The sequence below is a fragment of the Chryseobacterium sp. ERMR1:04 genome, from assembly GCF_001297705.1.
GTDB lineage: Bacteria > Bacteroidota > Bacteroidia > Flavobacteriales > Weeksellaceae > Chryseobacterium.
On record NZ_LIRF01000008.1, the window covers coordinates 115,343 to 230,685 of the forward strand.

Annotated in this window: 115 protein-coding genes, 2 pseudogenes and 1 riboswitch (2 of these 118 running past the window's edge); of the genes and pseudogenes, 29 read left to right on the forward strand and 88 right to left on the reverse strand. The window is 33.9% G+C overall.

Annotation, left to right across the window (positions count from 1 at the left end; genetic code table 11):
• The 6 genes in view from AMQ68_RS17775 to AMQ68_RS17795 are tightly spaced (at most 27 nt apart) and all read left to right on the forward strand, a layout consistent with a single transcriptional unit that may run on beyond the window.
• Positions 1–235, forward strand: the 3' end of a protein-coding gene (locus tag AMQ68_RS17775; protein ID WP_054511957.1) for a glycoside hydrolase family 3 protein. 1,505 nt of this gene lie to the left of the window's left edge; the window shows 235 of its 1,740 coding nt (coding positions 1,506–1,740); the start codon falls outside the window, past its left edge; the stop codon is at positions 233–235.
• Positions 236–239: 4 nt separating this feature from the next.
• Positions 240–1,388 (forward strand): N-acetyl-alpha-D-glucosaminyl L-malate synthase BshA, encoded by a 1,149-nt coding sequence (bshA, locus tag AMQ68_RS17780; RefSeq protein ID WP_054511958.1) that lies wholly within the window; start codon positions 240–242, stop codon positions 1,386–1,388.
• Between the two features lie 27 nt (positions 1,389–1,415).
• Positions 1,416–2,306, forward strand: a complete 891-nt coding sequence (locus tag AMQ68_RS17785) for a DUF2851 family protein (protein WP_369678655.1) — start codon at positions 1,416–1,418, stop codon at positions 2,304–2,306.
• A complete protein-coding gene (locus AMQ68_RS25960) occupies positions 2,284–2,691 on the forward strand; it encodes a DUF2851 family protein (RefSeq protein ID WP_369678656.1) in 408 nt (135 codons plus the stop codon). Before AMQ68_RS17785 ends, AMQ68_RS25960 begins: the two co-directional genes overlap by 23 nt.
• Positions 2,684–2,905: a PspC family transcriptional regulator gene (locus AMQ68_RS17790; RefSeq protein WP_054511959.1), complete on the forward strand. Its 222-nt coding sequence runs from the start codon at positions 2,684–2,686 to the stop codon at positions 2,903–2,905. Before AMQ68_RS25960 ends, AMQ68_RS17790 begins: the two co-directional genes overlap by 8 nt.
• A gap of 3 nt (positions 2,906–2,908) precedes the next feature.
• The gene (locus AMQ68_RS17795; RefSeq protein ID WP_054511960.1) at positions 2,909–3,421 is read left to right on the forward strand and encodes a GNAT family N-acetyltransferase; all 513 of its coding nucleotides are present in this window, start codon (positions 2,909–2,911) and stop codon (positions 3,419–3,421) included.
• 92 nt (positions 3,422–3,513) lie between these two features.
• On the opposite strand, the gene AMQ68_RS17800 is transcribed toward AMQ68_RS17795, so the two are convergent.
• The 5 genes from AMQ68_RS17800 to AMQ68_RS17820 all read right to left on the reverse strand — a co-directional run bounded on the left by AMQ68_RS17800 (position 3,514) and on the right by AMQ68_RS17820 (position 7,568).
• Entirely contained in the window at positions 3,514–4,248 is a 735-nt protein-coding gene (locus AMQ68_RS17800) for an SIMPL domain-containing protein (RefSeq protein WP_054511961.1), read from the reverse strand.
• A gap of 84 nt (positions 4,249–4,332) precedes the next feature.
• Positions 4,333–5,109: a hypothetical protein gene (locus AMQ68_RS17805; protein ID WP_054511962.1), complete on the reverse strand. Its 777-nt coding sequence runs from the start codon at positions 5,107–5,109 to the stop codon at positions 4,333–4,335.
• Positions 5,110–5,152: 43 nt separating this feature from the next.
• Positions 5,153–5,986, reverse strand: coding sequence for a hypothetical protein (locus tag AMQ68_RS17810; RefSeq protein ID WP_054511963.1), 834 nt, complete (start codon positions 5,984–5,986; stop codon positions 5,153–5,155).
• Positions 5,987–6,005: 19 nt separating this feature from the next.
• Positions 6,006–6,815, reverse strand: coding sequence for a hypothetical protein (locus AMQ68_RS17815; RefSeq protein ID WP_054511964.1), 810 nt, complete (start codon positions 6,813–6,815; stop codon positions 6,006–6,008).
• Positions 6,816–6,821: 6 nt separating this feature from the next.
• Positions 6,822–7,568 carry a hypothetical protein gene (locus AMQ68_RS17820; RefSeq protein WP_054511965.1) on the reverse strand — a complete coding sequence of 249 codons (747 nt, stop codon included), beginning with the start codon at positions 7,566–7,568 and terminating at the stop codon, positions 6,822–6,824.
• A 183-nt stretch (positions 7,569–7,751) separates the two neighbouring features.
• Between AMQ68_RS17820 and AMQ68_RS17825 the strand changes: the two genes are divergently transcribed.
• Positions 7,752–10,892: an exodeoxyribonuclease V subunit beta gene (locus AMQ68_RS17825; protein ID WP_054511966.1), complete on the forward strand. Its 3,141-nt coding sequence runs from the start codon at positions 7,752–7,754 to the stop codon at positions 10,890–10,892.
• A gap of 68 nt (positions 10,893–10,960) precedes the next feature.
• Here AMQ68_RS17825 and AMQ68_RS17830 read toward each other — a convergent pair whose 3' ends face one another.
• The 9 genes from AMQ68_RS17830 to folE form a co-directional block, all read right to left on the reverse strand.
• A complete protein-coding gene (locus AMQ68_RS17830) occupies positions 10,961–11,470 on the reverse strand; it encodes a ferritin (protein WP_054511967.1) in 510 nt (169 codons plus the stop codon).
• Between the two features lie 127 nt (positions 11,471–11,597).
• Entirely contained in the window at positions 11,598–12,044 is a 447-nt protein-coding gene (locus AMQ68_RS17835) for a hypothetical protein (RefSeq protein WP_054511968.1), read from the reverse strand.
• 187 nt (positions 12,045–12,231) lie between these two features.
• The gene (locus AMQ68_RS17840) at positions 12,232–13,062 is read right to left on the reverse strand and encodes a hypothetical protein (protein WP_241775171.1); all 831 of its coding nucleotides are present in this window, start codon (positions 13,060–13,062) and stop codon (positions 12,232–12,234) included.
• Positions 13,059–13,319, reverse strand: coding sequence for a hypothetical protein (locus AMQ68_RS25700; RefSeq protein ID WP_241775172.1), 261 nt, complete (start codon positions 13,317–13,319; stop codon positions 13,059–13,061). Before AMQ68_RS25700 ends, AMQ68_RS17840 begins: the two co-directional genes overlap by 4 nt.
• A 139-nt stretch (positions 13,320–13,458) precedes the next feature.
• Entirely contained in the window at positions 13,459–16,110 is a 2,652-nt protein-coding gene (locus tag AMQ68_RS17845) for a 4-alpha-glucanotransferase (RefSeq protein WP_054512854.1), read from the reverse strand.
• Between the two features lie 152 nt (positions 16,111–16,262).
• On the reverse strand, positions 16,263–17,429 hold the full coding sequence (locus tag AMQ68_RS17850) for a T9SS type A sorting domain-containing protein (RefSeq protein WP_054511969.1): 1,167 nt from the start codon (positions 17,427–17,429) through the stop codon (positions 16,263–16,265).
• Positions 17,430–18,148: 719 nt separating this feature from the next.
• On the reverse strand, positions 18,149–19,615 hold the full coding sequence (gene cysS / locus AMQ68_RS17855) for a cysteine--tRNA ligase (protein ID WP_054511970.1): 1,467 nt from the start codon (positions 19,613–19,615) through the stop codon (positions 18,149–18,151).
• A 147-nt stretch (positions 19,616–19,762) separates the two neighbouring features.
• Entirely contained in the window at positions 19,763–20,227 is a 465-nt protein-coding gene (locus AMQ68_RS17860; RefSeq protein ID WP_054511971.1) for a hypothetical protein, read from the reverse strand.
• A gap of 2 nt (positions 20,228–20,229) precedes the next feature.
• The gene (gene folE / locus AMQ68_RS17865; RefSeq protein WP_054511972.1) at positions 20,230–20,895 is read right to left on the reverse strand and encodes a GTP cyclohydrolase I FolE; all 666 of its coding nucleotides are present in this window, start codon (positions 20,893–20,895) and stop codon (positions 20,230–20,232) included.
• Between the two features lie 98 nt (positions 20,896–20,993).
• Here folE and AMQ68_RS17870 point away from each other — a divergent pair, with 98 nt between their 5' ends.
• A complete protein-coding gene (locus AMQ68_RS17870) occupies positions 20,994–22,148 on the forward strand; it encodes a hypothetical protein (RefSeq protein WP_054511973.1) in 1,155 nt (384 codons plus the stop codon).
• Between the two features lie 51 nt (positions 22,149–22,199).
• Here AMQ68_RS17870 and metF read toward each other — a convergent pair whose 3' ends face one another.
• The 6 genes and pseudogenes from metF to AMQ68_RS25710 all read right to left on the reverse strand — a co-directional run bounded on the left by metF (position 22,200) and on the right by AMQ68_RS25710 (position 30,808).
• Entirely contained in the window at positions 22,200–23,156 is a 957-nt protein-coding gene (metF, locus tag AMQ68_RS17875) for a methylenetetrahydrofolate reductase [NAD(P)H] (RefSeq protein ID WP_054511974.1), read from the reverse strand.
• A 9-nt stretch (positions 23,157–23,165) separates the two neighbouring features.
• The gene (gene metH, locus AMQ68_RS17880) at positions 23,166–25,826 is read right to left on the reverse strand and encodes a methionine synthase (RefSeq protein WP_054511975.1); all 2,661 of its coding nucleotides are present in this window, start codon (positions 25,824–25,826) and stop codon (positions 23,166–23,168) included.
• 63 nt (positions 25,827–25,889) lie between these two features.
• Positions 25,890–26,971 (reverse strand): annotated as a pseudogene (locus AMQ68_RS17885) (homocysteine S-methyltransferase family protein).
• A 64-nt stretch (positions 26,972–27,035) separates the two neighbouring features.
• Positions 27,036–28,202 (reverse strand): O-succinylhomoserine sulfhydrylase, encoded by a 1,167-nt coding sequence (locus tag AMQ68_RS17890; RefSeq protein WP_054511976.1) that lies wholly within the window; start codon positions 28,200–28,202, stop codon positions 27,036–27,038.
• A gap of 125 nt (positions 28,203–28,327) precedes the next feature.
• Positions 28,328–29,866 (reverse strand): homoserine dehydrogenase, encoded by a 1,539-nt coding sequence (locus AMQ68_RS25705; RefSeq protein WP_054511977.1) that lies wholly within the window; start codon positions 29,864–29,866, stop codon positions 28,328–28,330.
• Between the two features lie 3 nt (positions 29,867–29,869).
• Entirely contained in the window at positions 29,870–30,808 is a 939-nt protein-coding gene (locus tag AMQ68_RS25710) for an alpha/beta fold hydrolase (RefSeq protein WP_054511978.1), read from the reverse strand.
• A 65-nt stretch (positions 30,809–30,873) separates the two neighbouring features.
• Positions 30,874–30,982: riboswitch (SAM riboswitch) on the reverse strand.
• Between the two features lie 187 nt (positions 30,983–31,169).
• Between AMQ68_RS25710 and AMQ68_RS17905 the strand changes: the two genes are divergently transcribed.
• The 4 genes from AMQ68_RS17905 to AMQ68_RS17920 all read left to right on the forward strand — a co-directional run bounded on the left by AMQ68_RS17905 (position 31,170) and on the right by AMQ68_RS17920 (position 42,094).
• Positions 31,170–33,779 (forward strand): glucosidase, encoded by a 2,610-nt coding sequence (locus AMQ68_RS17905; protein WP_054511979.1) that lies wholly within the window; start codon positions 31,170–31,172, stop codon positions 33,777–33,779.
• 374 nt (positions 33,780–34,153) lie between these two features.
• Entirely contained in the window at positions 34,154–36,430 is a 2,277-nt protein-coding gene (locus tag AMQ68_RS17910) for a T9SS type A sorting domain-containing protein (protein ID WP_082384154.1), read from the forward strand.
• Positions 36,431–36,515: 85 nt separating this feature from the next.
• Positions 36,516–40,232 carry a T9SS type A sorting domain-containing protein gene (locus tag AMQ68_RS17915; RefSeq protein WP_082384161.1) on the forward strand — a complete coding sequence of 1,239 codons (3,717 nt, stop codon included), beginning with the start codon at positions 36,516–36,518 and terminating at the stop codon, positions 40,230–40,232.
• 191 nt (positions 40,233–40,423) lie between these two features.
• Positions 40,424–42,094 (forward strand): T9SS type A sorting domain-containing protein, encoded by a 1,671-nt coding sequence (locus AMQ68_RS17920; protein ID WP_054511982.1) that lies wholly within the window; start codon positions 40,424–40,426, stop codon positions 42,092–42,094.
• Positions 42,095–42,169: 75 nt separating this feature from the next.
• Here AMQ68_RS17920 and AMQ68_RS17925 read toward each other — a convergent pair whose 3' ends face one another.
• From AMQ68_RS17925 to AMQ68_RS17955, 7 genes are all read right to left on the reverse strand, one after another.
• The gene (locus AMQ68_RS17925) at positions 42,170–42,589 is read right to left on the reverse strand and encodes an OsmC family protein (RefSeq protein WP_054511983.1); all 420 of its coding nucleotides are present in this window, start codon (positions 42,587–42,589) and stop codon (positions 42,170–42,172) included.
• Positions 42,590–42,724: 135 nt separating this feature from the next.
• Entirely contained in the window at positions 42,725–44,047 is a 1,323-nt protein-coding gene (locus tag AMQ68_RS17930) for a DUF58 domain-containing protein (protein WP_054511984.1), read from the reverse strand.
• A 79-nt stretch (positions 44,048–44,126) separates the two neighbouring features.
• Positions 44,127–45,158 carry a MoxR family ATPase gene (locus AMQ68_RS17935; protein WP_054511985.1) on the reverse strand — a complete coding sequence of 344 codons (1,032 nt, stop codon included), beginning with the start codon at positions 45,156–45,158 and terminating at the stop codon, positions 44,127–44,129.
• Positions 45,159–45,228: 70 nt separating this feature from the next.
• A complete protein-coding gene (locus AMQ68_RS17940; RefSeq protein ID WP_054511986.1) occupies positions 45,229–46,383 on the reverse strand; it encodes a DUF4350 domain-containing protein in 1,155 nt (384 codons plus the stop codon).
• Between the two features lie 16 nt (positions 46,384–46,399).
• Positions 46,400–47,197, reverse strand: coding sequence for a DUF4129 domain-containing protein (locus tag AMQ68_RS17945; protein ID WP_054511987.1), 798 nt, complete (start codon positions 47,195–47,197; stop codon positions 46,400–46,402).
• The gene (locus AMQ68_RS17950; RefSeq protein WP_054511988.1) at positions 47,190–48,152 is read right to left on the reverse strand and encodes a DUF4013 domain-containing protein; all 963 of its coding nucleotides are present in this window, start codon (positions 48,150–48,152) and stop codon (positions 47,190–47,192) included. Before AMQ68_RS17950 ends, AMQ68_RS17945 begins: the two co-directional genes overlap by 8 nt.
• A complete protein-coding gene (locus tag AMQ68_RS17955) occupies positions 48,136–49,119 on the reverse strand; it encodes a stage II sporulation protein M (RefSeq protein ID WP_054511989.1) in 984 nt (327 codons plus the stop codon). The genes AMQ68_RS17950 and AMQ68_RS17955 overlap by 17 nt, the downstream gene beginning before the upstream one ends.
• Before the next feature lie 27 nt (positions 49,120–49,146).
• Here AMQ68_RS17955 and AMQ68_RS17960 point away from each other — a divergent pair, with 27 nt between their 5' ends.
• Positions 49,147–49,896, forward strand: coding sequence for an RDD family protein (locus tag AMQ68_RS17960; RefSeq protein WP_054511990.1), 750 nt, complete (start codon positions 49,147–49,149; stop codon positions 49,894–49,896).
• Positions 49,897–50,041: 145 nt separating this feature from the next.
• Entirely contained in the window at positions 50,042–50,332 is a 291-nt protein-coding gene (locus AMQ68_RS17965) for a GNAT family N-acetyltransferase (RefSeq protein ID WP_054511991.1), read from the forward strand.
• Here AMQ68_RS17965 and AMQ68_RS17970 read toward each other — a convergent pair.
• The 5 genes from AMQ68_RS17970 to smpB form a co-directional block, all read right to left on the reverse strand.
• Entirely contained in the window at positions 50,321–51,292 is a 972-nt protein-coding gene (locus AMQ68_RS17970; protein WP_054511992.1) for a glycosyltransferase family protein, read from the reverse strand. The genes AMQ68_RS17965 and AMQ68_RS17970 overlap by 12 nt on opposite strands.
• Positions 51,293–52,117, reverse strand: coding sequence for a UDP-2,3-diacylglucosamine diphosphatase (locus tag AMQ68_RS17975; RefSeq protein ID WP_054511993.1), 825 nt, complete (start codon positions 52,115–52,117; stop codon positions 51,293–51,295).
• Positions 52,118–52,173: 56 nt separating this feature from the next.
• Complete coding sequence (locus AMQ68_RS17980) at positions 52,174–52,914, reverse strand: YebC/PmpR family DNA-binding transcriptional regulator (RefSeq protein ID WP_054511994.1); 741 nt, start codon at positions 52,912–52,914, stop codon at positions 52,174–52,176.
• A gap of 93 nt (positions 52,915–53,007) precedes the next feature.
• A complete protein-coding gene (locus AMQ68_RS17985) occupies positions 53,008–54,522 on the reverse strand; it encodes an OmpA family protein (protein WP_054511995.1) in 1,515 nt (504 codons plus the stop codon).
• A gap of 77 nt (positions 54,523–54,599) precedes the next feature.
• Positions 54,600–55,058 (reverse strand): SsrA-binding protein SmpB, encoded by a 459-nt coding sequence (gene smpB, locus AMQ68_RS17990; RefSeq protein ID WP_054511996.1) that lies wholly within the window; start codon positions 55,056–55,058, stop codon positions 54,600–54,602.
• Between the two features lie 192 nt (positions 55,059–55,250).
• Here smpB and AMQ68_RS17995 point away from each other — a divergent pair, with 192 nt between their 5' ends.
• Entirely contained in the window at positions 55,251–56,873 is a 1,623-nt protein-coding gene (locus AMQ68_RS17995; protein WP_054511997.1) for an ABC-F family ATP-binding cassette domain-containing protein, read from the forward strand.
• Positions 56,874–56,954: 81 nt separating this feature from the next.
• Here AMQ68_RS17995 and AMQ68_RS18000 read toward each other — a convergent pair whose 3' ends face one another.
• The 3 genes from AMQ68_RS18000 to AMQ68_RS18010 all read right to left on the reverse strand — a co-directional run bounded on the left by AMQ68_RS18000 (position 56,955) and on the right by AMQ68_RS18010 (position 59,423).
• Positions 56,955–57,767: a M48 family metallopeptidase gene (locus AMQ68_RS18000; RefSeq protein WP_054511998.1), complete on the reverse strand. Its 813-nt coding sequence runs from the start codon at positions 57,765–57,767 to the stop codon at positions 56,955–56,957.
• A 106-nt stretch (positions 57,768–57,873) separates the two neighbouring features.
• Positions 57,874–58,683, reverse strand: coding sequence for a ferritin-like domain-containing protein (locus AMQ68_RS18005; protein ID WP_054511999.1), 810 nt, complete (start codon positions 58,681–58,683; stop codon positions 57,874–57,876).
• 26 nt (positions 58,684–58,709) lie between these two features.
• Positions 58,710–59,423 carry a ferritin-like domain-containing protein gene (locus AMQ68_RS18010; protein WP_054512000.1) on the reverse strand — a complete coding sequence of 238 codons (714 nt, stop codon included), beginning with the start codon at positions 59,421–59,423 and terminating at the stop codon, positions 58,710–58,712.
• A gap of 207 nt (positions 59,424–59,630) precedes the next feature.
• Here AMQ68_RS18010 and recJ point away from each other — a divergent pair, with 207 nt between their 5' ends.
• The 5 genes from recJ (at position 59,631) to AMQ68_RS18035 (ending at position 65,793) form a co-directional block, all read left to right on the forward strand.
• Positions 59,631–61,343, forward strand: a complete 1,713-nt coding sequence (gene recJ / locus AMQ68_RS18015) for a single-stranded-DNA-specific exonuclease RecJ (RefSeq protein ID WP_054512001.1) — start codon at positions 59,631–59,633, stop codon at positions 61,341–61,343.
• Between the two features lie 35 nt (positions 61,344–61,378).
• Entirely contained in the window at positions 61,379–61,963 is a 585-nt protein-coding gene (gene nadD, locus AMQ68_RS18020; protein ID WP_054512002.1) for a nicotinate (nicotinamide) nucleotide adenylyltransferase, read from the forward strand.
• A gap of 84 nt (positions 61,964–62,047) precedes the next feature.
• A complete protein-coding gene (locus AMQ68_RS18025) occupies positions 62,048–62,386 on the forward strand; it encodes a DUF3817 domain-containing protein (RefSeq protein WP_054512003.1) in 339 nt (112 codons plus the stop codon).
• Between the two features lie 242 nt (positions 62,387–62,628).
• Positions 62,629–64,941, forward strand: a complete 2,313-nt coding sequence (locus tag AMQ68_RS18030) for a TonB-dependent receptor (protein WP_054512004.1) — start codon at positions 62,629–62,631, stop codon at positions 64,939–64,941.
• Positions 64,942–65,019: 78 nt separating this feature from the next.
• The gene (locus AMQ68_RS18035) at positions 65,020–65,793 is read left to right on the forward strand and encodes an alpha/beta hydrolase (RefSeq protein WP_241775173.1); all 774 of its coding nucleotides are present in this window, start codon (positions 65,020–65,022) and stop codon (positions 65,791–65,793) included.
• A gap of 197 nt (positions 65,794–65,990) precedes the next feature.
• Here AMQ68_RS18035 and AMQ68_RS18040 read toward each other — a convergent pair whose 3' ends face one another.
• The 15 genes from AMQ68_RS18040 to AMQ68_RS18110 form a co-directional block, all read right to left on the reverse strand.
• Positions 65,991–67,205, reverse strand: a complete 1,215-nt coding sequence (locus tag AMQ68_RS18040) for a serine hydrolase (protein WP_054512005.1) — start codon at positions 67,203–67,205, stop codon at positions 65,991–65,993.
• A 175-nt stretch (positions 67,206–67,380) separates the two neighbouring features.
• Entirely contained in the window at positions 67,381–69,138 is a 1,758-nt protein-coding gene (locus AMQ68_RS18045; protein ID WP_054512006.1) for a discoidin domain-containing protein, read from the reverse strand.
• A 58-nt stretch (positions 69,139–69,196) separates the two neighbouring features.
• Positions 69,197–70,225 carry a hypothetical protein gene (locus AMQ68_RS18050; RefSeq protein WP_054512007.1) on the reverse strand — a complete coding sequence of 343 codons (1,029 nt, stop codon included), beginning with the start codon at positions 70,223–70,225 and terminating at the stop codon, positions 69,197–69,199.
• Entirely contained in the window at positions 70,222–71,814 is a 1,593-nt protein-coding gene (locus AMQ68_RS18055; protein WP_185113407.1) for an NAD(P)-binding protein, read from the reverse strand. Before AMQ68_RS18055 ends, AMQ68_RS18050 begins: the two co-directional genes overlap by 4 nt.
• A complete protein-coding gene (locus AMQ68_RS18060) occupies positions 71,789–73,303 on the reverse strand; it encodes a polyamine aminopropyltransferase (protein WP_054512008.1) in 1,515 nt (504 codons plus the stop codon). Before AMQ68_RS18060 ends, AMQ68_RS18055 begins: the two co-directional genes overlap by 26 nt.
• Complete coding sequence (locus AMQ68_RS18065) at positions 73,296–73,511, reverse strand: DUF350 domain-containing protein (protein WP_054512009.1); 216 nt, start codon at positions 73,509–73,511, stop codon at positions 73,296–73,298. Before AMQ68_RS18065 ends, AMQ68_RS18060 begins: the two co-directional genes overlap by 8 nt.
• Positions 73,512–73,523: 12 nt before the next feature.
• A complete protein-coding gene (locus tag AMQ68_RS18070) occupies positions 73,524–73,718 on the reverse strand; it encodes a hypothetical protein (protein ID WP_241775174.1) in 195 nt (64 codons plus the stop codon).
• A gap of 3 nt (positions 73,719–73,721) precedes the next feature.
• Entirely contained in the window at positions 73,722–75,143 is a 1,422-nt protein-coding gene (locus AMQ68_RS18075; protein WP_241775175.1) for a DUF4178 domain-containing protein, read from the reverse strand.
• A gap of 50 nt (positions 75,144–75,193) precedes the next feature.
• Entirely contained in the window at positions 75,194–75,553 is a 360-nt protein-coding gene (locus AMQ68_RS18080) for an S-adenosylmethionine decarboxylase family protein (RefSeq protein WP_054512012.1), read from the reverse strand.
• 22 nt (positions 75,554–75,575) lie between these two features.
• On the reverse strand, positions 75,576–76,499 hold the full coding sequence (gene ctlX, locus AMQ68_RS18085; RefSeq protein WP_054512013.1) for a citrulline utilization hydrolase CtlX: 924 nt from the start codon (positions 76,497–76,499) through the stop codon (positions 75,576–75,578).
• Between the two features lie 119 nt (positions 76,500–76,618).
• Positions 76,619–77,020 (reverse strand): four helix bundle protein, encoded by a 402-nt coding sequence (locus AMQ68_RS18090; RefSeq protein WP_054512014.1) that lies wholly within the window; start codon positions 77,018–77,020, stop codon positions 76,619–76,621.
• Between the two features lie 96 nt (positions 77,021–77,116).
• Positions 77,117–78,031 (reverse strand): dimethylarginine dimethylaminohydrolase family protein, encoded by a 915-nt coding sequence (locus AMQ68_RS18095; RefSeq protein ID WP_054512015.1) that lies wholly within the window; start codon positions 78,029–78,031, stop codon positions 77,117–77,119.
• 516 nt (positions 78,032–78,547) lie between these two features.
• The gene (locus AMQ68_RS18100; protein ID WP_054512016.1) at positions 78,548–80,719 is read right to left on the reverse strand and encodes a TonB-dependent receptor; all 2,172 of its coding nucleotides are present in this window, start codon (positions 80,717–80,719) and stop codon (positions 78,548–78,550) included.
• Between the two features lie 80 nt (positions 80,720–80,799).
• Positions 80,800–81,861: an AraC family transcriptional regulator gene (locus tag AMQ68_RS18105; RefSeq protein ID WP_054512017.1), complete on the reverse strand. Its 1,062-nt coding sequence runs from the start codon at positions 81,859–81,861 to the stop codon at positions 80,800–80,802.
• Positions 81,862–81,933: 72 nt separating this feature from the next.
• Positions 81,934–82,305, reverse strand: a complete 372-nt coding sequence (locus tag AMQ68_RS18110) for a helix-turn-helix domain-containing protein (RefSeq protein ID WP_054512018.1) — start codon at positions 82,303–82,305, stop codon at positions 81,934–81,936.
• Positions 82,306–82,426: 121 nt separating this feature from the next.
• Here AMQ68_RS18110 and AMQ68_RS18115 point away from each other — a divergent pair, with 121 nt between their 5' ends.
• Both AMQ68_RS18115 and AMQ68_RS18120 read left to right on the forward strand, forming a co-directional pair.
• Positions 82,427–83,221 (forward strand): SDR family oxidoreductase, encoded by a 795-nt coding sequence (locus AMQ68_RS18115; RefSeq protein WP_054512019.1) that lies wholly within the window; start codon positions 82,427–82,429, stop codon positions 83,219–83,221.
• A 45-nt stretch (positions 83,222–83,266) separates the two neighbouring features.
• Entirely contained in the window at positions 83,267–83,704 is a 438-nt protein-coding gene (locus AMQ68_RS18120; RefSeq protein ID WP_054512020.1) for a hypothetical protein, read from the forward strand.
• Between the two features lie 210 nt (positions 83,705–83,914).
• Here the strand turns inward: AMQ68_RS18120 and AMQ68_RS18125 are convergent.
• The 9 genes and pseudogenes from AMQ68_RS18125 to AMQ68_RS18165 all read right to left on the reverse strand — a co-directional run bounded on the left by AMQ68_RS18125 (position 83,915) and on the right by AMQ68_RS18165 (position 93,517).
• Positions 83,915–85,170, reverse strand: a pseudogene (locus tag AMQ68_RS18125) (citrate synthase).
• An 81-nt stretch (positions 85,171–85,251) separates the two neighbouring features.
• Positions 85,252–86,544: a phosphopyruvate hydratase gene (gene eno, locus AMQ68_RS18130; RefSeq protein ID WP_054512021.1), complete on the reverse strand. Its 1,293-nt coding sequence runs from the start codon at positions 86,542–86,544 to the stop codon at positions 85,252–85,254.
• A gap of 219 nt (positions 86,545–86,763) precedes the next feature.
• On the reverse strand, positions 86,764–88,059 hold the full coding sequence (locus tag AMQ68_RS18135) for a hypothetical protein (RefSeq protein WP_054512022.1): 1,296 nt from the start codon (positions 88,057–88,059) through the stop codon (positions 86,764–86,766).
• A gap of 1 nt (position 88,060) precedes the next feature.
• Positions 88,061–88,486: a hypothetical protein gene (locus AMQ68_RS18140; protein ID WP_054512023.1), complete on the reverse strand. Its 426-nt coding sequence runs from the start codon at positions 88,484–88,486 to the stop codon at positions 88,061–88,063.
• A 136-nt stretch (positions 88,487–88,622) separates the two neighbouring features.
• Positions 88,623–89,408 (reverse strand): sensor histidine kinase, encoded by a 786-nt coding sequence (locus AMQ68_RS18145; RefSeq protein WP_054512024.1) that lies wholly within the window; start codon positions 89,406–89,408, stop codon positions 88,623–88,625.
• Complete coding sequence (locus AMQ68_RS25185) at positions 89,405–89,788, reverse strand: hypothetical protein (RefSeq protein ID WP_144423943.1); 384 nt, start codon at positions 89,786–89,788, stop codon at positions 89,405–89,407. The genes AMQ68_RS18145 and AMQ68_RS25185 overlap by 4 nt, the downstream gene beginning before the upstream one ends.
• Before the next feature lie 258 nt (positions 89,789–90,046).
• A complete protein-coding gene (locus tag AMQ68_RS18155) occupies positions 90,047–90,778 on the reverse strand; it encodes a hypothetical protein (protein ID WP_054512026.1) in 732 nt (243 codons plus the stop codon).
• A gap of 5 nt (positions 90,779–90,783) precedes the next feature.
• On the reverse strand, positions 90,784–91,416 hold the full coding sequence (locus tag AMQ68_RS18160) for a response regulator transcription factor (RefSeq protein WP_054512027.1): 633 nt from the start codon (positions 91,414–91,416) through the stop codon (positions 90,784–90,786).
• Positions 91,417–91,633: 217 nt separating this feature from the next.
• Entirely contained in the window at positions 91,634–93,517 is a 1,884-nt protein-coding gene (locus AMQ68_RS18165) for a beta-galactosidase family protein (RefSeq protein ID WP_054512028.1), read from the reverse strand.
• Positions 93,518–93,727: 210 nt separating this feature from the next.
• Between AMQ68_RS18165 and AMQ68_RS18170 the strand changes: the two genes are divergently transcribed.
• A complete protein-coding gene (locus AMQ68_RS18170; RefSeq protein ID WP_054512029.1) occupies positions 93,728–94,162 on the forward strand; it encodes a hypothetical protein in 435 nt (144 codons plus the stop codon).
• A gap of 55 nt (positions 94,163–94,217) precedes the next feature.
• Here AMQ68_RS18170 and rplQ read toward each other — a convergent pair whose 3' ends face one another.
• The 29 genes from rplQ to AMQ68_RS18310 all read right to left on the reverse strand — a co-directional run bounded on the left by rplQ (position 94,218) and on the right by AMQ68_RS18310 (position 108,999).
• The gene (rplQ, locus tag AMQ68_RS18175) at positions 94,218–94,745 is read right to left on the reverse strand and encodes a 50S ribosomal protein L17 (protein WP_054512030.1); all 528 of its coding nucleotides are present in this window, start codon (positions 94,743–94,745) and stop codon (positions 94,218–94,220) included.
• Between the two features lie 6 nt (positions 94,746–94,751).
• Entirely contained in the window at positions 94,752–95,747 is a 996-nt protein-coding gene (locus AMQ68_RS18180) for a DNA-directed RNA polymerase subunit alpha (protein WP_054512031.1), read from the reverse strand.
• Between the two features lie 33 nt (positions 95,748–95,780).
• Positions 95,781–96,389, reverse strand: a complete 609-nt coding sequence (gene rpsD, locus AMQ68_RS18185) for a 30S ribosomal protein S4 (RefSeq protein WP_054512032.1) — start codon at positions 96,387–96,389, stop codon at positions 95,781–95,783.
• A 19-nt stretch (positions 96,390–96,408) separates the two neighbouring features.
• A complete protein-coding gene (rpsK, locus tag AMQ68_RS18190; RefSeq protein WP_034702879.1) occupies positions 96,409–96,798 on the reverse strand; it encodes a 30S ribosomal protein S11 in 390 nt (129 codons plus the stop codon).
• A 12-nt stretch (positions 96,799–96,810) separates the two neighbouring features.
• Positions 96,811–97,188: a 30S ribosomal protein S13 gene (gene rpsM / locus AMQ68_RS18195; RefSeq protein ID WP_054512033.1), complete on the reverse strand. Its 378-nt coding sequence runs from the start codon at positions 97,186–97,188 to the stop codon at positions 96,811–96,813.
• Positions 97,189–97,197: 9 nt separating this feature from the next.
• Complete coding sequence (gene rpmJ, locus AMQ68_RS24985; protein ID WP_007839480.1) at positions 97,198–97,314, reverse strand: 50S ribosomal protein L36; 117 nt, start codon at positions 97,312–97,314, stop codon at positions 97,198–97,200.
• 63 nt (positions 97,315–97,377) lie between these two features.
• Positions 97,378–97,593, reverse strand: a complete 216-nt coding sequence (gene infA, locus AMQ68_RS18200; RefSeq protein ID WP_047401287.1) for a translation initiation factor IF-1 — start codon at positions 97,591–97,593, stop codon at positions 97,378–97,380.
• A gap of 3 nt (positions 97,594–97,596) precedes the next feature.
• Entirely contained in the window at positions 97,597–98,976 is a 1,380-nt protein-coding gene (gene secY, locus AMQ68_RS18205; RefSeq protein ID WP_034702876.1) for a preprotein translocase subunit SecY, read from the reverse strand.
• A gap of 9 nt (positions 98,977–98,985) precedes the next feature.
• Complete coding sequence (gene rplO / locus AMQ68_RS18210; RefSeq protein ID WP_054512856.1) at positions 98,986–99,435, reverse strand: 50S ribosomal protein L15; 450 nt, start codon at positions 99,433–99,435, stop codon at positions 98,986–98,988.
• A gap of 19 nt (positions 99,436–99,454) precedes the next feature.
• Positions 99,455–99,631 (reverse strand): 50S ribosomal protein L30, encoded by a 177-nt coding sequence (rpmD, locus tag AMQ68_RS18215; protein ID WP_007839493.1) that lies wholly within the window; start codon positions 99,629–99,631, stop codon positions 99,455–99,457.
• A gap of 10 nt (positions 99,632–99,641) precedes the next feature.
• Complete coding sequence (gene rpsE, locus AMQ68_RS18220) at positions 99,642–100,163, reverse strand: 30S ribosomal protein S5 (protein WP_054512034.1); 522 nt, start codon at positions 100,161–100,163, stop codon at positions 99,642–99,644.
• 19 nt (positions 100,164–100,182) lie between these two features.
• Positions 100,183–100,536 (reverse strand): 50S ribosomal protein L18, encoded by a 354-nt coding sequence (rplR, locus tag AMQ68_RS18225; protein WP_054512035.1) that lies wholly within the window; start codon positions 100,534–100,536, stop codon positions 100,183–100,185.
• A 15-nt stretch (positions 100,537–100,551) separates the two neighbouring features.
• The gene (gene rplF / locus AMQ68_RS18230) at positions 100,552–101,097 is read right to left on the reverse strand and encodes a 50S ribosomal protein L6 (protein ID WP_054512036.1); all 546 of its coding nucleotides are present in this window, start codon (positions 101,095–101,097) and stop codon (positions 100,552–100,554) included.
• A 17-nt stretch (positions 101,098–101,114) separates the two neighbouring features.
• Positions 101,115–101,513, reverse strand: coding sequence for a 30S ribosomal protein S8 (gene rpsH / locus AMQ68_RS18235; RefSeq protein WP_054512037.1), 399 nt, complete (start codon positions 101,511–101,513; stop codon positions 101,115–101,117).
• 147 nt (positions 101,514–101,660) lie between these two features.
• A complete protein-coding gene (rpsN, locus tag AMQ68_RS18240) occupies positions 101,661–101,930 on the reverse strand; it encodes a 30S ribosomal protein S14 (protein ID WP_054512038.1) in 270 nt (89 codons plus the stop codon).
• 3 nt (positions 101,931–101,933) lie between these two features.
• Complete coding sequence (gene rplE, locus AMQ68_RS18245; protein WP_054512039.1) at positions 101,934–102,485, reverse strand: 50S ribosomal protein L5; 552 nt, start codon at positions 102,483–102,485, stop codon at positions 101,934–101,936.
• Between the two features lie 13 nt (positions 102,486–102,498).
• A complete protein-coding gene (gene rplX / locus AMQ68_RS18250) occupies positions 102,499–102,825 on the reverse strand; it encodes a 50S ribosomal protein L24 (protein ID WP_054512040.1) in 327 nt (108 codons plus the stop codon).
• A gap of 22 nt (positions 102,826–102,847) precedes the next feature.
• On the reverse strand, positions 102,848–103,216 hold the full coding sequence (gene rplN / locus AMQ68_RS18255) for a 50S ribosomal protein L14 (RefSeq protein WP_054512041.1): 369 nt from the start codon (positions 103,214–103,216) through the stop codon (positions 102,848–102,850).
• On the reverse strand, positions 103,216–103,473 hold the full coding sequence (gene rpsQ, locus AMQ68_RS18260) for a 30S ribosomal protein S17 (RefSeq protein ID WP_123905735.1): 258 nt from the start codon (positions 103,471–103,473) through the stop codon (positions 103,216–103,218). The genes rplN and rpsQ overlap by 1 nt, the downstream gene beginning before the upstream one ends.
• 11 nt (positions 103,474–103,484) lie before the next feature.
• Complete coding sequence (gene rpmC / locus AMQ68_RS18265) at positions 103,485–103,673, reverse strand: 50S ribosomal protein L29 (RefSeq protein WP_054512043.1); 189 nt, start codon at positions 103,671–103,673, stop codon at positions 103,485–103,487.
• 12 nt (positions 103,674–103,685) lie between these two features.
• Positions 103,686–104,111, reverse strand: a complete 426-nt coding sequence (gene rplP / locus AMQ68_RS18270; RefSeq protein WP_054512044.1) for a 50S ribosomal protein L16 — start codon at positions 104,109–104,111, stop codon at positions 103,686–103,688.
• Positions 104,112–104,189: 78 nt separating this feature from the next.
• Positions 104,190–104,927: a 30S ribosomal protein S3 gene (gene rpsC / locus AMQ68_RS18275; protein WP_054512045.1), complete on the reverse strand. Its 738-nt coding sequence runs from the start codon at positions 104,925–104,927 to the stop codon at positions 104,190–104,192.
• Between the two features lie 7 nt (positions 104,928–104,934).
• Complete coding sequence (rplV, locus tag AMQ68_RS18280) at positions 104,935–105,333, reverse strand: 50S ribosomal protein L22 (protein WP_054512046.1); 399 nt, start codon at positions 105,331–105,333, stop codon at positions 104,935–104,937.
• Positions 105,334–105,335: 2 nt separating this feature from the next.
• Positions 105,336–105,614, reverse strand: coding sequence for a 30S ribosomal protein S19 (rpsS, locus tag AMQ68_RS18285; protein WP_050378485.1), 279 nt, complete (start codon positions 105,612–105,614; stop codon positions 105,336–105,338).
• A gap of 2 nt (positions 105,615–105,616) precedes the next feature.
• Positions 105,617–106,438, reverse strand: coding sequence for a 50S ribosomal protein L2 (gene rplB / locus AMQ68_RS18290; RefSeq protein ID WP_054512047.1), 822 nt, complete (start codon positions 106,436–106,438; stop codon positions 105,617–105,619).
• 22 nt (positions 106,439–106,460) lie between these two features.
• A complete protein-coding gene (rplW, locus tag AMQ68_RS18295; RefSeq protein ID WP_054512048.1) occupies positions 106,461–106,751 on the reverse strand; it encodes a 50S ribosomal protein L23 in 291 nt (96 codons plus the stop codon).
• Positions 106,752–106,754: 3 nt separating this feature from the next.
• The gene (gene rplD / locus AMQ68_RS18300) at positions 106,755–107,384 is read right to left on the reverse strand and encodes a 50S ribosomal protein L4 (protein ID WP_054512049.1); all 630 of its coding nucleotides are present in this window, start codon (positions 107,382–107,384) and stop codon (positions 106,755–106,757) included.
• The gene (rplC, locus tag AMQ68_RS18305; protein WP_054512050.1) at positions 107,375–108,001 is read right to left on the reverse strand and encodes a 50S ribosomal protein L3; all 627 of its coding nucleotides are present in this window, start codon (positions 107,999–108,001) and stop codon (positions 107,375–107,377) included. Before rplC ends, rplD begins: the two co-directional genes overlap by 10 nt.
• Positions 108,002–108,234: 233 nt before the next feature.
• Complete coding sequence (locus AMQ68_RS18310; protein WP_054512051.1) at positions 108,235–108,999, reverse strand: DeoR/GlpR family DNA-binding transcription regulator; 765 nt, start codon at positions 108,997–108,999, stop codon at positions 108,235–108,237.
• A gap of 117 nt (positions 109,000–109,116) precedes the next feature.
• Between AMQ68_RS18310 and AMQ68_RS18315 the strand changes: the two genes are divergently transcribed.
• From AMQ68_RS18315 to AMQ68_RS18340, 6 genes are all read left to right on the forward strand, one after another.
• Entirely contained in the window at positions 109,117–110,715 is a 1,599-nt protein-coding gene (locus tag AMQ68_RS18315) for a glycerol-3-phosphate dehydrogenase/oxidase (RefSeq protein WP_054512052.1), read from the forward strand.
• Positions 110,716–110,724: 9 nt separating this feature from the next.
• Positions 110,725–112,221, forward strand: a complete 1,497-nt coding sequence (gene glpK, locus AMQ68_RS18320) for a glycerol kinase GlpK (protein ID WP_054512053.1) — start codon at positions 110,725–110,727, stop codon at positions 112,219–112,221.
• 23 nt (positions 112,222–112,244) lie between these two features.
• Positions 112,245–112,976 carry an MIP/aquaporin family protein gene (locus AMQ68_RS18325; RefSeq protein ID WP_054512054.1) on the forward strand — a complete coding sequence of 244 codons (732 nt, stop codon included), beginning with the start codon at positions 112,245–112,247 and terminating at the stop codon, positions 112,974–112,976.
• 7 nt (positions 112,977–112,983) lie between these two features.
• Positions 112,984–113,787: a hypothetical protein gene (locus tag AMQ68_RS18330; RefSeq protein WP_054512055.1), complete on the forward strand. Its 804-nt coding sequence runs from the start codon at positions 112,984–112,986 to the stop codon at positions 113,785–113,787.
• A gap of 361 nt (positions 113,788–114,148) precedes the next feature.
• Positions 114,149–114,562, forward strand: a complete 414-nt coding sequence (locus tag AMQ68_RS18335) for a hypothetical protein (protein WP_054512056.1) — start codon at positions 114,149–114,151, stop codon at positions 114,560–114,562.
• Positions 114,562–115,343, forward strand: the 5' portion of a protein-coding gene (locus tag AMQ68_RS18340; protein ID WP_054512057.1) for a hypothetical protein. It continues 196 nt past the right edge of the window; 782 of the gene's 978 nt are visible here — the first part of the coding sequence; the start codon lies at positions 114,562–114,564; its stop codon lies beyond the right edge, outside the window. The genes AMQ68_RS18335 and AMQ68_RS18340 overlap by 1 nt, the downstream gene beginning before the upstream one ends.

A 115,343-nucleotide genomic window follows, 5' to 3' on the forward strand; every position in this document is an offset into this window, starting at 1 on the left:
TTTGAAAGACATTGATATTTCAAAAGTTTCTACTGTACTTGTATCTTACGAAAACAATGATGATTCAATGACAGCAACAGCTAATGCATTTAACGGAAAAACAAAAATCTGGGGCAGACTTCCTGTTTCAGTTAATGATAATTTGAAAGCAGGAATGGGAATCGATTTGAACCCAAGTTCTGCTTCAAACACAAAAGTGAGTTCAACAGTTTTTACAACATCAAAACAACAATAAACTAATGAAAATAGGCATACTTTGCTATCCAACATACGGAGGAAGTGGAATCGTAGCTACAGAACTGGGAATGTCCCTGGCCAATAAAGGCTATGAAGTTCACTTCATAAGTTCTGCGCTTCCTGCAAGACTAGATATTACCAATCCGAATATTTTCTTTCACAGAGTAAATGTTCAGACCTACCCTCTTTTTCAATATCAACCTTATGATATTGCCTTAAGCTCAATGATTTATCGTGTCGTAAACCTTTACAAACTAGATTTACTTCACGCTCATTATGCAATTCCTTATGCTTATGCGGCGTTTACGGCTAAGCAAATGTTGCAAGAGGACAATAATGACGTTCCATTGGTAACAACACTTCACGGAACGGATATTACGCTTGTTGGCCAACATCCAAGTTACAAACATGCAGTAGAATTTTCTATTAATCAATCAGACGCAATCACTTCTGTTTCTGAAAGTTTAAAAAGAGATACGCTGCAGTTTTTCAAGATCAAAAAAGAAATTCAGGTAATTACCAATTTTATTGATAATTCTGAATTTGATGAACCTAGTGATTGTCAGAGAACACAATTTGCAAATCCTGACGAAAAAATACTCATTCACGTTTCTAACTTACGTCCTGTAAAACGTGTTGACGAAGTTCTTCAAATTTTCAAAAATGTTCAGAAAAAAGTAAAATCTAAACTGATTATTATTGGAGAAGGACCCGATATGGAAAAGGTCAATCAATTTTTAGAAGAAAATCCTGATCTGATTTCAAAGATCCGTATTCTTGGAAAAGTGAATGATTTATATAGAATTCTTCAGCTTTCAGACGTGTTTTTACTGCCTTCTGAGCAGGAAAGTTTCGGTTTGGCGGCATTGGAAGCAATGGCGGCAAACACTCCCGTTATCAGTTCAAATGCAGGTGGAATTCCCGAAGTTAATATTCAGGGAGAAACTGGTTTCTTAGCAGAAATTGGAAATGTAGAAGCCATGAGTAACTACACCATCAAATTGTTGAGCAACGAAGAACTTTTAACCCAAATGAAGATAAACGCGAAAGAACAGGCGATAAAATTCGATTTGAAAAACATTCTTCCTATATATGAGGAAATGTATAGAACAACGATAGAAAATTTTAAAAAGGAGTTGTCTAAAGTATAGCATTTCGGCTATATTTGTAAGACACTCATGACGGAAAAACTACTTCAATATCTTTGGAACTTTAAGATCTTCCAAAATTTTGACTTCAAGGATATTGAAGGAAATTCCGTTGAAATAATAGATTTCGGAAAATGGAATACCGATTCCGGACCCGATTTTCAGATGGCAAAAATTAAAACCAATAATTTAATTCTTGCAGGAAACATCGAATTACACGTAAAGTCATCCGACTGGATCTTTCACAATCATTCTAAAGATCCCAATTATCAAAATATAATCCTTCACGTTGTTTTCCAAAACGATATTGAGATTGATGAACTTCAAAACAAGAATATTCCCACACTCGAATTAAAAAGTTTCATTGATGAAAACATCCTTTGGAAGTATGAAAAATTGATAAGTGAAAATCAATTTATTCCTTGTGAAAATATTTTTGATCCACATAAAATTCCCATCCATTTTCATGAAGAGAATATTCTTAAAAAGCTGCAAGAAAAATCAGTAGAAATAGAAAACAGCTTAGCATTGTATAAAAATAATTTTGAGGCCGTTCTTTTTCATCATCTCGCCTACTCTTTTGGTTTAAAAGTAAATGCCTTTATTTTTAAGCAAATTGCAGAAAGCATCAACTTCACGGTCATCAATAAGATCAAACAAAACGAAGCTCAGCTTGAAGCTTTATTCTTTGGAGTTTCCGGATGGTTAGAAAATCCCAAAGATGAATCCATGCAAATCTGGAAACGAGAGTTTGATTTTATTAAAGCTAAATTCAATATTTCGGACTTACAATTTCGTCCTAAATTTTTAAGACTGAGACCTCCGAATTTTCCCACCATCCGTTTATCACAATTAGCGAACCTTTACCACCAGCACCACAGCTTATTTTTCAAAAATAATTTTCGCAAAAAATGCTGCTGAATTATTTAAAATCTTCAAAGAGGTAAAAGCTTCGGAATATTGGGATAATCATTTTAATTTTGGGAAAATCTCAACAGTAGACCAACCTAAAGTTTTGACTAAAGATTTCATTGAATTAATTATTTTAAATACCATTCTTCCCTTAAAATACACCTATCATAAATATCAAAATGAAGAAATTACCGATGAGATCTTAGCATTTTATACAAGCATTTCATCAGAGAAAAATACAATTATCGGTCAATGGAAAAATCTTGGTTTACCCATTAAAAGTGCTTTAGAAAGTCAGAGCTTGATTTATCACTATAAAAATTCCTGTGAAGAAAAAAATTGCTTAAATTGCAGTATTGGATTTAAACTTTTAAAAGAAACTTCAAATGTTTGATAATATCCGCCATAAAATGGAAAGAGAATGGTTTGGCGTTCTTACAAGAATGGGTGCTAAATTGGGAATTCCCGTGTCTAAGCTAAGAGTTTTCTTTATCTACTCTACTTTTGCTACGGCAGGTTTTTTCTTTCTTATCTATTTAGGATTGGCATTTATACTTTGGATCAAAGATATTTTTATCACAAGAAGACCTAGCGTTTTCGATTTATAAACTATGGAATTTTTACCGATTACATCACCAGACGATTATAGAGTTCAAGAAATCTATAATTCTTATTCCAGTACTTTTCCTGAAGATGAGAGAAGAGATTGGGATAAATTTTCGAGCCTTTTCTCTAACCCGAATGTGAAAATAATTTCTGTTTTACACGACTCAAAAACGGTGGGTTACCTCATCCTTTGGGAGCTGAGCCATTATGTTTTTGTAGAGCATTTTGAGGTGTTTGAAGAATTTAGAAGTCAGAAATTCGGGTCACATATTACCGGATATTTATTTGACAATTACCCAAGAATTATTTTAGAGATCGAACCTGAACATTTAGGTGAAGACGCCAAAAGACGCTATTCTTTTTATCAGAGAAATGGCTTTAAACTTCTTGATGAAATGTATGTACAACCAAGTTACGGTGAAGGTAAGAAACCACTAGACCTTTGGTTATTATCGAATTATACTCCTGAAAATCTGAAGGAAGTTAAAGATGAAATTTATGATATTGTTTATCATTAAAAATATAAATCCGAAGCATAGAACTTCGGATTTTTTGTTTTTTCAATTTATCCTTGTCAAGGATAATAAGTCTTATTTCTATCTGTGAAAGTTTAGTTCACTTCATATTCCAACTTTATCGTAATGCTTGCTTCTTTTTCTTTAGAAGATGTATTGAAAGTTCCTCCATACGAATAATCTTCATTAGAATTAGGCGCTGTAATTTGAATCACGCCCATTGATGCTTTTTTAAGATTCCCTAATTTACTTCCCGAATTTTCAGCAATCTTTTCGGCTCTTTCTTTGGCATCTTTGGTTGCAGAAGCAATCATTTCCTGCTTTACAGTCGCTAATTTGGTGTAAAAATAAGAGGGTGAAGAAGACGTAAATTCTATTCCACGATTGATAATTTCTGTAATATTTCTGGAAAGGTTTTCGATTTTTGCAACCTCTTTACTTTCAATAGAAACTTTTTGTGTTAGGCTATAGCCCGAAAATTCTCCCTGAACACTGTTTCCATTGGAGTCTGTATAATTTCTAAACTGCTTCTGAATATCTACCGAAGAAAAAACAATTTCACTTTGCTTGATCCCTTTTGAAATAAGATAATCGTTGATCACTTTTCTGTCCATCGCCAATTCATCATAAGCAGATTTCAAATCGGCATTATTTTTAGAGAAACTTCCAGACCAAGTAATTAAGTCCGAAGTAAATTGTTTCGTTCCCAAACCGGTAATAGAAATGGTATTTTCAGATTTATTTCTGTTTTTAATGGCACTTCCTAAAAGGCCAAGACCAATGATGAAGCCTAGAGATGCAACTGCAATGGCAATAATATTTTTATTCATAAAAATTCGTGAATTTGATTGATTTTAATCTTAATGATATATCAATTTCTATTCCGAAATTTTAAGATTTCATTAACAGTTGTATTATTGTTTAAGTTGCTTTAATCTTTCGGTATAAAGAGGAATAACTTCTTCTAATCTTAACAGCACACCAGACAGATTTTTCGCTTTCACATAGGTGCGAGTCTGCGGTTTTGTGACAAAAGCAAACTCAATAAATTCTGAAATTCTTTCCGCAGAAATTCCTGCTTTTATAAAATAGTCATCATCTACTCTTTTACGAATCCATACAATATGCTCTTGCAAATCATCATATCGGTACTGTCGTTTTTGTCTTCTTGCTTTACCGCTTATCAAATCATAAGTTCCCTGAACATCCAGCGAACCCAAAAGTATAGGAAGTAAAACTCTTTTCACATCTGCAGGAGTCTCCCTCATCTTACCGATAGGCTGTGGAAGCCCAACTGCCTGTTGAACAATCTCTCCTTTATCCACTTTCACAACCAATCTGGAATCATCACCCAAATCGCCCGTTAATTTTTTCGCAACTTTAACTTCTTCTATATCTTCCGGGATTTTAATAAGGGTGATTGTTAATTGGGAGTTTATTCCGTTTATCAATACTCTTTTGGAAATTCTTTCATAGCCAGTTCTTACAAATCTCAATTCATCGTTACTAAAAGCTTCAATAGAAAATTCACCCAAAGAGTTGGTATATACTTTTTGATCTGTTGACATATTAACTACCGTCACAGCCCCAAGGTTAATATCATTATCATCCGTGATTTTACCTGTTACTATTTCTTGAGAAAAGATAATCCCAAACCAAAATAGAAATACAAAAAACAATTTCTCTTTCATTTAATCTTCTGTTTTTTTTACCTTGTAAAGATATTAATGATACTTAATCTAAAATTTTATTTGTTTTAATATATTCTTTGAATATTCTTTTTAATTCAGACTCAATTAATTCTTCATCAAAGTCTTTTCTATATTTTTTCGCCAACTGTAGTTTATCATTTGCATATACCAAAAATCTATCTACATTCTCAATATTCATTCCATACTTCGCTAAAAAGTTTAAATTAACCTCTAATTTAATCCTATTTATAAAATTTTGATTTTCAATATAGTTAGGTGTCGTAGCTTTAGAACCTGTAGCTTTCCCTACCAAGTCAGCAACTCCCTCAAGCAATTTCACAGCATCAATTTGTCCAGCATTAAAATCATGCCCCCTGAAACTACTTGGAATTACACTACTAGATAATGGAAGAGGTCTATTTAATGAAGATTTCATATACTTATTCATATCAGACTGTAAAGCAACTTTTTTTTTAGGCCTATCAAAAAGCTTACTATCATTGGCTAAATTCCCTGTAAGCTTATGAGGAATCTTCACCTCAGGAATTAAAGTTTCAATCCTTAATAAAGATATATTCACAAGTGTCTTTATATTATCCTTGGTAATTTTTGTATCAGAGCGATAATATCCTTTTTTCACAAAACGGACTTCATCATTTTCTTGCGCATCTATCACAAATTGTCCAGAAATATCACTATAGCTACTCTTATTAGTTGAAATATTAACAACCAAAACCGAACTTAGCATAATATTATTTTCGTCTGTGATTTTTCCGGTTACTATTTCTTGAGAAAAGACGCAATTACACAAAAAAATTAGGAACAAAAAAACTTTTTTCCAGCCTAATAAAAATGAGTATTGATCTTTTAATTTCAATTCAGATAATACTATTATTTTATTCTCCTATTTTTTTAGTTTTCCTGTATTCCGCAAAAGCGACTCTCAATTCATTTTCAACAGTAACAATATCAAAATTTTTACGGTAGTTTTTCGCTAATTTTCTCGTGTCATTAGCATATACCAAAAATTTATCAATCTGCTCTTCAGTCATTCCGTATTTTGTAAGAAAGCCAACATTGACTTCTCTTTTAAGTCTATTCATAAAATTCTGATTTTCAAAATAATCAGGCTTTGTAATTTTAGGCTGTCCAGCTTTCTTCACTAAACCAACAGCAGCGCCAATCAACTTAACCATATCAACCTGTCCTGCACTAAAATCATGTCCTGTAAAAGTTTTTGAAATAGAGTTATTCGGTAAAGGTTCACTTAATGGACTTTTCATATATTCATCCATTGATGATTTCAAAGCAGCTATTTTTCTTGATCCATCAAGATATTTACTATCTTTTTCAAGATTGCCAGTAGGTTTATAGGTAATTTTAACTTCCTGAATTAAGGTCTCAGCCCTCAAAAGCTTTATATTAAAAGGAATATTTATATTCTCATTTGTGATCTTTTTATCTGAACGATAATATCCATCTTTCACAAAACGAACTTCATCATTTTGCTGAGCTTCTATCACAAACTGTCCGGAAGAATCACTCTGAGCACTTTTATTATTGGAAATATTTACCACCAAAACAGAATTCAGACTATGGTTATCTTCATCAACTATTTTACCCGTAATTTTCTGCTGAGAAAATAAATCTACAAAAGCAAAACACGGAATAATGTAAAGACTTTTTCTAATAATAAAGGTATTCATCTGTGACTATTTTTTAGTTTGAGGAGCGCGATAAGACGAGATCCTTGTAAGGACAAATCTTTGGAATCTATACAAATCTGCCTCACTACAATATCCATACTTTAAAATATTTTGCCTTTCGAAACCTCCTGCAAAAACATAATAAATGAAATTCTGAATCAATGCTTTATCTATCTTAAGATCCACAAAATACTGCTCTCCCAAAGCCTTTGTAAGATAATCCATAAAATCGATATCATCCCATTTATTTTTAATCTTTCCAATACTAAACCCTTGTCCTTTTGGCTGAACAAACTCTCCCGCTCTTGGAGCAAGAAGCCTGGGATCCGATTTTTGAGACATATAAACTGCCAGATCACTTTTTAGTTTCTCAACTTTTTTTGGAGGATTAAGGTTTTTAGAATCAATTTTTATATCTCCGGTGAGTCCTTTTTTAATTTCAACCTCCGCAATTAATGCAGCCGTCCTTACCAAAGTAATATTCATTGGAGAACTGATATTTTCTGCAGCTACTTTTTTATTGAATCTTTCATAACCCGATTTCACGAAACGAAGTTCATCGCCTTGTCTTCCGAAGATCATAAAATGTCCGTCTCTGTTTGTGGATACCCTTTCATCCGTTCGAATATTGATTACCGTAACATCAGGCATCTCTATATTTTCTTCAGTAGTAATCTTCCCAAAAATATAATCTTGAGCATTGATATGGATGAAAAATATAGTAAATAAGAAAAAAAGTAGTTTAAATTTCACGGATAATTATTTATAACGCAAAACTAAAGCTATTTTTAAATTAAAATACAAGTTTAACCACAGTTAACGCGTTTTAGGATTTTTTTGTGAATTTCTATTTCTAAAATTGTTAAATAGCGAATTCAAATTGTTAAAATTTCACTTAAAAATTAGCTAACTTGCACTCTCAATTCGTTCAAAAAAATGCAAAATTCTTATACAGTTATCAATGCTTCTGCGGGCTCAGGGAAAACTTATGCCTTGGTTCAAAGACTTTTGATGATCTGTCTTCGCTATCCTAATCAGCAACATGCCATCAGAAATATATTGGCTTTAACCTTCACCAATAAGGCAGCCAATGAAATGAAAGAAAGGATTCTATCTTGGCTGAATAATTTTGCCGCGGATACTTTTGCTGAAAATGCAGATTTGAAAAATATCCAAAAAGCATTTGAACAAGATGGTCTAAGAATAACGATTGATGAATTGCATGTTCGTTCTAAAAAATTGTTAGATTATGTTCTCCACAATTATTCTACATTAAATATTGGAACGATTGACCGTTTCAATGCGCGATTGGTAAGAAGTTTTTCTTATGAATTAGGCTTGGCTAAAAATTTCAATCTTGAAATTGATGCAGAACCTTTTTTGATTGAAGCTGTAGATAAAATGCTTGATCAGATTGGTGAAAATGAATCCATCTCTAATTCTTTCATGGATTATGTAGATTACAGCCTTGAAAACAACGAAAGAATCAACCTTAATAAAAACCTTTACGATTCTGCAAAAGAGTTTGTAAAAGACATTCATTACGAGCAACTGAAAAACAATAAGAGTTTTGATGATACGAATTATGAAAGTATAAAAAACACGATCCGAAAAGAGATTACGTTTAATAAAAAGCATTCTTTAGAGCTCGCTACCCAATCTATTGAATTATTTAAATCAAGAAATATTGAAATCGAAGATTTTGCTCAGGGAAAAAATGGAATTGGAGGATTTTTTACTAAGGTTTTAGATTTTTACCATCAAAAAAGACCTGGATTTCCTTTTCCGACCACTCAGGAAGAATCTGTTCTCAACAATTATAGAAAAGGGGCTTCTGCAAAATCTAAAAGTAAAGAATCTGAAATTTTTGAAATCTTAGAGCAATTGTTGGAAAACAGAATGCAGTTGATTCTTTTATTCATTGAGACTCAGAAAAAGGAGAAAATTTTATCGGCTCTCCTTCCGTTGAAGGTTAATAAAGACATTCAGGATGAATTGAAAAAAATTGAGGATGAAAATGATCTTGTCCTACTTTCAAAATTTAATATTTTAATTAACGAAAATCTTAAAAACGAGCCTTCTGCTTTTATTTATGAAAAAGTAGGCTCACAGTTTCAACATTATTTCTTTGATGAATTTCAGGACACTTCTGAGCTTCAGTGGCAGAACTTTGTTCCGTTAAGAGATCACAGTGTTTCGACAGATAATACTTCATTCACTTTGGTTGGAGATCCTAAACAAAGTATTTACCGATTTCGTGGGGGAGAAAGTAAATTAATGCTGGACATTATCAATAAAAAAGAATTCTCACCTAAGCAAGCTCAATTACTTGTTCTAAAAGATAACTGGCGAAGTGCAAAAAATATTGTTCATTTTAATAATGAATTGTACGAATATCATTCTCGAAATCTTCAAGAAGAACATAAAAACATATTTGGTGCGGATGCGGAACAAAATGCAAAATCAGAGCATGAAGGTCGCGTAAAAGTGAATCTTATTGACAATCTTACCAATGAAGACTTTTACACCGATACTTCCGAAAGGATGAAAACAAATATTCAGGAATGTCTGAATAATGGTTTCAAGTTTTCTGACATTACAATTCTTTGTCGAGGAAATTTCGACATTTTTAGTTATTCTCAAAAATTGGGGAATCTAAAAGTGACTTATCGTGGTGAAGAAACGAATATCAAGACGATTTCTGATAAAGGATTAACTCTGGAACTTTCTAATACTTTACAAGCGGTTATTGAGTTCCTAAAGTGGGAAACCAATCCTAAAAACAAACCTAATCTCATCATGATGATGTATCATTTAGATAAATTAGGAAGGGTAAACATGCAGGATTTCACCTTGGAAATGAAAGAAATCCTGGACATTGAAACCCATGAAGAGATTTTGCAATTCCTTCACTTAAAATATGCTTTACGACTAAAACAAGAGAATTTCCCGAGGTTTAATTTATACAACTTTGTAGAATATTACGTTAACGAATTTTCCATTGAAAATAAAGAAACCGATTTTCTTTTGAACTTTTTGGAAATGCTCTTTAATTTTACCCAAAATGCAGGCGCAAGCACCAAAGAGTTTTTAAAATATTGGGATGAAGAAGCTTCTACCTACACGATTCAGGCTTCAGAAAACATTGACGCCATTCAGATCATGACGATTCACAAATCTAAAGGACTGGAATTTCCTATTGTTTTTATTCCGATGATGAATAAGAATCGTGACAGTGAATTTACCAATTGGTTTGAAACAAGCAGCGATGAAGCATTGAAATCTGTCAACATCAATCAGTTCAGTAAAAACCTTGAAGTGTATGATCAGGAAATTGAGAAATTCAACACACAAAATTCTTACAAAAACCTTGTCGACAGGCTTTGTCTACAATATGTGGCAACTACCCGACCTGTTGAACAATTATTTTTCTATCTACAAAAAGCAAACAAAACCTCAAACAACCTTGAGCTTCTGGAATTTCTACAAACTAAAAACGTCAATGAAAGTGATGAGTTTGATTTGTATGAAGTGAATCCAGAAATGCTGAAAAAGTATTCGAAAGATAAAACATCTTCTTTTAAAACAAAAAACATTGAAAATCTCAAAAATGTCAATGAAAAAAGTACTTCTATAAAAATTGCTACTCCATCGAAAAATTATCAGGTTCGAAATGAGAAAGTAAGAATTGGGCTTTTCGTCCATGAATTATTATCAAAGATCAATACCGAAAAAGATATCGCTAAAGTTCTTGAAAGTTATCTTTTGGAAGGACAGATTACGTTGGAAGAAAAAAATGACATTCAGGAAACATTACAAGAGATTGTTCATACGTATTCAGAGTTCTTTGATGAAAAATGGAAAGTAATCAATGAACAAGACATCATGATCTCCGAAAGAGGCCAAAGCCGAATTTACAGACCAGACCGAATTTTAAAAAGCGATGAAGGCTATATTATTGTGGATTTCAAAACGGGAGAGGAAACGGTAAAGAATGACAGACAAATAGAACGGTATAAGAATGTTTTGGAGCATCTAGGAAAAAAGGTGTTGAGAACACAGCTTATTTACTTATAAAAAAGTTTCGGCGGCACCAAGGGTGCCGCCGAAACTTTTTATCTTGAACTTTAAATTAAAGCTAAATCTTAAGCCGTTGGATCTGCAACAAAAACTCTCTGTGACAATTCCTGATCAAAAAGATACAATGCTGATGGATTATCAGAAACCATTTTAATCTTCGTTACATATTGAGAAGCACTTGCTTCTTCTTCTACTTGCTCATTGATGAACCACTGTAAGAAAGAAGTCGTTGCAAAATCTCCTTCGTCATTCGCATTTTTTACGATGTTGAAGATACTTTTTGTTACTTTTTTCTCGTGCTCTAATGCTTTTTCAAAAATGTCGATTGCATTAGAAAATTCGTGTGGTGGTTTTGCAATTTCTCCAATGATGATCTGCCCTCCAACATCGTTTAAATAATCAAACATTTTATCAGCATGCATCAATTCTTCTTTGCTTTGTACTCTGAAATAATTGGCAATTCCATCAAGGTCTATTGCTGAAAACCAAGCAGACATTGAAAGATAATATTGTGATGCGTATTGTTCGTGGGCTATTTGTTCGTTAATTAATTGTGCAATTTTATCGCTTACCATAATAATAAATTTTACAGTCAAAATTATGGAATAAAACCCCGAAATCAAAAGATTTAATGAAATTTAATACAAAAAGAACGGAATCACTTCCGTCCTTAACACATTAAAAAATCAAAATTGAAAACTCTTAATTCACAGCTGGGGTAGCAGTCTCCATTGGTTTCATCATCATTTTTCCGCCCTTCATACCTGCTTTTCTTTCTGCCATTTTAGCTTTTCTATCTGCCTGCCATTTATCATACTGCTGAGGAGTTAAGATTTTTTTCATATCTGCATCCATTTGCTCTCTTTTCCCTTTCATCTGCTCCATTTTAGCCTGTCTTTCTCCTTTGTTCTTATCAAACTCAGCTTTCATTTCAGCTTTTCGTTTTTCATGAAGATCTTTTATTTGAGCTACCTGTGTTTGATTTAGGTTTAAATCTTTTTGCATTTTCTCTATATGCTCCTGGTCTCTTTGTTGCATTTTCTGTTGCATTTCTGCTCTCTTCGCTTGCTTGTCTTGAGGAGTTGTTTGTTGTGCCATTGCAAAACTTCCCATTCCGATAAATGCTATTGCTAATACTAATTTTTTCATCTTTTAAAATATTTAATTATTAATTAATTGTTATATACCTTTTTGATAACTAATTAAAACATAAGTTAAACGGTAGTATTCATAAAAAATGTTAAATTTAAATGTAAAAATAACAAATTAACAAAATAAAAGGACAGATTATAAAAACCTGCCCTTCACACCACTTAAATATAATATATGAAAATTATTAATTGCTTGTGAGTCTGAAACCTCCGGAAGCACTTCTGTTTCCACCTCCGCTATTTTCCTGTCTTGGAGAAGGACTTTCAGATCTCTGTTGTCTAAAACCACCATTGTTTTCTCTTGGGGCAGGACTTTCTCTTCTTACTTCACTATTTCCTCTAAATCCGCCACTGCTTCTGGTTCCACCATTATTTTCAGCGTTCCCTCTAAAGCCTCCGTTATTGTCTCTAGGTGTTGGACTTACTGGTCTTACGTCGTTATTTCCTCTGAAACCACCCGTATTTCTGATTCCTCCATTATTATTATCAGTACTTGTTCTAAAACCTCCATTAGCCCTTGTTCCATTATTTTCAGCACCACGGAAACCTCCTGAATTATTATTAGACTGATTACGGAATCCTGAGTTATTATTATCTCTTCCAGATCCTCCTCTAAACCCATTATTTTCTCTCTGGCTCGTTCTTACAATATTCAATGAAGGATTATTATTCCCTCTGAATTTTGCTCTGTCTACTCTGTAAATATTAATATTCACACTTCTGTAGCGAGGCATTGGTCTGTATCTCGGTGTGTAATACGTTCTTCTGTAATTTTGGAAATAAATGATAGGGCTCGCACCGTGATAATAATCATTTTGGAATGTTACAAACACTCTAGGTCCTAAAATTCGTTCCATTGCATAATATCTGTCGTAATACCATCTGTCCGGGTTATATCTGTAGAAATTATTCCAAGTTGCAAAACTTCCGTATAAACTGTTCAAACGTAATACCTGATCTATTTGCCAACGGTTTAATCTATTTTGGGTAAAGAATACATTCCAGTTTACATTCACAATACTATTTCTGTAGTCGTTATAATAGCTTTGGTAATAATCTGTAGGATAATAATCCTGAGGATAGTTATATAATAATAATCATCCGGGAAATAATTTTGATCGTCCTGATTAGAATAATTTCCGCCATTGCTTCCATAATTGTTATTTTCATAGCCATTATTTCCGTAACCGTTATTATATCCATCATTCGGATATTGCTGAGCGAACGACAAAGTCGCCAAACTCAAAGCAAATCCTATCAATATTTTTTTCATTCTTTTTATTGTTAATTGGTTAATATATAGTAGACTATCTCTAATCTATCTTTTGGATACAAATAAAAAAAAGAAGTTAAATCTTTTGACGTAACTTCTTTTAAAATATCATTAATTAATTGATAATCAATTGTTAAATTTACAACCTACCGCTACTTTTCACCCAATTTGCAATTTTATCATTAAAATCTGTTTTTTCTTTTAAATCTTCTAATTTTAAATGCATTCTGTATCGCCAATAATGCGGGAATACCGCAGGGTTATTGATTCTTTCGTTATCTATTTTCGGGTTTGTAAGCTCTTCATCTGTAGCAAAAAACTCCTGAATTGGGAAAATAGCCAACATCGCATCCGTATAGAGATGCTGTTTCATAATGATTTCTGCCAAATGAGCCTCCAATTCTTCAGGTGCTTTGCCGTACTGCATCAATTGTTGGTTAAAATATTTCTGTGTTAAAGCAGGATCTTCTTTCCACCATTGTCTTAATGTAGAGCTATCATGCGAAGAAGCCGTAATTACGTTCATATAGCCTGCATTTTTAGGATTAAAGAAAGGAATGTTATCTGAAGGCATACGCTGAACTTTTAAGGCTATAATCGCCAATTCATCCATCACTGCAGGAACACAATCTGGTACCATTCCCAAATCTTCTCCACAAATCAACATTTTGGTGGTGTTGAGGATCATCGGAAGCTTTTCCATTGCTTTTTCTTTCCACAAGTAATCTTGTCTTTTGAAGAAATAATCGTTGTACAGATCGTAAATAGATTTCTTTTCCCAGTCTGACAAATAACTGTAAGAATCTGTATTGTATACATTGAATCTTGGATGGTAAACAGTTTCACCATTTCTTTCTTCAGTTAAAAACAACACATTCGCACAAAGCGAAATCAACTGCTCTTCAAAAGGTCCTCTCGGATTTTTCTTAAAAAAGTCTGATAATTTTCTCTGCGTATCAAATTCATCTTTAAAAGCATAAGTCCCATTAAGATTATCATTGATGAACTCAAGGGCCTTATCGATATTTTCTCCAATATATTTCCAAAGAATCAAATCATTAATAAACGGCTTGCAATATCTATCGAAATCAAAAGGAATATGCCACGCTTTAAATTCATCTGTCGTAATAGGAACTGCAGGATAAAAGTAGCCTAAAATTCCTTGTGTTGCAGAAATCGGCATTCTCCAGATTCTGAAAAACCCTAAAATATGATCTATTCTCATCGCATCAAAATACTGCTCCAATGCTTTGAATCTATTTTTCCACCATTGATAATTATCCGCTTTCATCGCTTCCCAATTATATGTTGGAAATTCCCAATTCTGACCCAATTCTGTAAATTGATCCGGCGGTGCGCCTGCCTGGAAATCCATCCCGAATAATTCGGGCTCTGTCCAGGCTTCAACAGAATATCTGTAAATTCCAATCGGAAGATCTCCTTTTAAAGAAATCCCTAAACTATGGATATACTCTACCGCCTCTTTCAATTGCTTATGAAGCTGATATTGCACCCATGCATGAAGCATAGACGCATCATAGTCTTTATTTTTTGCTGAAAAGAATGATGAAATTTTCCCTGCGATATATTTCTTATGCGTCTTCCAATCATTAAAATTCGGAGTTTTATACTTATCTCTTAGTACACAAAATGCAGCATATGGAATCAGCCAACTTTCATTATCTTTTATAAATTTCTTAAAGTTTCTATCTTTATAGATTTTCTCTTTTTCTGTATTGAAAACTGCTTTTATATACTTCCACTTTCCGGAAATCATTTTTTCGTAATCAACTAGCTCTAAATTATTTAATTCTAGTTTATCAGCTTCATATTCTTCAACTATATCTTTCGGTAATTTAAAATCAAGATTTTCTAGAGAAATATACTGTGGGTGCAATGCATATACTGAAACGGCAGCATAAGGATAGGAATCTGTCCATGTATAATTCGCGGTCGTATCATTAATAGGTAATATCTGAATAATGCCAAGACCTGTTTCTTTATTCCAGTCTGCGAGCTGTTTCATATCAGAAAACTCACCCACCCCAAAACCATTTTCACTTCTTAAAGAGAATACAGGAACAGCCACGCCTGCATCATGATACATTTGGGATAACTTAAATCTAAAATAATGATTGGAAACAATCTGTAAAACATCTTTTTGCTGATTGGCAATGGTGAATCTATTTTCTCCGGCTTCTACATCAATTACTTTACCTTCATTTTTATCATACAGACAATATTTAAATTGAATAAATTCATTCTCGGGAATCTCAATAGAAGTTTCCCAAACTCCAAAGTCAGTCTGGGCTAAATGAATTGCTTTTTCATGGTCCCAACTCCCCAAAGAAGCAGTACTTCCAAACAACACAATCGTCCAATCCGGATTGTAAACAGGCGCTTCTAATCTGAATAAATGAGTATGTTTTTTCAGCACAGAAATTTTCTCAGGAACAAACTGATTCAGTTTATTGTAAAGGATTTTATTGTTCAGATAGTTTTCAGGAAAATTTTTATTATTCCATTCATCAAAAATTAAAAATTCCTTGTAATTATGGGGGAAACTAAGATGATGCAATACAAATTCTTCTCTTAGAACCTTTCCATTTTCATCTGTTAATTGATATTGATAAGAGAGGGATTTCGAAAAATAATCTACTTCACATTTCCACAAACCGTTCTCAGTACAAAACATTTTATGAGTTTTAGGCACAGCTCCTTCTTCATTGATGACCAACTGCAAATATTCTCCAATTTTTGCCCTGTAGCCTATATTAAAGTATAATTTCATCTTGATTTTTTTATAAAAATACTGTTTAATCTCCAAAAACCGCCCATATTGAACATCAAATATTCATTAAAAAACCTTCTCAAATATTTGAGAAGGTTTTGATTTTCAACAATGTTAAAAGAAATATTTTCTAATTTCAATTGTTAGTCCTCTTATTTTGTTACCAGAATTTTCTTACTTAATAATACTTTACCAGACTCGTTCGCAATACTCACCACATACGCTCCATTGATAAGATTTTTCAAATAAATCTGCTGGTTTAGCGACCCTTCTTTTACGGATATATTTTCCTGCATTACATTTTTACCTGAAATATCAAAAACCGTCAGTTTAAGATTTCCTTTAACCGATTTATCATTAACGCTAACGTTGATCAACTGCTCGTCAACTCTCGTCGGATAAATATCTAAATTCGCAAGAACCGTTTTTGAAATGGCCTTATCGTTTGCAAAATACTTACTCGCCAAGTCATAAATATGTAAATTCAAATTTCCCAGAAGTTGCTTTGCCTGTAAATTATCCAAACTCAGTTCATATAAAGGTGCCCCTTTTGCACTTGCAATGACAACATTTCCTTTTGCATTAACAGCCGCCCCGTTCACAGAATATCCTTCCGGAACTCCTGTGATCTTTCCTACAAATTTTGCTTTTAATTCTTTCGTAGACACTTTGAAAACATTTCCTGATGTTGCAAAAACATAGAAATTATTATCTGCATCTGCAATCATATCACCGCCAAAACCTGTCTCAATTGTTGTAAACGAATTTTTCCCGTTCGAAGGATCGTCTTTTACAATTCCAAGATCATTAACAACATATTGATTGTTCTTTTTACTGATCTGTAAAAACTGTGTTCCGGAATTATTCATCGCGTAAATATTTCCATCATAACCATTGGACATTCTCGTTATATGAGAATTAATATCACAAGAAGTTACTCTTGCTACGTTATTTTCAATTAAAGTCGTTTCTTTTGTTTTAGGATTTAAAACATACACATTGGATGAAAACATGGGCATGTACACCAAATTATTATTGGAAGAATCATACGCCAATGCTGCCATTGTAACCGCCTGAGAATTATTGTACGTATTTTTATCCTCTGTTACAGAACCGTTTCTTGCCTGTGAAAATACTTTTGCCGAAGAATCAGCAGAGAAAATGCTTTCTCCCGACGTTCCGTTCACTGCATCTATCGCTCTGAAATCATTAAAAATAATACTTGGAGTATCTTTTCCTGTAATGGCAAAAAAATCTTGCTGTGCATAAGCACTTGTGCCCATTAACACCAAAAATAAAGGGAATAAATGTTTTTTCATAATAAGTTGAATTTAGATTCGTAATCATTTTAGTATGACTAAGTTACATAATTTTAAAATTAAATAACAAAAAATCTCTACTATTTGAATAATATTTACAATAATTTAATTTCAATATTGTGATTATGATAATTTGGAGAATATTTTAAGCTTGATCCCTTTTTATACTTAAATTTTAACCATTAAGATTTTAGTTAAGCTATTAAGAAGATTTCTCCTTCGTCGAAATGACAGGAAAGGGCATAAAAAACTCTCGCAGATTTAGTGGATTAAGCAGATGATTGTGGATAAAAATATGTAGGAGATATTAAGTTCTTTATTTTAATTCAAACCGTATGTTTTATGAATCAATTTGTTTTCTTAATTCGATATGGCTAGAGATTTTTCCTTCGTCAGAATGACAAATTCCGTACAAAATAGTAACAAAAAACTCTCGCAGATTTTACGGATTAAGCAGATGATTGTGGATAAAATATGCAGGAGATATTAAGTTCTTTATTTTAATTCAAACCGTATGTTTTATGAATCACTTTATTTTTTTTAGTTCGATATTTCTAGAGATTATTCCTTCGTCAGAATGACAAATTCCGTACAAAATAGTAACAAAAAACTCTCGCAGATTTTGCAGATTGAGCGGATGATTGTAAATAAAAACCTGCGTAATCTGTAAAATCTGCGAGAGATAATATTAAATTTAAAACTTAGCTTCTTTTTTCTGTTTAATTTAAAACATAAGATGTTCCGTCTCTTCCGTCTTTTAATTCGATTCCTTCAGCAAGAAGTTTATCTCTGATTTGGTCCGAAAGGTCAAAGTTCTTCGATTTTCTTGCCTGATTTCTCAGTTCAATTAAAACCTGCAGCGTCTGATCTAGTTTTTCATTGTTATTTTCTTCAACAGCCTGAAGTCCTAAAACATCAAATATAAATGCATTTAATGTAGATTTTAAATCTTCTAAATCATTTGTTGAGATCGTTTCTTTAGCATCATTCAACGCAAAAATAAATTTTACTGCTTCAAATAAATGAGCAATCAGAACCGGAGAATTGAAATCATCATTTAAAGCATCGTAAGCTTTCTTCTTCCATTCTTCCAAGTTAAAACCTGATTGTTTTTCATCATTCGGAGCAATTGAATTCAATACTTTTACCGCTTCCATCAATCTGATGAAACCTTTTTCACTTGCGATCATAGCATCATTAGAAATATCCAAAACACTTCTGTAATGAGCCTGTAAGAAACAAAAACGTACAATTGACGGATGGAAAGGCTTCTCGAAGAAATCATTATCTCCTGTAACCAACTGCATCGGTAAAATGTAATTCCCTGTAGACTTACTCATACGCTGCGTATTCATTGTCAACATATTAGCATGCATCCAATAATTTACCGGAGCGGTATCATTGCAAGCTTTTCCTTGAGCGATCTCACATTCGTGGTGTGGAAATTTCAAATCCATTCCACCTCCGTGGATATCAAACTTTTCACCTAAATATTTCGTACTCATTGCAGTACACTCAAGATGCCATCCCGGGAAACCTTCTCCCCAAGGCGAATTCCATCTCATGATGTGTGCAGGCGAGGCTTTTTTCCAAAGGGCAAAATCCTGTGGATTTTTCTTTTCTCCCTGTCCGTCTAAATCTCTAGTGTTAGCAAAAAGTTCTTCAATATTACGTTTTGAAAGTTCACCATAATTCAGACCTCTTTGGTTGTATTCCAGCACGTCAAAATATACAGATCCGTTGCTTTCGTAAGCAAAACCTTTTTCAATTAATTTTTGAGTTAACTCAATTTGTTCTACAATATGGCCTGTTGCCGTAGGTTCGATGTTGGGAGGCAATAGATTAAACATATCCAATACTTTATGGAAATCCACCGTATATTTCTGTACGATCTCCATAGGCTCCAGCTTTTCAAGGCGAGTCTGCTTTACAAATCTGTCATTGTTTACATCTCCATCGTCTGTAAGGTGACCTGCATCCGTAATATTTCTTACGTATCTTACCTTATATCCTAAATGTGTTAAGCTTCTGTAAATAAAGTCGAAAGAAAGGAAAGTTCTCACATTTCCCAAATGCACATTGCTGTAAACGGTAGGTCCACAAACGTACATTCCAACATTTCCTTCTAAAATGGGGTTAAATATCTCTTTTTCCGCTGTAAGCGAGTTGTATATTTTTAATTGCATTGTGTTGTTTTTGATTTAATGATTTTAAGTTTAGTATAAAGTTTCTTCATCGTTAAAAGACTGAGATCTTTTAACAGCAGCATGTACAGCAACAACAAATAATGGTTGCTATAAAAATCTGATCTGAAACTTTTTTAAATTTTATCATTACTTAATATTTAATACATTAGATTTCGCAGTCCCAATATCATCTCTTAAAATTAAAATATTTTTGTAAAATTCTGTCAATACTCGATTTCCTCCAATATTGGAATAATCAATTTTTGACTTTATCAGAGACTTTAATTTTTCTTCAAATCTACCTAAATCCCCGAATTCTTCTTCAAGATCATCTAAATCTAAAGGATAACTTGGGCTCAAATTTACTTTTTCTAATTTTGTTCTTCGAAAAATCTTAATTAATAGATCATAAATTTCACGCTCAAGTATCTCTTTCTCATCTATTCCTTCTTCAACATTATACTTTACGGAAATATCATTATTTACAATAGAATTTATTTCAATAATATTTTTGCTGTTTTTTAGCAATATCACATTTTCACAATAAGAAACTTCATGATCATATCTTTCGGATAATAATCTAATGTTTTTCTTTATGATATGATTAATCATTATTAATCCAATTTAGCATGGCTTCCTACATAATGTAAGAACTCCTGTCTTGTAATAGGATTTGTTTTGAAAATCCCACTTAGCTCCGCTGTAATTGTTGAACTTGCCGTGTCTTTAATTCCTCTACAATTTACACAAAGATGTTTCGCATCAATGATACAAGCTACATTTTTTGTCCCTAAAGCTTCTTTTAAAGCGTTCACAATCTGCATTGTTAATCTTTCCTGAACCTGCGGTCTTTTTGCGTAATAATCTACAATTCTGTTAATTTTAGAAAGTCCAATTACTTCGCCATTTGAAATATAGGCCACATGCGCTCTCCCAATAATTGGTAAAAAGTGGTGTTCACAAAAAGAATATACGGTGATATCTTTTTCCACCAACATCTGGCTATATTTATATTTATTGGAAAACGTGGAAATTCCCGGTTTATTTTCCGGCAATAGCCCTCCAAAAATTTCATTTACATACATTTTTGCGACACGCGTTGGAGAATCTTTCAAAGAATCATCTGTCATATCCAGTCCCAGCGTTTTCATAATCTCACCGAAAAGCTCAGTGATCTTTTCTATTTTTTCCTGTGGCGATTTATCAAAAGCATCTTCCCGTATAGGCGTATGTTCTTTTCCTGTGAAAATATCATCGTCGTTATCAGTAAAATCAACCATTTTTTATTTAATTTGCAACAAAAATACGGATAATATCTGTTCGTATATTTCAATTTAACTCAAAAATATTACCTCATCTCCTCATTCGTATAAAAGTTATGATTATTGCTGAAGAAGTACACCATGAAAATCAGAAAAAGGAATTTCTAGAATTCCCTGTCAGACTTTATCAACATGACAAAAACTACATCAGACCTTTAGATAAAGATATTGAAGCTACGTTTGATCCTCAAAAAAATAAATTCTTCAAGAACGGAGAATGCAAAAGGTTCTTATTTAGAAATAAAAATAATGAAACGGTTGGAAAAATAGCGGTTTTTGTTAATCAACTTTATACGCAAAATCAACCTACCGGAGGAATTGGTTTCTTTGATTGTATTAACGATCAGGAAACGGCTAATTTCATTTTCGATTATTGTGAAAAATGGCTTCAGGAAAGGGGAATAGAAGCAATGGATGGACCCATTAATTTTGGGGAAAGAGATAAATTCTGGGGATTACTTATTGATGGTTTTATAGAACCTTTATATGGAATGAATTATAATTTCCCTTACTACAAAGAGCTTATTGAAAATTATGGTTTCCAAATTTATTTTGAACAGCTTTGTTTTACACGACCTGTATTTGGTGAAGTTTCTAGGGTCTTTACTGTAATGCATAAAAAGCATTCGCTGAATCCAGCTATTTCTGCTATACCTATGAAAAAGAATAATCTGGCCAAATTTGCTAAAGATTTCACTGCAATTTATAATCAGGCTTGGGCTTCCCATGGAGAAGGGAAACAAATTGAAGAAGCTAAGACTTTAAAAATGTTTATGACCATGAAGCCGATCATCAATGAACATATTTCGTGGTTCGTCTATGAAAATGAAAAACCCATTGCCATGTGGATTAATATTCCCGATTTGAATCAATGGTTTAAATACATGAATGGGAAATTCGGTTTTATTGAAAAATTAAAATTTTTGTGGATCAAAAGATTCAAAAAGAATGAAAAAATGGTTGGCCTTGTTTTCGGCGTTGTTCCTGAATGGCAAAAAAAAGGCATCGACGGATATATGATCTGGGAAGGAACACAACACCTCAGAAAGCACACCGATTTTACCATCACAGAACTTCAATGGATTGGTGATTTCAATCCTAAAATGATAAAAATTGCCGAAAATCTGGATACTGAAGTCACAAGAAAATTGGCGACATACCGGTATTTATTTGATCGTAATAAAACTTTTGAAAGACATCCTGCTCTTTAAAATAAAAACCCTGCTGATACATCAGCAGGGCTCCTTTCATTGTACTATTTATTAGAATAGCTCTCCAGCTACTTTTTTAATATTATCACTTTTCCCCATAGAGTAAAAGTGTAAAACAGGCACTCCAAAATCAAGAAGTTCTCTGCATTGATTGATCGCCCATTCGATTCCTATTTGTCTCACCGCTTCATTATTTTTAGCACTTTCCACTTCATTAATTAAATCTTCCGGTAAATCAATTTTAAAAACCTGTGGCAATAATTTTAAATGTCTTTTTGTTGCAATGGGTTTAATTCCAGGAATAATTGGAACTGTAATTCCCATTTCTCTGGCCTTTGTCACAAACTCGATAAATTTTTTATTATCAAAAAACATTTGAGTTACAATATAATCTGCTCCGGCATCTACTTTTTGCTTCAGCCATTTAAGGTCGTAGTTCATGGAAGGTGCTTCCATATGTTTTTCAGGATAACCTGCTACGCCAATGCAGAATTTGTTATTTTCTTCACAAGCCTGCTCATCATGAAGATATTTCCCTCTTCCTAAATCATTAATTTGATGAACCAGATCCATCGCACTTTCATGACCTCCTTTTGTTGCCTCAAAATACTGATGTCCTTTCATAGCATCTCCACGAAGTGCCATCACATTATCAATCCCAAGATACATACAGTCTACCAAAAGGTATTCTGTTTCTTCCTTTGTAAAACCTCCACAAAGCAAGTGTGGAACAGTATCTACATTATATTTATGCTGAATTGCAGAACAAATACCCAACGTTCCGGGACGCATTCTGGTAATTTTACGTTCCATCAAGCCATTTCCTTTGTCGATATAGATATATTCTTCTCTTGAAGTCGTTACATCAATAAAAGGAGGTTTGAACTCCATCAAAGGGTCTATATTTCTATACAAATCTTCAATCCCGATTCCTTTCTGAGGCGGAACAACTTCTAAAGAGAACAAAGTTTTTCCGTTTGCATTTTTTATGTGTTCTGTAATCTTCATGTTTAAATTTTAATCTGCTAAATTAGGTGACAACCATTTCCTCGCTTCCTGTAAAGAAATTCCTTTCCTCTTAGAATAGTCTTTCAACTGATCTTCTGTAATTTTTCCGAGCCCAAAATATTTTGCATGCGGACTTCCGAAATAATATCCAGAAACTGCAGCGGTTGGAAACATTGCTAAACTTTCTGTAAGGTATACTCCGATATTTTCTTCCACTTTTAAAAGATCCCAAATGGCATGTTTTTCCAAATGATCCGGACAAGCCGGATATCCTGGTGCCGGACGAACTCCTTTATATTTTTCTGCAATTAAATCATCATTGCTTAAACTTTCCTGATTGGCATATCCCCAATATTCTGTTCTTACTTTTTTATGTAAAAATTCGGCATAGGCTTCCGCAAAACGGTCTGCCAAAGCTTTTACCATGATTGCATTATAATCGTCATTGGCTTTTTCATATTCATCTGACAACTCATCTGTCCCGAAACCTGTGGTTACACAAAAAGCTCCCACATAATCAGTTTTTCCTGAGTTTTGAGGAGCAATAAAATCGCTTAATGCTAAATACTCTTTGCCTTTAGATTTTTGAAGTTGCTGCCTTAATGTGATGAATTTCGATTGCGGCTGATTATTTTCATCAAAGATTAAAATATCATCATCTTCAGTTGAATTTGCTTTGAATATTCCGAAGATTGCTTTAGCAGTTAAAGATTTCTCATCTAAAATTTTCTTTAAAATAACCTGAGCATCTTTAAATAATTCTTTAGCCTGCTCTCCTACCACCTCATCATCAAAAATATTCGGGTACTTCCCGTGAAGATCCCAGCTTCTGAAAAATGGAGACCAGTCGATAAATGGAACCAATTCATTTAAATCCTGACCTTCAAAAACCTGTATTCCTAAATTATTCGGCGTGAAAATCTCTTCGTTTTCCCAATCAATTTTAAATTTGTCTTTTCTGGCGTCTTCAATAGAAACATATTCTTTATCAATCTGTCTGTTCAGGAATTTTTCACGGAAATCTGAATAGTCACTCTTCAAATCGCTTACATATTCTTTATTTCTATCTCCCAATAAAGAACTCACCACATTTACCGCTCTGGAAGCATCATTTACGTGAACTACCGCATTTTTATATTTTAAATCTATTTTTACCGCAGTATGTGCTTTTGAAGTCGTTGCACCGCCGATTAATAAAGGAAAACTAAGATTTTGACGTTCTAATTCTGATGCGATATACACCATTTCGTCTAAACTTGGCGTGATTAATCCGCTCAAGCCAATAACATCCACCTTATGTTCAATGGCAGCCTGAATAATTTTTTCAGCCGGAACCATTACTCCAAGATCTACGATCTCATAATTGTTACAACCCAACACAACGCTCACAATATTTTTACCAATATCATGAACGTCACCTTTTACCGTTGCCATTAAAATTTTACCGTTGGCAGGTCTTTCACCATCTTTTTCAGCTTCAATAAACGGCTGTAAATAAGCAACCGCCTTTTTCATTACCCTCGCCGATTTTACCACTTGTGGTAAGAACATTTTTCCGCTTCCGAATAAGTCACCGACAACGCCCATTCCTGTCATTAAATTAACTTCAATAACATGTAAAGGTTTTGAGGCTGCCTTTCTTGCTTCTTCTACATCTTCTTCAATAAAACGATCAATTCCTTTTACCAAAGAATGCGTAATTCTGTCCTGTAAAGGTCTGGTACGCCATTCCAGTTCTTCAACGACTTCTTTTTTTACCGATTTATTCTTTTCAGAATAATCTAACAACCTTTCCGTTGCGTCTTCTCTTTTATCGAGGATTACGTCTTCTACAAGACCTAATAATTCTTTATTAATTTCGTCATAAACCTCCAACATCGCAGGATTTACAATCCCTATATTCATTCCCGCCTGAATTGCATGATACAAGAAAACCGAGTGCATTGCTTCTCTCACCGTATCATTTCCACGGAAAGAGAATGAAACATTACTCACTCCCCCACTTACCGACGCATACGGAAGATTTTGTCTTACCCATCTTGTAGCTTCGATAAAATCGATTGCATTTCTTCTATGCTCATCCATCCCCGTTGCAACAGGGAAAATATTTAAATCAAAAATAATATCCTCAGCCGGAAACTTTACTTCATCCACTAAAATATCATACGATCGCTTGGTGATTTCAAGTCTACGATCGTAGGTATCAGCTTGTCCGTCTTCATCAAAAGCCATGACAATCACTGCTGCACCATATCTTTTAATTGCCTTAGCCTGTTTTTTGAATTCTTCTTCCCCTCCTTTTAAACTGATAGAATTGACAACAGATTTTCCTTGAACAACCTGTAATCCAGCTTCTAAGATCTCCCATTTGGAAGAGTCGATCATGATGGGAATTCTGGAAATATCCGGTTCTGAACCTACTAAATTCAGGAATTTTATCATGGAAGCTTTTCCATCAATCAATCCATCATCAAAATTAACGTCAAGGATCTGCGCTCCACCTTCCACTTGATGACGGGCAATATCCAAAGCTTCAGAAAATTTCTCTTCTTTAATTAATCTTAAAAACTTTTTGGAACCGGCAACATTCGTCCTTTCACCAACGTTGATGAAATTACTTTCCGGGGTTATAATCAAAGGCTCAAGGCCCGATAGTCTTAAATATTTCATTAGTTGTGTATTCTTCTAAAATAAATTAGTAGCGTTAATCTTAAGCAATACGTATTGAAAAATTTATACAATTTCTCTCACTTTTCTTGGCTCATATTTATCAACCAAATCTGCAATTGCTTTTATGTGATCCGGTGTTGTTCCGCAGCAACCTCCGATAATATTGATGAGTCCTTTCTCTACGTATTCTCTGATTTGTTCTGCCATAAATTCTGGGGTTTCATCATATTTTCCGAACGCGTTTGGAAGTCCTGCATTAGGATATGCTGAAACATAAAAATCTGTATTATGTGCCAACGTTTCTAAAGGTGTCAACTGATTGGCGCCCAAAGCACAATTGAAACCAACACTTAATAAATTTAAATTATCTAAAGTAAATAAGGTGTCAACTGATTGGCGCCCAAAGCACAATTGAAACCAACACTTAATAAATTTAAATGTGAAACTGAAATCAGGAAAGCTTCTGCGGTTTGTCCGCTCAACGTTCTTCCTGAAGCATCGGTAATTGTTCCTGAAACCATGATTGGAATCTTAATTCCTCTTTCTTCACTAATTTCATCAATAGCGAAAAGAGCAGCCTTTGCATTCAATGTATCGAAAATAGTTTCTACCAATAAAATATCTGAACCTCCATCTAATAAAGCTTCAGACTGTTGTTTGTAAGCAATTCTCAATTCATCAAAAGTAATTGCTCTGTATCCCGGATCGTTTACATCAGGGCTTAAACTCGCCGTTCTGTTGGTTGGCCCGATGGAACCTGCTACAAATCTTGGTTTATCCGGATTTTGAGCAGTAAATTCATCACAAACTTTTCTTGCAATCTTTGCAGATTCATAGTTCAGTTCGTACACCAACTCTTCCATATGATAATCTGCCATCGCAATGGTTGTTCCTGAGAAGGTATTGGTTTCCAAGATATCAGCTCCGGCTTCCAAATACTTTTTATGAACTTCCTCAATTGCTTCCGGTTGCGTTAATGAAAGTAAATCGTTGTTTCCTTTTACTGGATGTTCCCAATCTTTGAAACGCTCGCCACGGTAATCTTCTTCCTCGAATTTATATCGCTGAAGCATTGTTCCCATTGCTCCGTCAAGAATTAAAATCCTTTCTGATAACGCTTTATATAATTGTTCTGAATTTTTCATTTTATATATAATTTACCATAGGTTTCACCTATGGCTATTGTTGTTGAACCCTTCGGGTTCGTTATTAATCCAATGCCTGTTTTAGATCTGCGATAATATCTTCCACATTTTCCAATCCTACTGAACAACGAACTAAACCGGCTGTAATTCCTACTTCATTTCTTTCTTCATCTGACAATTTCGAGTGCGTAGTAGATGCCGGATGCGTCACAATTGTTCTGGTATCACCAAGATTTGCAGAAAGAGAACACATTTTTATTTTATCTAAAAAGTTTCTTCCGCCTTCAATACCACCTTTGATTTCAAAAGCAACGATATTTCCGCCCAACTTCATTTGTTTTTTTGCGACTTCATAACTTGGATGAGAAGGTAAGAATGGATATTTTGCCAACTCTACATTCGGGTGACTTTCTAAAAATTCGGCTACTTTTAAAGCATTTTCGCAGTGTTTTTCTACACGGATTGCCAACGTTTCTAAACTCTTTGACAAAACCCAAGCGTTGAAAGGCGACATTGCAGGTCCGGTATTTCTTGCGAAAAGATAAATCTCACGAATAAGATCTTCTCGACCCACGGCTACTCCACCTAAAACACGACCTTGACCGTCAATCAATTTCGTTGCTGAGTGAACAACAACATCTGCACCATATTTAATCGGTTGCTGAAGATAAGGCGTTGCAAAACAATTGTCTACAATAAAAATAAGATTATGTTTTTTCGCTATTTTTCCAAAAAACTCTAAATCTAATACTTCAATTGCAGGATTTGTAGGGGTTTCCAGATATAAAATCTTGGTATTGGGTTGAATATATTTTTCTACATTTTCGGCATCTCCAGCTTTAAAATAAGTAGTTTCAATATTCCATTTCGGAAAATACTTTGTGAACAACGTGTGCGTAGATCCAAAAACTGACTGACAACTTACAATATGATCTCCAGCATTTAACAATGTTGCAAATGTTGAATAGATAGCCGCCATTCCTGTTGCGAAAGCATATCCTGCTTCTGCACCTTCCATTTTCACAATTTTATCTGTGAATTCCGTTACATTAGGATTTGAAAATCGGCTGTATAAATTCTTTGGTTTTTCTTCTGCAAAACTGGCTCTCATATCTTCTGCATCCTGAAAAATAAAACTGGATGTAAGATATAAAGGCGTAGAATGCTCATCAAACTGGGTTCTTTCAGTTTGAGTTCTTATTGCGGAGGTTTCAAAATTTTCTTTTTCCATTATTCTATTATTTTTCCATAGATTTCACCTACGGCTATTGATATTGAACTCTTCGGGTTCGCTGATTATTTAGTCCCATAGGTTTTACCTACGGCTATTCATGTTGAACCCTTCGGGTTCGCTGATTATTTAGTTTCACTCACTCTTAAAATATCTCCGAAAACGCCTCTTGCAGTAACCTGAGCTCCGGCTCCGGCCCCCATAATGACAATTGGATTCTCCCCATAACTTTCGGTATAGATTTCAAAGATTGAATCTGAACCTTTTAGTTGTCCTAACGCCGAAGTTGCAGGAACAGAAATTAGTTTTACATCCAACTCCCCTTTTTCTTTTTGCAAATCTCCATGCAGATCTCCAACGTATCTCAATACGTGACCAGGCTCTTGGTTTTCTTTGATTTTCTGATATTCATCATTCAACTCTTCCAGTCTTGAAAGAAACTCCGGTTTTGAAACAGAAAGTAAATTTTCCGGAACTAAATTTTGAATATTGATATCATTAAACTCATTGATTAAATCTAATTCTCTCGCCAAAATCAATAATTTTCTTGCCACATCGTTTCCTGACAAATCTTCTCTTGGATCTGGTTCTGTATATCCTTTTTCCAACGCTTCATTGATGATTGTGGAAAATTGATCGTCTCTTAAAGAAAAGTTGTTGAAAACATAACTCAATGTTCCAGAGAATACTCCTTTAATTCTTGTGATATTTTCTCCCGAAAGGTGTAATAATTTTATGGTATCAATAAGCGGCAAACCTGCGCCAACATTGGTTTCGTATAAATAACGTCTGTTATTTTTATTCAACGTATATCTTAGTTTACGATATTCCTCTATCGGAAGGGTGTTGAAAATTTTATTGGAAGAAACCAAGTCGAACCCGTTTTCAGCCAATGCGTGATAGTTATGAACAAAATCTTTACTCGCCGTGTTATCAACAACGATCAGGTTTTCCAATTGATTTTCTTTTGAGAACCTGATTAATTCCTGAACATCTGACGGACTTTCTGCTGTCAATATCTCATCGCTCCAATTGCTCCCAAATCCTTTTTTATTAAAAGCAATTTTTCTTGAATTGGCCACTGCAACCACTTTAAGATCGATCTTTTTACGTCTTCTAATCTCTTCTGAAGACTGTAAAACCTGCTCTATTAAAGTTTTTCCAACATTTCCATGACCAATAATTGCCAAGTGAACTGTTTTTGGCTTTTTAGAGGTTTCAGATTCGATGATATTTTTTGCTTTCTCGTCTTGAGAAGAAGTTACCACAATATTGATACGCTTTTCGCTTCCTACTTGATTTAAAAGCAAAGGAAAAACGTTGTTTCTAGCTAATTCAGCCAACACTTTATTTAAATCTTCTGCAACAAAACCTATTACAGAAACATTATTTATACTGTAAATCTGAGAAACTTTCCCTGATTTTCTTTCTGTTTCAAACTCGTCAATCAGACAATTGACCGCTTTTTCAGAATCAGCTTCCTGGACCAAAATTGATAATCCGTTTTCAATAGCCTGCTGAGAAATTATCCCCACACTGATTCGCGCTAAAGTAAGCGCTTTAAAAATTCTTCCGTCAATCCCGATTTCACCTAAGAAATCTTCCCCTTCAAATTTGATGATTGATCTGTTTTTTAAAAATTTTATTTCGTTAGCATTTTTCATCGTCTATAAAATATTTTTAATGATGTTATTTAATTGTTCGTATTCCATTAAGAAGGCATCGTGCCCCTGAACTGATTTGATCTCGTGATAGAAAACATTTTCCTTTTTTTCTTTTAGCTTTTCAAAGCATGTTCGGATCTCGGAAGCTGGAAAAAATAAATCTGTATCTACCGAGATCATGTGCATTCGTGCCTCGATTTTTTCTAATTTATCTTCTTCTGCATTAATATTCATTAACAAGTGGTTCATTAGTTTATACGCTTTTAAACTAAACCTATCGTTTAATGAATTTCCGTGATAAACAAGCCAATCTTCCGATTCCAGGGTTTGTTTTTCCTTATTGTATCTGTTTTGAAATCTATCGTTTAAAGATTCTGGTGTTCTGTAACACAACATCGCATGAATTCTGGCTTTTTGTAATGGTTTATCATTTCCATTTAACAAAAACTTCTGAACCAGGCATTGTGCATGAAGCCAATCATGAGTTCTGTAATCACAGGCAATGGGAATGAAAATTTCGGCAAGCTGTGGTTGTTGAACCAACATTTCCCAGCCAATTCCTCCTCCCAAAGAACCTCCAATAATGGCATACAAGTTTTTTATATTAAGTGTTTCAAGACCTTTTAAAAAGATATTGGCAATATCTGAAGGCGTGAAATCTTCATATTCATCAATTAAAAAATGATCATAGCCGTTTCCGGGAATATTGAAACAAAGAACTGTATATTGATTCGTATCGATGACCTGATTTTCACCAATTAATTTTTTCCACCATCCTTTTTCTCCGGAAACATCTGAATTTCCAGTTAAGGCATGATTAATTAAAATGATAGGTGCTGTAAACAGGGCCTTCCCGAAAAGCTGGTAGCTCAACGAGATATTATATTCCTTATTGGAATTGGTTTGATACGAAAGATTAATATAGTTTAGTTCTGTTTTCAATTCTATTATACTTTTTGATAATACAATTTGAAAATGCCATAAGGAATGGCTGAAAGAACTTCAGTGAGTTATCTGTCCAAAATAATCTTTGGTAGAACGTAGCACCTTCTTCGCTTGCGCGAAGGGTTGCTAAGGTTTCATAGGGTCTAATCCCTCAACCTTTCTTGATAACATTTTCAATATGTGAATGATCGAATACTGCAAATATAGAACTTTTCTTTTAAATATTTATATAAATTTAATTTAATCTCGGGAAGCCTTTAAACAAAAGAGTTTCAAGGATATGTTACATATTATTCAGATTCAAAATGTTGGAATTATTTTTCAAAAAACCTACCTTCGTAAGGAAAAGTGATGAAATATGAGCGTCGAAAAACAAAGATTACAAGATAACAACTGGAAAACTTGGGGACCATATGTCAGCAACAGACAATGGGGAAACGTACGTGAAGATTATAGTCCGGACGGCAATGCCTGGGGATCTACAAGTCATGATAAAGCTGAAAGCTACGCTTACAGATGGGCAGAAGAAGGAATTGCCGGTATCTCAGATCCAAAGCAACTTTTATGTTTCGCTCTTTCTTTCTGGAATAAAAAAGATAAGATCGTTAAAGAACGATTTTTCGGATTGAGCAACCACCAAGGAAATCACGGAGAAGATATTAAAGAACTTTTTTACTATTTAGACAATACACCTACCCACAGTTACATGAAAATGGTGTACAAATATCCTATCAACGAATTCCCTTACGATATTCTTGTTGCAGAGAACGGAAACCGTAGCAAGAAAGAACCGGAATACGAACTTTTTGATACCGGAATCTTTAACAACAATGAATATTTCGATATTTTTATTGAATACTGTAAAGCAGACCATGAGGATATTCTAGTGAGAGTTACTGTTTGTAACAGAAGCCATCAGGACGCTCCTATTATAGTTGCTCCTACAGCTTGGTTTAGAAACAACTGGAAATGGGGTTACAATACGTATAAAGGACAGTTGAATGCTTCTAATGATGGCTGTATCGACATCCATCATGACAGTATTTCTATAAAAAAATTCTATTCAAGAAACAATAATTCAAAGAGTGTATTTTGTGAGAATGAAACGAATGCACCCAAATTATATGGAGCTCTTTATTCAGGAAACACCTATTATAAAGATGGTATTAATGATCATATCATTTATGGAAGTAATACCGTAAATCCTGAGAAAACAGGGAGTAAAGCTTCTTTTATCATTGATGAAATAATTGAAGCCGGACAATCTAAAACGTTTGATTTCAGATTATCTCCACATGAAACAGATGAACCCTTCCATCAGTTTGATGAAATTTTTAATGCAAGAATTTCCGAAGCTAATGAATATTATGACGAAATTCAACAAGATGTAAGTACCGAAGATGAAAAGAATGTACAGAGACAAGCCTTTGCCGGATTGCTTTGGAACAAACAATTTTATCATTATAACGTCGGAAAATGGCTAAAAGGTGATCCTAATTTTCATGCTCCAAGAGATTTCAACAATTATGTAAGAAATACAGAATGGAATCACATGCACAACAAAGACATTATTTCCATGCCTGATAAATGGGAATACCCTTGGTATGCGACTTGGGATCTTGCTTTTCACTGTGTTCCTTTTGCTATCATCGATGCTGAGTTTGCAAAAAATCAACTTTTATTGTTAACCAAAGAATGGTATATGCATCCGAACGGGCAACTTCCTGCTTATGAATGGAATTTGAGTGATGTAAATCCGCCAGTTCACGCATGGTCTTGTTTCAGGGTTTTTAAAATCGATGAAAAAACAAACGGAAAACCAGATCTTTTATTCCTGGAAAAGGTTTTTCAAAAACTATTGCTCAATTTTACCTGGTGGGTTAACCGAAAAGATAAAAGCGGTAATAATATTTTCGGAGGTGGTTTCTTAGGCCTCGATAACATTGGTGCTTTTGACCGAAATATGGAATTAAAAGACGGTCAACACCTTGAGCAAGCCGATGGAACAAGCTGGATGGCAATGTATGCGCTTAATATGATGAGAATGGCAATGGAGCTGGCTCAATACTATCAAGTGTATGAAGATATGGCCATCAAATTCTTTGAACACTATCTTTATATCGCCGAAGCCATGGAAAACATGGGAGACGGTAAAGAAGGTTTATGGAATGAAGAAGACGGATTTTTCTATGATGTGTTACAGCTAGGAAATGGCGAAAGTGTTTCTTTACGTTTGAGAAGTATTGTGGGTTTAATTCCTTTATTTGCAGTAGAAGTTATTGATCATCACTTATTGGATAAAATGCCCAATTTCACAAAAAGGATGGAATGGATTTTAAAAAACAAACCTGAATTAACAAAGCTTGTTTCTCACTGGGAAGAAGAAGGCCAAGGAAGAAAGCATCTGATGAGTATTCTGCGTAAAAACAGATTGTCTAAAGTACTAACGAGAATGCTTGATGAAAATGAATTTTTAAGTTCTTACGGCATCCGGGCGATGTCTAAAGTATATGAACAAAATCCTTTTGTATTCTCTGTGCATGGCAGAGAAAACTGGGTCTATTATACTCCTGCAGAAAGTGACAGCAGAATGTTTGGAGGAAACAGCAACTGGAGAGGACCAATCTGGTTTCCTATTAATTTTCTCATCGTTGAAAGTTTACAACGTTTTCATTTTTATTATGGAAACAGTTTAAAAGTTGAATTACCAACCGGAAGCGGAGATAAGAGAAACCTTGATGAAGTAGCCCAAAATATCAGCAACAGGCTTTGTTCTATCTTCTTAAAAGACGAAAATGGAGCGCGTGCTTTCAATGGTGGAAATTCTACCTTTAATTATGATGAAAATTTCAAGAACTATATTACTTTCTTTGAATATTTCCACGGAGATAACGGTCGTGGAGTTGGCGCCTCTCACCAAACAGGATGGACTGCCACGGTAGCCAAATTAATGAAATCAAGAATATGATATCATGATAAGCCTCTTTTTTAAGGGGCTTTTTTACTACACTCATTCATCAATAAATCAATAAACTAACATGAAAAATTATATTCCTGTCTGATATTATTAATTTAATTATATTTGTAAACACAAACACACAAGATGAAAATAAAATTACCTTTTACTTTCCTAATTTACTTATTAGGAATTCAGAATAAGAATATCTCCATATTCTTTTCACTTCTTAAAGCTGAGCCTCTTTTCACTTTCAAAAAAGTATATTTAAGGCCCTTAATTATACAATAAATTCTGTATTTATTTTCTTGATATAATTGTATCAAGCTCCTATTACTTTACCTTAAAAGAGTAAAAATTAAAAACACACAATACATTATAATACTATGAAAACAAAATTATTTTATTTGCTTTCTTTCTTAATGATTAGCATGGGAATGAAAGCGCAAAGTTTGGATTTAGAAGGAAATTTCAAAGCAAAACTAGTTGCTTCATCCTCCGGAAATGCCATCGCAAAAGATCTTAACGGAAATTATTTTGCAGTAGATGCAAATGCTGATGGAGATATTAGTAAAGACGAAGCTGAAAAAGTAAGTGAACTAAATTTATCAAATTCTAATATATATCAGCTTGACGGAATATTTCAATTCAGAAATCTTGTAAAACTTGACTGCTCCAATAATACCATTCAAAGATTAGAACTACAGGGCCTTGAAAGTCTACAGACAATTATTGCCAACAATAACAATATCTCTGGTGCTTATTTTCAATATTCTCCAAGTATAAAAAATATTGATTTAGCTAATAACAGCCTTATTTATATTAACGTATCAAATTTACCAAATCTTATTACTCTTAATGTATCCGGAAATCAGCTTTCAGGCTTGTCTTTTGTTGATGCACATTCAAACAATATTCAAACCCTTAATGTTTCGAACAATCCTGCATTAACGGAAGTTTTAAAAGACAGTTCTGATATTTTACCTTCCACAGGAAGTATTTCACAAACCATCAGTACAATACCCTATCTTGATCCGGCTTTTAAAGCAGCATTACTTTATTCATCCTCATCTAATATGGTTGCAAAAAATCTTAGCAATCAATATTTTAAAATTGACGCAAACGGAGATGGTATTTTACAATTGTCTGAGCTTTCTCAAATCAAAGAATTGGATTTGAATGAATCGTATCCTACTACTCCTACATCTTTAAGCTCTATCAATACCTACGGAATGATTAATTTGAAAAAAATCAAATGTGATGGCGGCGGGCTAGAAAATATGGGGCAAACAACATTCTATTATTGGGGTAGTTTATATGATGTAGATTTGAAAGGTTCTCCAAATCTAGAAACTATATCTTTTAATGATAATCCTTTAAGAGGAATTGATATAAGCAATATGGCCAATTTGACTAGCCTAGAAATAAGCATTCAAAACAATTCTTTTACACCGCATAGCTTACCCAAACAAGGAATTAGGTTGAAATACTTAAAAGGGGAAAACTGTACATCTCTTATAAATATTGATTTGAGTTTTCAAAGTGCTTTAGAAACTGTTAATCTAAAAAATTGTATTTCTCTCACTCAATTTAATCATAACCATCAAGATTATTTCGGTCCAAACCACATTTCATCACCAGAAAAACTGGCTTTAAGAGATGTGAATTTAGAAGGTTGCACGAATTTAATTTCCACCAATGTTGCAAGAACAAGTCTTACTAATCTAAATGTGGAAAATTGTCCAAACTTACAAGAAATTATAGCCTATAAAGGTTTACTTACAACCACAGATAATATTTTAATGGATAACAGTCCAAATATCAAAGCATTATCTGTAACGGCCAACAAAATTACAAATGTAGACTTATCTAAAATGCCAAGTGTAGAAATATTAGACTGTAATTCTAACTTGATCACAAGTATTGAAGGGAGTTCAAACAAGTTAAAAAAACTGCATATCTATAATAATAATCTGGCAACACTAAATATTCATAACATTCCAAATGTAGAGCTTATAGCGCTCGGGTATAATAAATTCGTCGATCTGGATTTTAGCGGACATCAAAAATTACAAACTATTCTTGTAAAAGATTATAATTACAATGAGTTTTACGATAGTAATGTAACCGCTATCAACAGTAACGCTTATCTAAAAAGTTTAAATGTGAATAATTGTCCCAATATGCAATCTATTTTAGTATTGTCTTCAGTACTAGAAAGAATGTATATAAAAAACGGAGTTAATGATTTTATTGATTATTTTATTGACTTTGGGGGTTCATCCCCAAGTCAATTTATCTGTTGTGATGCGAGTGAGGCCACAGCTGTGCAGGATCAATTAGATTTGATGGGCAATACTACTTGTGTAGTTTATACAGATTGTAATACAACAGGACCTGTATTATCAAAAATAGATGTTACTAAAGATAGAACCTCAGTAAACGTTTATCCTAATCCTACAAAAGGAGAGATAAACATTACTGCAGATTCTAAAATCAATTCTATTGAAATCTACGATGCTCAGGGAAGAATTGTTCAGAAACAAATAGGTATTAATTCTCAGCATACAAAGCTTTCAATTCACAGTGCAATTTCGGGAACTTATATTTTCAAAATAATTACAGAAAAAGAAACACTTATTAAAAAAATAATTAAAAACTAAGGCTCTAGCTACTTGGAAACTATAAAATCATGTCTGTAATTTCAGGCATGATTAAAATTAAAAACACACAATACATTATAATATTATGAAAACAAAATTATTTTATTTACTTTCTTTCTTAATGATTAGCATGGGAATGAAAGCGCAAAACATCTACATTCCTGATGCTAATTTTAAAGCTAAACTGCTATCTTCATCAGCTAATAACACAGTTGCCAAAGATTTAAATGGAAACTATTTTGCTATTGACGCTAACGGCGATGGGCAAATACAACAGAGTGAGGCAAATCAGGTAAGTGAGTTAAATATACTATTTAATGGAAATGCTGGTATTCCATATACAACTATAACCTCCATACATGGTATTAAAAACTTTACTGCTTTAAAAACATTTAAGTTAGAAACTGGAAATACAAATTACTATACCGGCTCGATTGATTTATCTAATATGACAAATTTAGAAAACATAGACCTATCTATAGATTTTAAAGGTAATCTTAATCATGATATCAATGTCTCTAATTGTACAGCTTTACAAATATTCAAAACAGGTCTTATATCTGCATCCCCTAATTTTACTTTTACTGGATGCACAGGATTAAAGGATGTTAAATTAATTGGATACAATGACGTTTATGGAACTCCTACTGTTAGTATAGGAACCATAAATTTGAATAACTTCATTTCTTTAAAATCTCTTTATATTGAAAATATTAATTTAAATACTTTACTACTTCAAGGATGTAATGCATTAGATAATATAACTCTTAAGGAATATAGCACTAATACAATTAGCAATACTTTAAACGTTTCCAATTTACAGAATTTAAAAACTCTTACCCTTAATAAATATAATGTAAACTTAGATGCACATAACTGCCCAAATCTTATTTCTATTATTGGTGGAAATATTACAGATTTAAATGTACAAGACTGTACGAATTTAATAGACTTAAAAGTAACATCGTTTATTAATACAATCAATGTTATCAATTGTATTAATTTAAAAAACATAAGAGGTATTCCAAAATGTAACAGTATAGATCTAAGTACAAGTAATCTCCAAAACTTAGATTCTGTAGTTTTTTATCATTCTGATTGTTATCAACAAAGTACAATGTTGTCTTCACTTAATGTACAGAACTGTCCTAAATTAAGACAAATAACTACTTATGAATTAAATCTAACCACACTGGATGTGAGCAATTTACCGAAATTAGAGAGTTTACAGATTCTACATTGTTTATACGATTGGCAAGGACAGAATTTAACTCATATAAATGCATCCAACTGCCCATTACTAAATGTTTTTGACATAAAAGGAACTTATCAATTACAGTCAATTAATCTACAAAACAATTCTTCATTATCAAATATTATTTTGCACAATGGAAACTCTTATGAAAATAGATATTCTATAAATAATATTAATTTAACAGGCTGTACTAATTTTACAAATCTCGACATCAGAAAATGTAGCTTCACAGCATTAAGCTTACCAAATTTGCCCAATCTAAAAACAATTAATTGCAGTGATAACTTTCTAACCAATCTAGATTTTTTGAATTTACAAGCTTTAGAAACTATTACATGTGGTAAAAATAATCTCACTACACTTGTAGTTCATGATCTGCCGAATTTAATAAACTTTGACTACAGCGATGGACAATTAGCTTCAGTAGATTTTCAGAATTTACCAAAATTAAAGAATCTTAGTTTTAACAATAATCAGCTAACAAATTTAATACTGGCTAACATACCTTTAATTGAAAAATTAGAATGCAATAATAATCTTTTGATAAATTTAAATCTACAGAATTTACCTTTAAAATATTTGGATTGTAGTAACAATCAAATATCATCATTAGCTGTAAACAATCTCACTTTACTCGAGTTTTTAAACTGCGCCCATAATCAAATATCCAGTCTAAATCTTACAAATAACAATAATCTAGGCTATTTAGATTGTAGTTACAATCAATTGACTTCTCTGGATGCTTCTATGCTAAAAGATATATTAAGCGCCTATCCTGTAGGTCTTATGGATTGTAGCCATAATCAATTACAAACTCTAAACATTGCTGGCGTACATAGTATGAATGAAATTAATTTTTCATATAACAATCTCACCAATATCAACTTAGATAATATATCTGCTCTACTTGGTATTAAAGGATCAAACAACCAATTAACGTCAGTAGACTTAAGTAAGTATTATCATGATGGCTACACCACATATACAGAATTGTTAGACCTTAGTAATAATAATCTTACAACATTAATACTTAAAAATAATATAACAGAGGTCACACCCTATACAGATTTATCTGGTAATCCAAACTTACATTATATCTGCTGTGATGACGTAGAAATAAATGATTTACAAGCGCTTATTAGTCAATATGGATACAATTGTAATATAAACACCTACTGTAATTTCACCCCAGGCGGTAATTACAACACTATTACTGGAACCGTAAAATTTGATGAAACCAACAATGGTTGCGATACTAATGATGAGGCTTTCCAACATCTAAAACTTAAAGTGAATAACGGAACAACAACAGAAGAGACCTTCGTTAAAAATGATGGAAAATATGATTTCTTTACCCAAGCAGGAGATTTTACTGTAACCGCAGAACCAGAAAATCCATCACTTTACACCGTGACACCATCAACTTTCACTACAAACTTCGCAGACAGCAACAACAATATTTCAACACAAAATATTTGCGTAACTAAAAATGGGAATGTAAAAGATCTGGAAGTAGTTTTTGCTCCAGTTACAGATGCAAGACCTGGCTTTGATGCTGTTTATAAAGTGATCTGGAGAAATAAAGGAAATACTACGCTTTCAGGAAGTGTGAGTATTAATTTTAATAATTCTAAAATGAGTTTCCTATCTTCAGTATTGCCTTCTTCGATTTCAGGAAATCAGGTAACATTCAATTTCACCAATTTAAAGCCTTATGCTAATACTGCTTCTGAAATTACATTCAATATAAACCCTCCTACTCACGCAACAAATCCTGTACATATTGGGGACATCCTTAATTTTTCAGCGAACATAACTCCACTATCCGGAGATGCAAATCAAGACGACAATCAATTCACTTATAACCAAACGGTTGTAGGCTCATATGATCCGAATGATATTACTTGCCTTGAAGGAAATACAATTCCATTATCAATGGTAGGAAAATACCTTCATTATATGGTTAATTTTGAAAATACAGGAACAGCCCCAGCGAGTAATATTGTTGTGGAAATGGAAATTAATCCTGATGATTTTGATATTTCTTCATTACAATTGCAAAACACTTCACATCAATCTTACACTAAAATTAATGGCAATAAAGTAGAATTTATGATGAAAGACATTAACCTTGCCGCTGCTGCACATGGAAATATTGCCTTGAAAATTAAATCTAAAAATAATTTGGCTTCGGGTGACAGTGTAAGCAATAAAGCAAATATCTATTTTGATTATAATTTCCCTATAGAAACCAATGATGCGGTTACCAATATAGACGGAGCAACATTATCTTCTAAAGACATCACTAAAGATAAAACCTCAGTAAATATATATCCTAATCCGACAAAAGGAGACGTAAACATTACTGCAGATTCTAAAATCAATTCTATTGAAATCTACGATGCTCAGGGAAGAATTGTTCAGAAGCAAATAGGTATTAATTCTCAACATACAAAGCTTTCAATTCACAGTGCAATTTCGGGAGTATACATTTTTAAAATAATCACCGAAAAAGAGGTACTCATGAAAAAGATTATCAAAAACTAAAAAAAATATTTTAAATACATTCCCCTTTCATTTAGTAAGGGGAATTTTATTTTTCAACCCATTATAAGCATAATGTAATTCAACAATCTAAAAACAACATCCTCATCTAAAATTAACATCAAATATCATTAAATATTGAATTATTTACAACATATTACCTATATTAGCATAACAAAAAGCAACAATCTTTTATGAGAACAAAACTACTACCTATTACTGGCTTGGTACTATCCAGCCTATTTATTAATCAAATTAAAGCTCAAGATTATCAGCCACTCACTATTCAAAGTGGATTCAATGCTGACGTCATTGCCAACGGTGTCGGATCTTCCACTTCATCCACAAACAGTGATGTTGATGGTGTAAATTACGCCTTTATATCCAGAGATTTCCAAGCCACCTCTTCAAGTACTCCACTTACCTATGGACTTCCCATCAACGGAACCATAAATTCTGCGGTAGCATCAACCTCAGGTCTGACTTATCAGATGGCTTCTTACAGCGCAAACAATTCATTAAGACTACAAAATGCAGGAAGCAGCGGAACTCTTGCTTTTTCAACTCCTATTCCGGCAATCAGTTTATATATGCTGATAACTGGAGGAAGTGGATCGTGTATTGTAGATGCTACTGTAAATTTCTCAGACGGTAGTTCACAAGCTTTCGCAGGATTACCTGTTTCGGATTGGTATGGAGGCAGTAATTATGCTATTCAGGGAATTGGAAGAGTTAATCTTAATAATGACGGTTTAGAATCCGGAGGGGGTACTAATCCGAGGATATATCAAGTTCCTCTAGCAATTATCACAGCTAATCAATCAAAAAATATTCAAAGTGTAACGGTAACCAAAGTATCAGGAGGTGTTCCCAATATTTTTGCATTCTCTGCGGATGCTTATAACTCTTGTGGTGCTGCTACCAATATTACTCCAACAACAGGAATGACATCTGCAGTATTAAACTGGACTGCACCTAGCAATCCTCCTGCGGCTGGATATCAATATTATTACACGACATCTACAACCCCACCTACAGCTACAACAACTCCTTCGGGAAGTGTGCCGGCGGGTATTACAACAGTAAATTTATCCAATCTTACATTGGGACAAACCTATTATTTCTGGGTAAGAACAAACTGTGGATCTAGCCAAGGATTCTGGAAAATGAAACAATTTACAACAGGACAAATTCCTACTACATATACAGGTGGAGATATCAATACAATGTATAATAATACAGTTTCTACCACTTCCACTACCAATTGTCCTGCAACTCTTACCGTAAGCGTTCCGGTAGGTTATAAGATAAAATCTACTGATGTTTCTTACACAATGACAACTGCGAGTGATGGGTGGATTGCTGAACAAAAAAGTTTGTTGGTTTGCACAAATAATAATACAACAGAAGCATCTGTTACTTCCGGTGGAGGAAACAATGGAGGAACGTCTTCTTATAATAGAACCGGGCTAACTTTAGCCAATGATCTTACAGGAAATGTGAATTTTGAGCTTAGAGCATGGAGAACTTATGGCGGAGCCGACTGTAATGCAAATTATAATAAAGTAGATAATAATTCATGGACTGTAACGGTAACTTTGGAACCTTTAAACTTAGCGACAAACGAGGTAAAAGCTGAAAAGCAATTAGTCGTTTATCCTAATCCTTTCACTGATGTTTTAAACATTGAAAAATCAGATAATATAAAACGTGCTGTGGTTACTGACCTTTCAGGAATTACGGTAAGAACTTTTGAAAATCCTTCTTTAGGATTACCATTAGAAAGTCTGAAAACAGGAGTTTATATTTTAACATTAACATTGAAAGACGGTACGTTAAAAAGCACAAAAATTATTAAAAAATAATACAACAGCTAATAATTAATCAACAAAAAACCGGACGCTGCGTCCGGTTTTTTTATTAATAAGGTAAAAGGAAAATTAAATTTTCTCTCCGTTTACATAAACTTCATATCCTATTTCTACATTCGGTTCTAAGGTTTTAGAAACTGAACAGTATTTATCGAAAGATAATTCTGCTGCTTTTTGCGCTTTTTTAGGATCAATATTTCCTTCCAGCAAAAACTTCACATTAATGCTTTTGAAAGGTTTCGCATCCTCTATCTGAACCCTTTCTCCTTCTACTTCTGCCTGAAAACCTGTAATTTCCTGTCTTTGTTTTTTCAAAATAGAAACTACATCTATTCCGCTACATCCTGCAACCGCCATCAAAACACTTTCCATAGGAGATACTCCTTTCGCTCCTGGTTGTGTGGTATTATCCAAAAGAATAGAATTCCCTTGAGAATTGGTACATTCAAATAAAAAATCGTCGTTTATTCTGTTAAGTGTAATCTTCATTTGTTGAATTTATTTAAGATACTCCAACTTTCCTCAGCATGACCATTCTAATATGATCTGTTAAAAAGCACAGTGTTAACCAGTGTCATTCTGAGCGGAGTTGAAGCGTTTATTAATTATTTAATCTTTACAAAATTATAAAATTCCTCTCGCTTTTATCTCTAAATATTTATTGATAACATCAATATTTAAATTTTCAGGAAGTGTATATACCGTATAAATGCCATATTTACGAAGTTCCTGGATGATAAGTTTCTTTTCAAACTCAAATTTCTCAGCAATAATTTCATCATAGATCTCTTGCATATTTTCCGGATTTTTATTGATCAACGTGTGAAGTTCTGCATTTTTGAAAAACACCACAACCAATAAATGGTTTTTTGCAATTCCACGGAGATATTTCAATTGGCGGTTGAGTCCGTCCAGGGTTTCAAAATTAGTAAACAATAAAATTAAACTTCTTTGATTGATGGAATATTTTACATCCTGATATAATCTGTTAAAATCACTTTCAAAAAAGTTGGTATTGATATTATAAAGCGCTTCTGATATCTTTTTAAGCTGACCCGATTTATTCTCTGCCGCAATTTTATTTTCGGTTTTCTTTGAGAATGTCATCATTCCCGCACGATCGCCTTTCTTTAAAATAATATGAGACAAAGCCATTGTCGCATTGATTGAATAATCCAAAAGACTTAATCCGTTGAAAGGCATTTTCATGGTTCTTCCCGTATCAATCAACATAAAAATACGTTGGGATTTTTCATCCTGATATTGATTAACCATTAAACGATTTGTTTTAGAGGTCGCTTTCCAATTGATCGTTCTGATATCATCACCGGGAACATATTCTTTGATCTGCTCAAATTCCATGGTATGTCCCAGCTTTCTGATCTTTTTAATTCCGCCCATCAAGAATTCGCTTTGAAGGGCCATTAATTCATACTTTCTAAGATGCACAAATGATGGATATGAAGCTAAATTAGCATCTTTCTGAAACCTAAATCTCTTTGAAATAAACCCTATCGGGGACGAGGCATAAATATTTAAACTCCCAAAATTATATTCACCTCTTTCCTTTGGTTCTAACGTGTATTGAAAATAAGTATTTCTTTCTGACTCTATCTCTTTTCTGATTACAAAATCTCTCTTCTGAAACTGAAACGGTATTTCGTCAATGATTTTAGTAGAGATTTTAAATCCATAATTATTTTTAACATCAATTTTCACGGGATTTTCATCGCCATTGGATAATTTTTCCGGTAAAATTCTTTGTGCCAGCACTCCATCTTTTTGGTTGAAAAGCAATAGAGAATCCACCATTGCTGCAAGAAAACAAATCAATAAAACAGCATGAGCCACCATCATTACAACAGGAAAGAAAAATGCTAAGACATACAAAATCCCCACTCCGATGAGCGCAATGAAAAAGCGAGTGTTTATGTATAAATTTTTCATAGGTGATAAGCTGTAAGCAGTAGGTGATAAGCTTTAAAACTTTGTGGATAACTAAGTCCTAAACCCTAATACCTATAACCTACCTCGGAATCTCTATTCCTTCTAATATTTGTCGGATGATTTCATCAGCGGTTAAGCCTTCCATTTCTCTTTCAGGAGAAACAATTACTCTGTGACGCAAAACTGCATAACTTGCTTCTTTAATGTCTTCCGGTGTTACAAAATCTCGTCCTCTTAACGCTGCAAAAGATTTTGAAGCTGTTAATAAAGCTAAGCTCGCTCTTGGTGAAGCGCCCAAATACAAGAACTGATTTTCTCTTGTATTAATAATAATTTTCGCAATATATTCTATCAAATGAGTCTCAACGATGATCTCTTTAACCAATTGTTGATAACTTTTCAATTGCTGTGCGGTAACCACACGGTTTACCGCTTCTGTTTTATCTTCTCTTTTGCTTTCGTGCTGATTTTTAATGATCGTAATTTCCTGCTCAAGATTAGGATAACCTACATTTATTTTGAATAGAAAACGATCTAACTGCGCTTCCGGAAGCCTATATGTTCCTTCATGCTCAATTGGGTTTTGTGTGGCAACTACCAAAAACGGTTCCTCCATAACATAGCGAATCCCGTCCATCGTAATTTGTCTTTCTTCCATCACTTCAAACATCGCAGCCTGAGTTTTCGCAGGCGATCTGTTGATCTCATCAATCAGAATAAAGTTGGAGAAAATCGGACCTTTTTTAAATTCAAATTCAGAATTTTTGACATTGAAAATGGATGTTCCCAAAATATCAGAAGGCATCAAATCCGGGGTAAACTGAATTCTACTGAAGCCTACATCAATGGTTTTGGCCAATAATTTTGCTGTAATCGTTTTTGCAACTCCGGGAACCCCTTCGATTAGAACGTGGCCGTTGGATAAAAGGGCAGCCAAAAGATGTTCTACCATACTTTCCTGACCTACAATCACTTTTCCAATTTCAGATTTTACTTTATCTAAACTTGTACGAAGTTCAATCATATCAATTCGAGATTGAAAATCGGTTTCTTTTTTCTCGAGATTTATCGAACTCTGATTTTCTATGTTTTCGTTTTCAAGGTTTTCCATATTGTTTTAATTTAACAGTATATCAATTAGCACGAAATTGTTACATTGTTATATTTTTAGATTGTTACATTTAAATTATTTCGTCCAGCAATTTATTCATTCTTGCCAGATCTTCTTTCATCACGCTCGCATAAGGATCTTGCGCTTTTTTGATCAGATTAATGGCTTCATTAATCATCTCAATTGTTTTTCCTGTTTTTAACTGAAGCTTTTTCGCAAATTCTTCATCCAGATTTTGGGTATCAATGAGAAGATCTAATCTTACCTTATTCAGGAAATATTGTGCTTTTTTCGCCATCATATCATGAAAATCGCCTTCCTGAAGATAGAGATTCCCTATGCTTTTTACAAAATCTACCGAAGTATTTTTCAATGGTTCAATCACAGGAACGATACGCTGCTTTCTTTTTGCATTAAAGAAAACAAATAATACCAACCCTCCTAAAAGCACCCACCAAGCATATTTCAAGGCAGGATTAGACAAAATAAATCTCATAAAGAAACGAGATACTTGTGCGTTGCTTTCTACGAACCAAAGTGTTTCTTTGTCATCAAGATACGAAAAAACATCTTGTGTATATTTTATGTTTCCGGATTTCAGCAGGTAATAATTCGTCAGGAAAAGGGGCTCACAATGAACATAAATATTTCCTTTCCCAAATTTAACTTTAATAAAATTGGCTTGATTTGAATTGTTTTTTTCGACTGTTTTTCCAAGAACTTCAACCTGTGGTTTAATAAAAGAAAAACCTCTGCCTGAAGGAAATTTATCTAATGTAAGAAAATCATTCTGGTATTTTTTATCCGTCAGTTTTAAAACATTCTCATCTTCAAAAGAGAGGTCCGAATCATAATATCCAATACTGTCTGAAATTTCTTTTGGAATTTTACTAACAATCAACATCGCATCTGAACCTTTAGAAACCTGATCTAAGATCTTGTTCCATGATTCTTTATCAACCTCAGTTTCTACAACCAGAATATTATGAGCTTCTTTTTTATGAGTATTGTAGTAGTCATAAGGAGTCTGATCTATTTTTTTTAATTTATTTTTAAAAAGATCTTTCGCCTCATGATCAAAAACAAATAATCCGAAAGGTGATTTTTCATTCGTATCAAAATTCTTACGCCAATCTGTAACCTCTTTTTTGTTCACTTCAAGCAACGCCAAAATAACCATCACAACGATGAAAATTACAGCATATATTTTGAAACTTTTATTCATTGTAAAAAGAGTTTAATTAAGGTTTAAAGGCTTGATATTGCGTTTTGAATTTCTGATAATTTTGTTCATCAATACTGAATTCTCCGTACCAAACGTATTCGAAGATATAAGATAAATTAGAAAAATCATTTTTAAGATGGGGAGCCTTCAATTCTGCCACATAATCTTTATTGGTTTTTTCAGGATTCCAGTTGATGGATTTTTTATCACTTAATTTTTTAAGCACAAATAAGAACTGATAACGAACTGCCGAACGGTAATCTCCTGCCCTTTCAAAAGTTGCAATACTTTCCGGAAAATTAATCTCATGAATGTTTTCATGAAGCTCTTCATCTTTAATTATTACTTTCTTGTTCTTTTTTCCAAAGATGAAATTCCCGTCTTTCCCTATTAAATATTTAACAATAAAATAGAGAAGAAAACCGACCAGAATAATTCCAAATATTCGAATTAAGATTCCAGCGATATTACCGGATTTTGAGAAAACAGTATCACCAAAAATACTTTGTAATATCTGACCTACTTTTCTTAAAAGCTTTTGCCAGAAAGATTCTTTTGGTTTAACCGTTGTATAATCAAACTCATTTCCTTTGTATCTCGACTGAATATTTTCCTTGAACTTTTTTGGATATACCGTGTTTTCAGAAACCGGATTTTTAAGCAATACAGAATCTGCACGATACATATTTTTGTAATGTCCCGTGTTCAATGAATCTTCTATATACTCTTCAATAACCGTTGGTTGTGGATCATTTTGAGCATAATAAAATTCAAAGGAGAAAAATATCAGTAAGAAAAAAAAGATTTTATTCATTACTTCCGATGGTATCTATTTCTGCTAATTCTACTTTTTGATGAAGGTCTGTTCTGCTGTCATAATACATTAATCCTGAATTCACATACAGCATATTTGAAAGGAAAAATGACACAAGTATCGAGATTCCATACATTACAAAGAAAAATATTCCCGCAGTTCCGGTAAACGGATTTTGTTCAAAATTAGCATCCGGAGTTGATGTTAAAAGTGATCCGAAAAAAAACAGCATCGGAATAAGCGTGAAAATTGAAGTTACAACATATAAAATAATTGAAACAACAATCGTTGATCCCCAATATTTCCAATAAGGTGATTTTTCTCGTCCGTTTGGATAAGAAAACTGAGATCGGATGGAATAGCTTAAACTTTCAAAAAAACCTCGATCAGAATTAAAAAAATCATACATCAAAAATGTTACAACATTAAATAATGTAGGAAAAACCAACAAGATCAAAAAGATTCCAATGACAATCAAAACCAACACATAAGAAAACCCCATTATAATGAATGACAGCGGTGTAACGATAAACATCATGCCTAAACAAAGCTTACCAATTTTGCCTGCATTATTTTTAAAATCACTTAGAATATCATCAGTTTTAATCTTATCCTGCCCTTCCGCCAATCTTTTTAGATAAAAAACCGGAAACAGATAATTAACGATCATTAAAATTAAAAAGAGAAGCAAGGTGAGAATCCCGACAACAATGAGCATTCCCACATTATTGTCGAAATATTGTTGCAAATAATAGCTCTCGCCATTAAGATTAGAACCAAACAATTGTGAGAACAATTCTTTGTATCCTAAAACAAATACAGTTACCATGAAGATCATCAGCAAACCATTCAGTAAAATATAATTTTTGAAATAATTTTTACCGTATAGTTTGAAAAAAGTAAAACTGTCACTTATAAAAGTCCCGAAATCTCTTTTTTTATAAAACTGCATCATTGATTGGGTTGTTAGTTTTTTTGTTGACAATAGCCGGATAAATAATATAATAGAATCCTATGATCGCTAATGTTCCGAAAATAATAATTAAATTCAAAATCAACGGCATCTTTAAAGCATGTCGTGTGACATATCCTTCAATAATTCCTGCACATATTGTAAATGGAATGGTACTTAAAAATATTTTAAATGAATCTTTAAAGCCATTTTTAAAAGAATTAAATCTCGAAAAAGTCTTTGGAAATAAAATAGAGGCTCCCAAGATCAACCCGCACATCGCCTCAATGACCATGGCGAAAATCTCAAAAACTCCGTGAAGCCAAATTCCTCTTGCGCTGTCTTTCAACGCTCCATAATCGTAGAAAAAATACTGAAAAGAACCCAACATCACACTGTTTGAAAGCAAAGCATATAAAGTTCCTACTCCACCTGCAATTCCGTAGATATACAGTTTTGCGCCAACTCCGATGTTATTAAAAATAATCCCAATGGTACTTCCCCAGGTTGAACCACTTTGATACACTCCAACAGCGTTTCCTTTTTTAATATTCTCTATCGTTTCATTCACATAGTTTTCACCAAGAATAATATTCGTAAATTCTTTATCGTAAATCGCAGAAAGAACTCCGATTAAAGTAAACAAAGTGAAAAACAAGAATGCATACGTTAAATATCTTCTGTATTGATAGACCAACAAAGGCACTTCGGTTTCAAAAAAATACAGAATTCTGTTCTGCTCTACTCTTTTGGTCTTATAAATTTTTTGAAATATCTGAGAAGACAGGTGGTTTAAATAAACCGTAGTATTACTTTTGGGGTAATAGGTCTGCGCAAAAGAAAGGTCATTGATAAGGTTGATATACAGCGAAGACAGGTCATCAGGATTTTTTTTTACTTTCCCTTGAATAACCTGTTCAATTCCCAACCATTTTTCTTTATTTTGCTTAATGAAATAAACCTCTCTCATAATTGTAAGGCTAAAATAATAAAAAATATGTCTCAAATTGCGATTAATACTTCACAAAATGTAAATATTAATTTCAACATCGCAAGTGTTGGAGAAAGGATGCTTGCATTCATCATTGATCTTTTAATAAAGGTGCTTTACGCAGTCGTTGCTTTCTATGTATTTTTTAATTTTTTTGATCTGGGCTATTTATTAAACGGTCTCGATCAATGGTCTCAAATGGCCATTTATATTGCAATTACATTTCCTATCTATATTTATCCCGTGGTTTTGGAGAGCCTGATGGAAGGTCAAACTCCCGGAAAAAAATTAATGAAGATTCGTGTGGTGAAAATTGATGGATATCAGGCAAGTTTTGGAGATTATTTAATTCGTTGGGTTTTCAGATTAATTGATACTTCTTTTGCCGGAGTTGTTGGTTTAATTTCTATGATCGTTTCTAAAAACAATCAACGTTTAGGAGATATTGCTTCAGGAACTGCAGTAATTTCATTAAAAAATACCATTAATATTTCCCATACCATTCTAGAAAACATTCATGAAGATTACATCCCGTCATTCCCTCAAGTTATTGCTCTAAGCGACAACGACATGAGAATTATCAAAGACAATTACACCAAAGCATTACGAGTGGATGATAGACAAATCATCAATAAACTTTCTGATAAAATAAAAGGGATCTTAAAACTTGAAGTGGATGCTACAAAAATGACGGAAAGGCAGTTTATCCATATTGTCATTAAAGATTATAATTATTATACAGGAAAGGATAGTTAAAAATGTGAATTGTCAATTTTGCTTCGCAAGTGAATTGTGAATTATTTTCAATACAAAAAAACTGACAAGAGAATCGAATTGACCATTTACAATTAACTACCTCAAGTCGGTGCAGTTTTTGTATTTAATCAACAAAGCCTTACTTATGAAATTTGAAAACAATAAATCCGGAAACGGCGGAGTTCTTACGCTAAATAACGAAATCAAAGAAATAGGAAGATTGACCTACACCATTTTTCCCGAAGATGATAAATTAATCATTTCCTTCGTTTTAGTTCACCCTGAATTTGAAGGCAGAGGAATGGGGAAATATTTGGTTGAGGAAGCCATCAAATTCTCACGAGAAAATAATTGGAAGGTTTATCCACACTGTTCTTACGCAAGAGCTGTAATGACGAGAATGAGTGATGTAGATGACATCTTTTTAAAGAATTAAAACATCATTCACCAATATATCCTCAATATTATCCGGGTAGTTTACTTTAAGATGATGATCAGAAGCTACCCAGTCCATTATCTCATTTAATGCTAAAATTTTAGAATTCGGAATTCCCATTTTATCTAAAGCACAAGCGTTGCATTCCTGCTCATATTGATTATGAATAGGAATAACGAATAATTTTTTATCCATGAAAAGGGCCTCTGCAGGAGTTTCAAAACCGGCGTTGCACAAAATACCTTCGCAGTTTTCGAAATATTTTAAATATTGAATTTCATCAATCGGGAAAACCTCCACATTTTTCACTTTAACCTGAATTTTACTGTGCTTTGAAAATACTTTCCATTCAACAGGAATCTGTTCTAAAACTTTAATGATATTTTCATCAGAAAAACTCGGTAAATACACAAGATAATACCCTTTTTTATCAGGATTAAGGTTTCTGATTTTATGTCTAATAACAGGTTTTTTGATTTGTGGGTGATAATTTTCAAAATGAAAACCTATCTTCCTTTCACTGGGAACGTAGTATTTCAGAATCATCTCTCCTAGAAAATCTTTCTTATCCGGCTTTGGAGTTTCAGCAAAACTCATAGATGCCTGATGGCTTAATTCGATCATAGGAAGCTTCTTGAGTTTACTCGCCCAGCCCGTTAAAGGTTCGTAATCATTAATAATTAAATCATACTGTTTTAACTCTAGCTCCCTAATCGTTTTTATTGCTTCAAAAAACTTATTCTCTACAAACGTTTTTCGATAGGATAATCCTCCGGTTTTGTTATAAAGAAGGGAAATACCTTTATGTTGAAAGTTAATGTTAAAATCAGCCTTTAATTGCGATTGATGCCCGCTGATTAATGTATCAACCGAAGCGTATTTTTTAAGAAGGGGAATAATTTCCTGCGCTCTTGCGACATGCCCGTTTCCGGTACCCTGAAATGCGTATAAGATTTTCATTTAGGAAAAATTGGTTACTATTTTTAAAAGCTCAGAATTATCCATATCCTGAATTTCTTCAACTTCATCATCTTTCAACAAATGTTTATGCTCATCATAATAAAAGATCTTCCATTCTTTCTCATTATATTCCAAAGCAGATAAATTTTCTATCCAATCTCCGGAATTTAAATAAGTACAAGATCCTTTTTTATTGATGACTTCACGAATTTGAGGCTGGTGAATATGTCCGCAAATAACATAGTCATAATGATTATCAATAGCCAGCTCAGAAGCCGTCAATTCAAAATCACCGATATATTTCACTGCTTTTTTCACATTGTTTTTGATCTTTTTTGAAAATGAGTATTTCTCTTTCCCCATTTTATCTAAGAACCAATTTACAACATTATTGATTACAATTAATAAATCGTACCCTTTTCCCCCTAATTTAGCGATCCATTTAGAATGTTGAACAGATGCATCGAAAACATCCCCATGAAAGATCCATGTTTTCTTTTGATCAATATTCAAACAAATTTTATTGCAGACTTTAAGTTTACCCAATTGAAAATCGGTAAACTTCCGGAACATCTCGTCGTGGTTCCCTGTGATATAGTAAACATCAGTATTTTTGGTGGCCAAGGAAAGAATTTTCTTGATCACCTTCAAATGAGGTTTAGGGAAGTAAGACTTTTTGAATTGCCAGATATCGATAATATCACCATTCAAAACTAAAATCTTAGGCTGAATAGAGTTTAGATATCTTAATAATTCTTTAGCCTTACATCCATAAGTTCCCAAATGAACATCCGAAATAACAACTAACTCAATATCTCTTTTCATAGTTTTATGCAAAGAAACTAATTGAAAGTTAACTGTATATGAATGTTATATTATTTTTATAGAGCGTTCATCAACTCTTCTGTAATTTCCATGTTGTGATAAACGTTTTGTACGTCATCATCTTCCTCGAAACGGTCAAGCATTTTCATATTTATCTTAAACTGCTCTTCTGTAACTTCTTTTGTGTTGTTGGCGATTCTTTGAAGTTCTGCACTTTTCACTTCAATTTTAAGCTCATCTAGTTTATGAGATAAAGAACCGAAATCTTCAAAAGCGGTCGTGATCATTACTTCCTCTTCATCTTTTTCTACATCTTCTGCTCCACCGTCAATCATTTCCATTTCAAAATCATCCCAATCCATTTTGATTTGAGCGATATCAATACTGAAAATACCTTTTCTATCAAAGATAAAAGCCAGCTCACCATTCTTACCTAAGTTACCGTCAAACTTATTGAAGATTGCTCTTACGTTCGCAACGGTTCTTGTTGTATTGTTCGTCGTACATTCTACGAAAAATGCAACACCACCTTGTCCGTAACCTTCATAAGTAATCTCTTCATAGTTCTCTGCATCTGCACCACTCGCCTTTTTGATTGCTCTTTCTACATTATCCTTCGGCATATTGGCTCCTTTCGCATTCTGGATACATCTTCTCAATGCAGGATTTGCTTCAACATCAGGCCCACCAGCCTTAACTGCTAATGCAATATCTTTCCCTATTTTAGAGAAACTCTTGGCCATTTTATCCCAACGGGCCATTTTAGAAGCTTTTCTATATTCAAACGCTCTTCCCATTTTTATTTTAAATTTTCAACAAAATTAATTAAAAGTAAACGAAAAAAAAATACCCCCAGAGAACTGGAGGTATTTATTATTTAGAAAAATTAATTATTTTTTCTTTTTAGCTGGAGCTTTCTTAGCTGAAGCCTTTTTAGCTGGAGCTTTTTTAGCACCTTTCTTAACTGCTTTTTTAACTGGAACAGCTACAGTAAGATCATTTTTCTTATAAGTTTCCCAATCTGCACCTGAAATAGCTCTTACGATAACTTTTCTGTCAGCTTGTCTTTCTGCATCAGAAGCTTTTGCAGGAACTTTAGCTTCTTGAGAACCGATACCAATAGACTTAAGAGTGTTAGGGTTAATTCCTCTAGCCTCTAAAGCAGCAACTACAGAAGCAGCTCTTTGTCTTGATAAGTTCAAGTTGTAAGCAACAGAACCTTTAGCATCTGTCATACCTACTACTAGGAAGTTAGTTTCTTCAGCATCTTTGATGATTCTAGCTGCAGTATCTAATTTCTCACTAGATTCAGCTTTGATTGTAGCTTTGTTGAAATCAAATAAGATAGCTTTCAATGTTTCGTTAACAACAATTACATCTGGCTTCTTAGGAGCTGGACATCCGTTGTATTCAGGAAGACCTGGAACTGTAGGACAAGCATCATCTTTATCAAGGATACCATCACCATCAGTATCTGGCCAAGGACAACCGTTGTTTTCAGCAGGACCTGCTACTGTAGGACAAGCATCATCTTTGTCGATAATACCATCACCGTCAGTATCTGGCCAAGGACAACCATTGTTTTCAACTGGACCAGCAACATCTGGACACTGATCGTCTTTATCTGGAACTCCATCACCGTCAGTATCTGGACATCCTTGGAATTCAGGTAAACCTGGTGTATCTGGACATAAATCGTCTTTATCTAAGATACCATCCTTATCTCTGTCTCTGTTTCCAAATCTGAAGTTTAATGAAGCAGAAGCTTGCCAGAAGTTAGCAACTGTAGACTTGTCTCCTGGAGTTGATACGTAATCTCCTTGTACACCTAAACCGAAGTTTTTAGTCAACCAGAAGTTCACACCTGCACCAGTAGAAACTGTAAAGAAGTTAGCTTTACCGTTTTCGTTACCATTTTCTCCATTTTGAACCCACTCTCCGTTAACATCAGTTCTTGGGAAAGTAAGAGCAGTATAGTCATGTCTTAAGTAGTTAGCACCAACTCTTAAATATGGATCAAACCAAGATTCTTCGTTCCATAAAAGACCTGCAGCCTTCACTTGTAAACCAAGACCAGTCATCAACATAAACTCTTTACCCATGTTGAATCTTTTGTTTTCAACATTTCCAACTGAAGTCTGCCAATCTACAACGAAACCTTTAGCAACGTTTCTTGCAACTGTAAGCTTAGATAGTGGAGGTGTAATAGAGAAGTTGTTCGTATTGAACATCGTCTTCGTTAAATTTTTAGCAGAGAACGTATTACTGAACTCACCTCTAACTGCTGTGTGATTTTCCGCGTGAGCACCAACCCCGATCATCCACGGATTGTTGGTAGTCTGAGCGAACACAGTAGAAGCAACAGTAAGCGCCAATGCTGAAATTCCTAATTTTAGATTTTTCATAGAATTAAATGATTAAATAATTGATAATGCAAAATAAATATAATTTTTCTTTATAAACAAAGTTTTTCAAATGATTTTTAACTTTTCTTTAATATTCTGTCCAGATTTCGTTTGTTTTCTCTATCTTTTATGCTCTCCCTTTTATCAAAAAGCTTTTTTCCCCTTCCCAAGGCTATTAGCACCTTCGCTCTGCCTCTATCATTTATATACAATTTTAAAGGAATAATCGTATTACCTGCATCTTTTAGCTTTTTTTCAAGTTTTTGCAATTCTTTTTTGTGCAACAGCAATTTCCGTTCCCTTTTTGTTTTGTGATTATAAAATGTACCCAGCTTATATTCATCAATCATCATATTAATGATATACAATTCTCCATTAATAAATTGGCAGAAAGATTCTGTTATAGAGGCTTTAGAAGAACGCAAAGATTTTATTTCAGTACCTGTTAAAACCATACCGGCTTCCATTTCTTCGATAAATTCATATTCAAATCGGGCCCTTCTATTTAATATATTGACTGTCTTTTCAATCTTCATTTTAGTATTTATATAATTATATCGAATTGAATTACATCCAATTCTACATTAAGTAGTCCCTTATAGGACGTACTCTATTAATTTCATTAATGAAATATATAAAAAATACCCCACATTTAAAAACTTGAATATTACATTATTACGAAATACCCAAATTCTTTTCGTATTTTTGCGCCAAATTTACAAAACTATATGTTAACAGTATCTAACTTATCTTTACAATTCGGGAAAAGAGTTCTTTTTGATGATGTAAACATCATGTTTACAAAAGGAAACTGCTACGGAATCATCGGAGCAAATGGTGCAGGAAAGTCTACATTCCTTAAAATATTAACAGGAAAGCAGGATCCAACTACAGGACATGTATCTCTGGAACCAGGAAAAAGGATGTCAGTTTTGGAGCAGGATCACTTTGCATACGATCAATATACTGTTCTGGAAACTGTTTTAAGAGGAAATACAAAATTATTTGAAATAAAAGAAGAGATGGACGCTTTGTATGCCAAAGAAGATTTCTCTGATGAAGACGGTATCAAAGCAGGTGAACTTGGGGTAGTGTATGAGGAAATGGGCGGTTGGAACTCAGAATCTAATGCACAAACCATGCTTTCTAACGTGGGTATTAAAGACGATATGCACTGGCAGGTAATGGGTGAACTTGAAAACCAAGACAAAGTAAAAGTTCTTTTGGCTCAGGCACTTTTTGGAAGTCCTGATGTATTGATTCTGGATGAACCTACGAATGACCTTGACATTGAAACAATTGCTTGGCTAGAAAACTTCCTTGCAGATTACGAAAACACTGTAATTGTAGTATCTCACGACCGTCACTTCTTAGATACGGTTTGTACGCATATTGGAGATTTAGATTATGCTAAATTAAACCTTTATACAGGTAACTACTCTTTCTGGTATCAGGCTTCTCAGCTAGCAACAAGACAAAGAGCTCAGGCTAACAAAAAAGCGGAAGAGAAGAAAAAAGAACTTCAGGATTTCATCGCAAGATTTAGTTCAAACGTTGCAAAAGCTAAACAGGCAACGGCGAGAAAGAAAATGATCGATAAATTAAACATCGATGATATTAAGCCTTCTTCAAGAAGATATCCGGCTATTATTTTCGAAATGGAAAGAGAAGCAGGAGATCAAATTTTAGATGTAAAAGGGCTTGAAAAAACGAAAGATGGGGAATTATTGTTCTCAAACATCGATCTAAACCTTAAAAAGGGAGATAAAGTAGCTGTACTTTCTAAAAACTCTTTAGCAATTACTGAGTTTTTTGAAATTCTAGCAGGAAATAATCAGGCAGATAAAGGAACTGTAGCTTGGGGAGTTACCACAAACCAATCTCACATGCCGTTGGATAATACTAAATTCTTCCAGGAAGATATCAGCTTGGTAGACTGGTTAAGACAATTCACTAAAAATGATGAAGAGCGTCACGAAGAATTCATGAGAGGATTCTTAGGAAGAATGTTATTCTCAGGAGATGAAGCGTTGAAATCTTGTACTGTACTTTCAGGAGGTGAAAAAATGAGATGTATGTTCAGTAGAATGATGCTTCAAAAAGCAAACGTTCTTTTACTTGATGAACCAACCAACCACTTAGACCTAGAAAGTATCACAACATTGAACAACTCATTGTCTAACTTTAAAGGAAATCTATTGTTATCATCTCATGACCACGAAATGCTTTCAACAGTCTGTAACAGAATTATCGAATTAACTCCTCAAGGAATTATCGATAGAGAAATGACTTATGACGAATATCTTTCTGATAAAAAGATCAAAGAATTAAGAGAAAAAATGTATTCTTAATCGGGTACAATACTAAAATCAATGATAAAAAAATTCCTCAAACTAAACTTTGAGGAATTTTTATTTTTAAGCAATTCTAAATTATTTTGTCAGCTTTGTAGTGGGTAAAGTAACCGTTCCGGGATCTTTCCACAAACCATCTTTTTCTGCTTTTTTCTTAATATTCTGCGCTCTTTTTTCACTATCAGGGTGAGAGTTAAACATTTTCTGAAAACCAGACTGAGTACTTCCTTCCGAAAGCAATGCCAGTTTTTTGAAAGCTGTATATTCCGCTACGACATTATAATGATTAGCTTTCATGAAATCATAAGAATAGTCATCTGCCTGCGACTCTTGCTTCTTGCTGTGAGAAGCATCCACAAAAGCATTCGCCATTTTTCCAATCTGACTTTCATTAAGCGTAGATACGGTAGATGAAGCCGAAGAAGCAGCATCTAATGCAGCAGCCTTTAAATAAGCCGATTTAATAGCATCTTTGGTGTCCTGATTTTTCACATGACCAATTTCATGACCAATGACAGCCAACAATTCATCATCCGTCATCATATCCATTAAAGAAGAAAAAACACGGACACTTCCATCTGCACAGGCAAAAGCATTGATATCTTTCACTTTGTACACTTTATAGTTTAAGTTAAGACCATCCTGAGTTTTGTGTTTCCCAAAAAGCTTATTCAACCTTACTGTATAAGGATCTTTTGGTCCTGCTATCTCATTATTCTTATCCATATAATCTACCGACTCTTTGGATAATTTTATAGCATCTTCATTCGTAAAACTAAGTGCTTTTGAACCTTTGGAAACAACGTCTACCGCCTTTCCAAGACTAATTTTTTGTGCATTGGCTTCGCAAATTACGCCCAATAAAAACACAACGATAATAATTTTTTTCATATTAATAATTTTAGGTTTAGTTCAACGAATATATCATTTTTAAAATAAAAAATCCTTTTCCAGAAAACTCTGAAAAAGGACTTACACCTAATATTAAGAAATCACTTTATACAATAAATAAAGATGCAATTGCTGTAGCATCAGTACCACTCAGGATTTCATCATAAGCAGCAGAACCTGCAGCAGCTCCGAAAGCCGTTGCCGTATTGTACCCTGCCTGATTTGTATTACCTTCACCTGCATATACAGCATTGGTTGCAGCAGGCATATTTCCACCATCTGCTAATTCTATCCAGCCTTTATTGCCTCTCATTCTTCTTACTTGAGAAGCGTGTCTGGCTTCCACAGAATGAATCTGCAAAGCTGCCTGTAATACGGCTTTATTAGACATTACATTTCCTGCCTGTCCTTTATATGCTCGTACGCCTGTATCTTCAAATGCCTGAGCCAGAATTAAGAATTGATTATAGTCTGCAAAAGGAGCAAACGCACCACCCACTGTAAAATCGAAATTTGGTTTAGCAATTGGTGTTGTTCCTAAAGAAGTCAATGTACTTTTCAAAAAAGCTACGTGAGCTGATTCATGTTTTGAAATCTGCATAAATACTGGTTTATCAGAACTTGGAATAAGCCCCGCAGTACCTAATCCTTTCGAATAATATTCATCTTCAAGATATTCTAATGTTAATGCAAGCGTTAACGCATCCGTTAATGCAGTTTTAAAAAATGTTCCTGAAGTTTTGGTAGTCTCTGCTTTTGCAGAAGTAGACATTAAAGTTCCCAATCCTAATGGTACAGCAGCAACTGCTGCTTTTTGACCCATTGAAGACATATTCGTAAGAGATTCTAATCTTGAAGTTTCTGTAGTGAAAAATTTATCATCAGAAAGTTTATCTAGTAATTTAAGAATGTTCATAATTGTTGATTTTGGAAGTGAATAATTTAGTTAATACCTCTTTCTTTCCAAGTGAATGGAGTTTTGATAAATCCTCCAGCTGCGGCTACAATCTGATTAGGCTCTTTGGCAACATCCAATCCGTTTGCATCGATAACATCATCGCCTGAAAAATCAGTAGATCCAGGATTAATCGCATTTCTTATCGCAGAAGCATGTCTCGCTTCTACAGAAACAATTTTCCCGGCAATTACTAAATAATCTGGATTTGTAATATATTTTCCAGCTCCATTATACGCTGCTACACCAGTATCTTCCAATGCTTTTGCAGTTGCTAAAACAGAAGCTCTGTTATTGAAATTTACATTAGGATATTGAAATTCAAGGGTTGGTAATATATTCGCAGTTACTCCACCTATTGCAGCTTTGAAAAAATCTCTGTGAATTAATTCATGATGGTATAAATCTGTAAAAAGTGTTTTTTCGGCATCAGAAATACCAGAGTAAAAATTGTTTACCACTTTAGTATAAAAATCTGCTTCAAGCTGTTCTAGCGCATACGCATAGTTTAATACTCCTACATCTCCTGTACCGAGATCGAATATTTTAGAATTATCCACCATCTGAAAATCAGAGTTATCATCGCATCCTACAAGCGCAAGACCTGCCATTGCAAGACCAATACCGCCAAGTTTAAGAAAGTTTCTTCTACCAGTATCCAAGGTGGCACCCTGGTTAGAAACACTGATCGTTTTTTTCATAATATTAATTTTTTAAGTGTTATAACTTTATTTACGAGGGCAAATCTGTTTCGGTTTTCATTAATTCAATTTTTATTCAATTTTATTTAAAAAAGTTTCACAAAAAGAGTTAAACAACTGAAAAACAATAAATTAATTTCACGTCATTCATTTTTTTTATCCTAAGAATTCCTCGTTTTTAAAATATATTTTCCCTATTTTTGTGAAATGAGTCAAAAATGGATTTACAAGCCTGAACCCGATGAGGAGATAGTGGATGGATTAAGTTCGTCACTTGGTTTTGGAACTTTCGAATCTAGACTCCTCGTTCTGAGAGGAATTGACGATTATCAAAAGGCCAGAGAATTCTTTAAACCTAATCTTACCGATATTCACAGTCCTTTTTTAATGGCCGATATGCAAAAAGCTGTTGAGCGCATTGCAACTGCCATTGAAAACGGAGAAAAAATAATGGTTTATGGAGATTACGACGTAGATGGAACTACTGCCGTAGCCTTAATGTATCTATACCTCAGCAAAATTGTTGAGAAAAAATATTTAGATTTTTATATTCCGGATAGAAATTCTGAAGGATATGGAATTTCTACAGAAGGAATTGATTTCGCTAAAGAAAATGGATTTTCATTGATCATCGCATTAGATTGTGGAATCAAGGCGATTGATATGATCAACTATGCTCAGAGTTTAGATATTGACTTTATTATTTGTGATCACCATTTACCGGGAGACGAAATCCCCAATGCGGTAGCTGTTCTAGATCCTAAAAGAATAGACTGCAGATATCCATTTAAGGAACTTTCAGGTTGTGGAGTTGGTTTTAAATTATGCCAAGGCTTAAATACCATTTATAAACTTCCCGATGCAGAGTTATTTGAATTAACTGATCTTCTGGCAATTTCTATTGCCGCAGATATTGTTTCTATGACTGGCGAGAACAGAGTTTTGGCTAAAATGGGTCTTAAAACGCTAAGAAAAACCAGAAATCTAGGTCTTAGATTATTAATTCCTGAAGATAAACTTTCTCATTTCGAGATCTCCAATATTGTTTTTGAAATTGCACCAAAAATCAATGCTGCCGGAAGAATTTCCCATGGAAAGGCTGCCGTTCAATTGATGGTTTCTGACAATTTAAAACATGCCAATCAAATCGTTGGTGATATTATGAACCTCAACGATGAAAGACGTGAGCTGGATATGAATTCTACTCTTTCTGCATTAAACCAGATTCTGGAATCTCAGCAGCAAAGTAAATTGACAACCATTGTATACCATCCTGAATGGAACAAAGGTGTTATCGGAATTGTAGCTTCAAGACTTATTGAAACTTATTATAAACCTACTTTGGTTTTCACTGACGGAAATAACGGAGAGATGGTAGCTTCAGCACGATCTGTTTCTGATTTTGATGTCCATGAAGCCTTAGATATTTGCTCTGAATACTTCTTGAAATTCGGAGGCCATCATGCTGCAGCAGGACTTTCAATGGAAAAAGATAAGTTTGAAGCTTTTAAAATAAAATTTGAAAAAGTAGTTACCGAAAAAATCAAAGAACATCAGAGAGAGCCTTCTATTACCATTGATTCTGAAATTAGCATTGATGATGTGAATAGAGAGTTTATTAATTTTCACAGAAAATTAGCTCCGTTTGGACCTCATAATATGAAACCGATTTTGGCCATCAAAAACCAGAAGCTTGCCGGCTATGTAAAAACGATGGGGAAAGATAATAATCACCTTAAATTTTACATCAAACAAGAATCTACAGGTAGAAATATTGAGTGTGTAGGTTTTAAACTGGGCCAGTTCTCAGAAGATTTTAAAAACAAGAACTTCGACATTGTCTTTACATTAGAGGAAAATCATTGGAAAGGAAATGTAACGCATTATCTTAATATTAAAGACGTAAAGTTTAGGGATTAGTAAACAAGAAGCTTATTCCTGAGCCCTAATGAAATATGAAAAAAATAGGCTTATTTTTCGGTTCGTTTAATCCAATTCATATTGGACATCTGATTTTGGCTAATTATATTTTAGAAAACTCAGATATGGAAGAATTGTGGTTTGTGGTAAGTCCGCAAAACCCTTTCAAGGATAAAAAATCTTTATTGAAAGACCATAACAGACTAGATATGGTGCAACTTTCGATTAAAAACTATCCGAATATGAGAGCTTCTAATGTAGAGTTTTCTCTTCCAAAGCCGAGTTATACTATTGATACCCTGACTTATCTTCATGAAAAACATCCCGACTATTCTTTTAGTTTAATTATGGGAGAAGATAATCTTGGTAGTTTACACAAATGGAAAAATTATGAAACACTCATTAAGAACCATCATATTATTGTGTATCCAAGAGTTTTTGATGGTGAGAAAAAAGATTCAGATTACCTTCAAAATGAAAACATCTCTTTAATCAAGGCTCCCGTTATCGAGCTTTCGGCCACGGAAATCCGAACGATGATTAAAGATGGTAAAAATATAAGACCAATGCTACCTCCGGAAGTTTTTGATTATTTGGACGGTAGTAATTTTTATAAGTAAATTTGCAGTACAGGAAATAGGTTCCAGGAATTAGCGCTTAGGCTTTAATTTATAACTTATAATTCATCATTCATAACTCAAGAAATGGACTTCATCGATAAAATATTCTCAAAATATTCTCAGGAAAAAATCATTAAATGGTTTAAACAAATCTGTATTGCAGAAGCAATTTCCTGTATTTTATTATACGGAGTTGCCATGATCTGGATTCGTTATGATGAAAATTTATACTCCATTATATTCATAAGTGTTGTCGGAAGTTTACATGGGCTTTTCTTTACCCTTTATCTTTTACTTTGCCTTCCGGCCAGAAAAATTTATAATTGGGATGATGAAGATTTTGTCTTCGCCCTATTATCTGCATTTTTCCCTTTTGCGACCATCTGGATAGATAAGAAGCTAGCCCGTTTCGATAGAGAATAATATTTATTTTCAACTATTTTCAATTTCGCTGTAACATAATTTATGTTACAGTTGTCTTATTATGTAGAAAGTCAAAGTACACTAAAAATCTCAATGTAAATTTTAACAACTGAAAATCAATAAGTTGAAACAAGTTTGAAAACATTTTTACTACTTTGTATTGCATGATACTAAATTTATTACATATCTTTGCAATATCAATTAATAACGAATACAAGCTATTAACACTTAGAAACAACATCATGAAAACGCCACTACTCATCGCCGCCATATTTTTCACAGGATTTGCTTTTGCACAGGAAAAGAAATCTGATACGCTTAAAACTAAAAGCATAGAAGAAGTTACCATCAAAAAACAAGTCTTTAAAAAGCAAAGTGACCGTTTTGTTTACGATGTTGCCGCTTCTCCTATTACAAAAGGAAATACCACTTTCGATATTTTAAAGCAAACTCCACTACTCTCTTCAACAGATGATAAGACGTTGAAAATTGCAGGAAAGAATAATGCTATCATCTACATCAACGGTAGAAAAAGCAATATGGATGCAGATTCATTGGTGCAGTTCTTAAAAAACACACCTGCTGAAAACATTCAGAAAATTGAGGTGATCACGGTTCCTGGAAGTGAATATCAGGTTGAATCTTCAGACGGAATCATCAATATCGTTTTAAAGAAAAAAATGAGTGATGGGCTAAGTGGAAACATGAGAATGTCTAATTCACAAAACAAGTTCAACGGAAGCAACGCCAGTTTCTCTGCCAACTACAGAAAAGATAAATTGGGAATTAGTGCTAATTTGAGTGGTGGAGAAAATATCCAAGGACAATCTTATGTTTTAAGAAATGGAAATGACTCTTCTTCTAACGAATCTGTAGGTGATATTAATGATCCTAATAAAAACTTGGGAGGTTATTTAAATGTAGATTACCAATTGAATGACAACAGTAATTTGGCTTTATCATGGAATACTTGGGCTAATAAAAGCTATAATTCTACTGTAGATTTATTTAATACAACGCGTTCTTATGATAAAAAGAATGATAACTATATTACCAATTTTACTAACTCCAGAAACAAAGAAGACGCTAGATCATATAATAATTCTGTTAACTTAAACTATGAATTAAAAACAGATTCTTTAGGAAGTAAATTGAATGTAAATGCAGCCTACCTTAATTACAGGAGATTTCAGTTTACTGACAATAGAACGATTATTTCTAATATGAATGGTAATGATATTAGACTTGGACAACAAGTATTTCAGGACTTGCCACAGGTTATTAATAACTTTTCAGGTACTGTTGATTATATCAAAAAATTTAAAAATGATTTCACAGTATCTGTAGGTGGAAATTATAACAAAACGAAAACTAATAATGATACCCAAAATAATACTCTTGATTATAGCTATGATGAATTGGGGAATTTAGAAGGAATAACCAATACACCAACACCAAATCATTTTGTTTATAATGAAAACATTTATGGGGTTTATTTAACATTTGAACAGAAATTTAATGATAAGTTTTCAGGGAAATTAGGCGCTAGATATGAGATCACAAACAGCGTTGGAACATCAGATAATGCTGCGACTCCAGATCTTCAAAAAATTGAAAGAAAGTATAATAACTTATTACCTTATGTAAGTTTTAATTATGCCATCAATGAGAAAAATAATATTTCTTATGCCTTTTCAAGCAGAATGAGAAGACCAAGTTTCTGGGAAATTAATCCGGTAAGAAATATCTTAACAGAAGATAATTATACTCAAAACAATCCTTTTGTAAAAGCATCTTCTACCTATAACCAGGAGTTAACCTATATGTTTAAAAGTTCATATTTCTTAATCTTAAATCACTCATTTTATAAAGATGTAATTACACAGGTTCCATTACAGAGAGATATTTTGAAGCCAAGATTAGATGAAATGGGAAACCCTGTTTTGGATGAAAATAATCAACCTATAATGGATCAACGTAAACAACTGAGATATATCCGTACTAATTTTGGAGATAAGCAAGAAATGTCAGCGATGTTGGGTATTCAAAGAACATTCTTTAAAGAATACTTAACAACTAATTTCAACATTGGTCTTCAGCATAACATCAATAATGGAAGCTTAAGTATTGATCCTACTTCAGGAGATGTATTTCCTACTTATGAAAATAAAATACGTTCCACAAGTGTGATTATTCAAACTAATAACACCATTCGTTTGGATAAAAAGAAAACTTGGTTCTTAGGAGTAAATTACTTCTATGTTGATAAACAACAAATCGAGCTTGGAATGTTAAAGAAACTAATGAGTTTAGATTTAAGTTTAAAGAAAAACTGGAACGAATGGACATTTGCAGTGAATGTAACAGACGTTTTAAGAACAAACATTGTAGAAATCGAAGATTACCAAGACAATGGAAACTATAATTATGTAAAAAATGACCAATTCAGAAGAGGGATGACCGTAAGTATCACTTATAACTTTGGAAACCAGAAAGTGAAAAAAGTAAGAGATATCGAAGGGGCTTCTGATGCGATCAAAAGCAGAACAAGATAGAAAACAATCATTCTTCATATCAATTATTTTGTACAGTAACTCGTTGAGAAATCAGCGAGTTTTTTATCTTTAATCCGTATGAAAAACTTAATAATAATTTTCGGATGTTTCTTTATGTTGCTTTTTACTGGCGGTTGCAAGAAAAAAACAATAAATCTTGGTGAAAAAAATTCTTTTGAAAGCCAGGAAAACATCTCTTACGGTAAAGATTCTGAACAAAAAATGGATCTTTATATTCCCAAGAATATTTCAAATTCAAAACCGGATGTCTTTATTATGATTCATGGTGGTGGATGGAGAGGTGGCGAAAAATCTAATTTGTCTTTCTTTACTTTATCTATGATGAAGAAATTCCCTACTTCTATTTTCGCCAATATTAATTATCGTTTGGCTTCCACCACTCGTTTTGCCATCCCCAACCAGACCGATGATATTACGAATACAATGCTTTATTTAGAAAAAACATTACACTACCAACCTAGATTTATTCTTTTGGGAAATAGTGCCGGTGGACATTTATCAATGTTGTATGCTTATCAATTTGATCAGGCTAAAAAAGTAAAAGCGGTCATCAATATCGTAGGGCCATCTGATCTGTCGGATTCTAATTTTAAAAAGTATAGCGATTATTCTTTTGTTGAAAACCATTTAATAGATCCAAAAATACTTTCTTCCGGCGTATCAATGATGAATTTTGCGAGTCCGGCCCACTGGATAACCAATACCTCAGCGCCAACGCTTTCTTATTATGGACTCAGTGACCAAGTGATTCCGTTATCACAAAAAGCCATATTAGATTCTATCTTAGATAAAAATAAGGTAACTCATGAATCATTCGAATTTAATGGCTGACATCTCGATTGGGATAAAGAAAATAATGCGTCTTTTTTAATAAACAAAATTGATGAATTTCTGAAGAAAACTGATAAGAAATAATTGTTTAAAAATCAAACCTAACAGGTTTTTAAAACCTGTTAGGTTTAGAAAAAATCGACAAAAAATAAACGCTCTGAAAAATTTCAAAGCGTTCTATTATTTAATTTTATTTTTTAATACCCAAGTACTTTCTTGATTTCAAGACCTGTTACATTTAAGGTATTTAGACATTTCGTGAAATTCGCTGTACTGCTTAAATCCCAATAAGGTAACAATACAATAACCGAAACATCTGTAGCCGGATCATACGTCATTAAGGATAGATAGCCTTCTGTAGCACCGTTATGCCCATATCCAATTCCTGCGAAATTAGCACATCCCAATGCATATCCTGAAGTTGTAGCCGGACCTTTACTCGTTCTCATAAGTTCGGCACTTGAAGCATACAAAACATTCTGACCTTTCATTATACTTCTTATATAATCGGTAAGCATCACCATCGTCCCTACTCCATTTCCTTCTCCTATATGGGCACTTGCATTTTTTTGATCGGTAATTTCGTTATGACTGGTATATTTAATAAACCCTTTTACATAAGGTGAAGGCAATTGTTTATCCGTCGCCAACTCAGGAAACTTAATACCCAATGGTCTTTTGGAACCAGGCCCTACGATTTGGTCGTACATATAATTTCCGTATGTTTTAGTAGCGCCCGCTTTTTCAGAATATATTCTCGCGATAATTTCACTTAAAATTGAATATCCTGTATTTGAATAATGATAAACCGCATTGGGAGCTCCATAGGTAAGGTTGTGATCTTTCAATACTTTCACATATTCACTGGTCGTAAACTGATGGTCAGGAAAATTCTGAAGCATATAATCGCCATACGTTTCACCATTGATGTTATATTGAGAATCATCATTCGTTACATCATAAATTCCTGCATTATGTTGCAAAATCTGACGAATCGTTATTTGATTTTTATTTGGAAAATCCCAATCTGTAACATCCGGAGTGTACGGAACCGTGGTTCCCGGAATATTGGCAGTAATTTTATCATCCAATTTTAGCCATCCATCCTGCATCATTTTTAAAATAGCAGTAGATGTAAAATTTTTGGTATTGCTCGCAAAACGGAAATAGGTATTTGGGGTAACCGCTGAGCCATTTGTTCCTTTTACAGTCCCGAAATAAGTTCCTTTTGGAGAAACAACATATACGCTTAAAGAAGGAACGTCTGTATTAAGATCTCTTTGAAGATTGGCATGAATATTCTTCACTGCAGCATCTACTTCAACCTGATAGTCTTTCTCCGTCTCATTATCACTACAACCAAAAATAAAGGGCAGAAATAATGAAAGGGACAAAAGTTTAAGTTTTTTCATGGTTTAGTTATTTGATTTATTGTAAGCGGCAAATTTCGGTATTTTTTTTAGAAATATTTGAATCAATCCAAAGGATACCTTTAAAAAATTAAACAATCTCCTTGCTAGCAATCCTCTATTAAAAACAAAAACCCTCAGAATCAAATCCTGAGGGTTTCAAATATATCTTTATCTACTATTCTGATTTTACCACTTCCGTTCTTTCCGAAATTCCATTCGAATTAAAAGCTTCAATCTGGAAATAATAAGAATCTACTCTGTCTGCTCCGGTGAAAAAATATTCATTCTTGTCATACACCATGATGCTTCCGTACAATTTATCAGGAGATTTCCCCCAATAGATTACGTATCCGTCTGCATCTTGATTTTGTTGCCATTTCATCCAGATGCTTCTTCTCTCCCCATATTTTTTAGGATCAGCTCTCAATGGAACAAAGTTTTCAACTTTTGCAGGTTTTGCGCCCGCTCCTTTTCCAAATACTCTGAAACCGCTTAATCCAAATTTACCTGTTGGCATTTTTAAGTTTTCCATTTTCAGGAACCTTGCTTTTGCAGGTTTTTCCAATTCTACATAATCATGAGGAACATCTTTGGTATTTTTACTTTTATCAACAATGACATTCCATTTTTTACCATCGTTTGAACCGTAAATTTTATACTGATGCATTTTGCCTAAAGTTTTACCCATAAACTCAACATCCTGATCTGCATAATTAATCTGAATGGCATTAATGGTAGAAACTTCTCCTAAATCCGTTTGAAACCACTCTCCCGAGTTTCCTGTTTTTGCGCTCCAATAGGTTTTAATATCTTCATCAACCGCCAAATTGGATTGATATCCGCCCAAGGTAGATGAAACCTGAACCGGTTTATTGTAATTTAACAACATCCAATCTGCAAAAAGTCCTTTAGAGAAGTCTTTTCCCTGAGCATATTGCGGAAGGAATGTAGGATAGTCACCATACGCAGTGTTGGTATACATTACATCGTCTTTATCGAATCCTGCAGGCCAGATTCCCAATCTCCTTTCAAAATTATTCTTTGTTGAAATAAAGATCGTTGAAACGTGCCACCAGTTTTTGAAATTATCTTCAAAAGTTGCTCCGTGTCCTGCACCTCTCGCAAAACCACCCGGTTTATACGAAAACGGATTGTGCTGTTGGTATTCGTAGCCTTCCAAAGGATTCTTACTTACATATACTCCATCCGAATATCCGCTGAACTCCGTTGCCGGAGCACCATATTGCATATAGTATTTTCCGTTGTGTTTTGTTACCCAAGCCCCTTCCACAAAAGGTTGTAGGAAAACATTGTCGTTGTATTCTCCGAAACGCTCCCAACCGTGATCTTCAGGCTTTAGTTTTAAAATAGGTTTTACAAACCCTTCAGACTGTAAGGTTTTAACTTTTACTTCTGTCCCTAACAAAGGCCATTCATTACTGGAACCCCAATATAAATACAGTTTATTCTTATCTTCATCATAATGAAAAGCAGGATCCCAAGCTCCCACTTTTAAGGTATCAACTGCAATATGCCAATCATCTTTCGTAGGATTTGTACTTTTCCAGATCGGGAAATCCTGTTCCCAAGTTGATCCATATACATACAACGTATCTTTCATTGCCCAAACTGCAGGCGCATTAAGATCATGAGTATATTTGTTATCTCTGAGGAATTTTCTTTTTACAAATTTCCAATCCAGCATATCATCACTGTACCAATATCCTTCCTGATTGGTTGAAAAAAGAAATAATTTGTTTTTAAAATTTACAATCACCGGATCAGCGGTTGCACGGTGTTTCCCCTGTTTGGAAAAAATTTCAAATGGAGTGTAGCCATAATCGATGTTGATTGGGTTACAAAATGTTTTCTGCTGAGCGTTGATAAAACAGAATGGCAATAAAGCCATCAATAGCATAATTTTCGTTTTCATAAGCACTTTTCTCTTTTCATCCCGTTAATAATCTATTTTACATTGAACTTTTACAAAGTTAATTGATTTTTTCAGGTTTCTTCCAAATAAACCCGTCCAAAAGGTAGTGCGTGAGCTGTGGAACCACTAATAAGGGGATAAGAAATTGCTGAAAACTAAGAGATGGAAAAATAGCATTAACAGAAATATTTTCCCTCCAAACCAATACTTCCCAAAGTAATTCCTCAAAAAAAGCTAATCCTATAATAACACCTACAAAGAGAATAATCCCAAGGCTTGTTTTAAAAATGGAAAGTTTTTTTAACTGAACCTCATCTTTCTGTTTTATTTCTCTAATGTAAATGAGCGCGATGTAAGGAATCCCGTGAGAAAGCACATTGAGCAGCGTAAAAATCAAATCATTATTAAAATAAACAATTCCGAAATACCAAGAAAGATAAGTTCCTATAATGATCATATTTTTAGGAATATTAAAACTCTCGTTTTTATTCCAGAGGTATAACGTTTTCAGAACCCAGATTCCTACAATAGAAAGATATACAACCAGAATATAAGGTCTGTAATCCGGAAGTTTCTGCATCCAAGTAAACTCATTAGTCATAAACCATGTAAAAACTCTTGGTGTTTTAAACCAATACAGCATTGGATAAATGGTTGCCGAATAAATAGCCAATTCATCTATTTTTTTAAAAATAGTATTAGGTTCTTTTCGGGCATAAATTCTCATGAAACCATATTGCTGGCGTATAAAATGAAAAACTGCCACCAACGCTAAAACCGACCAAAAGAATAAACTTCCAAATTGATACAAGATCAATCCCAACATAAAACCGATTACCGGAATGATGATAAATAATTTCTTCCTTTTCCTGAATTCTTCTTTTACAAAATAGGTCTTAAATAATGTAGAATAAACATGCGCAACATCCACAAAAACAATAAGAAATAACCAGATAAAAAACGAATAATGATTTTCAAGATATTGAATCTGACTCTGAAATATGATAATAAAAAACAAAACTAAAAATGGCGGTAACAAAATAAAAAGACCATCTGTTTTACCGTTATATATCCAAGGTTGCCTCATACCATTTGTTTTACAGCATTAATACCCTGATGAAAGGCTTCTTCAAAAATTGAAATTCCAGATAAATCTGTGTGGGCAAAGAAAATTTTTCCATCAATCGGTTTTTTAGCTGTTTCAGTTTCTGCACCGAAAATCTGATTGGGAACAGGAGCAATCATCGCATGGCCAATTTTATGAAACTGCATCTCTATAATAAAATCTTCTATAAGTGGGTGGGCTTTTTTCAAATCGTTCAGTACAAGATCTCTAAGTTGATTTTCTTTAAGATCATACAACTTACGTCTCGCTTTTTTACAATTATCTGATGAAAAACTTTTGTAGTACGTAATGACTTTTTCACCCATATTTTGATCGATATTTTGATGTTTGTCATCAATATACCCTAATCCGTCCGAACCATAAATCACATTATCCCACGCTAATTCTTCATCACCTCCGAATTCATTCTTCAATGTAATTGTTGTTAAAAGCCAAGGAACATAGTTGAAATTGTCTGCTCTTCTATTATTAAATATTCTTTCATTGACAAACTGAGGCGTTGCAAATAAAACTTTATCGGCAATAATTTTCTTTGTCTTTTTTTGAACATTATCAAAGCTCAGCACCTCAACATGAGTCTCATTTAATTTTACGTCAAAAACCAAATGATTTACTATATGCTTATCCTTTGTATATTTTGAAAGATGGTTCGCAAGTCTGGCATTTCCTTCCGGCCAAGTAAAAACCTGATCTTTATATTTCTTACTCCAGTTATTTTTCCTTCCTGCAAAATAATGAATCCCCGCCCACGCAGAAACGTACTCTATTCCCAATCCGTAATCGTCGCGACAAGAATAATCTAATAACCAAAGAAGTTCTTCTGATGTAAAACTATGTGCAGTAAGAAAACCTTTAAAGGTAATTTTCTCCATTTGGATAATATCCTGATCTCTGCTGGAATTTTCAATGGGAATCGTAAACCAATATTTCCCCTGAGTATCTTTTTTCTCACGATACCCATCCATCAATTTAAAAAATCGGGAAATCTCATTCTTTGCTTCGTCAGAAATTCCCTTTTGAGGAACAATATCATTTTGCCATGAATTTTTATAAAACAACCTTTCATTTTGAGGAAACACAAGTTGATAATCATCTAAAATAGGATCTCCATTTTCATCATCTCCCAGATATATTCCACATTCTTTTAAAAACTCAATGACTTCCAGGTCTTCTTTATTCGGTAAAGGAAGGTAGTGAGCACCTAAAGGAAATTTTGAAAATTTATTTTCTCCGTTTGATGAATTTCCGCCTAAATGATCTTCCATTTCGAGCATAAGAAAATCATCAATCCCTTTTTTACTTAATGCTCTGCATGCGGAAAGTCCTGAAATCCCACCACCAACAATTAAAAATTGGGTTTTAATTTCTTCTGAAGCTTTAGGGAAATCTTTCGCCCATAAACGGTGTCCTAAAACAGAGTTCGTTCCTGTAATTTTAAGTAAAAATGATTTTGCTTTCTTTTCACAATACTGCAAAAAGGAAAGTGCGATTCCTCCCCAAAATATTGTTGTCAGAAATTCTTTTCTATTGTACTTTTCCCCACTCTTCATCAAAATATCTTACTAAAATTTGATTATCCAGTCGATTAACTTCTACCTCTTTCGCCATCATATCTTTGCTAAAATAGCTCATCTGCAGAAAATTATAATCGTAAAATCTTAATCCCGGAATTCTTCGTATTACATGATTATTAATTGAATCATTGGAAGCCATACAATATCCCCATTCCCCGAAAGAAGGAACGTAGGTATGATATGCCTTTGTAAAAGGAAATACCTGATTCAATGTTTTCTCGATACACCAAAAAGATTTCGGCGCAAAATAAGGCGACGTAGTCTGTACTACAATTCTGGTATCTTGAGTTGTTCTATTTTTTAATTCTTTATAAAACTGCAATGAATATAATTTTCCAAGGCTGTAATTTGAAGGATCCGGAAAGTCAATAATGATTACATCATATTTTTGAGTTGCGTTTTTTACCCATACATAAGCATCCTTGTTGATCACTTTTAATTTAGAATTAGAAAGAGAACTATGATTAAGCTTTTTCATGGTTTCATTATCCTTGAAAAAATTTGTCATTTCTCCGTCTAAATCTACTAATGTGATATCTTTTACCTCTTTATATTTCAATACTTCACGAACTGCAAAACCATCTCCACCACCTAAAACTAAAACATGATCTACCTTTTTTGCCATAGACATCGCAGGATGCACCAATGCTTCGTGATAGCGGTATTCATCGGTAGAAGAGAACTGAAGATTATTGTTTAAATACAATCGAAACTCATTGCTGTTTCTCGTAAGAACAATTCTTTGGTAAGGCGAATTATGAGAATACACAATATTTTCACCATATAATTTCTCTTCCGAAAACGCTAAAATCTTATCTGAAAAGATAAATAAAACAAGCAGCAATACAAAAGCTCCTATGAATTTCACCTTCAATGAAAAAGGTTTTAGCAAATCATTTTTTAAATAGAAACATAAAAAAATAGCTATGGAAATATTAATTAATCCAAAAAACAAAGGCGTTTTAATAATTCCTAAACTGGGAATCAGAACCAATGGAAAAAGAATAGACGCCAATAATGCTCCCACATAATCAAATGCAAAAACATTAGAAACTAAATCTTTAAACTGAACTTTATCTTGCAAGATATTCATTAACAAAGGGATTTCTAACCCAACTAAACATCCCGTGGAAAAAACAAATAGATATAAAGCCCATTCAAAGTGCCCCACCGTATTGAATAAAAGGAAAAGCACCACAGAACTTATTCCACCCACAATCCCAACTAGGATTTCAATTTCTATGAATTTATCTATTAAACTTCCTTTGATGAATTTTGCCAGATAAGAGCCAACCCCCATCGAAAAAAGATAAACCCCAATAATGAATGAAAACTGTTTTACAGAATCTCCCAAAAGGTAACTTGCCAAAGCGCCTGCTACCAATTCATAAATAAGTCCGCAGGTAGCAATTACAAATACAGATGATAATAAAAGAATTTCTAAAGACAGTCGTTTTCTATCCATGAATCGCTGCTCCTATAATGATAGATATCCCGATAATGAAGGCACCAAAAACAATTGCCAATGCTGTATTTTTGTTTTGAGAAATCTCATGCCATGTTCTTTCCGGCGTTATTTTTTCCAGAATAAAATAGCAGATCAGTAGAATAATAATTCCTAAAAATGAATACAGGACTGAATTGATAATCGGCACGTAATTTATATTTTCCATAATAGCATGTTTTTATTTGTGATAGTATCTGTAGAACCCTCTTCCCGAAGAATGGCTTCTGGTAGTTCCGTCTCTATACGTTTCTGTTTTTTCGCAATCACAGACTTGGTTTCCGGCATATGTAAGATAGGTAAACCACCCCAGAAATGCTCCTCCCATGAGACAGAGAAACCAATTTGCTTTGATATAGTTAAAAATGTGAACCATAATTTAAGATTTAGAATACGGTGAATTTGAACTGTTACTCCATTTTGAAACATTGAAAACATTTCTTCCCCAATAGCAGATTATAAAAAAGGCAAGCATTAAGATCAAAATAATAGTGAAATTCCAGAAAGAAACCGGAAGCCATGTTGCTTTGATATTGATAGTGCTGTCATCAGAAACTTTGTTGGCAGGAGGTGATTCTAGTACCGAATTGACCGTTAAAAGAGAATCTAAATTCTGATTAGGAAACGTTTGCTTTACCAGTTTCCCTATTTCGGAGGAATCTTTTTCTAGCGTTCTTATGTCTCCAAACGCAACAGATTCTTTTGTACTATTATTTACGACGTCTACAATTCCCGAGGCTTCTCTTGAAATGGTGACTCCTTCATTTGAAGGCACAAAATGAGAACTCGTAGAAGTGCCTACTGCATATTGCTTTTCAGCAGAAATAACAAAATGATATTTTCCGGGAGCAATTCCACATAAATTAAATTCTTCAGTCGTTTTCCCCTCACTCCAATTTTCGCCATCTTCATATCCGTGATATTGTTCTATATCTTTGGAGGTATAAACCGTTTCGTTGGTACTTTCGTTAACAAGGCTTAACTGTAAATTTGCCCATGAATTATCTACCTCAGAATGGGCACTTACCTTCAATGGTGCTGAACCTCCCGAAAGGGTAAAACTTTTGGAAACCATTTCCTTGTTTTTTACATCTTCAAACTTAATGGTATCCTGAAAAACGGAAGTATTTGTTCGGGAAGTGTAAACATATAATTGAAGCAGGCAGATGAAAAGCCCTGCAATACCCAGAATATTTATCGCTTGCTTTATATCAATATAATAAGGCTGAACGATCCCAATTCCGGAATAATTCGGCATGTGGGAAAGTTTAAAAGATTTTTTAACTAAATGTTTAGAAATATGCTTCCCTGCAAAATATTGATTCTTGCTTCCTGACTGTTCCTGAGAAATCATATTCGTTCCATTCACATATTCTTTATAGGTTGCCAGATTAAAATTAAGCTTTTCCTCAAAAAAACCTTCCGCCGCATGAATACTACATTCTGTGGTTTCATACCATCTGTAATTCCGAGTATGTAATTCTGCTATTTTGGAACTTTTCTTCTTGACATCTTCTGTATGAACAGGATATAAAAGAACCCAATGCCCATCGCTTTCGCTCAAGAAAGCATCATCTCCTTTCTTATCTTTTAAATAATATTCCCGCCAATAGATCTCAATTCCATATTTACGGACAACAATAGCGTCAACAGTATATTCTGTATTATCAAGAATTCCTTTTTGCCCAATTTCCAACACTACATTTTCTATCGGCTTTTTAACTAATTTTTTAGAGAAACTCTTTTCAACATCAATAAGGTATGAGCATGATTTACAAACGTACTCTTCAATAGAGTACATAAAATCACGGGGATTTTCTGTATTACAAACGGGACAAGTGTAATGCATTTTTATCGATAAATATTGTGTTTTTGAATAACTTTAGCCTTAAAATATTCAATAATCTCGTCAGCTATTTTTTCTACTTTCTCCGTATTATCCTGAAGGTAATTACAAAGGAATACATCAAACGTTAGCTGTTTAAATTCCGGCCAAGTGTGAATACACAGGTGCGACTCTTTAAGACAAACCGCAGAAGTAAAACTATTATTTTCAAAAACATGTTCTGTTACCCCTACGATCTCTACTTCCTTTGCTTCTAAAATTTCCTGTGTATATTTTAGAAAACCCGTACTGTCTAATAATAAAGCTTCTGACTCCGTTTCCAAAGTCAGAAGAATATGTAAGCCTTTATTGCTTAATGATTTCAATGAATTAATTTTCGCAAATATATTATTTTTTCGGCAGAAATACCTCAGCCAACATACAACGTGCGCTTCCGCCGCCGTTTACTTCAATAGTATTTAAGTCTGAATAAATAATCTCGCAGTATTTTTCAATCGCTGAAACTTGGTCTTGATTTAAAGATTGATAAGCAGTTTGGCTCATTACCAAAAACTTTTCACCGTCTTTATTTTGTACCTGAAGCATATTTCCTGCAAATTGCTGCATTTGCTCTTCAGAAATTTCAATAATTTCTTTTCCTGAATTTTTGATGGTCTCGATCACTTTGCTTCTTTCCAATTCATTATCGATACAATCAAGGCAAATAACCACGAATTTGTCTGCCACACACATCATAACATTCGTATGATAAATTGGAAGTCTTTCTGAACCTACCGTTTGAAAAGAATGAAAAACAATTGGTGTAAACCCATATTTATCACAGAATTCTCTGAATAATTTTTCATCTAATCGTAAAGAAACTGATCCATACGCCAATTTATTATCGTGATCAAAAATCATACTTCCCGTTCCTTCCAAAAAGTGGCCTTGGATTTCCGGCAATGACCAGTCATCAATTTCAGAAACTTCAAAACCTTGTTCTTTTATTGTTTCAATAATATCTTCTCTTCTTTCCACTCTTCTGTTGGAAGCAAACATCGGATATAAAACTACTTTTCCATCTTTATGGAAACTCACCCAGTTGTTGGGAAAAATAGAATCCGGTGTGTGCGGATCCAACGTATCTTTTATCGTAATGACATTGATTCCTTTACTTCTTAATTTTTCAGCGAAAATATTAAATTCTGCCAACGCCTTCGACTGAACATCGGCACTCTTTTGGTCAACCTGAAAATAATTGTTTTCTGCCGTTTCTGCGTTATAACCGAATGCAATCGGCTCTATCATTAATACTGTATCTGTTGTCTGCATCTGTTTTAAGTTTGAGGGTGTTTTGAGTTTGAGAGTTTGAGAGTCTGAGTGTTTTAGTGTTTTAGTGTTTTAGTGTTTTAGTGTTTTAGTGTTTTAGTGTTTTAGTGTTTTAGTGTAAATTATTTTCTATCTTGATCTGCTGAAGAAAATGTACACCAACTTTGTGACTGACTCATCATATTCACCAACATCCCTATTATTTGATTATACTGATTGTTTAAATTATTAAATTGTCCTTCATTGATATAATTGCATTTCCAAGCAAACTGAAGCCAGGTTTGAGTTTCTCTCGCCTCGCCTTCAGAATCTGTAAGTTTGGCAACAAAAGATTTCTCATATTTCCGCTTTCCCCAAGCCTCACTAATATTTGCTGAAACTGATCTTGAAGATCTTCGAATTTGGTCTGTAAGAGAATAAAGTTCTTCCTTCGGAAAAGATTTTGAAAGTTCAAAAATAATCATGGCTACATCAACCGATTTTTGAAAGACCTTTAAATCCTGATGAAATTTAATTATTGACATATTTGTATTTTTATCTAAAATAGAAAAAAATATTTTTTGTAAACTCTCAAACTCTACTATTCTTCAACTCTCAAACACTAGAACTTTCCAACACTATTAGTCTCTAACAAGCGGCATTGTAGAACATCTCAACAATCCTCCCATCTTAGAAATTTCTCTGTAAGGAATTTCTTCAACGGTCATTCCCCACTCGTTTCTCAGGTGATTGTTCATTCTGGTGAATGTTTGGTCTGAAACTACAATTTCGGGAGAGATTGAGAAGATATTCGGGAACATTTCAAACATCTCTTCGTCTGTAACGTGGAAACAGTTTTCTTCTCCGAAAATATCAATGATCAGTCTATAATCACTTTCATCCACAAAACCATCTTTGTAAATAATACATTTATCTTTCCCAATAGGGTTAAATGTGCAATCTAAATGTAAAATACCCTCAAATGGAATCTTATCGTTCTTCTTTAATTCTAAATCGATAATTCTTTTCTTTGGAAAGTATTCTTTTAGAATTTCTATCGCGTATTCGTTGGTTCTTGCTGTTTTATAATTTCTATAATCTTCGCTGAAGCATGTTCCGATAAAAATAAAATCATCCCAAACAATAACATCACCACCTTCAATATGAGCCGTTTCCGGAAGGTTGATAATGTTTCTCCATGCTACTTTTTCGTACACATTCTTGTAAGCTTCCTGCTCATCTGCTCTGTCGGCAATGACGTTGGAAATAATCATTTTATCATCAATCACAAAAGCTACATCTCTTGCGAAAACCTGATTGTAATCTTTAATGATACTTGGGCGTAGAACTTCTACATCATATTTTTTTAAAACTGCTTCAAAAGCATTCATTTCATTAACGATATCCTCTTCTTTAGGATACATATTATGTTGGATTGAGTAGTATGACTTGGCGTCATAACTTTCCTCAAGTGCGGGAACGGGTCCCATTGAATTAGGTTGGCCTAGAACTACCGATCTTAGCCTCCCCGTTTCGTTTTTAATGTTTAGTTTCATAAAGATTTATGCAATACTACAAATATAAGTAAAGGTCTCTATTTAAGAAACTTTTGGGCTGTTTTAAAGGGAATATTTGATTTTATTCTGCGAAATCATCAATCTCTAGTTTTAGTTTATTTTTTATTGAACAAAGACAGATTTTATTGCTTTCGAAAGCCCGTTTAGAAGATATTATTAAACATAAGTATCTAATCATTATCAATTTACATAAAAAGTGCATTTATAATTAAAAATAAATTCATACATTAGTGATATAATAATTGATAACAAATTAAGACTTAATTATTAACATCAAAACACCAACACCATGAACAAGAAAAATCCCGTGCTAAAACATGCACAAAAACTAGGAAGAGATCAACAAAAATCAATTAAAGGAGGCATTGGAATCGGCGGACCAAGATACTGCTGTGAATGGAATGACGATGGATCATGCCGAATTTGGACTTGCGGTAACTGTGTTTGTCCGTAATCAAAAAATAATAAACCTGCTTTTTCTAAGCAGGTTTTCTTTTATCTGGCTCTGTTTTCTTCTTCTGTCTTCTGTATATCTTTTGTCTGATATTTCGAGCTTCCAAAATTATAACTTAAAGACAAAATTAACTTTTGGGTATCCCACCAATGGGTAAGTCGGTTATCCATAATTTGTTTATGTCTGAATTCTAACCGTTGATCATAAGAATCAAAAATATTATTAAAACTCACTTTCGTATTCAGCTTATTATCAAACCATGCTTTTTGCACTGAAATATCAACGGTATATCTTGGTTTAATAATGTATAAACTATTCCCGGTTTTAGATTCATAATTGGCAAAAATATTAATTGTATAGCCTTTAGGTAAAGAGAAAACCTGATTGAATCTTACCTCATAATTATAAATTTTCAATGCAAAAACTTCATCAAGATACGGTCTAAATTCATGATTGTAATATCCCGCGATCTGAGTGTTTATGTTCCACCACTTTGCTATCTTCACAGGAAAACTTATTTCTAAAGTAGCAAAATTACGATAAGGTAAATTCGTTCCTAAATATTCCAGCACATTGGTTTCAGGATTATAGATAGGATACCGCGTCATAACATCTGTTTCTTTTCCTATGGTGAAAGATGTCACCCAGTTTTTATATCGATACGTTGATTTGATTTGATTGGTAAAAGAGGGCTGCAGGTAAGGATTCCCAATCCAATAATTCAGCGGACTAAAATAAAATCTGAACGGATTCAGCTGTGAAAAAACCGGTCTTGTAATTTTTCTACTATAAGAAAAGGAAAGCTCACTAGATTTGTTGAATGCATAGCTCGCACTAAAAGAAGGCAGCCATTTCAGATAATTTCTTGAGACAACAGAATCTATCGTTACTGCATGAGAAACGCTTTGAGTATTTTCAAATCTTAATCCTGCATTAATCTGAAGCTTATTAAATTTCTGACTGTATCCCCAATATCCTGCCCATATTTTCTCTTGATATGAAAATTGATTACTCCGTGTAGGATCGAAAACAAATTGCTTATTAACCGACAATGTATCGTATCTGATCATATTATTCGTTTTAGTATCACTGAATTTAATACCTGCCTCAAAGGTAGCATCCCCTATTTTCTGAGAAATATCAACTTGCCCTGTATAAATACGAATCTTGTTGAGAAGATCAGATTTCCAATAGGATAAAAGCTGTGAAGTCGGCTTATCGCTATTCGTAAAATCATCTTTTTGTTTATTTTCGACCGAAAGATAATTGCCTAAAAAGCTTAGCTTAAAATTTTTATGTTGGAAAGAATAATCTGTAGCGAGCCCATAATTATCTTGAAAATAGTTCGTAGGATTTTTACTTTCTGTATTAAAAACCAATTGAGTTTCATCTTTATTTACTGTATAGAGTGAGCCTAAGCGAATCCGGTCACTCTCTCTAAAATTTCCTCTTAGATTCACTCCCACTCTATTTTTGTCGTTCAATTTATAATCAACTCCCAACTGAATCGCATACACTTCTGCATCATCTTTTTGGTAAGCCTGGGTTCTCATAACGTTTGTATTTGCTAAACGTTGTAGCGCATTATAACGATATATTGAGATTCCATTGTTATAGCCTAACAGCAGATTATAGCCAATTTTCTCTGTGTTGTAAGAAAGGCTCAGGCTATTTTCTCTATAACTAAATCTATTGATGCTTGTGTTTCCAATATAGCTTCCTTTCCAGCCCAAATTGGTATTTTTCTTTAATTTAATATCAATAATTCCTTTAAATTCCGCATCATATTTTGAAGATGGATTGGTGTTTACTTCAATAGATTCCACCATTTCCGGCGACAGAGATCTCAGGTAAGACTGCAATTCCTGATTGCTCATTACAACAGGTTTTCCATTAATAAAAATGGCAGGGCTCATTCTTCCTCCAATAAAAATTCCATCCTCAGAATCTACCGTCACTCCTGGTGTTTTTCTTAAAACTTCGAGAATGTTAGTTGATGTTTTAAAATCTTTATTCCCGGAAACATTCATCACAATATTTCCTTGATTGAGTTTTACATCTCTCCGAGAAGATTGAATAATAACCTCTGAAATTGTTGCAATCGAATCTTTTTGCTGTATGGAATCCGAAACCTTAGCATTGAGAATTTCTTGAGATTTTGCTAAAAATGATACGAATAGCAACAAGATAAAAATCCATAATTTGGCGTACATAAACTTTAAATTTTATGAAACCAAAAGTATTGGAGATCGATGAAAAGGAGGTTTTGAAGTTTAAATTCCGAAGTACAGAATTATAAATCTAAACCCTGAAACCTAGGCTCAGAAGCCAGTTGAGATTGCTTATATAAAAGTGGTGTTGTATTTTTTATTTTCTTGAAGGTAGAGAAAAATGTAGATTTAGAATTGAATCCAACCTCATATCCTATTTCTTCAAATTTTAGATAAGAGCCATTTTCAATCTTTTCGCATGCTTCACCAATTCTGTATTCATTGATATAGATTGAAAAACTTTTACCCAAATTATCATTTAATAATTGGGAAAGCTGATGCGCCGAGATATTCATTTCCATAGCAAGATCACTCAATTTTAAATTCGGATTTTTATATAGTTCTTCCATATTCATCAACCGTTCTAATTTTGAGACAAAGTTTTCAGCCTGTTGATCCGGTATCTTTTTATTAGAATATTTGCTTTCTTCTTTTACTGCTACGGATCTGTTTTTATTATTGAATAAGATCAAAACATTCCCATATAAAACCAAAGAAAAGACAAGACTTCCACCCGCACAATATACCTGAATCAATCCTGTGGACATCAGTTGATAGGCTAAAAAGATAATCACATTACTTACTACAATAGGGAGGATAAATTGAGCCGGTTTCTTAGCATCTTTTTTCGAAAAAATATAATATTCATAAACAGATAGAAAAATGAAAACCGTCCATATCCCATAAATAAATCTCGCAAAATAGGTATCCCAAGTAATAGGAAAAATTAAATATAAAAGCCCTACCATAGCAAGAATTAGTGTCAGAACGCCAAAAGATTTTCTTGTACTTTTAAGATCAAATTGCTCTTGCAAGAAAGAAGAACGAATATAATAATACAAAGCCGGACCCGTAAAAAATAGTGCCGACAAACCCAAATGAGGAATAATGCTAGGCCAATCTGGATAGAAATAAATACATACCGAAATTCCTACTCGGATGCTTAATGTCAATAAAATTAATCCTAAAAAGAAATCCGGAATATGCTTTAATTTTTTAACAAACAACAAATAAATGCCTAATAAAAGCCCGTTAAAGGCTCCTATAACACTAAAGAAAAATAACATTTGCTGTCCGAAACTCATTGTTTATTAGCTTTTTATGAAACGTAAATTTAATGATTTCTGAGATGTAAATTTAGATAATTATGTAAAATATTATTTCTCAGCGATATTTTCTAATCGATTGAGGATAACTGTTCTAAGCCGTGCTTCATTCTTATCTCCCCATTCTCCAAGAACTGAAATAACAGGAATTAAAGTATACCCAAATTCAGTTAGGCTGTACTCAACTTTTGGAGGAACAACAGGATATATCTTCTTCGTCACAAGCTCATGATCTTCCAATTCTTTCAACTGCATATTCAACACTCTTCGGGAAGCATCAGGAATTTTACGTTGCAGTTCACTTGGTCTTTGATACCCTTCATTGATAAACCATAACAAACGGATCTTCCACTTTCCATAAAGAACTTCACCAATTAAGTCAAGACCGCAATTTAAACTTGGAGGAATTTTTCTTTCATACATTCAACAAAATTAATCAATGTTCCAACACTAGCAATAGGGAAAAATTTATCCCTATATGAATCGTAATTCCGTACTTGTACAAACCTTTCATACTGCTGAAATTTGTATAAAATTTAAAAATATGAACGAGCAATTTAATTTTAATAATGAATTAAGCAACACAATAGCATTGGTAACAGGCGGAACCAAAGGTACAGGAAAAGCCATTGCAGAAAGATTACTAAACGCTGGGGCTACCGTAATTGTAACAGCAAGGAACCATCCCGAAGCAATGAATGAAAAGATACATTTCATTTCAGCAGATCTAAGTAAGCCTGAAGGTACTCAAAAAGTTGTTGATGAAGTTTTATCAACATATGGAAGGCTTGATATTTTGGTGAATACATTAGGAGGTTCTGAAACTCCGGGCGGAGGCTACTCGGTTTTAACAGATGAAGATTGGGAAAGTACTATTCAAACGAATTTATTAGCTCCGGTTCGTTTAGACAGAGGATTTTTACCGCAAATGACTACGCAAAAACAGGGCGTAATTATTCATATTGCCTCAATTCAGGGAAGATTACCACTTTATGATTCTACTTTACCTTACGCAGCGGCAAAAGCAGGTCTTATTAATTACAGCAAAGGCTTATCTAAGGAAGTTTCAGCAAAAGGAGTTCGCGTACTGACGGTTTCACCAGGTTGGATTATGACAGATTCTGCTATCAGAATGATGGAACGAATTGCAGAAAGTTCAAATTCAACCATTGAACAGGCAACTCAAAGTGTGATGGATGCATTAGGCGGAATCCCCATCGGAAGACCTGCGCAACCCGAAGATATTGCTGAATTTGTGGGATTTTTAGTTTCACCAAGAGCAAGCTATTTAACCGGAACTGAGTATGTGATTGACGGGGGAACTATTCCTACTATATAACTCGTAGTTAAAACTTTTGTATTTTAGTCATTCATTAAAAATAGAATGAAAAAATCTGATAAATCCATTCATAGAATTTGTATTGCTAAAATTAAAAGAAGCACCATGAAGCCCTATGCTTTCAAATGGGCAGCTTTTTATGAGAATGATTCTAAAATTTTATTTCAAAACTATCCTTTCGAGTTACATAATGATGAATTAATTATTTGTTCAACAATTATTGATTCTGATAATTTTAGCATTTTAACATCCAGAAAACTGATTACCAATAAAAATGGAATTCTTCATTTTGGCAGTTTAATTAATGCTAAAAATAAATTGTATGGTGAATTTAAAAGTGACGATGAAGATGTTACTTTTGGAAAGGTTGAACTGGAAAATGGTGAGATTTTACAATACTTCATTGAAACAAAAAGGGGCTCGATGATTATGATTCAAGGTGTAAAAACATCAATAACCATCCAAAAAACAACAGAAAAATAAATTTAAAAAGTGACTCATATTTGAAATAAAAAAATAACTTGCTTAATGATGCATAAAAACTAATAGACATATTCAAGGAAAAGGCACTCTTTTCAACAAGATTCACAAAGAATTTTCCGTTCGGATAATCATTAAACAATACCTTCAAAACGTATAAAACAAAAAATCCCAAAGCATAACTTTGGGATTTGTATTTATCTGAAACAAATATTATCTGTTTACTAAATCGATATAGTCTCTTTTTTGAGCTCCTTGGTAAACCTGTCTTGGTCTTCCGATTGGGTCTCCTTTGATTCTCATTTCTTTCCATTGAGCAATCCATCCTGGAAGTCTTCCTAATGCAAACATTACGGTAAACATTTCTGTAGGAATTCCTAACGCTCTGTAGATGATTCCTGAATAGAAATCTACGTTTGGATATAATTTTCTTTCGATGAAGTACTCATCTTCTAGTGCTACTTTTTCTAACTGCATCGCAATATCCAACGCTTTGTCTTCAATTCCTAATGCACTTAATAAATCATCAGCAGCTTTTTTGATAATTTTCGCTCTTGGGTCGAAGTTTTTGTAAACTCTGTGTCCGAATCCCATTAAACGGAAGCTATCATTTTTATCTTTTGCTTTTGCAACCCACTTGTTTACATCTCCACCATCTTTTTCAATCAATTCAAGCATTTCGATTACCGCTTGGTTTGCCCCACCGTGAAGTGGACCCCAAAGTGCAGAAATACCAGCAGAAACTGAAGCAAAAAGACCTGTGTGTGCAGAACCTACCATTCTTACAGTAGATGTAGAACAGTTTTGTTCGTGGTCAGCATGAAGGATTAATAATTTATCTAACGCTTGAACTACCACAGGATTCATATCAAAATCAGCATTTGGTAATCTGAAAGCCATTTTGTAGAAGTTCTCTACATAGTTAAGATTGTTATCTCCGTGGTTAAGCGGCAAACCTTGACTTTTTCTATATGTCCAAGCACAAAGGTGAGAGAACTTAGCAATCATCAATTCAGCAGCATGATCCATCTCTTCTTTAGAATTAACATTTACCGCTTTAGGGTTAAAGGCAGTTAATGCAGAAGTTAAAGAAGATAAAACTCCCATTGGATGAGCAGAACGAGGGAAAGCATCGATGATTTTTTAATATTACCGTTAAAAGTGTTGAATTGGCCTTCAGTTGGTAACTCACCGTGTAACAAAAGGTACATTACCTCTGTAAAGTTAGACTTCTCTGCAATTTGTTCAATAGGGTATCCTCTGTAGTATAATTCCCCTTTATCCCCGTCTAAGTAAGTGATGTCACTAAGTGTAGCTCCTGTATTTTTGTAACCTAAATCTAGAGTGATTAAACCTGTTTGGTCTCTTAGTTTTGAAATATCGATCCCTCTGTCTCCGATAGTACTATCCACGATTGGATATTCATATGAATTACCGTCGTAATTCAATATTACTTTGTTGTCTGACATTATTTATTTTTTTCTAAATTTACTAAATTCCATAAAATACGGCAAACAAAAATTATCGTTTGCCGTTATTTATAATATCAATTATCTTTTTATCTTAAAAGCATTCATTCCTGGGAAAATTGCAGTATCACCAAGTGCTTCTTCAATTCTTAATAGTTGATTATACTTCGCCATTCTGTCTGATCTTGAAGCTGAACCTGTTTTGATCTGTCCGCAATTCATTGCAACAGCCAAATCAGCGATTGTAGAATCTTCAGTTTCTCCTGATCTGTGAGACATTACTGAAGTGAATTTATTATGTTGAGCCATTTGTACAGCTGCCATTGTTTCAGAAAGAGTACCAATTTGGTTTACTTTTACAAGGATTGAGTTTGCAATGCCTTCTTCTACTCCTCTTGCTAATCTTTCAACATTAGTTACGAATAAATCGTCTCCTACTAACTGTACTCTGTCACCAATTTTATCCGTTAACATTTTCCAACCTTCCCAGTCATTTTCCTGCATACCGTCTTCGATAGAAATGATTGGATATTTGTTTGCCAATTCAGCAAGGTAAGAAACCTGCTCGCTGCTTGAAAATTGTGCAGCATCCGGAGTCTGGAATTTTCTGTAGTCATAGATTCCGTCTTTATAGAATTCTGAAGCAGCACAGTCTAATGCGATCATTACATCATCACCAGGCTTGTAACCTGCTTTTTCAATTGCCTGAAGCAAAGTATCCAAAGCATCTTCAGTTCCTTTGAAAGTTGGTGCAAAACCACCTTCGTCACCTACCGCAGTAGATAAACCTCTAGAATGAAGAATCGCTTTTAGGTTGTGGAAAATCTCAGTTCCTTTTCTCAATGCATGAGAGAAAGAGTCTGCTTTTACCGGCATTACCATAAATTCCTGAAATGCAATAGGAGCATCAGAGTGAGAACCACCATTGATCAAGTTCATCATAGGAACAGGAAGGGTGTTTGCATTAACACCACCTACATATTTATATAAAGGCATTTTCAATTCTGCTGCTGCTGCTTTTGCTGCTGCCAAAGAAACTCCAAGGATTGCGTTAGCTCCAAGACTTCCTTTATTGTGTGTTCCATCTAATTCTATCATGATCTGATCTAAAAGATTCTGATCAAAAACAGGAAGACCCACTAATTCAGGTGCTATTACCTCTCTTACATTTTCAACAGCTTTAAGAACTCCTTTCCCCATATATTCTGAACCACCATCACGTAATTCAACTGCTTCATGTTCTCCTGTAGAAGCTCCCGAAGGAACTGCTGCACGGCCCATTGCACCGCTTTCAGTAAATACATCTACTTCTATTGTAGGATTTCCTCTTGAATCCAAAATTTGTCTCGCTTCTATATAAGAAATGTAACTCATTTTTCCGTTTTTTTATAGTTTATACAAATTTAATCAATTTTTAAGTTTTGGAAGCACTGAAGAGCCAATTTATACGTTTATCCTGAGTTAAATTTAAGTTAATTTTGAAGTTATAATAAATCATTGATTTAAAAATGAATAATTCTCCAAGTCTTTAAAAAGTATTGGAGAATTATTTTAACTATTTAATCTAATTAGGATTCAGCAAGAAAAACATTTTTATTGAATCTTTCTCTTAGTTCCTATACCGCTCAAAAATGAAATTCCTGCAATTACATTTCCTTTTTTAATAATATTATTGTCAAAATCTTTACCTAAAGAAAGGGTTAAATGCTGATTGGCAAATATTGCATAATCTAAATTCAAAACACACTTCCATGTAGGCTTTAAATCTGAGCCAGAAATAAAGCTTCTGTATAAACCTTCTACACTTCCTGTAAATTTTGAATCTTTAGGTGAATATTCATATTTTACACCTGCATCAAAAGTGGAAAAGTTACCTTGTGGTTTAAAATCTTCTACAGTCAACCAATCGTTTTTAGGATTGTACATATACCTTAAAAGGAAAAGCGGAGTTCCTGATTCTTTGGTTGCATAACCTAAAACGGTCCACAAACCTGCGTTATATATTTTAGAGTTATTAAAACGTTTTTCTTTGAATTGGATACTTGTACCGCCAGCGAAGTCCCAGAGAAAACCTGTACGATTAATTTTAAAATTTATACTTTTTATTTCTTCTGCATTTCTTCTAAGCATTTCATTATCCTCATACACTAAATGGTTTATCTCTTGTTCTTTCCATAAACGAAAAACACTTTCCCACAACTTATATATTGGGTCATATAAAATTTCATTTTTTTCAGCAGCAGAAAGTTGATAAAAGTTTTTAAGATACTTTTTTTTAGCCATAGTATTAAGCAACATATCTCTCTCAACAACAAATTCTTTATATTTTGTGCTATTTTCAACTTTACTATTAATTTCCCTCAATGTCATATTATGCTGATTCAACATTCTTTTAATTCTTTCAAAACTAGAATTAGTGGTAGAATCAGGATTTCCTCTTTTTATAGAAAATTTAAACCCAACTGCTGTAAAAATAGAATTTATAGGGATTTGTTCTTCTTGTGAATCATTAGTATTCCTTACTGCGAAAGAAAAAACAAAGGTTTGAGGAATAGCATATTTAATACTGTCATTTTTAAGCAGCATACTGTTTATTGACTTATTTTTCTCTTTACTTGGAAAAAGCCAATATGGAGCAATATCAATTGCAAAACCACCATTATTTATAAAGTTTAAAGGAAGGTTTTTTAGGTTCATCATTAAATTCGCTACATCTGTAGGCTTATTAATCTCGCTACTTGCAATATTTAAAAGATTGGATGCAGGCGAAGCAAGTACTTTTAAAACATCTGTATTAACGATTCCTTCTTTTGTTTCGTTTTGGGCAAAAGCCAAACTAAAAAAATGAACAAAACAAAAGATTATTAATAATTTTTTAGTTGGTTTCATTTTATATAAATTTTAGCGTTACAAAAAAATATAGAACTCCTGAGCTATTAACCTTTGTAGTAAGATGAAAGGGTATATTTTTATATCCTCCTTTTACATAAACAGTCAGCACACACACTTCTCCTTGATTACCACTCACAGATTTATTAAGTATTAATTTTTTCCCTTTAATGTCCTTATTACTGCCAATTAGAAAAGATGTATTACTACTCTCCACATCTATTCCATCCAATTCTGTAAAAGTATCTCCATGTATAACATTTCCTGTAATTGTAACTGAAATAGTAACATCTTCAGAATTATCAGAACACACATACATTGTATCAAGCACATTACCTGGAATATCACCTATCTTTAAAGATTCTAAACGATTATTCATGAATTTTTTAGATCCAATTATTGCTGTAATTTCATTGAGTTTTTTCATGGCTATTAATTTTTAATTTATACTCCAAAGTTCCTCTTAAAACAAGCCTCTGTCAATTACACAAACGGGTGATTCTAGCAACAAAAAAAGCAGCACCATTAAAAAATGATACTGCTATATTGAACTTAAAAATTAATTACAACTCTATTCTAAAAAATAAATGGGTTCCGTTTTCCGTGGTAACTTCACAGTGCCCATTTTGCTCCTGCATCCTACGTTTCATATTTCGTAGTCCGTTTCCTTCAGATTTTTCATGATTGATTCCTATTCCGTTATCTGATATTTTCATCATGAATTTTTTCTCTTTTTGGATAAACGAAAGCTTCAGCTGATTAGATTCGCTGTGTTTGTAAGCATTATTCAAGGCTTCTTTTAAACATAGAAATAAATTCCGTCTTTGTTCGGTCGTAATGGTAGTTTCAAAAATGATCCCATCCTCTACTATATTCAATTGAATTTTAGTTTTCTTTAGAAAATTATAAGCATACATTTTTGAGTAATCCATAAAACTACCCAACGTGTCATTTCCGGAGTTTAAACTCCAAAGCATTTCCCTCATAGAAAGATTCATTTCCTCGGAAGTTTTTAGAAGTTCATCGATATCACTTTTTAAATCTTCATCTTCGGCTCGCTGTTTCAAGAATTCTGCTTGGAGCTTTAAAGCAGAAATCCCTGCACCGAGATCATCATGCATATCATGTGAAATTCTCTCTCGTTCTTGCTCTATGGATTTTTGTTTTTCAAGTTCTTTTTGGAGGAGCTGGTTTTGATATTCGGATTCTTTGAGCTGGTTTTCTTTTAAATTTAATAATTGTCTTTTATTGTACATTAAAACTACAAAAATGATAAAGCAAAAAAACAACATCATTATTGAGATTGCAATAATGTAAGCTAGTTTTATATCATCTTGAATATGAGTCATAACTTTAATTTCTTTTCATATTTCATCAGTGCTACATAAAACATAATATACATACCGATATTAATAATATTCTGTCCCACACGTAAAAATTGAAGAAATTCATTATCTTCTTTTGCAAAATAAAACATAGGAGTAACTCTAAAGAGAAAAAAGCAACTCCACATTAATAAAGCAGTAGAAATCCAAAATATAGGATCATTATTAATTTTATATTTATCGAAAAAAGATATTTTATGATAAAACCATAGTAAAGAAATTACAATATAAAATAAGGTAATAATAATACCAATTTTCTTATCAAAGTCTTCACTTAAATAGTTGGTGAATGCCAAAATATATCCTAATGAAAAAATAGTTACTAATATTAATATTTTTTTCATTATCCCTGCAAAAAGTTTAAAAAAAAAGAAAGAAAAAAAGAAAATACAAAATATAAAGTAGAGATTATATTGTAGCCCTACTTTTATATTTGAATTAATTAAATTTCTTACAAACGAAACCCATTCATTGACTGAAGTAACTAATAGATATATAAAAAGATTATTTTGGGTAGAAAACGAATATCTTCTACCCAAAATAAATGATTTTATAAGTGGAAATAATAATACTATTTTATAAACAATTCCTATTAACATTATTTATGGCTTTAAATCACCCGCATCATATCCAATATCTGTAAAACCGTTATCATATATAGCATGCACAGCAAATGAAATTTTATCAAACTTGTTTTCACTAACTTCAGTATAATTACTACCGTCATCTTCTTTAGCCTTACAAAAGTAGATCATTAAGAAATCTAGTTTTAATATTGCATTTTTTTTGCTTTCTATATTTATGAAATATTTTTCAATATCATACATATTATAAATTACACATTCTGTAACATGATTCCCATTTATACCTATTTGTTTTACCAAAGATGATTTGTAAATATTTATTTTATCTTTTAATTTTTCATCATTTACAAAGTAATTATTACTTAGTAAAAATTTTTGATCAGAACTAATATCGGTATAGTCAGAATTATTAGAAAAAGCAATACCAATATTTAGTTTCGACTTATTATTTTCTTGTATAAAGAAAAACTTGACTTTAGAATACTTGCTATTTTTTAATATAAGATTTTTAAATTCTTTATAATTTAATGTTATTTTTTTTTGCAAATTTGGATTTCTATTTGCAACCGAGTCAAACTTTTCTAAATATTGCTTTTCAATATTACTTGGGATTTTCTCTCTAAAAGCAGCCATAGTATCAACTGAATAACTCTTATTCTTAGTAATGACTGTTTTATTTTGCTTATTTACACAACTTAGTATCACAAAATTCAAGATTATCAATGCAGAAATTATTTTTGAAAAATTCATAGTTTTTAGTTTTTAAAATGGTTAAATTTATTAACAGCCTCCACTTTGTTATTAACGTGAAGTTTTCTGTAGATGTTTCCGACGTGTTTTTTTACGGTGTCGATACTGATAAATTTTTTGTCGGCAATTTCTTTGTAGAGAAGACCTTGAGATAAAAGTTCTAGGATTTCTTTTTCGCGTTCGGTGAGTTCGTCTAAGCCTTTTACTTCAGAGGATTTTCTTTCAAAATGATGTAATACTTTTCGGGCAATAGAAAAGCTCATTGGTGCACCACCGTTATAGACATCTCGAATAGAGGAAAGAATTTTATCCATACTTTCTCCTTTCACAAGATATCCCATTGCTCCCGCTTTTAAAGAACTGAAAACCTTATCGTCCTCTTCGAAACTTGTACACATGATAAATTGGGTGCTTGGCATTTCCTTATTCAGTTTTTCAATAATATCAATCCCGAGCATATCTTGCAGCTGGATATCCATCATGACAACATCCGGAGAAATATCCGAAAGATTTTTCAATGCAGTATTCCCGTCAAAAAATTGAGCAACAACTTTCATGTCACTCTGGTAATTGATGACCTTCTTCAACGCATTGTTGTAGTTTCTTTCGTCTTCTACGATTGCTATGGAAATGCTCATATTCTTTTAGTTTGAGACAAATTTCGACAGAAAACAAAGCAGAATCAATTACACCTTTGTGTAATATTAAAGTTTTGAGTCCTTGGTTATGTTTAGTTTTTAAGTTTATTAAATTTAACAAATTTTCAATACAAAAATGAAATATTTTAAGAATATTTTTTAATAAATACTAATTACTATTGAAATTATAGCAATCTATCGATAAATTTAATGCGAATTATTTTGCAAGTTGATCCAAAATTGGAGTTTTAACCGTTGAAACTTTCGTTTGCACCGTTTCGTTGAGCTGATCGAAAATAATAACTTCATTCTTTCCTTTCTTAAGCCATACACCGGGAATATAAAGAGTCTGTTGTGGTCCTTGTTTCCAGAAACGCCCAATATTTTTTCCGTTAACAAAGATTACTCCCTTTCCCCATTTTTGCATATCAATAAATGTATCTCCGACTTCATTTAAATCAAATTCCCCTTGATAAACTGTCGGAACATCTTTTAATTTCACTTGCTTTCCTTCGTCAACAGGTTTTGCTTTAATAGTAGATGCAAAATCATTTAAGAAAGGTAATTTAGTCATTTCCCAATTCCCGGTAATTTCGGTATCTCCTATTTTAACTGCTGAGATAATACCTTTTGTATTTTCGTTAATACGTTCACCATAATTAATTCTGCCCCAATTCTCTACCAAAATCTCCAATTTAGCATTAAAAGGAATATCAATAGGCATTGTATATTGGTTGTAATACCTATTGAGTTCTCCTACTTTTTCTCCGTTGATGTAAATTGTTGCATAGTCACGTAAGCCTTTCAAATCTAGTATCCCTTTAATAGGCTGATTAAAGTGACGGCGATACAAAACATATCCATGTCCCTGATTGAGTTCTTCAAAAGATTGAGGCTTGTCGCTTTTAATGATCTCTTGCCCTGCAGCATAATTAAACAGATTATATACCTTATTTAATTGAATATCTTTTATCTCGATAACTTTTATCGGTGCAGGAATTTCCGGAAGTTTAGCTTTTGTATGTTTTGAGATAACGGCGCGTAGTGAGTCATACTTCGGTGTTCTCCAACCTGCTTCGGTGATGGGTGCATCGTAATCATATGAAGTTAAATCAGGTTGAATATCATGGTTCTTATCATAGTTTGCTCCGTTGGTAAACCCAAAATTAGTTCCGCCATGTACCATGTAATAGTTGAAAGAGACATCATTCTTTAAATATTTATTCGTTTGGCGAGCAACCGTGGTGGCATCCACTCTTGGAAATTCCTCCGCCCAGTGTCCTAACCAACCAGGATAGAATTCGGCAACCATATAGGGTCCCTGATTATTGTTATACTGATTAACGATCTTTTTCAGATTCTCAACATTATCTTCTCCATTAGCAGTGGGCAAAGCTCCTACAACACTTCCTCCTTCAAATAACCATGACCCATCAGACGTAAATAGAGGTACGCTAAATCCTGCATCTTTAAGTTGCTTGACAATTTTGGCGTTATACGTACGATGGCTTGCCAATGGAATATCTTTACGCTGTGATACAAATGACCCGAATTCATTCTCTGCCTGAACCATAATTACAGGCCCTCCATTGGTAATTTGTAAGTCTTTTACCTGATTATATAGCTGCGTAATATATTTTTTTGTTTCGATTAGGAATTGATCATTGTCTTCACGAATTTTCAGTCCTTTAATATTTTGTAACCACCAAGGATACCCCCCAAATTCCCATTCAGCACATACATAAGGTCCCGGTCGGATAATGACATACAATCCAACTTCTTGCGCTGTTTTTATAAATTGTTGTAAGTCTTTCTCTCCTGAAAAGTTCCATTTGCCAGGAGTTTCTTCATGGTAATTCCAGAAAACATAGGTGGTAACTGTATTTAGTCCCATTGCTTTCATCATTTGCAATCTATGCTTCCAATATTGGGAAGGAACTCTGGGATAATGAAGTTCTCCGGAATAAATGGAAAATGGCTTTCCATTCAGTAAAAAATGTCCATCTTTGATTTCAAAATTCTTATTGATTTTTTGGGAGAAAGCGGAAACAGTAGTTAGAATTAATAAGAATGTCCATACATACTTAAGCTTAGTCTTCATCATATTACTTGTGGTTTTTACAAATCTACATAAAAAATGAATAATTAATCACAGCCATATTATTTAAGTATTTATGATAATTCAATTACAGATTTACATAATCTTTGGATTTAAATAATAATTATTGGTTTGTTTTTTGTTTTGTTAAATTTGCTGTAATTCATTAACTATAGACAACCTATTTTAAAATACATTAAAAAATTATATACTATGAAAAAAGGACTTTTAATCACAGTTTCATTGGTAGCTTTATCATTAGTTAGCTGCAATAAAACTGAAAGCGGAAATAAAAGCGTTATCAAATCTGACAGTTCAGAAACAACTGTTGTAGATAATAATGGGAAAATAGATTCTTCAACAGTAAGTTCATCTACTGTAGAAGTGAATGGTCAAAAAACAGAAAAGACGGATTTCGTTTATAAAGCAACAGACGGTGCTTTAGTAAAAGTAGTTTTCAAAAACGATCCGAAAGAAAGTACGGTTGCTATTACGAGCAATAAAAAAACATTCACTTTACCTAAAACAGAGACGAAAGGTGATGAAACCGTTTATAAAAAAGATGATATGACGGCTAGAGTAAAAGGAGATAGCCTTCACCTTGAGCAAGGGAATAACATTATTGAATTGAAAAGAACAAAAATCTAAGGCATAAAAAAACCGTTCAGAAATCTGAACGGTTTTTTATTTATATCTGAGAATATTATTCTGCAGTTTTTTCCTCTGTAGAATCAGTTGCTTCTGCCTTAGGCTCTTCAACTTTTTCTTCTACTTTAGGAGCATCAGCAACTACAGCTTCTTTCTTAGCAGTTGTTGTAGCTCTTCTACTTCTTCTAGTAGTCTTTTTCTCGTCAGCATTAGGGTTGTAAAGCTCGTTGAAATCAACTAGCTCAATAAGAGCCATGTCAGCAGCATCACCTTGTCTGAAACCAGTCTTGATGATTCTTGTGTAACCTCCGTTTCTTTCTGCGATTTTAGGAGCTACTGATCTGAAAAGTTCAGTAACTGCTTCTTTACTTTGAAGATATGAAAAAACAATTCTTCTATTGTGTGTAGTATCTTCTTTTGCCTTTGTTAAAAGAGGCTCAACATATACTCTTAAAGCTTTTGCTTTAGCTACAGTAGTGTTGATTCTCTTATGCTCAATTAGAGAACAAGCCATATTAGAAAGTAAAGCACTTCTATGAGAAGCTGTTCTTCCTAAGTGATTGAATTTTTTACCGTGTCTCATTATTAATTATTTATCAGCGTCTAACTTATATTTTGCAACGTCGAAACCGAAGTTAAGACCTTTTGAATGCACTAATTCTTCGAGTTCTGTCAAAGATTTTTTACCAAAATTTCTGAATTTCATCAAATCAGACTTACTGTAAGAAACCAATTCTCCAAGAGTTTCTACTTCAGCCGCTTTTAGACAGTTAAGGGCTCTTACTGAAAGATCCATATCTGCTAATTTAGACTTAAGAAGTTGTCTTGTGTGAAGAGTTTCTTCATCGTATTGGATAGATGCTTTTACGGCTTCAGTTTCAAGCGTGATTCTCTCATCAGAGAACAACATGAAGTGATAAATTAATATCTTAGAAGCTTCTGTTAAAGCATTTTGAGGGCTAATAGACCCGTCAGTTTCTATATCTAATACAAGTTTTTCGTAGTCTGTCTTTTGCTCTACACGATAATTTTCAATACTGTATTGTACTTTCTTAATAGGGGTAAAAATAGAGTCAATAGCAATAGTACCTACAGGTGCATTGTTTGTCTTATTTTGTTCCGATGGAACATACCCTCTACCTTTCTCTACATTGAAAGTGATTTCGAAAGTTACATCACTGTTTAGGTTACAGATCACTAAATCTGGATTTAGAATCTCAAATCCGTTTACTGATTTACCTAAATCTCCAGCAGTAATAATCGTCTGTCCCGTAACTTTAGCAACAACCTGCTCATTCGTCTGGTTTTCTGCTGTAGATTTTAATCTTACCTGCTTAAGGTTAAGAATAATTTCGGTAACGTCTTCGATTACTCCTGGAATAGTTGAAAATTCGTGCTCTACACCTTCTATTTTGATAGATGAAATAGCGTATCCTTCCAGAGAAGAAAGCAACACTCTTCTCAAAGCATTACCGATTGTAAGCCCGAAACCTGGTTCTAGAGGTCTAAATTCGAATTGACCTTTAAATTCATCAGAGTTAAGTAAAATTACTTTATCGGGTTTTATGAATTGTAAAATTGCCATATTATTGGGTTGAGCAAAAATTTGATTAAAAAATTATTTAGAGTAAAGTTCGACGATAAGTTGTTCCTTAATGTCCTCCGGAATTTGGATTCTCTCAGGAGCAGAAATGAAAGTACCTTCTTTCTTCTCATCGTTGAATTGTAACCACTCATAATTTGCTTTAGCAGCCAATGAGTCAGTAACAACCTCAAGAGACTTAGATTTTTCTCTTACAGCGATTACATCACCAGCTTTTACTAAATAAGAAGGAATGTTAAGGATCTCACCATTCACAGTGATGTGTCTGTGAGAAGTTAACTGTCTTGCACCAGATCTAGTTTTAGCAAAACCTAATCTGTATACAACGTTATCCAATCTTGATTCACAAAGCTGTAATAGAACTTCACCTGTTACACCTTTACTTCTGTGTGCTTTATCAAATAAGTTAGCAAACTGTCTTTCTAAAATACCGTAAGTATATTTAGCTTTTTGTTTTTCAGCTAGCTGAACTGCATATTCTGATTTTTTAGCACCTCTTCTTTTGTTAGGACCATGTTGTCCTGGCGGTTGGTTTTTTCTCTTTTCGAAGCTTTTATCATCTCCGTAGATTGCAGCGCCAAACTTTCTAGCAATCTTAGTTTTAGGTCCAATATATCTTGCCATAATGGGTAAATTCTAAAAATTAAACTCTTCTTCTTTTCGGTGGTCTACATCCATTGTGTGGCATAGGAGTAACGTCAATAATTTCGCTAACTTCAATACCTGAATTGTGAATTGTTCTGATAGCAGATTCTCTACCTGCACCAGGACCTTTCACGTACACCTTTACTCTTCTTAGTCCAGCTTCGTGAGCTACGTTAGAGCAATTTTCAGCTGCCATTTGAGCAGCAAATGGAGTATTCTTTTTAGAACCTCTGAAACCCATTTTACCGGCAGACGCCCAAGAGATAACTTCTCCGCTTTTATTTGTTAAAGAAATGATGATGTTATTGAAAGAAGCTTGAATATGCGCTTCACCAATAGCTTCAACTTTTACTTTTCTTTTTTTAACTACTTTACTTTGTTTTGCCATAATTCCTAACGATTATTTACTTGCTTTTTTCTTGTTAGCAACTGTTTTTCTCTTTCCTTTACGGGTTCTAGAGTTGTTTTTCGTTCTCTGGCCTCTTAAAGGTAGTCCTAGTCTGTGACGTATTCCTCGTTGGCATCCTATGTCCATCAATCTCTTGATGTTCAATTGCACTTCAGATCTAAGCTCTCCTTCTACTTTTACGTTTTCTGAGATATAGTTTCTGATTGCAGCCAAGTCATCGTCATTCCATTCGTTGACTTTCTTATCTTCGCTAATACCGGCAACTTTAAGGATTTCAGAAGAAGTACTTCTTCCAACTCCATAAATATAAGTCAAACCGATAACGCCTCTTTTGTTTTTTGGTAAATCAATACCTGCAATTCTCGCCATAATTTAATATTAGCCTTGTCTTTGTTTAAATTTTGGGTTCTTCTTGTTAATCACAAATAGTACACCTTTTCTGCGTACGATCTTGCAATCAGCACTTCTTTTTTTGATTGATGCTCTAACTTTCATTTGATAGTATTTATTTTTTAACAATAGCCAAATGGAAACCCGAAGACTCCATTTGGCGGTTGTTTAATATCTAAAAGTAATTCTCCCTTTTGTCAAATCATAGGGAGACATTTCTAGTTTTACCTTATCACCAGGTAAAAGTTTAATATAATGCATTCTCATTTTACCAGAAATATGAGCGATAAGCATATGCCCATTTTCTAGCTCTACACGGAACTGGGCGTTCGAAAGTGCTTCCGTAATAACGCCGTCTTGTTCAATATGTTTTTGTTTTGCCATAAATTAATATCCAGTCGTTCTTGACAGTTTAGACTGCATTAAGCCATCATAATGATGATTCAGCAGATATGTATTAATCTGTTGAACAGTATCCAAAATAACTCCCACCATAATCAATAGTGATGTTCCCCCGAAAAATAGGGCGAACGCATCTGTCTGAACAAAGCTTCCATGCACAATTGCTGGAAGGACTGCAAAGATAGATAAAAATATTGCACCTGGCAAGGTAATTTTTGATAAAATATCATCTAAATAATCAGCTGTCTCTTTACCGGGTCTTACTTTCGGTACTAAACCTCCATTTCTCTTCAAATCATCAGCCATTTGGTTTACCGGAATTGTAATTGCAGTATAGAAAAATGAGAAGATAATAATTAATAGCGCAAACAATACGTTGTATTGCCAGCTAAAAACATTCTTGAAACCTGCAAGAAAAGTATTAGACTCATCAAATTTTGTTAATAAACCTGGTACAAACATCAATGCCTGAGCAAAGATAATTGGCATAACTCCAGCAGCATTAACTTTTAATGGAATCCATTGTCTTGCTCCTTGCATAAGATTTCTATTTACACCTCCTCTTGCTTGAGCTCTGCTTACATATTGAATTGGAATTTTTCTAACAGCGACCGAGAGGACGACTGCTAAAAGAACTACCAACATCCAGAATATCACTTCAATAAGGATCATAATAGATCCCATTCCTCCTTTTCCGTTCTGCACGGCCATTTCCTGTACAAATGCTTCTGGAAGTCTAGATAAGATACCAACCATAATAAGGATAGAAATACCATTTCCGATTCCTTTGTCAGTAATTTTCTCACCTAGCCACATTGCAAATACTGAACCGGCAACAAGTATAACAATACTTGGTAACCAGAACATGATAGAGTTTGGCTCTACATAGTATGCAGATTGGAACTGAGCATATGGTAAGAATAATTGAGTAATAGAAGTTAAATAAGAAGGTGCCTGTACAAGACAAACCCCAATTGTTAACCATCTAGTAATTTGATTCAATGTATTTCTACCGGACTCTCCATCTTTCTGAAGTTTCTGAAGATAAGGAATAGCCATCCCCATCAACTGAACAATAATAGAAGCTGAAATATAAGGCATGATACCTAACGCCATTACAGAAGCGTGGCTGAAAGCCCCACCCGTAAACGACGAAAGCAAGCCAAGGAGACCTGCTCCTTGCTTGTTACCGCCTTGATTTTTATAATGCTCTAAGAGATCTCCTACTTCTGCAAGGTTAATTGCAGGTAATGAGATATAAGATGCGAATCTATACACAAGGATAATACCTAACGTAAAGAGAATTTTATCTCTTAATTCCTTTAGGCTCCAAATATTCTTAAGGGTTTGTATAAATTCTTTCATTAGTTACTATTATAATGTAATTGCTTGTCCACCTACTTTAGAGATAAGCTCTAATGCAGATTTAGTGAATTTATCAGCAGAGATTGAAACCGCAGATTTCAATTCTCCTCTACCCATAATTTTCACTGATTCGTTTTTAGTAGCTAAACCGTTCTGTACTAAAACTTCTTTTGTAATATCTCCTGTTATAGATTTAGTATCAATTAAAGTTTGAATATCGTCTAAGTTAATAGCTCTAAATTCTTTTCTGTTTACATTTTTGAAACCGAATTTCGGTAATCTTCTCTGTAAAGGCATCTGCCCTCCTTCGAAACCGATCTTCTGAGAATAACCAGCTCTTGCTTGCTGACCGTTGTGTCCTTTCCCAGCTGTTCCTCCTTTTCCACTACCTTGTCCTCTACCTATTCTTTTTGAACTAAAAGTAGAACCTGCTGCAGGCTTTATGTTGTTTAAATTCATCTTAATTTTTGTTTTAAAATTATTTTTGAACTTCAAGTAAATGACTAACTGCAGCTATCATTCCTAAGATAGAAGGAGTAGCTTCGTGTTCTACAACTTGGTGAAGTTTCTTAAATCCTAATGCTTCAAGCGTTCTCTTTTGGGTTTTTGTTCTACCAATAGCGCTTCTTACTTGTTTTACTTTAATTGTTGCCATTGTTTATATATTAACCGTTAAACACTTTACTTAGAGAAACTCCTCTCATTCTTGCAATTTCTTCTGGTCTTCTGATGTCTAACAACGCTTTGAAAGTAGCTTTCACTACGTTGTGAGGGTTAGAAGATCCTTTAGATTTTGAAAGGATATCGTGAATACCAGCAGATTCCAATACCGCTCTTACCGCACCACCTGCGATAAGTCCTGTACCGTGAGAAGCAGGTCTTAAGAAGATATCTGCACCACCGTATCTTGCAGTAGTTTGGTGAGGAATCGTATGATTCATTACAGGCACCTTAACAAGGTTTTTCTTAGCGTCTTCAACTGCTTTAGCAATTGCAGAAGCAACCTCTTTAGATTTACCTAAACCGTAACCAATAACTCCATCTTCATTTCCAACAACAACGATAGCAGAAAACCCGAAAGCTCTACCACCTTTTGTTACTTTAGTTACTCTGTTAACTGACACGAGACGATCTTTTAATTCTAATCCTCCCGGTTTTACTCTTTCTATATTATCTAGTCCTAACATATTTTCCGAAATTTAATGATTAGAATTTAAGTCCTCCTTCTCTCGCGCCATCAGCTAGAGCTTTCACTCTACCATGGTATACGAAACCGTTTCTATCAAATACAATAGCTTCAATTCCTGCAGCAACTGCTTTGGCAGCAATAGCTTTACCAACAGCGGCAGAAACTTCAATCTTAGTACCGTTAGCGTCAACTCCTTTCTCTCTAGAAGAAGCAGATGCTAAAGTTTTGCCATCTTTATCGTCGATTAACTGAGCGTAAATTTCCTTATTACTTTTATATACAGATAATCTTGGCAATTCAGAAGTTCCAGAGATTTTCCCTCTTACTCTTCTTTTTATTCTTATTCTTTTTTCTACTTTACTTAATGCCATAATACTTATAATTTATTAAGCAGATTTACCAGCTTTACGTCTAACAATTTCCCCAACGAATCTTACACCTTTTCCTTTGTACGGCTCAGGCTTTCTGAATGAGCGGATTTTTGCTGCCACCATTCCAAGAAGTTGCTTGTCATGAGACGCTAAAGTAATAATTGGATTTTTACCTTTTTCAGTCAATGTATCAATTACAACTTCTTTTGGAAGTTCTAAAACGATACCGTGAGAGAATCCTAAAGCTAACTCAAGTTTTTGACCTGTGTGTGATGCTCTGTATCCTACCCCTACTAGTTCTAACTTTTTTGTGAAACCTTCTGCAGTTCCCAAAATCATGTTATTGATTAACGCTCGGTATAAACCGTGTAGCGCTCTGTGTTGTTTAGAATCAGACGGTCTGCTGAATGTAAGCACACCATCGTTTTGTTCTAAAGTAATTCCTTCTGTAAGCTCCTGAGAAAGTTCTCCTTTAGGACCTTTTACAGTTACCACACCTTCTTTTTCAGTGACAGTAATTCCAGCGGGAATTGTTATAATTGCTTTACCAATTCTTGACATTTTCCTTTGATTAAAAATTAATAAACATAGCAGATTACTTCACCGCCTACTTTTTCTTGTCTCGCTTTTTTATCTGTCATTACTCCTCTTGAAGTAGAGATAATAGCTACGCCCAAACCGTTTAAGACTCTTGGAAGTTCAGTAGAACCTTTGTATTGTCTTAGACCTGGTCTTGAAGCTCTTTGAATAGACTTTATTGCAGGTTTGCTAGTTTGTTTGTCATACTTCAAAGCTATTTTGATCGTTCCTTGAACTGCGCTCTCTTCAAACTTGTAGTTTAAGATATACCCTTGTTCAAATAAGATCTTTGTAAGCTCCTTTTTGATTTTCGATGCAGGAATTTCCACCACTTTGTGGCCTGCGCTTTGTGCGTTCCTTACTCTTGTTAGGAAATCTGAAATTGGATCTGTTACCATTTTTCTTTTTTAAATTATTGGTTAAAGACAACCAGTATTGAACGGACTTGAAGATTAAAATATCAGACGTCAGAAAAACTTCGGTCTGATATTTATTTCTTTAGTATCCAGACAACTTAATTGTCCCGATTTTTTAATTAGCAATTACTACCAACTAGCTTTTTTCACTCCCGGAATAAGACCATTATTGGCCATTTCACGGAAAGTTACTCTAGAAAGACCGAAAGTTCTCATGTAACCTCTTGGTCTACCTGTTAATTTACATCTGTTGTGTAATCTTACAGGAGAAGCGTTTTTTGGTAATTTTTGAAGTCCTTCATAATCACCAGCTTCTTTTAAAGCTTTTCTTTTTTCAGCGTATTTAGCAACAACTGCTTCTCTTTTGCGCTCACGCGCTTTCATTGATTCTTTAGCCATTTCTTAGTTCTTTTTGAAAGGTAAACCGAAGTGAGTTAACAATGCTTTAGCTTCTTTGTCTGTTTTCGCAGTTGTAACGAAAGTGATGTCCATCCCTTGGATTTTTTTCACTTTGTCGATTGCGATCTCAGGGAAGATAATTTGCTCAGTAATACCTAAGTTATAATTACCTCTACCATCGAAACCATCAGCTTTAATACCAGAGAAATCTCTAATACGTGGCAAAGCAGAAGCGGTAAGTCTGTCTAAGAATTCGTACATTTTGCTAGCTCTAAGAGTTACCTTAGCACCTACAGGCATACCTTTTCTTAATTTGAAAGCTGCTTCATCTTTCTTAGAAATAGTACCTACAGCCTTTTGGCCAGTAATATTTGTAAGTTCTTCTACAGCATAATCAATAATTTTCTTGTCTGCAGTAGCATCACCTAAACCTTGAGATAAGATGATTTTTTCTAATCTAGGTACCTGCATTACAGATTTGTACCCAAATTCTTCCATCATTGCAGGAACAATTGTTTCTTTATATGCTTTCTTGGGTCTTGCGATATATTCCATGTGTTATTTAAAATTATAAAGTTTCACCCGTTTTTTTGTCGATTCTTACTTTCTTATCTCCATCGATTTTGTAACCGATTTTGATAGCTTTTCCGTCTTTACCAACTAAAGCTATGTTTGAGATATGAATAGAAGCTTCTTTTTCTGTGATTCCTCCTTGAGGATTTGAAGCTGAAGGCTTAACGTGTTTTTTAACGATGTTAAGTCCTGCAACGATAACTCTAGGGTCTTTTCCTTCTTTTTTGATCACTTCAATAACTTCACCAGTTTTACCTTTGATATCTTTTTTACCAGTAGTAATGATTACGTTATCTCCTCTTTTTATTTTTAACTTTGACATTTTCTTTTAAAAATTTTTAAAATTAAAGTACTTCAGGAGCCAATGAAATGATCTTCATGTATTCTTTGTCTCTCAACTCACGAGCAACAGGTCCGAAAACACGTGTTCCTCTCATTTCTCCACCAGCGTTTAGTAAAACACAAGCATTGTCTTCAAATTTGATGTATGAACCATCTTTTCTTCTAACTGCTTTTTTTGTTCTTACTACTACCGCTTTAGATACTTGACCTTTCTTTGCGTTTCCTGATGGTGTAGAATGTTTGATAGTAACTACGATCTTATCACCAACTGAAGCATATCTTCTTCTGGTACCTCCCAGAACTCTGATAACCAATACCTCTTTAGCACCAGTGTTATCAGCAACTTTTAATCTTGATTCTGTTTGTAACATTACTTAGCTTTTTCAATGATTCTTACTAATCTCCATCTCTTACTCTTGCTCGTAGGTCTAGTTTCTTGGATAAGAACTGTATCTCCTTCTGTGCATTCGTTGTTTTCGTCGTGTGCAGTATATTTTTTCGTTTTCAATACGAATTTACCGTACATCGGGTGTTTCACTCTAGTAGTCTCACTTACAACAATGGTCTTTTCCATTTTATTGCTGGAAACTATTCCGATTCTTTCTTTTCTTAAGTTTCTTTCCATAATGTATGAAAATCTTATTGTTGTTTGTTAGTTAACTCCGTATTTAGTCTTGCGATTGTTTTTCTCAAATCTTTGATTTGAATTGGATTTTCAAGTGGGCTAATTTTATGAGCTAACTTCATTTTAGTAAATTCAGTTTTAGCTTCAGCCAATTTCACTTGAATATCTTCAGCGCTTAGATTTTTAATTTCAGCTTGTTTCATTGTATTCAAAGATTATAAAGGTTTAACAAAATCATTAGCAACTACAAAATTGGTAACTACCGGTAATTTTTGTGCAGCAAGTCTTAGAGCTTCTTTAGCGATATCGTAAGATACTCCTCCAACTTCGAACAAAATTTTACCTGGTTTTACTACAGCTACCCAATATTCTACAGCACCCTTACCTTTACCCATCCTTACTTCGGCTGGTTTTTTAGTAATAGGCTTATCTGGAAATATTTTGATCCATAGTTGACCTTCTCTCTTCATATATCTTGTAGCAGCGATACGAGCAGCTTCGATTTGTCTTGCAGTGATCCAAGCTCCTTCTGTAGCTTTGATTCCGAAAGTTCCGTAAGCAAGTTGATTACCTCTTTGAGCAATCCCCTTCATCTTCATCTTATGAACTTTACGGAATTTGGTTCTTTTTGGTTGTAACATAATTTCTTAAATTTTAGATTTTAGAATTTAGATTTTAAAAAAGTAACGGTCGTTTAAAAACTATCCTCTAAAATTTTATTAATTATTTTTTTTATCTCTTGAAGGTCTTCTGTTATCTCTATCACCTCTGTTTCCACCACCTGAAGGACCACCTTTCTTCTGTTGTCCTACTAATGGCATAAGATCTCTCTTACCATAAACTTCACCCTTCATAATCCAAACTTTCACTCCAAGTTTACCGTACTGAGTTAATGCTTCACCAATGTGGTAATCGATATCAGCTCTGAAAGTAGACAAAGGAATTCTTCCGTCTTTGAAGTTTTCAGAACGTGCCATTTCAGCACCGTTCAATCTACCAGAGATTTGAACTTTGATCCCTTCAGCACCCATTCTCATTGTACTAGCGATAGCCATTTTAACAGCTCTTCTGTAAGAAATTCTGTTTTCAATTTGCTTAGCAATACTATCAGCAACTAATACAGCATCAAGTTCAGGTCTTTTGATTTCGAAAATGTTGATTTGAATATCCTTTTTAGTAAGTTTCTTCAATTCTTCTTTTAACTTGTCAACTTCCTGACCTCCTTTACCGATGATAAGTCCCGGTCTAGCAGTAGTAATAGTAACTGTTACTAATTTTAATGTTCTTTCAATATAAATTTTTGAAATACCACCTTTAGATAATCTAGCTTCAAGGTATCTTCTGATTTTGTAGTCTTCAGCGATTCTGTCTCCATAATCTTTACCACCAAACCAGTTTGAATCCCATCCTCTGATGATACCTAGTCTGTTACCAATTGGATTTGTCTTCTGTCCCATACCTTGATTAATTTTCTTTATTACCTAAGATTAGTGTAATGTGGTTAGATCTTTTTCTGATTCTGTGTCCTCTACCTTGTGGTGCAGGTCTTAGTCTCTTCAATTGTCTAGCACTGTCTACAAAAATTTCTTTAACGATAAGATTAGCTTCTTCAATATCAGCACCTTCGTTCTTCAATTGCCAGTTAGCCATTGCAGAAAGTAATACTTTTTCTAATTTGTTTGAAGCGTCTTTCTTTGAATATTTTAGGATGCTTAAAGCTTTGTCAACTTCTACCCCTCTGATGATATCAGCTACTAATCTCATCTTACGTGGAGAAGTAGGGCAATCGTTATGTAATGCTTTTACTACATCTTGATTTGTTAATTTACGTGCTAATGCACTTTCTCTTTTTCTTGATCCCATGATTATCTACTTCCTTTGTTTTTATTACCACCATGACCTCTAAAAGATCTTGTTGGAGAAAATTCGCCTAACTTGTGACCAACCATGTTCTCAGTAACATAAACAGGGATAAAAGATTTCCCGTTGTGTACTGCAATAGTTTGTCCTACGAAGTCTGGAGAGATCATAGACGCTCTAGACCAAGTTTTGATAACTGTTTTCTTACCAGCCTCTATATTTGCCTGAACCTTCTTATCTAAAGTATATGCGATGAATGGTCCTTTTTTAAGTGATCTTGCCATAATTATTTACGTTTAGATATGATATGACGGTTAGACGCTTTGTTTTTCTTTCTGGTTTTGTAACCTTTAGCTGGCATACCGTTTCTAGATCTTGGGTGACCTCCAGATGAACGTCCTTCACCACCTCCCATTGGGTGATCTACAGGGTTCATTACTACCGGTCTAGTTCTAGGTCTTCTACCTAACCATCTGCTTCTACCAGCCTTACCTGAAACAGTTAACTGATGATCAGAGTTAGAAACAGATCCAATCATTGCATAACACTCAGTAAGGATCATTCTAGATTCTCCTGAAGGCAATTTGATGATTGCATATTTTCCGTCTCTTGAAGTAAGTTGAGCTGAAGAACCAGCACTTCTTGCTAAAATAGCACCTTGTCCAGGCTTCATTTCAACACAAGAAATTACTGTACCCAATGGAATATTTTTCAATTTCATTGCGTTACCGATATTCGGTTCTACAACCTCACCTGAAACTACCTTTTGATCTACTTTGATACCGTTTGGAGCGATGATATATCTCTTCTCTCCGTCAGCATACTCTAATAGAGCGATAAATGCAGTTCTGTTTGGATCATATTCTACAGTTTTTACCGTTGCTTCAACATCATGCTTGTTTCTTTTGAAGTCGATAATTCTGTATTTCTTTTTGTGTCCACCTCCGGTGTAACGCATGGTCATTTTACCAGTTTGGTTACGTCCACCTGACTTACTAATACCAACAGTTAGAGATTTCTCTGGTTTGTTAGTAGTAATTTCCTCAAAATTGTTTACAATTCTGAATCTCTGTCCTGGGGTGATAGGTTTTAATTTTCTAACAGACATTACTATTATTTATAATTAATAATTAATTTACAGCAAAAATATCGATTACTTCCCCTTCTGCAAGAGTGATAATCGCTTTTTTCAATTTGTTTGTCTTTCCTACTTGAAGACCTTTTTTAGTGTATTTTGAAGAAACCTTCGGAGCATAAATCATTGTTCTAACGTCTGCTACTTTTACACCGTAAGCTACTTCTACAGCTTTTTTAATTTGGATTTTATTCGCCTTAGGTTGTACTAAGAAAGAATAAGCACCTCTTAAATCTGTAAGATAGTTTGCTTTTTCTGAAATAACTGGTTTAATAATTAGTGACATGATTTATTTCTTTAAATTTTCCTGGAATTTTTCAACTGCACCTTCTAAGAAAACGATCTCACCTGCATTGATTAAGTCATAAGAAGAAATTTCGTTGAATTTCATTACTTTAGTCTTAGGTAAGTTTCTTGAAGATAAATATACATTCTTGTTTGTATCAGGAAGAATGAATAAAGACTTCTTATCGTTTAATGCTAATGCATTCAAGATAGTGATGAAATCTTTAGTTTTAGGAGCATTGATGCTCAAACCTTCTACAATTTTAATACTGTTGTCTCTCATTTTCTGAGAAAGAACAGATTTTTTAGCCAATCTCTTAAGAGCTTTGTTCAATTTGAATCTGTAGTCTCTCGGTTTTGGACCGAAAATTCTACCTCCACCTCTGAAAACTGGCGATTTGATATCACCATATCTTGCAGAACCTGAACCTTTTTGCTTTTTCAACTTTTTAGTTGAACCAGAGATTTCGCTTCTTTCTTTTGATTTATGAGTACCTTGACGCTGAGCAGCAAGATATTGTTTTACTTCTAAGTAAACCGCGTGCTTATTTGGCTCAATACCGAATACAGATTCGTCTAGAGTTACTTTTTTTCCGGTTTCCTTTCCTGATGTATTTAATACTACTAGTTCCATTTTCTGATAATTACATAAGAATTTTTAGCTCCCGGAACAGCACCTTTTACTACTAAAAGATTTTGTTCTTGATCCACTTTTAATACTTGAAGGTTTTGTACAGTTACCTGCTTACCTCCCATTCTACCTGCCATTCTCATTCCTTTGAATACTCTTGAAGGATCCGATCCAGCACCGATAGAACCTGGAGCTCTAAGTCTGTTGTGCTGACCATGAGTAGCTTGCATTACACCTCCAAATCCGTGTCTTTTAACAACACCTTGGAAACCTTTACCTTTAGAAGTACCTGTTACATCTACATATTCACCTTCAGCGAATAATTTCACAGTTACATCCACTCCTACTGTTACTTGGTCTACGAATTCTCTGTAGAATTCTACCAACTTAGCTTTAGGAGTTGAACCAGCCTTTTTAAAATGACCAGCTAACGCTTTACCAACGTTCTTCTCACTCTTGTCATCGAAACCTAATTGAACTGCTTTATAGCCGTCCTTTTCAATGGTTCTGACCTGTAAAACCGAGCATGGACCAGCTTGGATAACTGTACAAGGAATGTTTTTTCCTTCTTCGTTAAACAAAGATGTCATACCGATTTTTTTACCAATAATACCTGACATTATTTATATAATATGTTATAAAATTTCCTTGGATTCACATTCATTTTAGAAAGGTTTATTGTAATTTCTACTTTTGATATAGGCATACTCTACCCCTAAAATGAGTGTGCAAATTTATGAATAATTTTTAAATTGACAAATTTTATTGCAAAATATTTTGATTTTTAGCAGTTTACAAAAAATAAGCTGCCCTTCACATGATTTTAACATCAATAATGAAGATATACTTAAAATTATTTTGTAATAACAGAGACTCCAACTTCTTCAAGTCCCTTTCTGTCTTCTTTTAAAATACCATCATCTGTAATCAAACAATCTATTTGATCCAGCGTAGCAATCCTCCCAAACCCTTTTTTATTAAGCTTTGAAGAATCGGCCAATATCACTACCTTATCCGAACATTCAATCATCAACTGATTAAGATGAGCCTCTGCCGCATTGGATGTACTAATGCCAAAATCTAAATCAATACCATCTACTCCTAAAAATAATTTATTGCAGGAAAACTGCTTTAGAATAGTTTCGGATATAGAACCTACAATAGAAGTAGAACTTTTTCTCACCTCCCCTCCTAATTGTATAATATTAATGTTAGGATTATTACAAAGCTCAAGCGCCACTCTTAAAGAAGACGTAAGAACCGTAAGCCTTCCAAAATTCACCAACATTCTTGCCAAATAATGCATCGTGGTCCCGGAAGCTAATATAATACAGTCATTTTCCTGAATCATCTGCAAAGCAGCTTTAGCAATACTCTGTTTTGCCTCTACATTGATGTTTTCTTTTTCATCTACATTTTTCTCATACGCATATCGCACGTACTTACTCGCTCCTCCATGATTACGAAACAGCAATCCCAAACTTTCTAAATAGTTCAAATCCTTTCGAATGGTAACAGAAGACACATTAAATTTCTCACATAGATCCTGAACAAGAACGTAGTCTTTTTCATCTAACACCTTTAAAATATCACTATGCCTAGCTATTAACTTTTCCATTGAATTTATTTCATCAAATTTATCACTTTTTTCCGACTTCTTAAAAATTTCATTTATTTTCTTTTTAGTTTCGTTTTTAATTTATACATTTGAAAACGAAACATAAACGAAACAGTTATGAAACGAAATGAAGAACTAAATAAATTAACCAATACTCAAGAGTGGGATTTTATTGTTATTGGCGGAGGAGCCAGCGGCCTAGGTTCAGCATTAGATGCAACAAGCAGAGGATTCAAAACTTTACTGATAGAATCTCATGATTTTGCAAAAGCCACATCCAGCAGAAGTACAAAACTCGTGCATGGTGGCGTGAGATATCTGGCTCAGGGTGATATCGGACTGGTAAAAGAAGCATTAAAAGAAAGAGGACTACTGGCACAAAATGCAGCCCATGTTGTAAAGAATCAATCTTTCATCATTCCCAACTACACTTGGTGGGGAGGAATCTATTATAAAATAGGATTATCGATCTATGATTTTCTAGCAGGAAAACTAAGCCTTGGGAGAACTCAATACATAAGCAAGTCTAAAACCGTAAGCAAACTTCCAACCATCGAACAGAAAAATCTGATGAGCGGGGTTGTATATCAGGATGGACAATTTGATGATGCCCGTTTGGCCATTAACCTTGCTCAAACCATTATTGAAAAAGGTGGAAGTGCTATTAATTATTTAAAAGTCATTAACCTTCTTAAAAATGATTCAGGGAAAATAAGTGGTGTACTTGCAGAAGATCAGTTTACGCAAAAGCAATACGAAATTCGCACTAAAGTAGTCATCAACGCAACAGGAGTATTCACCAATGATATATTGAATATGAATAATCCTAAGCACGGTAAACTTGTTGTTCCAAGTCAGGGAATTCATTTGGTTTTAGATAAATCATTCTTAAAAAGCGATGATGCCATCATGATTCCTAAAACTTCAGACGGAAGAGTTTTATTTGTAGTTCCATGGCACGACAGAGCTTTAGTTGGAACAACCGATACTCTATTAGAAAGCGAAAGTTTTGAACCTCGTGCTTTGGAAGAAGAGATCAATTTCGTTTTAACAACCGCAAGACAGTATTTATCTAAAAAACCAACCCGTGAAGACGTAAAATCTGTTTTCGCCGGATTAAGACCTCTTGCAGCTCCTGAAGGAGAAGGAAAAAGCACTAAAGAAGTTTCCAGAAGTCACAAAGTGATCACATCAGATACAGGACTGGTTTCTATCATCGGTGGAAAATGGACGACTTACCGTAAAATGGCAGAAGATACCATCAACAAAGCCATGGAAATCCATCAACTGGGAATCACAACTTCTAAAACAGAAAACTTATCTATTCACGGGAATATGAAAGCAGATCTGGTAGACAGAAGCAGTCATTTATATGTATATGGTTCAGACATCCCTTCTATTAAAAAATTACAGGAAAGCAATCCTGCTTATTCTCAAAAAATCCATCCGGAACATCCATTCACCGTTGCAGAAATAATTTGGGCTGTACGATATGAAATGGCAGAAACCATAGAAGATGTTTTGGCAAGAAGAGTCCGTATGTTATTCTTAGATGCAAGAGCAGCCATAGACAGCGCTCACAAAGTAGCCTCTGTCATTGCACAAGAAAGAGGACTTTCACAAGAATGGGCACAACAGCAGGAAAAAGAATTTATTGAGTTAGCAAATGGTTATTTATTAATACCCTATTCTCCGAAAACAATCAACCTTAATTAATATAACAGCATGCGTGAAAAATTAATTCTCGCTTTAGATCAAGGCACTACCTCTTCTAGAGCCATTTTATTCAACCACAGTGGAGAAATAGAATATATTTCCCAAAAGAGTTTTGAGCAGATCTTTCCTACTCCGGGCTGGGTAGAGCATGATCCTAATGAAATTTGGTCATCACAAATTTCAGTTGCTGCAGAAATTATTGCAAAAGCAGGAATTTCAGGGCTAGAAGTCGCCGCTATCGGAATTACCAATCAACGAGAAACAACCATTGTTTGGGATAAAGAAACCGGAGAACCGATCTACAATGCTATTGTATGGCAAGACAGAAGAACATCCAAATATTGTGATGAACTGAAAGAACAAGGCCATACCGATATGATTAAGAAGAAAACAGGACTTGTTCTGGATGCTTATTTTTCGGCAACAAAATTAAAATGGATATTAGACCACGTAGATGGTGCAAGAGAAAAAGCTGAAGCAGGAAAACTGTGCTTCGGAACTGTTGACACTTGGCTGGTATGGAAACTTACCCGTGGAAAAATGTTTATCACCGATGTTTCCAATGCCAGCAGAACCATGCTTCTGAATATTCACACCTTAGATTGGGACAATGAGTTATTGGAATTGTTTAACATTCCAAGAGCTATTTTACCGGAAGTGAAACAGAGTAGTGAAATTTATGGTGAGACAGCCACTACTTTATTTTCAACAAAAATTCCTATTGCGGGTATTGCCGGAGATCAGCAGGCTGCTTTATTCGGACAAATGTGTACCACTCCCGGAATGGTAAAAAACACGTATGGAACAGGATGTTTTCTATTGATGAATACCGGAAAAGAAGCGGTAGAATCTAAAAACAATCTACTTACTACCGTTGCATGGAAAATAAATGGAGAGGTAAATTATGCTTTAGAAGGAAGTGTATTTGTAGGAGGTGCAGCCATACAATGGTTAAGAGACGGACTTAAACTGATTAATTCAGCAGAAGAAATCAATGATCTTGCTAAAACAGTAGAAGACAATGGCGGCGTTTATTTCGTGCCTGCATTAACCGGTTTAGGCGCTCCTTACTGGGATCAATATGCAAGAGGAACCATTGTTGGAGTAACTCGTGGAACTACCAACGGACACATCGCAAGAGCAACGTTGGAAGGAATTGCTTTTCAGGTATATGATATTGTAAAAGCAATGGAAGCAGATTCCGGAAGACCAAGTCTTGAACTAAGAGTTGACGGAGGAGCTTCTGCAAGTGATCTATTAATGCAGATTCAGTCTGATCTTTTCTCTGTTAAAATCACAAGACCAAAAACATTAGAGACCACCGCTTTAGGTGCCGCTTACCTTGCCGGTCTTGCTGTTGGATACTGGAAAAACATTGATGAGATTCAATCTCAATGGATCGTAGATAAAGATTTCCATCCACAGTTGGAAAAAGAAAAATCTGCTCAAATGGTTCATTTCTGGCACAAAGCAGTAAAACGTTCCCAAAACTGGATCGAAGATTAATAATCCCCAAATAAATAATACATATGACACCATTTGTAGCAGAAATAATTGGGACAATGCTTATGATCCTATTAGGAAACGGCGTTGTAGCAAACGTTGTTTTGAAAGATACTAAGGGAAACAATTCCGGATGGATTGTTATCGCTACCGCTTGGGCACTGGCCGTTTTTGTAGGCGTTCAGGTAGCAGGCCCCATCAGTGGAGCACATTTGAATCCGGCCGTTACCATAGGTTTGGCAGTAGCAGGAAAATTCTCTTGGGACCTTGTTCCCACTTACATAGCAGGTGAGATGATCGGAGCCGCATTGGGAGCATTTCTTGTATGGCTATTCTACAGAGATCATTTCGCTATCACTGAAGATGAAGGAGCCAAGCTTGCTTGCTTCAGCACAGGACCCGCTATTAGAAACCCATTATCAAATTTTATCAGTGAAACGATTGGAACTTTCGTGCTTGTTTTTGTGATCTTTTATTTTTCCGATCCAAGCCTTTCCCTTCATAATGATACTACCGCAAAAATAGGATTAGGCTCTATCGGTGCATTACCTGTTGCTTTCTTAGTTTGGGCTATTGGTCTTTCGCTAGGAGGAACTACAGGATACGCTATCAATCCCGCAAGAGATCTTGGTCCCAGAATCATGCACGCCCTCCTTCCTATTAAAGGAAGCAGCGACTGGGGATATGCCTGGATACCTATTGCAGCACCCATACTCGGGGCTTCTTTAGCAGCAATACTTTACAGTTTCTTAAACTAATTTACCCATGAAAAAAATCGCAACAATGATCTGCCTGGTAACCCTAGGCATAGGGAAGCTTTTTGCTCAAGAAGCTGAAGAAAACAAAGACAATGGTAGATTGGATTTCACGGCAAACATCCAGAATAATCACCTTTGGAGAGGATTAATCATTACTGATAAACCTGTTGTTATGGGAAATCTTTCTTATGCTCTGGATGCAGAAAAAAAATGGAAAGTGGGGATATGGGGAGCTTCTGCTCTGGCGGATGATAAAGATGGAACACATTATAAGGAGATCAACTATTATGTTCAATATTCAAACGGACGTTTTTATATTGGGCTGTGGGATTTATTTAATTCAAGAAATATCAATACCACAGTAGCATCGGACGACATCTTTAATTATTCAAACAGAAGAACAGCTCATATTATTGATCTGAGGACCAATTATACTTTCGGACCTTCATTTCCAATTAACGTTGAAGCAGACATTATGCTTTACGGAGGAGCCAATGCCGGAGAAGTTGTACTAGAACCGGACGGAAGCTATAAAAAGAATAAATATTCTACGTATGTACAGGTTAGTTATCCAGTGATAGCCGGTAAGAAAGTAAATCTGGATGCATTTGTAGGTGCCGGATTCGCTCTTAATGACCCAACATTTCTGTATGGCAACGGAAAAAACAGCTTCGATGTTGTGAATGCAGGCGTAAAAGCCACCAAAACCGTAAAGATTACAGACCACTACAGCCTTCCCGTCTCTATGATGGCAATGTGGAATCCTTCTAATAAATACGCAAGGATTCAATTAGCGGCAACTGTATTTTAAAATAAAAAATTGTTAGTAAGAAACAAGCCATTCCAGTTTTTGGGATGGTTTGTTGTTTTGAACATGTTTTGGCTTTAACCACAAAAGACAAAAGTTTTTATTGACCGTTTTAAAGTTTAACTATCTTGAAAATAAAAGCTTGCAAAAGAATAAAAATAAAAGATTTTTTAAAACTTATGTGTACTTTTTAACAGAATAAATTTTAGCTTAATAAAAATTAAAGCGTTCAACCTTTTGTGTCTGTTGTGGTTAAAATTTTAGCTCCCATAAATTTTCATATATGATTGTGCATGTTTCAGTCAATCCTCGTGTTTTTACGGTTTAATTTTTGCTGAGATATCTTTAATTTTGAGGAAAAAATATGAAAAAAGCTTTCAGTGTATTTATTTTATCCATCAGTACTCTATCTTATGCTCAATCTAACGCTCCTTTCATCGGGAAACGAGATTTCAATATTATGGAAGGCTTCAGCGGAACCGGAACTCCAACTTATTATCTGGATATAAAGAAAAATGGTGATGTCTATTTTGGATTTGTTCAAATTAACCAAGCTAGCGGAGAGGAAACAAAAGAAGAAATCAATGCCGGAAAATACAATCCAAAAGTGATGAAAGTTCATTTCAAAACAGACAATGAAACATTGTATCTGAAATTCGACAAAGAGAAAATCTACCTTACCGACGAAAAAGGAAATATTCAAAAATCAGAAGACTGCTGCTCTGTTTCAGAAACAGAAAGCGGAAGTTGCACCTGTGATAGCGCATTGTATCAATAATGAAAATCTTAAGAATATTATGTATCCTCTTTCTTGTGGTTTCATGCCAAAAGAAAAATAACCATCCGTATACCTTCTATTACTGGAAAACCAATTTCTCCTTACATCCGGAAGAGAAAAAAGCACTAGATAAAGCAACAATTCCATATCTGTACACGCGATTTTTTGATGTAGATAAAGTAGGCGGAAAATTTCAGCCGGTTGGTGTTATCACAAAAGACAACAATTTTCTGACCGATAAGCAAATCGTCCCAACTGTTTTCATTACCAATCAAACCCTATTGAATATTTCACAAGATGAGATTCGATTTCTTGCTGAAAGCATCAATCAGTTAATTCAGAAAAAAATCACAGAATATCAAATAAAGGTTACTAACGAAATTCAAATCGATTGCGACTGGACCGCTGGAACAAGGGATGATTATTTTACGTTTTTAAAAGAGCTCAAAAAAATATCGGGAAAAGAAATCACTTGTACCCTTCGTCTTCATCAGGTGAAAGATAAAAATCAAACCGGAATTCCGCCTGTTGACAAAGTATATTTAATGTGCTACTCTACTTCTTCGCCTTTGGAAAATTCAAATAAAAATTCAATTCTGGATGTTACGGTTTTGAAAAGTTATCTTGCGAAAATTGAAGACTATCCCATCAAAAAAATAGACGTGGCTCTTCCGATCTATTCGTGGGGAATTGTCACCAATCATTTAGGAAAACATAAATTGATTAATGCTTTGTCTAAAGGAGATTTAAACAATCCTAATTTCAAAAAAATATCCTCAAC

Excerpts from the sequence above, each read along its gene's own strand:
- AMQ68_RS18040 (WP_054512005.1), bottom strand. The coding sequence starts at position 67,205 with ATGAAAAAACTTAAACTTTTGTCCCTTTCATTATTTCTGCCCTTTATT.
- AMQ68_RS18045 (WP_054512006.1), bottom strand. The coding sequence starts at position 69,138 with ATGAAAACGAAAATTATGCTATTGATGGCTTTATTGCCATTCTGTTTT.
- AMQ68_RS18110 (WP_054512018.1), bottom strand. The coding sequence starts at position 82,305 with ATGTATGAAAGAAAAATTCCTCCAAGTTTAAATTGCGGTCTTGACTTA.
- folE (WP_054511972.1), bottom strand. The coding sequence starts at position 20,895 with ATGGTTGATTTTACTGATAACGACGATGATATTTTCACAGGAAAAGAA.
- AMQ68_RS18335 (WP_054512056.1), top strand. The coding sequence starts at position 114,149 with ATGAAAAAAGCTTTCAGTGTATTTATTTTATCCATCAGTACTCTATCT.
- AMQ68_RS18100 (WP_054512016.1), bottom strand. The coding sequence starts at position 80,719 with ATGTACGCCAAATTATGGATTTTTATCTTGTTGCTATTCGTATCATTT.
- AMQ68_RS18035 (WP_241775173.1), top strand. The coding sequence starts at position 65,020 with ATGAAAAACTTAATAATAATTTTCGGATGTTTCTTTATGTTGCTTTTT.
- AMQ68_RS17860 (WP_054511971.1), bottom strand. The coding sequence starts at position 20,227 with ATGATTAATCATATCATAAAGAAAAACATTAGATTATTATCCGAAAGA.
- rplD (WP_054512049.1), bottom strand. The coding sequence starts at position 107,384 with ATGGAACTAGTAGTATTAAATACATCAGGAAAGGAAACCGGAAAAAAA.
- AMQ68_RS17910 (WP_082384154.1), top strand. The coding sequence starts at position 34,154 with ATGAAAACAAAATTATTTTATTTGCTTTCTTTCTTAATGATTAGCATG.
- AMQ68_RS18105 (WP_054512017.1), bottom strand. The coding sequence starts at position 81,861 with ATGAGTTTCGGACAGCAAATGTTATTTTTCTTTAGTGTTATAGGAGCC.
- AMQ68_RS18155 (WP_054512026.1), bottom strand. The coding sequence starts at position 90,778 with ATGAATTTTTCAAAAATAATTTCTGCATTGATAATCTTGAATTTTGTG.
- AMQ68_RS18135 (WP_054512022.1), bottom strand. The coding sequence starts at position 88,059 with ATGAAACCAACTAAAAAATTATTAATAATCTTTTGTTTTGTTCATTTT.
- AMQ68_RS25705 (WP_054511977.1), bottom strand. The coding sequence starts at position 29,866 with ATGAAAAATGCTAACGAAATAAAATTTTTAAAAAACAGATCAATCATC.
- AMQ68_RS18120 (WP_054512020.1), top strand. The coding sequence starts at position 83,267 with ATGAAAAAATCTGATAAATCCATTCATAGAATTTGTATTGCTAAAATT.
- rpsK (WP_034702879.1), bottom strand. The coding sequence starts at position 96,798 with ATGGCAAAACAAAGTAAAGTAGTTAAAAAAAGAAAAGTAAAAGTTGAA.
- rpsE (WP_054512034.1), bottom strand. The coding sequence starts at position 100,163 with ATGTTAGGACTAGATAATATAGAAAGAGTAAAACCGGGAGGATTAGAA.
- AMQ68_RS18005 (WP_054511999.1), bottom strand. The coding sequence starts at position 58,683 with ATGAACATTCTTAAATTACTAGATAAACTTTCTGATGATAAATTTTTC.
- infA (WP_047401287.1), bottom strand. The coding sequence starts at position 97,593 with ATGGCAAAACAAAAACATATTGAACAAGACGGCGTTATTACGGAAGCA.
- rpsD (WP_054512032.1), bottom strand. The coding sequence starts at position 96,389 with ATGGCAAGATATATTGGACCTAAAACTAAGATTGCTAGAAAGTTTGGC.
- AMQ68_RS18025 (WP_054512003.1), top strand. The coding sequence starts at position 62,048 with ATGGACTTCATCGATAAAATATTCTCAAAATATTCTCAGGAAAAAATC.
- nadD (WP_054512002.1), top strand. The coding sequence starts at position 61,379 with ATGAAAAAAATAGGCTTATTTTTCGGTTCGTTTAATCCAATTCATATT.
- AMQ68_RS17790 (WP_054511959.1), top strand. The coding sequence starts at position 2,684 with ATGTTTGATAATATCCGCCATAAAATGGAAAGAGAATGGTTTGGCGTT.
- rplB (WP_054512047.1), bottom strand. The coding sequence starts at position 106,438 with ATGTCTGTTAGAAAATTAAAACCTATCACCCCAGGACAGAGATTCAGA.
- AMQ68_RS17955 (WP_054511989.1), bottom strand. The coding sequence starts at position 49,119 with ATGAGAGAGGTTTATTTCATTAAGCAAAATAAAGAAAAATGGTTGGGA.
- AMQ68_RS25185 (WP_144423943.1), bottom strand. The coding sequence starts at position 89,788 with ATGAAAAAAATATTAATATTAGTAACTATTTTTTCATTAGGATATATT.
- AMQ68_RS17930 (WP_054511984.1), bottom strand. The coding sequence starts at position 44,047 with ATGAAAAATTTATACATAAACACTCGCTTTTTCATTGCGCTCATCGGA.
- AMQ68_RS18050 (WP_054512007.1), bottom strand. The coding sequence starts at position 70,225 with ATGAGGCAACCTTGGATATATAACGGTAAAACAGATGGTCTTTTTATT.
- rpsN (WP_054512038.1), bottom strand. The coding sequence starts at position 101,930 with ATGGCTAAAGAATCAATGAAAGCGCGTGAGCGCAAAAGAGAAGCAGTT.
- glpK (WP_054512053.1), top strand. The coding sequence starts at position 110,725 with ATGCGTGAAAAATTAATTCTCGCTTTAGATCAAGGCACTACCTCTTCT.
- rpmD (WP_007839493.1), bottom strand. The coding sequence starts at position 99,631 with ATGGCAACAATTAAAGTAAAACAAGTAAGAAGCGCTATTGGTAGAACA.
- rplF (WP_054512036.1), bottom strand. The coding sequence starts at position 101,097 with ATGTCAAGAATTGGTAAAGCAATTATAACAATTCCCGCTGGAATTACT.
- smpB (WP_054511996.1), bottom strand. The coding sequence starts at position 55,058 with ATGAAGATTGAAAAGACAGTCAATATATTAAATAGAAGGGCCCGATTT.
- eno (WP_054512021.1), bottom strand. The coding sequence starts at position 86,544 with ATGAGTTACATTTCTTATATAGAAGCGAGACAAATTTTGGATTCAAGA.
- AMQ68_RS17925 (WP_054511983.1), bottom strand. The coding sequence starts at position 42,589 with ATGAAGATTACACTTAACAGAATAAACGACGATTTTTTATTTGAATGT.
- AMQ68_RS18145 (WP_054512024.1), bottom strand. The coding sequence starts at position 89,408 with ATGACTCATATTCAAGATGATATAAAACTAGCTTACATTATTGCAATC.
- rplV (WP_054512046.1), bottom strand. The coding sequence starts at position 105,333 with ATGGGATCAAGAAAAAGAGAAAGTGCATTAGCACGTAAATTAACAAAT.
- AMQ68_RS25700 (WP_241775172.1), bottom strand. The coding sequence starts at position 13,319 with ATGAAAAAAATATTGATAGGATTTGCTTTGAGTTTGGCGACTTTGTCG.
- cysS (WP_054511970.1), bottom strand. The coding sequence starts at position 19,615 with ATGCAATTAAAAATATACAACTCGCTTACAGCGGAAAAAGAGATATTT.
- AMQ68_RS17905 (WP_054511979.1), top strand. The coding sequence starts at position 31,170 with ATGAGCGTCGAAAAACAAAGATTACAAGATAACAACTGGAAAACTTGG.
- AMQ68_RS18095 (WP_054512015.1), bottom strand. The coding sequence starts at position 78,031 with ATGAAACTAAACATTAAAAACGAAACGGGGAGGCTAAGATCGGTAGTT.
- rplQ (WP_054512030.1), bottom strand. The coding sequence starts at position 94,745 with ATGAGACACGGTAAAAAATTCAATCACTTAGGAAGAACAGCTTCTCAT.
- rplW (WP_054512048.1), bottom strand. The coding sequence starts at position 106,751 with ATGTCACTAATTATTAAACCAGTTATTTCAGAAAAAGCAAACTATCTT.
- AMQ68_RS18170 (WP_054512029.1), top strand. The coding sequence starts at position 93,728 with ATGAAAAAAGGACTTTTAATCACAGTTTCATTGGTAGCTTTATCATTA.
- bshA (WP_054511958.1), top strand. The coding sequence starts at position 240 with ATGAAAATAGGCATACTTTGCTATCCAACATACGGAGGAAGTGGAATC.
- AMQ68_RS18160 (WP_054512027.1), bottom strand. The coding sequence starts at position 91,416 with ATGAGCATTTCCATAGCAATCGTAGAAGACGAAAGAAACTACAACAAT.
- AMQ68_RS18315 (WP_054512052.1), top strand. The coding sequence starts at position 109,117 with ATGAAACGAAATGAAGAACTAAATAAATTAACCAATACTCAAGAGTGG.
- AMQ68_RS18325 (WP_054512054.1), top strand. The coding sequence starts at position 112,245 with ATGACACCATTTGTAGCAGAAATAATTGGGACAATGCTTATGATCCTA.
- AMQ68_RS18180 (WP_054512031.1), bottom strand. The coding sequence starts at position 95,747 with ATGGCAATTTTACAATTCATAAAACCCGATAAAGTAATTTTACTTAAC.
- AMQ68_RS18330 (WP_054512055.1), top strand. The coding sequence starts at position 112,984 with ATGAAAAAAATCGCAACAATGATCTGCCTGGTAACCCTAGGCATAGGG.
- AMQ68_RS17970 (WP_054511992.1), bottom strand. The coding sequence starts at position 51,292 with ATGAAAATCTTATACGCATTTCAGGGTACCGGAAACGGGCATGTCGCA.
- AMQ68_RS17850 (WP_054511969.1), bottom strand. The coding sequence starts at position 17,429 with ATGAAAAAACATTTATTCCCTTTATTTTTGGTGTTAATGGGCACAAGT.
- AMQ68_RS17890 (WP_054511976.1), bottom strand. The coding sequence starts at position 28,202 with ATGGAAAAAGAAAATTTTGAAACCTCCGCAATAAGAACTCAAACTGAA.
- rplC (WP_054512050.1), bottom strand. The coding sequence starts at position 108,001 with ATGTCAGGTATTATTGGTAAAAAAATCGGTATGACATCTTTGTTTAAC.
- AMQ68_RS17945 (WP_054511987.1), bottom strand. The coding sequence starts at position 47,197 with ATGAATAAAATCTTTTTTTTCTTACTGATATTTTTCTCCTTTGAATTT.
- rplX (WP_054512040.1), bottom strand. The coding sequence starts at position 102,825 with ATGTCAAAGTTAAAAATAAAAAGAGGAGATAACGTAATCATTACTACT.
- rplP (WP_054512044.1), bottom strand. The coding sequence starts at position 104,111 with ATGTTACAACCAAAAAGAACCAAATTCCGTAAAGTTCATAAGATGAAG.
- rpmC (WP_054512043.1), bottom strand. The coding sequence starts at position 103,673 with ATGAAACAAGCTGAAATTAAAAATCTAAGCGCTGAAGATATTCAAGTG.
- rpmJ (WP_007839480.1), bottom strand. The coding sequence starts at position 97,314 with ATGAAAGTTAGAGCATCAATCAAAAAAAGAAGTGCTGATTGCAAGATC.
- AMQ68_RS18165 (WP_054512028.1), bottom strand. The coding sequence starts at position 93,517 with ATGAAGACTAAGCTTAAGTATGTATGGACATTCTTATTAATTCTAACT.
- AMQ68_RS17965 (WP_054511991.1), top strand. The coding sequence starts at position 50,042 with ATGAAATTTGAAAACAATAAATCCGGAAACGGCGGAGTTCTTACGCTA.
- recJ (WP_054512001.1), top strand. The coding sequence starts at position 59,631 with ATGAGTCAAAAATGGATTTACAAGCCTGAACCCGATGAGGAGATAGTG.
- AMQ68_RS17975 (WP_054511993.1), bottom strand. The coding sequence starts at position 52,117 with ATGAAAAGAGATATTGAGTTAGTTGTTATTTCGGATGTTCATTTGGGA.
- AMQ68_RS17980 (WP_054511994.1), bottom strand. The coding sequence starts at position 52,914 with ATGGGAAGAGCGTTTGAATATAGAAAAGCTTCTAAAATGGCCCGTTGG.
- metH (WP_054511975.1), bottom strand. The coding sequence starts at position 25,826 with ATGAAATATTTAAGACTATCGGGCCTTGAGCCTTTGATTATAACCCCG.
- AMQ68_RS17785 (WP_369678655.1), top strand. The coding sequence starts at position 1,416 with ATGACGGAAAAACTACTTCAATATCTTTGGAACTTTAAGATCTTCCAA.
- AMQ68_RS17825 (WP_054511966.1), top strand. The coding sequence starts at position 7,752 with ATGCAAAATTCTTATACAGTTATCAATGCTTCTGCGGGCTCAGGGAAA.
- rpsC (WP_054512045.1), bottom strand. The coding sequence starts at position 104,927 with ATGGGACAGAAGACAAATCCAATTGGTAACAGACTAGGTATCATCAGA.
- AMQ68_RS17845 (WP_054512854.1), bottom strand. The coding sequence starts at position 16,110 with ATGAAATTATACTTTAATATAGGCTACAGGGCAAAAATTGGAGAATAT.
- AMQ68_RS17935 (WP_054511985.1), bottom strand. The coding sequence starts at position 45,158 with ATGGAAAACCTTGAAAACGAAAACATAGAAAATCAGAGTTCGATAAAT.
- AMQ68_RS17920 (WP_054511982.1), top strand. The coding sequence starts at position 40,424 with ATGAGAACAAAACTACTACCTATTACTGGCTTGGTACTATCCAGCCTA.
- AMQ68_RS18115 (WP_054512019.1), top strand. The coding sequence starts at position 82,427 with ATGAACGAGCAATTTAATTTTAATAATGAATTAAGCAACACAATAGCA.
- AMQ68_RS17950 (WP_054511988.1), bottom strand. The coding sequence starts at position 48,152 with ATGATGCAGTTTTATAAAAAAAGAGATTTCGGGACTTTTATAAGTGAC.
- AMQ68_RS17805 (WP_054511962.1), bottom strand. The coding sequence starts at position 5,109 with ATGAAAGAGAAATTGTTTTTTGTATTTCTATTTTGGTTTGGGATTATC.
- AMQ68_RS18000 (WP_054511998.1), bottom strand. The coding sequence starts at position 57,767 with ATGAAAAAAATTATTATCGTTGTGTTTTTATTGGGCGTAATTTGCGAA.
- AMQ68_RS17985 (WP_054511995.1), bottom strand. The coding sequence starts at position 54,522 with ATGAAAAATCTAAAATTAGGAATTTCAGCATTGGCGCTTACTGTTGCT.
- rplE (WP_054512039.1), bottom strand. The coding sequence starts at position 102,485 with ATGGAATATATCGCAAGACCCAAGAAAGCATATAAAGAAACAATTGTT.
- AMQ68_RS17940 (WP_054511986.1), bottom strand. The coding sequence starts at position 46,383 with ATGAATAAAAGTTTCAAAATATATGCTGTAATTTTCATCGTTGTGATG.
- rpsM (WP_054512033.1), bottom strand. The coding sequence starts at position 97,188 with ATGGCGAGAATTGCAGGTATTGATTTACCAAAAAACAAAAGAGGCGTT.
- AMQ68_RS17800 (WP_054511961.1), bottom strand. The coding sequence starts at position 4,248 with ATGAATAAAAATATTATTGCCATTGCAGTTGCATCTCTAGGCTTCATC.
- AMQ68_RS17835 (WP_054511968.1), bottom strand. The coding sequence starts at position 12,044 with ATGAAAAAATTAGTATTAGCAATAGCATTTATCGGAATGGGAAGTTTT.
- AMQ68_RS17870 (WP_054511973.1), top strand. The coding sequence starts at position 20,994 with ATGATTATTGCTGAAGAAGTACACCATGAAAATCAGAAAAAGGAATTT.
- secY (WP_034702876.1), bottom strand. The coding sequence starts at position 98,976 with ATGAAAGAATTTATACAAACCCTTAAGAATATTTGGAGCCTAAAGGAA.
- AMQ68_RS18140 (WP_054512023.1), bottom strand. The coding sequence starts at position 88,486 with ATGAAAAAACTCAATGAAATTACAGCAATAATTGGATCTAAAAAATTC.
- rplN (WP_054512041.1), bottom strand. The coding sequence starts at position 103,216 with ATGTTACAAACAGAATCAAGATTAAAAGTTGCTGATAACACTGGTGCT.
- AMQ68_RS18075 (WP_241775175.1), bottom strand. The coding sequence starts at position 75,143 with ATGTACTCTATTGAAGAGTACGTTTGTAAATCATGCTCATACCTTATT.
- rplO (WP_054512856.1), bottom strand. The coding sequence starts at position 99,435 with ATGAATTTAAACAACATAAAGCCTGCAGCAGGTTCTACTTTTAGTTCA.
- AMQ68_RS17815 (WP_054511964.1), bottom strand. The coding sequence starts at position 6,815 with ATGAATACCTTTATTATTAGAAAAAGTCTTTACATTATTCCGTGTTTT.
- AMQ68_RS18065 (WP_054512009.1), bottom strand. The coding sequence starts at position 73,511 with ATGGAAAATATAAATTACGTGCCGATTATCAATTCAGTCCTGTATTCA.
- AMQ68_RS18090 (WP_054512014.1), bottom strand. The coding sequence starts at position 77,020 with ATGTCAATAATTAAATTTCATCAGGATTTAAAGGTCTTTCAAAAATCG.
- AMQ68_RS18070 (WP_241775174.1), bottom strand. The coding sequence starts at position 73,718 with ATGGTTCACATTTTTAACTATATCAAAGCAAATTGGTTTCTCTGTCTC.
- AMQ68_RS18055 (WP_185113407.1), bottom strand. The coding sequence starts at position 71,814 with ATGAAGAGTGGGGAAAAGTACAATAGAAAAGAATTTCTGACAACAATA.
- metF (WP_054511974.1), bottom strand. The coding sequence starts at position 23,156 with ATGAAGATTACAGAACACATAAAAAATGCAAACGGAAAAACTTTGTTC.
- AMQ68_RS18310 (WP_054512051.1), bottom strand. The coding sequence starts at position 108,999 with ATGGAAAAGTTAATAGCTAGGCATAGTGATATTTTAAAGGTGTTAGAT.
- AMQ68_RS17915 (WP_082384161.1), top strand. The coding sequence starts at position 36,516 with ATGAAAACAAAATTATTTTATTTACTTTCTTTCTTAATGATTAGCATG.
- rpsH (WP_054512037.1), bottom strand. The coding sequence starts at position 101,513 with ATGGTAACAGATCCAATTTCAGATTTCCTAACAAGAGTAAGGAACGCA.
- AMQ68_RS18030 (WP_054512004.1), top strand. The coding sequence starts at position 62,629 with ATGAAAACGCCACTACTCATCGCCGCCATATTTTTCACAGGATTTGCT.
- AMQ68_RS18060 (WP_054512008.1), bottom strand. The coding sequence starts at position 73,303 with ATGGATAGAAAACGACTGTCTTTAGAAATTCTTTTATTATCATCTGTA.
- AMQ68_RS17795 (WP_054511960.1), top strand. The coding sequence starts at position 2,909 with ATGGAATTTTTACCGATTACATCACCAGACGATTATAGAGTTCAAGAA.
- AMQ68_RS17960 (WP_054511990.1), top strand. The coding sequence starts at position 49,147 with ATGTCTCAAATTGCGATTAATACTTCACAAAATGTAAATATTAATTTC.
- AMQ68_RS17995 (WP_054511997.1), top strand. The coding sequence starts at position 55,251 with ATGTTAACAGTATCTAACTTATCTTTACAATTCGGGAAAAGAGTTCTT.
- AMQ68_RS18010 (WP_054512000.1), bottom strand. The coding sequence starts at position 59,423 with ATGAAAAAAACGATCAGTGTTTCTAACCAGGGTGCCACCTTGGATACT.
- AMQ68_RS17830 (WP_054511967.1), bottom strand. The coding sequence starts at position 11,470 with ATGGTAAGCGATAAAATTGCACAATTAATTAACGAACAAATAGCCCAC.
- rplR (WP_054512035.1), bottom strand. The coding sequence starts at position 100,536 with ATGGCATTAAGTAAAGTAGAAAAAAGAATAAGAATAAAAAGAAGAGTA.
- ctlX (WP_054512013.1), bottom strand. The coding sequence starts at position 76,499 with ATGCAGACAACAGATACAGTATTAATGATAGAGCCGATTGCATTCGGT.
- rpsS (WP_050378485.1), bottom strand. The coding sequence starts at position 105,614 with ATGGCAAGATCACTTAAAAAAGGACCATTCATCGCATATACTTTAGAT.